The 111,866-nt window shown below is 60.1% G+C and carries 107 protein-coding genes, 1 tRNA gene and 1 riboswitch (2 of these 109 running past the window's edge); of the genes, 53 read left to right on the top strand and 55 right to left on the bottom strand.

Features of this window, described 5'->3' with window-relative positions; translation table 11 throughout:
• From ROI90_RS05590 to ROI90_RS05575, 4 genes are all read right to left on the bottom strand, one after another.
• Window positions 1–363 carry the 5' portion of a tetratricopeptide repeat protein gene (locus tag ROI90_RS05590; RefSeq protein ID WP_315997348.1) on the bottom strand. 108 nt of this gene lie to the left of the window's left edge, so only the first 363 of its 471 coding nucleotides appear in the window; the start codon lies at window positions 361–363; its stop codon lies off the left edge, out of view.
• A 111-nt stretch (window positions 364–474) separates the two neighbouring features.
• Window positions 475–1,431, bottom strand: a complete 957-nt coding sequence (metF, locus tag ROI90_RS05585; protein ID WP_315997347.1) for a methylenetetrahydrofolate reductase [NAD(P)H] — start codon at window positions 1,429–1,431, stop codon at window positions 475–477.
• Between the two features lie 134 nt (window positions 1,432–1,565).
• Complete coding sequence (gene metH / locus ROI90_RS05580; protein WP_315997346.1) at window positions 1,566–5,294, bottom strand: methionine synthase; 3,729 nt, start codon at window positions 5,292–5,294, stop codon at window positions 1,566–1,568.
• 73 nt (window positions 5,295–5,367) lie between these two features.
• Window positions 5,368–5,481: riboswitch (SAM riboswitch) on the bottom strand.
• An 87-nt stretch (window positions 5,482–5,568) separates the two neighbouring features.
• Window positions 5,569–5,700, bottom strand: a complete 132-nt coding sequence (locus ROI90_RS05575; RefSeq protein ID WP_262697259.1) for a hypothetical protein — start codon at window positions 5,698–5,700, stop codon at window positions 5,569–5,571.
• Between the two features lie 220 nt (window positions 5,701–5,920).
• On the opposite strand from ROI90_RS05575, the gene ROI90_RS05570 reads away from it, so the two are divergent.
• The 5 genes from ROI90_RS05570 (at window position 5,921) to ROI90_RS05550 (ending at window position 12,032) form a co-directional block, all read left to right on the top strand.
• Window positions 5,921–7,033 carry a PA14 domain-containing protein gene (locus tag ROI90_RS05570; protein WP_315997345.1) on the top strand — a complete coding sequence of 371 codons (1,113 nt, stop codon included), beginning with the start codon at window positions 5,921–5,923 and terminating at the stop codon, window positions 7,031–7,033.
• Window positions 7,034–7,136: 103 nt separating this feature from the next.
• Window positions 7,137–8,141: an SDR family oxidoreductase gene (locus tag ROI90_RS05565; RefSeq protein WP_315997344.1), complete on the top strand. Its 1,005-nt coding sequence runs from the start codon at window positions 7,137–7,139 to the stop codon at window positions 8,139–8,141.
• Window positions 8,142–8,226: 85 nt separating this feature from the next.
• Window positions 8,227–8,817, top strand: coding sequence for a gluconate 2-dehydrogenase subunit 3 family protein (locus ROI90_RS05560; RefSeq protein WP_315997343.1), 591 nt, complete (start codon window positions 8,227–8,229; stop codon window positions 8,815–8,817).
• A 107-nt stretch (window positions 8,818–8,924) separates the two neighbouring features.
• Window positions 8,925–10,616 carry a GMC family oxidoreductase gene (locus ROI90_RS05555; RefSeq protein ID WP_315997342.1) on the top strand — a complete coding sequence of 564 codons (1,692 nt, stop codon included), beginning with the start codon at window positions 8,925–8,927 and terminating at the stop codon, window positions 10,614–10,616.
• Window positions 10,617–10,694: 78 nt separating this feature from the next.
• On the top strand, window positions 10,695–12,032 hold the full coding sequence (locus ROI90_RS05550) for a family 1 glycosylhydrolase (protein ID WP_315997341.1): 1,338 nt from the start codon (window positions 10,695–10,697) through the stop codon (window positions 12,030–12,032).
• Between the two features lie 77 nt (window positions 12,033–12,109).
• Here the strand turns inward: ROI90_RS05550 and ROI90_RS05545 are convergent, their stop codons facing one another.
• Window positions 12,110–13,618 (bottom strand): catalase, encoded by a 1,509-nt coding sequence (locus tag ROI90_RS05545; protein ID WP_315997340.1) that lies wholly within the window; start codon window positions 13,616–13,618, stop codon window positions 12,110–12,112.
• Window positions 13,619–13,735: 117 nt separating this feature from the next.
• On the opposite strand from ROI90_RS05545, the gene ROI90_RS05540 reads away from it, so the two are divergent.
• From ROI90_RS05540 to pulA, 4 genes are all read left to right on the top strand, one after another.
• A complete protein-coding gene (locus ROI90_RS05540) occupies window positions 13,736–14,665 on the top strand; it encodes a hydrogen peroxide-inducible genes activator (RefSeq protein WP_315997339.1) in 930 nt (309 codons plus the stop codon).
• Between the two features lie 103 nt (window positions 14,666–14,768).
• A complete protein-coding gene (locus ROI90_RS05535; protein ID WP_315997338.1) occupies window positions 14,769–15,380 on the top strand; it encodes a TlpA family protein disulfide reductase in 612 nt (203 codons plus the stop codon).
• A 68-nt stretch (window positions 15,381–15,448) separates the two neighbouring features.
• The gene (locus ROI90_RS05530; RefSeq protein ID WP_315997337.1) at window positions 15,449–16,198 is read left to right on the top strand and encodes an alpha/beta fold hydrolase; all 750 of its coding nucleotides are present in this window, start codon (window positions 15,449–15,451) and stop codon (window positions 16,196–16,198) included.
• A 60-nt stretch (window positions 16,199–16,258) separates the two neighbouring features.
• Window positions 16,259–18,268: a type I pullulanase gene (gene pulA / locus ROI90_RS05525; RefSeq protein WP_315997336.1), complete on the top strand. Its 2,010-nt coding sequence runs from the start codon at window positions 16,259–16,261 to the stop codon at window positions 18,266–18,268.
• A 172-nt stretch (window positions 18,269–18,440) separates the two neighbouring features.
• Here the strand turns inward: pulA and ROI90_RS05520 are convergent, their stop codons facing one another.
• The 5 genes from ROI90_RS05520 to ROI90_RS05500 all read right to left on the bottom strand — a co-directional run bounded on the left by ROI90_RS05520 (window position 18,441) and on the right by ROI90_RS05500 (window position 25,182).
• Window positions 18,441–20,777 (bottom strand): patatin-like phospholipase family protein, encoded by a 2,337-nt coding sequence (locus ROI90_RS05520; protein WP_315997335.1) that lies wholly within the window; start codon window positions 20,775–20,777, stop codon window positions 18,441–18,443.
• 309 nt (window positions 20,778–21,086) lie between these two features.
• Entirely contained in the window at window positions 21,087–22,055 is a 969-nt protein-coding gene (locus ROI90_RS05515) for a zinc dependent phospholipase C family protein (RefSeq protein WP_315997334.1), read from the bottom strand.
• Between the two features lie 101 nt (window positions 22,056–22,156).
• Window positions 22,157–23,233, bottom strand: coding sequence for a Fic family protein (locus ROI90_RS05510; protein WP_315997333.1), 1,077 nt, complete (start codon window positions 23,231–23,233; stop codon window positions 22,157–22,159).
• A 91-nt stretch (window positions 23,234–23,324) separates the two neighbouring features.
• Window positions 23,325–24,071: a LytR/AlgR family response regulator transcription factor gene (locus ROI90_RS05505; RefSeq protein WP_315997332.1), complete on the bottom strand. Its 747-nt coding sequence runs from the start codon at window positions 24,069–24,071 to the stop codon at window positions 23,325–23,327.
• A 94-nt stretch (window positions 24,072–24,165) separates the two neighbouring features.
• Window positions 24,166–25,182, bottom strand: a complete 1,017-nt coding sequence (locus ROI90_RS05500) for a sensor histidine kinase (RefSeq protein ID WP_315997331.1) — start codon at window positions 25,180–25,182, stop codon at window positions 24,166–24,168.
• 209 nt (window positions 25,183–25,391) lie between these two features.
• On the opposite strand from ROI90_RS05500, the gene ROI90_RS05495 reads away from it, so the two are divergent.
• Window positions 25,392–26,480, top strand: coding sequence for a DUF5694 domain-containing protein (locus tag ROI90_RS05495; protein WP_315997330.1), 1,089 nt, complete (start codon window positions 25,392–25,394; stop codon window positions 26,478–26,480).
• Window positions 26,481–26,617: 137 nt separating this feature from the next.
• Here ROI90_RS05495 and def read toward each other — a convergent pair whose 3' ends face one another.
• Both def and ruvX read right to left on the bottom strand, forming a co-directional pair.
• Complete coding sequence (gene def / locus ROI90_RS05490; protein ID WP_315997329.1) at window positions 26,618–27,217, bottom strand: peptide deformylase; 600 nt, start codon at window positions 27,215–27,217, stop codon at window positions 26,618–26,620.
• Window positions 27,214–27,624 carry a Holliday junction resolvase RuvX gene (ruvX, locus tag ROI90_RS05485; protein ID WP_315997328.1) on the bottom strand — a complete coding sequence of 137 codons (411 nt, stop codon included), beginning with the start codon at window positions 27,622–27,624 and terminating at the stop codon, window positions 27,214–27,216. Before ruvX ends, def begins: the two co-directional genes overlap by 4 nt.
• 420 nt (window positions 27,625–28,044) lie before the next feature.
• Here ruvX and ROI90_RS05480 point away from each other — a divergent pair, with 420 nt between their 5' ends.
• Window positions 28,045–29,727 (top strand): S41 family peptidase, encoded by a 1,683-nt coding sequence (locus ROI90_RS05480; RefSeq protein ID WP_315997327.1) that lies wholly within the window; start codon window positions 28,045–28,047, stop codon window positions 29,725–29,727.
• A 182-nt stretch (window positions 29,728–29,909) separates the two neighbouring features.
• Here ROI90_RS05480 and ROI90_RS05475 read toward each other — a convergent pair whose 3' ends face one another.
• Window positions 29,910–30,893 (bottom strand): transglutaminase-like domain-containing protein, encoded by a 984-nt coding sequence (locus ROI90_RS05475; protein ID WP_315997326.1) that lies wholly within the window; start codon window positions 30,891–30,893, stop codon window positions 29,910–29,912.
• 220 nt (window positions 30,894–31,113) lie between these two features.
• Between ROI90_RS05475 and ROI90_RS05470 the strand changes: the two genes are divergently transcribed.
• Entirely contained in the window at window positions 31,114–32,322 is a 1,209-nt protein-coding gene (locus ROI90_RS05470; protein WP_315997325.1) for a homogentisate 1,2-dioxygenase, read from the top strand.
• Window positions 32,323–32,546: 224 nt separating this feature from the next.
• Window positions 32,547–33,077 (top strand): hypothetical protein, encoded by a 531-nt coding sequence (locus tag ROI90_RS05465; RefSeq protein WP_315997324.1) that lies wholly within the window; start codon window positions 32,547–32,549, stop codon window positions 33,075–33,077.
• A gap of 98 nt (window positions 33,078–33,175) precedes the next feature.
• Here ROI90_RS05465 and ROI90_RS05460 read toward each other — a convergent pair whose 3' ends face one another.
• From ROI90_RS05460 to ROI90_RS05445, 4 genes are all read right to left on the bottom strand, one after another.
• On the bottom strand, window positions 33,176–34,732 hold the full coding sequence (locus tag ROI90_RS05460; protein ID WP_315997323.1) for a hydroxymethylglutaryl-CoA reductase: 1,557 nt from the start codon (window positions 34,730–34,732) through the stop codon (window positions 33,176–33,178).
• A gap of 107 nt (window positions 34,733–34,839) precedes the next feature.
• Window positions 34,840–35,094, bottom strand: coding sequence for a TonB family protein (locus ROI90_RS05455; protein WP_315997322.1), 255 nt, complete (start codon window positions 35,092–35,094; stop codon window positions 34,840–34,842).
• A 175-nt stretch (window positions 35,095–35,269) separates the two neighbouring features.
• The gene (locus tag ROI90_RS05450; protein ID WP_315997321.1) at window positions 35,270–36,031 is read right to left on the bottom strand and encodes an energy transducer TonB; all 762 of its coding nucleotides are present in this window, start codon (window positions 36,029–36,031) and stop codon (window positions 35,270–35,272) included.
• Window positions 36,032–36,123: 92 nt separating this feature from the next.
• Window positions 36,124–36,906, bottom strand: a complete 783-nt coding sequence (locus ROI90_RS05445; protein ID WP_315997320.1) for a WG repeat-containing protein — start codon at window positions 36,904–36,906, stop codon at window positions 36,124–36,126.
• Window positions 36,907–37,129: 223 nt separating this feature from the next.
• Here ROI90_RS05445 and ROI90_RS05440 point away from each other — a divergent pair, with 223 nt between their 5' ends.
• Together ROI90_RS05440 and ROI90_RS05435 are read left to right on the top strand one after the other, a co-directional pair.
• Window positions 37,130–37,945, top strand: a complete 816-nt coding sequence (locus tag ROI90_RS05440; RefSeq protein ID WP_315997319.1) for a phytanoyl-CoA dioxygenase family protein — start codon at window positions 37,130–37,132, stop codon at window positions 37,943–37,945.
• A gap of 239 nt (window positions 37,946–38,184) precedes the next feature.
• Window positions 38,185–38,967, top strand: coding sequence for an SDR family NAD(P)-dependent oxidoreductase (locus ROI90_RS05435; protein ID WP_315997318.1), 783 nt, complete (start codon window positions 38,185–38,187; stop codon window positions 38,965–38,967).
• Between the two features lie 38 nt (window positions 38,968–39,005).
• Here ROI90_RS05435 and ROI90_RS05430 read toward each other — a convergent pair whose 3' ends face one another.
• Window positions 39,006–39,659, bottom strand: a complete 654-nt coding sequence (locus ROI90_RS05430) for a phosphatase PAP2-related protein (protein WP_315997317.1) — start codon at window positions 39,657–39,659, stop codon at window positions 39,006–39,008.
• Window positions 39,660–39,964: 305 nt separating this feature from the next.
• Between ROI90_RS05430 and ROI90_RS05425 the strand changes: the two genes are divergently transcribed.
• Together ROI90_RS05425 and ROI90_RS05420 are read left to right on the top strand one after the other, a co-directional pair.
• Complete coding sequence (locus tag ROI90_RS05425; protein WP_315997316.1) at window positions 39,965–41,275, top strand: amidohydrolase; 1,311 nt, start codon at window positions 39,965–39,967, stop codon at window positions 41,273–41,275.
• A gap of 129 nt (window positions 41,276–41,404) precedes the next feature.
• Complete coding sequence (locus ROI90_RS05420) at window positions 41,405–42,304, top strand: ATP-grasp domain-containing protein (RefSeq protein WP_315997315.1); 900 nt, start codon at window positions 41,405–41,407, stop codon at window positions 42,302–42,304.
• Between the two features lie 231 nt (window positions 42,305–42,535).
• Here ROI90_RS05420 and ROI90_RS05415 read toward each other — a convergent pair whose 3' ends face one another.
• A complete protein-coding gene (locus ROI90_RS05415; RefSeq protein WP_315997314.1) occupies window positions 42,536–43,327 on the bottom strand; it encodes an SDR family oxidoreductase in 792 nt (263 codons plus the stop codon).
• Between the two features lie 304 nt (window positions 43,328–43,631).
• Here ROI90_RS05415 and ROI90_RS05410 point away from each other — a divergent pair, with 304 nt between their 5' ends.
• Window positions 43,632–46,106 (top strand): M4 family metallopeptidase, encoded by a 2,475-nt coding sequence (locus tag ROI90_RS05410; protein ID WP_315997313.1) that lies wholly within the window; start codon window positions 43,632–43,634, stop codon window positions 46,104–46,106.
• A 103-nt stretch (window positions 46,107–46,209) separates the two neighbouring features.
• Here the strand turns inward: ROI90_RS05410 and ROI90_RS05405 are convergent, their stop codons facing one another.
• Window positions 46,210–47,019 carry an outer membrane protein gene (locus ROI90_RS05405; RefSeq protein WP_315997312.1) on the bottom strand — a complete coding sequence of 270 codons (810 nt, stop codon included), beginning with the start codon at window positions 47,017–47,019 and terminating at the stop codon, window positions 46,210–46,212.
• 80 nt (window positions 47,020–47,099) lie between these two features.
• A complete protein-coding gene (locus ROI90_RS05400; RefSeq protein ID WP_315997311.1) occupies window positions 47,100–47,807 on the bottom strand; it encodes a tetratricopeptide repeat protein in 708 nt (235 codons plus the stop codon).
• A 164-nt stretch (window positions 47,808–47,971) separates the two neighbouring features.
• Between ROI90_RS05400 and ROI90_RS05395 the strand changes: the two genes are divergently transcribed.
• Window positions 47,972–48,853, top strand: coding sequence for an alpha/beta hydrolase (locus ROI90_RS05395; protein ID WP_315997310.1), 882 nt, complete (start codon window positions 47,972–47,974; stop codon window positions 48,851–48,853).
• 50 nt (window positions 48,854–48,903) lie between these two features.
• On the opposite strand, the gene ROI90_RS05390 is transcribed toward ROI90_RS05395, so the two are convergent.
• Entirely contained in the window at window positions 48,904–49,410 is a 507-nt protein-coding gene (locus tag ROI90_RS05390; RefSeq protein WP_315997309.1) for a methylated-DNA--[protein]-cysteine S-methyltransferase, read from the bottom strand.
• Between the two features lie 324 nt (window positions 49,411–49,734).
• Between ROI90_RS05390 and ROI90_RS05385 the strand changes: the two genes are divergently transcribed.
• Window positions 49,735–51,276, top strand: coding sequence for an RICIN domain-containing protein (locus tag ROI90_RS05385; RefSeq protein ID WP_315997308.1), 1,542 nt, complete (start codon window positions 49,735–49,737; stop codon window positions 51,274–51,276).
• Window positions 51,277–51,341: 65 nt separating this feature from the next.
• Here the strand turns inward: ROI90_RS05385 and ROI90_RS05380 are convergent, their stop codons facing one another.
• The 3 genes from ROI90_RS05380 to ROI90_RS05370 form a co-directional block, all read right to left on the bottom strand.
• Window positions 51,342–52,058, bottom strand: coding sequence for a phospholipase D-like domain-containing protein (locus ROI90_RS05380; protein WP_315997307.1), 717 nt, complete (start codon window positions 52,056–52,058; stop codon window positions 51,342–51,344).
• Between the two features lie 10 nt (window positions 52,059–52,068).
• On the bottom strand, window positions 52,069–53,223 hold the full coding sequence (locus ROI90_RS05375) for an amine oxidase (protein WP_315997306.1): 1,155 nt from the start codon (window positions 53,221–53,223) through the stop codon (window positions 52,069–52,071).
• Window positions 53,224–53,313: 90 nt separating this feature from the next.
• Window positions 53,314–54,270 carry a cation diffusion facilitator family transporter gene (locus ROI90_RS05370; RefSeq protein WP_315997305.1) on the bottom strand — a complete coding sequence of 319 codons (957 nt, stop codon included), beginning with the start codon at window positions 54,268–54,270 and terminating at the stop codon, window positions 53,314–53,316.
• A gap of 130 nt (window positions 54,271–54,400) precedes the next feature.
• Between ROI90_RS05370 and ROI90_RS05365 the strand changes: the two genes are divergently transcribed.
• Window positions 54,401–55,813 (top strand): APC family permease, encoded by a 1,413-nt coding sequence (locus ROI90_RS05365; protein WP_315997304.1) that lies wholly within the window; start codon window positions 54,401–54,403, stop codon window positions 55,811–55,813.
• Window positions 55,814–55,849: 36 nt separating this feature from the next.
• Here the strand turns inward: ROI90_RS05365 and ROI90_RS05360 are convergent, their stop codons facing one another.
• From ROI90_RS05360 to hemB, 3 genes are all read right to left on the bottom strand, one after another.
• Window positions 55,850–56,371, bottom strand: coding sequence for a hypothetical protein (locus ROI90_RS05360; RefSeq protein ID WP_315997303.1), 522 nt, complete (start codon window positions 56,369–56,371; stop codon window positions 55,850–55,852).
• 89 nt (window positions 56,372–56,460) lie between these two features.
• Window positions 56,461–56,964, bottom strand: coding sequence for a GNAT family N-acetyltransferase (locus ROI90_RS05355; protein ID WP_315997302.1), 504 nt, complete (start codon window positions 56,962–56,964; stop codon window positions 56,461–56,463).
• Window positions 56,965–57,059: 95 nt separating this feature from the next.
• Window positions 57,060–58,052: a porphobilinogen synthase gene (hemB, locus tag ROI90_RS05350; RefSeq protein ID WP_315997301.1), complete on the bottom strand. Its 993-nt coding sequence runs from the start codon at window positions 58,050–58,052 to the stop codon at window positions 57,060–57,062.
• A gap of 362 nt (window positions 58,053–58,414) precedes the next feature.
• Here hemB and ROI90_RS05345 point away from each other — a divergent pair, with 362 nt between their 5' ends.
• The gene (locus ROI90_RS05345) at window positions 58,415–58,732 is read left to right on the top strand and encodes a hypothetical protein (RefSeq protein WP_315997300.1); all 318 of its coding nucleotides are present in this window, start codon (window positions 58,415–58,417) and stop codon (window positions 58,730–58,732) included.
• A 113-nt stretch (window positions 58,733–58,845) separates the two neighbouring features.
• Here ROI90_RS05345 and ROI90_RS05340 read toward each other — a convergent pair whose 3' ends face one another.
• The 5 genes from ROI90_RS05340 to ROI90_RS05320 all read right to left on the bottom strand — a co-directional run bounded on the left by ROI90_RS05340 (window position 58,846) and on the right by ROI90_RS05320 (window position 62,318).
• Window positions 58,846–59,118, bottom strand: coding sequence for a hypothetical protein (locus ROI90_RS05340; RefSeq protein ID WP_315997299.1), 273 nt, complete (start codon window positions 59,116–59,118; stop codon window positions 58,846–58,848).
• Window positions 59,119–59,540: 422 nt separating this feature from the next.
• Window positions 59,541–59,762, bottom strand: a complete 222-nt coding sequence (locus ROI90_RS05335) for a hypothetical protein (RefSeq protein WP_315997298.1) — start codon at window positions 59,760–59,762, stop codon at window positions 59,541–59,543.
• A 214-nt stretch (window positions 59,763–59,976) separates the two neighbouring features.
• Entirely contained in the window at window positions 59,977–61,242 is a 1,266-nt protein-coding gene (gene rocD, locus ROI90_RS05330) for an ornithine--oxo-acid transaminase (RefSeq protein WP_315997297.1), read from the bottom strand.
• Window positions 61,243–61,304: 62 nt separating this feature from the next.
• Entirely contained in the window at window positions 61,305–61,817 is a 513-nt protein-coding gene (locus ROI90_RS05325) for a DUF2314 domain-containing protein (RefSeq protein WP_315997296.1), read from the bottom strand.
• 42 nt (window positions 61,818–61,859) lie between these two features.
• A complete protein-coding gene (locus tag ROI90_RS05320; RefSeq protein ID WP_315997295.1) occupies window positions 61,860–62,318 on the bottom strand; it encodes a hypothetical protein in 459 nt (152 codons plus the stop codon).
• Between the two features lie 91 nt (window positions 62,319–62,409).
• On the opposite strand from ROI90_RS05320, the gene ROI90_RS05315 reads away from it, so the two are divergent.
• The 11 genes from ROI90_RS05315 (at window position 62,410) to ROI90_RS05265 (ending at window position 72,263) form a co-directional block, all read left to right on the top strand.
• Window positions 62,410–62,598, top strand: a complete 189-nt coding sequence (locus tag ROI90_RS05315; protein ID WP_315997294.1) for a DUF5522 domain-containing protein — start codon at window positions 62,410–62,412, stop codon at window positions 62,596–62,598.
• A 121-nt stretch (window positions 62,599–62,719) separates the two neighbouring features.
• Entirely contained in the window at window positions 62,720–62,959 is a 240-nt protein-coding gene (gene rpmB, locus ROI90_RS05310; RefSeq protein ID WP_044003635.1) for a 50S ribosomal protein L28, read from the top strand.
• 195 nt (window positions 62,960–63,154) lie between these two features.
• On the top strand, window positions 63,155–64,801 hold the full coding sequence (locus ROI90_RS05305) for an aminopeptidase P family protein (protein ID WP_315997293.1): 1,647 nt from the start codon (window positions 63,155–63,157) through the stop codon (window positions 64,799–64,801).
• 149 nt (window positions 64,802–64,950) lie between these two features.
• Window positions 64,951–65,133: a 50S ribosomal protein L33 gene (gene rpmG / locus ROI90_RS05300; protein WP_022825071.1), complete on the top strand. Its 183-nt coding sequence runs from the start codon at window positions 64,951–64,953 to the stop codon at window positions 65,131–65,133.
• 7 nt (window positions 65,134–65,140) lie between these two features.
• Window positions 65,141–65,302, top strand: a complete 162-nt coding sequence (locus ROI90_RS05295; protein WP_315997292.1) for a DUF4295 domain-containing protein — start codon at window positions 65,141–65,143, stop codon at window positions 65,300–65,302.
• Between the two features lie 192 nt (window positions 65,303–65,494).
• The gene (gene ftsY / locus ROI90_RS05290; RefSeq protein ID WP_315997291.1) at window positions 65,495–66,475 is read left to right on the top strand and encodes a signal recognition particle-docking protein FtsY; all 981 of its coding nucleotides are present in this window, start codon (window positions 65,495–65,497) and stop codon (window positions 66,473–66,475) included.
• A 131-nt stretch (window positions 66,476–66,606) separates the two neighbouring features.
• Window positions 66,607–67,272, top strand: coding sequence for a hypothetical protein (locus tag ROI90_RS05285; protein ID WP_315997290.1), 666 nt, complete (start codon window positions 66,607–66,609; stop codon window positions 67,270–67,272).
• 164 nt (window positions 67,273–67,436) lie between these two features.
• Window positions 67,437–68,750, top strand: coding sequence for a 30S ribosomal protein S12 methylthiotransferase RimO (rimO, locus tag ROI90_RS05280; RefSeq protein WP_315997289.1), 1,314 nt, complete (start codon window positions 67,437–67,439; stop codon window positions 68,748–68,750).
• 272 nt (window positions 68,751–69,022) lie between these two features.
• Complete coding sequence (gene bshC, locus ROI90_RS05275) at window positions 69,023–70,615, top strand: bacillithiol biosynthesis cysteine-adding enzyme BshC (protein ID WP_315997288.1); 1,593 nt, start codon at window positions 69,023–69,025, stop codon at window positions 70,613–70,615.
• Between the two features lie 81 nt (window positions 70,616–70,696).
• Complete coding sequence (locus tag ROI90_RS05270) at window positions 70,697–71,605, top strand: carboxypeptidase-like regulatory domain-containing protein (RefSeq protein ID WP_315997287.1); 909 nt, start codon at window positions 70,697–70,699, stop codon at window positions 71,603–71,605.
• An 88-nt stretch (window positions 71,606–71,693) separates the two neighbouring features.
• Window positions 71,694–72,263 (top strand): 5-formyltetrahydrofolate cyclo-ligase, encoded by a 570-nt coding sequence (locus ROI90_RS05265; protein ID WP_315997286.1) that lies wholly within the window; start codon window positions 71,694–71,696, stop codon window positions 72,261–72,263.
• A 14-nt stretch (window positions 72,264–72,277) separates the two neighbouring features.
• On the opposite strand, the gene ROI90_RS05260 is transcribed toward ROI90_RS05265, so the two are convergent.
• Window positions 72,278–72,727, bottom strand: a complete 450-nt coding sequence (locus ROI90_RS05260) for a hypothetical protein (RefSeq protein ID WP_315997285.1) — start codon at window positions 72,725–72,727, stop codon at window positions 72,278–72,280.
• Between the two features lie 150 nt (window positions 72,728–72,877).
• Here ROI90_RS05260 and ROI90_RS05255 point away from each other — a divergent pair, with 150 nt between their 5' ends.
• Entirely contained in the window at window positions 72,878–73,378 is a 501-nt protein-coding gene (locus tag ROI90_RS05255) for an ExbD/TolR family protein (protein WP_315997284.1), read from the top strand.
• Between the two features lie 66 nt (window positions 73,379–73,444).
• Here the strand turns inward: ROI90_RS05255 and ROI90_RS05250 are convergent, their stop codons facing one another.
• From ROI90_RS05250 to mnmD, 4 genes are all read right to left on the bottom strand, one after another.
• Complete coding sequence (locus ROI90_RS05250; RefSeq protein WP_315997283.1) at window positions 73,445–73,585, bottom strand: hypothetical protein; 141 nt, start codon at window positions 73,583–73,585, stop codon at window positions 73,445–73,447.
• A 116-nt stretch (window positions 73,586–73,701) separates the two neighbouring features.
• Window positions 73,702–74,262, bottom strand: coding sequence for a GDYXXLXY domain-containing protein (locus ROI90_RS05245; protein WP_315997282.1), 561 nt, complete (start codon window positions 74,260–74,262; stop codon window positions 73,702–73,704).
• Window positions 74,259–75,479 carry a DUF2157 domain-containing protein gene (locus ROI90_RS05240; RefSeq protein ID WP_315997281.1) on the bottom strand — a complete coding sequence of 407 codons (1,221 nt, stop codon included), beginning with the start codon at window positions 75,477–75,479 and terminating at the stop codon, window positions 74,259–74,261. Before ROI90_RS05240 ends, ROI90_RS05245 begins: the two co-directional genes overlap by 4 nt.
• 344 nt (window positions 75,480–75,823) lie before the next feature.
• Window positions 75,824–76,513, bottom strand: a complete 690-nt coding sequence (gene mnmD / locus ROI90_RS05235; RefSeq protein WP_315997280.1) for a tRNA (5-methylaminomethyl-2-thiouridine)(34)-methyltransferase MnmD — start codon at window positions 76,511–76,513, stop codon at window positions 75,824–75,826.
• A gap of 146 nt (window positions 76,514–76,659) precedes the next feature.
• Here mnmD and ROI90_RS05230 point away from each other — a divergent pair, with 146 nt between their 5' ends.
• Window positions 76,660–77,091, top strand: coding sequence for a thioesterase family protein (locus ROI90_RS05230; RefSeq protein WP_315997279.1), 432 nt, complete (start codon window positions 76,660–76,662; stop codon window positions 77,089–77,091).
• A gap of 196 nt (window positions 77,092–77,287) precedes the next feature.
• Window positions 77,288–78,355 (top strand): 23S rRNA (adenine(2503)-C(2))-methyltransferase RlmN, encoded by a 1,068-nt coding sequence (rlmN, locus tag ROI90_RS05225; RefSeq protein WP_380229386.1) that lies wholly within the window; start codon window positions 77,288–77,290, stop codon window positions 78,353–78,355.
• Window positions 78,356–78,425: 70 nt separating this feature from the next.
• On the opposite strand, the gene ROI90_RS05220 is transcribed toward rlmN, so the two are convergent.
• From ROI90_RS05220 to ROI90_RS05200, 5 genes are all read right to left on the bottom strand, one after another.
• Window positions 78,426–79,058 (bottom strand): hypothetical protein, encoded by a 633-nt coding sequence (locus tag ROI90_RS05220; protein ID WP_315997277.1) that lies wholly within the window; start codon window positions 79,056–79,058, stop codon window positions 78,426–78,428.
• Window positions 79,059–79,223: 165 nt separating this feature from the next.
• The gene (locus ROI90_RS05215; RefSeq protein ID WP_315997276.1) at window positions 79,224–80,192 is read right to left on the bottom strand and encodes a YihY/virulence factor BrkB family protein; all 969 of its coding nucleotides are present in this window, start codon (window positions 80,190–80,192) and stop codon (window positions 79,224–79,226) included.
• 113 nt (window positions 80,193–80,305) lie between these two features.
• Window positions 80,306–81,034, bottom strand: coding sequence for a DUF3891 family protein (locus ROI90_RS05210; RefSeq protein WP_315997275.1), 729 nt, complete (start codon window positions 81,032–81,034; stop codon window positions 80,306–80,308).
• 131 nt (window positions 81,035–81,165) lie between these two features.
• Window positions 81,166–81,576: a hypothetical protein gene (locus tag ROI90_RS05205; RefSeq protein WP_315997274.1), complete on the bottom strand. Its 411-nt coding sequence runs from the start codon at window positions 81,574–81,576 to the stop codon at window positions 81,166–81,168.
• A gap of 70 nt (window positions 81,577–81,646) precedes the next feature.
• The gene (locus ROI90_RS05200; RefSeq protein WP_315997273.1) at window positions 81,647–82,639 is read right to left on the bottom strand and encodes an NAD-dependent epimerase/dehydratase family protein; all 993 of its coding nucleotides are present in this window, start codon (window positions 82,637–82,639) and stop codon (window positions 81,647–81,649) included.
• A 145-nt stretch (window positions 82,640–82,784) separates the two neighbouring features.
• On the opposite strand from ROI90_RS05200, the gene ROI90_RS05195 reads away from it, so the two are divergent.
• A complete protein-coding gene (locus ROI90_RS05195) occupies window positions 82,785–83,861 on the top strand; it encodes a patatin-like phospholipase family protein (protein WP_315997272.1) in 1,077 nt (358 codons plus the stop codon).
• Between the two features lie 169 nt (window positions 83,862–84,030).
• The gene (gene kbl / locus ROI90_RS05190; RefSeq protein WP_315997271.1) at window positions 84,031–85,278 is read left to right on the top strand and encodes a glycine C-acetyltransferase; all 1,248 of its coding nucleotides are present in this window, start codon (window positions 84,031–84,033) and stop codon (window positions 85,276–85,278) included.
• Window positions 85,279–85,382: 104 nt separating this feature from the next.
• On the opposite strand, the gene ROI90_RS05185 is transcribed toward kbl, so the two are convergent.
• From ROI90_RS05185 to folP, 3 genes are all read right to left on the bottom strand, one after another.
• Entirely contained in the window at window positions 85,383–85,742 is a 360-nt protein-coding gene (locus tag ROI90_RS05185) for a hypothetical protein (protein ID WP_315997270.1), read from the bottom strand.
• A 105-nt stretch (window positions 85,743–85,847) separates the two neighbouring features.
• The gene (gene cdaA / locus ROI90_RS05180) at window positions 85,848–86,687 is read right to left on the bottom strand and encodes a diadenylate cyclase CdaA (RefSeq protein WP_315997269.1); all 840 of its coding nucleotides are present in this window, start codon (window positions 86,685–86,687) and stop codon (window positions 85,848–85,850) included.
• Window positions 86,684–87,565 carry a dihydropteroate synthase gene (folP, locus tag ROI90_RS05175; RefSeq protein ID WP_315997268.1) on the bottom strand — a complete coding sequence of 294 codons (882 nt, stop codon included), beginning with the start codon at window positions 87,563–87,565 and terminating at the stop codon, window positions 86,684–86,686. The genes cdaA and folP overlap by 4 nt, the downstream gene beginning before the upstream one ends.
• Before the next feature lie 166 nt (window positions 87,566–87,731).
• On the opposite strand from folP, the gene ROI90_RS05170 reads away from it, so the two are divergent.
• The 6 genes from ROI90_RS05170 (at window position 87,732) to ROI90_RS05145 (ending at window position 94,628) form a co-directional block, all read left to right on the top strand.
• Window positions 87,732–88,295, top strand: a complete 564-nt coding sequence (locus ROI90_RS05170) for a DUF1599 domain-containing protein (protein WP_315997267.1) — start codon at window positions 87,732–87,734, stop codon at window positions 88,293–88,295.
• Between the two features lie 136 nt (window positions 88,296–88,431).
• Window positions 88,432–89,538, top strand: coding sequence for a BT_3928 family protein (locus ROI90_RS05165; RefSeq protein ID WP_315997266.1), 1,107 nt, complete (start codon window positions 88,432–88,434; stop codon window positions 89,536–89,538).
• Between the two features lie 143 nt (window positions 89,539–89,681).
• Window positions 89,682–90,740: an ABC transporter permease gene (locus ROI90_RS05160; RefSeq protein WP_315997265.1), complete on the top strand. Its 1,059-nt coding sequence runs from the start codon at window positions 89,682–89,684 to the stop codon at window positions 90,738–90,740.
• A 176-nt stretch (window positions 90,741–90,916) separates the two neighbouring features.
• Window positions 90,917–91,438 (top strand): shikimate kinase, encoded by a 522-nt coding sequence (locus ROI90_RS05155; protein ID WP_315997264.1) that lies wholly within the window; start codon window positions 90,917–90,919, stop codon window positions 91,436–91,438.
• A 71-nt stretch (window positions 91,439–91,509) separates the two neighbouring features.
• Window positions 91,510–92,181 (top strand): sterol desaturase family protein, encoded by a 672-nt coding sequence (locus ROI90_RS05150; protein ID WP_315997263.1) that lies wholly within the window; start codon window positions 91,510–91,512, stop codon window positions 92,179–92,181.
• 182 nt (window positions 92,182–92,363) lie between these two features.
• Window positions 92,364–94,628 carry a T9SS type A sorting domain-containing protein gene (locus ROI90_RS05145; protein WP_315997262.1) on the top strand — a complete coding sequence of 755 codons (2,265 nt, stop codon included), beginning with the start codon at window positions 92,364–92,366 and terminating at the stop codon, window positions 94,626–94,628.
• Between the two features lie 72 nt (window positions 94,629–94,700).
• Here the strand turns inward: ROI90_RS05145 and ROI90_RS05140 are convergent, their stop codons facing one another.
• The 4 genes from ROI90_RS05140 to pheS all read right to left on the bottom strand — a co-directional run bounded on the left by ROI90_RS05140 (window position 94,701) and on the right by pheS (window position 96,952).
• Window positions 94,701–94,877 (bottom strand): hypothetical protein, encoded by a 177-nt coding sequence (locus ROI90_RS05140; protein ID WP_315997261.1) that lies wholly within the window; start codon window positions 94,875–94,877, stop codon window positions 94,701–94,703.
• A gap of 287 nt (window positions 94,878–95,164) precedes the next feature.
• A tRNA-Asn gene (locus tag ROI90_RS05135) sits at window positions 95,165–95,238 on the bottom strand.
• 95 nt (window positions 95,239–95,333) lie between these two features.
• Window positions 95,334–95,774 (bottom strand): Rieske (2Fe-2S) protein, encoded by a 441-nt coding sequence (locus tag ROI90_RS05130; protein ID WP_315997260.1) that lies wholly within the window; start codon window positions 95,772–95,774, stop codon window positions 95,334–95,336.
• 140 nt (window positions 95,775–95,914) lie between these two features.
• The gene (gene pheS / locus ROI90_RS05125; RefSeq protein ID WP_315997499.1) at window positions 95,915–96,952 is read right to left on the bottom strand and encodes a phenylalanine--tRNA ligase subunit alpha; all 1,038 of its coding nucleotides are present in this window, start codon (window positions 96,950–96,952) and stop codon (window positions 95,915–95,917) included.
• A gap of 291 nt (window positions 96,953–97,243) precedes the next feature.
• Between pheS and ROI90_RS05120 the strand changes: the two genes are divergently transcribed.
• Window positions 97,244–97,786: a hypothetical protein gene (locus ROI90_RS05120; RefSeq protein WP_315997259.1), complete on the top strand. Its 543-nt coding sequence runs from the start codon at window positions 97,244–97,246 to the stop codon at window positions 97,784–97,786.
• A 355-nt stretch (window positions 97,787–98,141) separates the two neighbouring features.
• Window positions 98,142–98,789: a hypothetical protein gene (locus ROI90_RS05115; RefSeq protein WP_315997258.1), complete on the top strand. Its 648-nt coding sequence runs from the start codon at window positions 98,142–98,144 to the stop codon at window positions 98,787–98,789.
• Between the two features lie 94 nt (window positions 98,790–98,883).
• Here the strand turns inward: ROI90_RS05115 and ROI90_RS05110 are convergent, their stop codons facing one another.
• The gene (locus ROI90_RS05110) at window positions 98,884–100,161 is read right to left on the bottom strand and encodes a M16 family metallopeptidase (RefSeq protein WP_315997257.1); all 1,278 of its coding nucleotides are present in this window, start codon (window positions 100,159–100,161) and stop codon (window positions 98,884–98,886) included.
• A 105-nt stretch (window positions 100,162–100,266) separates the two neighbouring features.
• The gene (locus ROI90_RS05105) at window positions 100,267–102,888 is read right to left on the bottom strand and encodes a SusC/RagA family TonB-linked outer membrane protein (protein ID WP_315997256.1); all 2,622 of its coding nucleotides are present in this window, start codon (window positions 102,886–102,888) and stop codon (window positions 100,267–100,269) included.
• 139 nt (window positions 102,889–103,027) lie between these two features.
• On the opposite strand from ROI90_RS05105, the gene ROI90_RS05100 reads away from it, so the two are divergent.
• The 4 genes from ROI90_RS05100 (at window position 103,028) to ytxJ (ending at window position 106,235) form a co-directional block, all read left to right on the top strand.
• Window positions 103,028–105,013, top strand: a complete 1,986-nt coding sequence (locus ROI90_RS05100; protein ID WP_315997255.1) for an alpha-ketoacid dehydrogenase subunit alpha/beta — start codon at window positions 103,028–103,030, stop codon at window positions 105,011–105,013.
• 150 nt (window positions 105,014–105,163) lie between these two features.
• On the top strand, window positions 105,164–105,478 hold the full coding sequence (locus ROI90_RS05095) for a hypothetical protein (protein ID WP_315997254.1): 315 nt from the start codon (window positions 105,164–105,166) through the stop codon (window positions 105,476–105,478).
• Between the two features lie 83 nt (window positions 105,479–105,561).
• Window positions 105,562–105,870 (top strand): hypothetical protein, encoded by a 309-nt coding sequence (locus tag ROI90_RS05090; protein ID WP_315997253.1) that lies wholly within the window; start codon window positions 105,562–105,564, stop codon window positions 105,868–105,870.
• 23 nt (window positions 105,871–105,893) lie between these two features.
• Window positions 105,894–106,235 carry a bacillithiol system redox-active protein YtxJ gene (gene ytxJ, locus ROI90_RS05085; RefSeq protein WP_315997252.1) on the top strand — a complete coding sequence of 114 codons (342 nt, stop codon included), beginning with the start codon at window positions 105,894–105,896 and terminating at the stop codon, window positions 106,233–106,235.
• A gap of 100 nt (window positions 106,236–106,335) precedes the next feature.
• Here the strand turns inward: ytxJ and ROI90_RS05080 are convergent, their stop codons facing one another.
• Window positions 106,336–106,740 carry an OsmC family protein gene (locus tag ROI90_RS05080; protein ID WP_315997251.1) on the bottom strand — a complete coding sequence of 135 codons (405 nt, stop codon included), beginning with the start codon at window positions 106,738–106,740 and terminating at the stop codon, window positions 106,336–106,338.
• A 119-nt stretch (window positions 106,741–106,859) separates the two neighbouring features.
• Here ROI90_RS05080 and ROI90_RS05075 point away from each other — a divergent pair, with 119 nt between their 5' ends.
• Both ROI90_RS05075 and lipA read left to right on the top strand, forming a co-directional pair.
• Window positions 106,860–107,648 carry a hypothetical protein gene (locus tag ROI90_RS05075; protein ID WP_315997250.1) on the top strand — a complete coding sequence of 263 codons (789 nt, stop codon included), beginning with the start codon at window positions 106,860–106,862 and terminating at the stop codon, window positions 107,646–107,648.
• A 166-nt stretch (window positions 107,649–107,814) separates the two neighbouring features.
• Window positions 107,815–108,717: a lipoyl synthase gene (lipA, locus tag ROI90_RS05070; RefSeq protein ID WP_380229384.1), complete on the top strand. Its 903-nt coding sequence runs from the start codon at window positions 107,815–107,817 to the stop codon at window positions 108,715–108,717.
• Between the two features lie 327 nt (window positions 108,718–109,044).
• Here lipA and ROI90_RS05065 read toward each other — a convergent pair whose 3' ends face one another.
• A complete protein-coding gene (locus ROI90_RS05065; protein ID WP_315997248.1) occupies window positions 109,045–109,650 on the bottom strand; it encodes a DUF4136 domain-containing protein in 606 nt (201 codons plus the stop codon).
• A gap of 210 nt (window positions 109,651–109,860) precedes the next feature.
• On the opposite strand from ROI90_RS05065, the gene ROI90_RS05060 reads away from it, so the two are divergent.
• On the top strand, window positions 109,861–110,154 hold the full coding sequence (locus ROI90_RS05060; RefSeq protein ID WP_315997247.1) for a hypothetical protein: 294 nt from the start codon (window positions 109,861–109,863) through the stop codon (window positions 110,152–110,154).
• Between the two features lie 185 nt (window positions 110,155–110,339).
• Here the strand turns inward: ROI90_RS05060 and gcvP are convergent, their stop codons facing one another.
• Window positions 110,340–111,866: the 3' portion of an aminomethyl-transferring glycine dehydrogenase gene (gene gcvP, locus ROI90_RS05055; protein ID WP_315997246.1), read on the bottom strand. The gene runs 1,398 nt beyond the window's last position; only the last 1,527 of its 2,925 coding nucleotides appear in the window; its start codon lies beyond the right edge, outside the window; it ends in the stop codon at window positions 110,340–110,342.

Genomic DNA, 111,866 nt, shown 5'->3' with positions numbered 1-111,866 from the left:
CCCAATAGTGCGCAAGATGGCCGCCCACCCCGACAAGGCCCCAAAGTGCCGGGGCTCCAGTCGCAGAGTTTCGCGCACGTCGCGCAGGGCCGCGTTGAACTCGCCGCGCAGGTAGTAGGCCGTGGCACGCTTGTTCCAGCCCTCAGCGTACTCCGGCGAGGCAGTAGTCAACTCCGTAAACTCCGCAATGGCCACCGTGTACTCCTCCGCCGACAGGGCCCGCATACCTGCTTCCAGGTGCTTATCGAGCAGCGGGTGGTTGGTAGTAAGCCACAACTGCCAGATTCCGTCCTGCAGGGCCTCAATTTCCGTGGGCGAGGTAGCAACCCGCAGGCGGCTGAACAGGTCGTCGAGAGAATCCAAAGTGGTGAAGTTGTGAAAGGTGAAGTTTTGAAGACCAAGCGTGTCTCTACGCGAAGTCAGAAAGCACAGTTAGTAGAACAGTTCACAATTTCACCCTTCACAACTTCACCCTTAAAAAAGGGCCGCCGCCACCCGGCGCACCGCCTCCGCCTTGCCCATGCTGTAGTAGTGCAGCACCGGCACGCCGTGGGCCATCAGCTCACGGCTCTGATTGATGCACCACTCAATCCCGATTTCGCGGGCGGCGGCGTTGTCGGGGGCCAGGTGCACGGCATCCACCAGCTCGTCGGGCAGGTTCAGGTAGAACGAGCGGGGCAGGGCCGTAAGCTGGGCCTTAGTAGTGAGCGGCTTGAGGCCGGGGATGATGGGCACCAGTATGCCCGCCGCCCGGCACTTTTTCTCGAAGTTGAAGAACTGCTCGTTGTCGAAGAACATCTGCGTCACGATGTACTCGGCGCCGCGGTCCACTTTGTGCTTGAGGTAGCGGATATCCGCCCCCGAGTTGGGCGACTCAAAGTGCTTTTCGGGGTAGCCAGCCGTACCGATGCAGAAGTTGGTGGCCCATACATCATCCTGTTCCTCATCCAGGTACGCCCCTTTGTTGAGGTCGGCTACCTGCCCAATTAAGTCGCAGGCGTAGCCGTGGCCGTCGGGGTGGGCCTTGAATACGCCCTCCGATTTGATGGGGTCGCCGCGCAGGGCCAGCACATTGTCGATGCCCAGAAAGTGCAGGTCGATGAGGGCATTTTCGGTTTCCTCCTTGGAGAAGCCGCCGCAAATCAGGTGGGGCACCGTGTCCACGTCGAAGCGGTTTTTGATGGCCGCGCAAATGCCGACCGTACCCGGCCGCTTGCGCACCGTTTTCTTTTCCAGCAGGCCATTGAGGTGCTGGCGGTACACGTACTCCTCGCGGTGGTAGGTGACATCAATAAACGGCGGTTTGAACTCCATTAGAGGCTCAATATTCGAAAACAGGTTCTGAATATTTTCGCCCTTTTTGGGCGGCAGCACCTCAAAGGAAAACAGCGTTTTGCCCTCAGCACGGGTCAGGTGTTCGGTTACTTTCATACACGTCGGCCCGGTGGTCAATGGGCCCAGGGCTAAAGCCCTAGGCTATGCAGCGAGCTGGTAAAGACTGAAAAGGATTGAGGTAGCACAGCGGGCCCTATATAGCCCAAAGCTTTGGCCCTGGCTTGTGAGGACTACAGCGCCGTTACGGGCACGCTGCTGGGCTCGTAGTTCAGGTTGGGCATCAGCCAGCGTTCCAGCTCCGGCAGGGGCATGTTCTTGCGCGCGGCTATGTCGGCTACCTGGTCCTGGCCGATGCGGCCGAGGCCGAAGTAGCGCGAGTCGGGGTGGGCGTAGTACAGGCCGCTCACCGAGGAGGCCGGGTACATGGCCAAATTTTCGGTGAGGCGGATGCCGGTTTGGGTTGAAGCGTCGAGCAGCTCAAACAGGGTGATTTTCTCGGTGTGGTCGGGGCAGCCGGGGTAGCCGGGCGCGGGCCGCACGCCTTTGTATTTCTCTTGAATGAGGTCTTCGTTAGACAGGTTTTCGGCCGGGTCGTAGCCCCAGAACTCCTCCCGTACCCGCTGGTGCAGGCGTTCAGCAAAGGCCTCCGCCAGGCGGTCGGCCAGGGCCTTCATCATGATGCTGGAGTAGTCATCGTGCTCGGCCTCGAACTTTTCTAGGTGCTTCTCGATGCCAATACCGGCCGTCACGGCAAAGCCGCCGATGTAGTCGGCGCGGCCGGTTTCCCGCGGCGCCACGAAGTCGGAGAAGGCGAGGTTAGGCACACCGGCGGCTTTTTCGCTCTGCTGACGCAGGGTGAAAAACTCGGTGGCTACTTCCTGGCGGGTATCATCCTTGAATACTTGCACCGTATCGTAGCCGACGGTATTGGCGGGCCAGAAACCGAGCACGGCGCGGGCCGTGAGCTGCTTCTCGTCGATGATTTGCTTGAGCATCTTTTGGGCGTCGTTGAAGAGCTGAGTGGCGGCTTCGCCCACGTTTTCATCGGTGAGGATGCGCGGGTAGCGGCCTTTCAATTCCCAGGTCTGGAAGAACGGCGTCCAGTCGATGTACTCGGCTAGCTCGGCCAAGTCGTAGTCTTCCAGGGCTTTGGTGCCCAAGAAGGTCGGCTTCACGATGGGCGTGGTTTCCCAATCAGCCTTGAAGCCATTCTCGCGGGCGGCCTCAATGGTGAGGTAGTTTTTGTCGCGCTGGCGGCCGGCGTAGTCTTCACGGAGCTGGCGGTACTCCTCACGCACGGTGCGGGCGTACTCGACATCAGCCGAACCCAACAGCGCCGCCGCCACACCCACCGAGCGGGAAGCGTCGTTGACGTGCACGATGGGGCCGCTGTAGTTGGGCGCAATCTTCACGGCGGCGTGCAGGCGCGAGGTGGTAGCCCCGCCAATGAGCAGCGGGGTTTTGAGGCCGCGCTTCTCCATTTCCTGCGCCACGTACACCATTTCATCCAGGCTCGGCGTAATCAGGCCGCTCAACCCGATGACATCTACTTGCTGCTTCTGCGCTTCGTCGAGGATGGTTTCCAGCGGCACCATCACGCCCAGGTCCACGATGTCGAAGTTGTTGCAGGCCAGCACCACGCCCACGATGTTCTTGCCGATGTCGTGCACGTCGCCTTTCACGGTGGCCAGCAGAATCTTGCCGGCGGTTTGCCGGTCCCCGCTCTGCTTGTCGGCCAGCAGGTAGGGCTCCAGGTACGCCACGGCTTTCTTCATCACCCGCGCCGATTTCACCACCTGGGGCAAGAACATCTTGCCGGCGCCAAACAGGTCACCTACCACGTTCATACCAGCCATCAACGGGCCTTCAATCACCTCCAATGGCCGGCCTACTTGCTGGCGCACTTCCTCGGTGTCCTGGTCGATAAATTCGGTAAGGCCTTTTATCAGAGCGTGTTGCAGGCGTTCCTTCACCGGCAAACTGCGCCAGGCGTCGGCCACCACTTCCACTTTGTCTTTCTGCTTCACCGTGTCGGCGAAGTCCACGAGGCGCTCGGTGGCATCGGGGCGGCGGTTGAGCAGCACGTCTTCCACCAGTTCCAGCAGGTCCTTGGGTACTTCGTCGTACACGGCCAGCTGGCTGGGGTTCACGATGCCCATATCCAGGCCGGCCCGGATGGCGTGGAACAGGAACGACGAGTGCATGGCTTCGCGCACTACATCGTTGCCGCGGTACGAGAAGCTGATGTTGCTGACGCCGCCGCTGGTGAGGGCGCCGGGCAGGTTTTGCTTGATCCAGCGGACGGCCTCAATGAAGTCCAGCGCGTAGTTGCGGTGTTCCTCCATGCCGGTGCCCACGGTCAGGATGTTGGGGTCGAAGATGATGTCCTCGGGCGGGAAACCGACGTCGTTCACCAGGATGTCGTAGCTGCGGTGGCAGATTTCGATGCGCTTCTCGTAGGAGTCAGCCTGACCGTTTTCGTCGAAGGCCATGACCACCATGGCCGCGCCGTATTGGCGCACGGTGCGGGCACGCTGCTTGAACACTTCCTCGCCTTCCTTCAGCGAAATCGAGTTGACGATGCTCTTGCCTTGCACGCACTTCAGGCCGGCTTCGAGCACGCTCCACTTCGAGGAGTCAATCATAATCGGCACCCGCGAAATGTCGGGCTCCGAGGCAATCAGGTTCAGGAAGGTGGTCATGGCCTGCTCCGAATCGAGCATACCTTCGTCCATGTTCACGTCGATAACTTGGGCGCCACCTTCCACCTGGTCGCGGGCCACTTGCAGGGCTTGCTCGTAAGCGCCGGTGCGGATGAGGCGGGCAAAGGCGCGGCTACCCGTCACGTTGCACCGCTCGCCTACGTTCACAAACAGGCTTTCCCCGGTGATGCCAAAGGGCTCCAAACCACTCAACCGAGTAGCCTGGGGCACTTCCGGCAAGGGGCGTGGCTCGTATTTCTCAGCTAGGCGGGCCAGTTCAGCAATGTGCTGGGGCGTGGTGCCACAACAGCCGCCCACCACCGTCACGAGCCGGTCAGACAGATAGCCTTCCACCACGCCCGCAAATTCCTGCGCCGACTCATCATACCCACCGAAGGCATTGGGCAAGCCGGCGTTGGGGTAAGCGGAAATGTGCACGTCGGCAATGCGGCTCAGTTCCTTGATGTACACCTTAAGCTGGTCGGCCCCAAGGGCGCAGTTCAACCCCACGCTCAGCAGCGGCAGGTGGCGGATGGAGTTCCAGAAGGCCTCCACCGTCTGCCCGGAAAGCGTGCGGCCCGAAGCATCGGTAATGGTACCGGAAATCATGACGGGCACCACCCGGCCGCCTTCGTCGAAGAACTTCTGCACCGCGTACAGGGCCGCCTTGGCGTTGAGCGTGTCGAAGATGGTTTCGATGAGCAGCGCGTCGGAGCCGCCGTCAATCAGGCCGCGCACCTGCTCGTGGTAGGCGGTAGCCAACTCATCGAAGGTTACGGCGCGAAAACCGGGGCGGTTTACGTCGGGCGAGAGAGAGGCGGTGCGGTTGGTAGGCCCAATGGCACCAGCCACAAAGCGCGGCTTGGCGGGGTTCTGAGCGGTAAACTCGTCGGCAGCTTCCTTGGCCAGGCGCGCCGACTCGTAGTTCAGTTCGTACACCACGTGCTCCAGGGAGTAGTCGGCCTGAGCAATGGTGGTGCCGCTGAAAGTGTTGGTTTCCACCATATCGGCCCCGGCGGCGAAGTACTCGGCGTGAATACCCTTGATGATGTCGGGGCGGGTGAGGCTGAGCAGGTCGTTGTTGCCGCGCAAGGGATGCGAGTGGTCGGCGAAACGGGTGCCCCGGAAGTCGGCCTCGGTCAGCGGGTGGCGCTGAATCATGGTGCCCATGGCGCCGTCCAGCACCAGCACGCGCTGGCGCAGGATGTCGTAGAGGGGGGAATCGGGGCGGGCAGGGGCGGGGAGAACGGTCGGCATATCGGCTCTTCTAAGGAAAATCAGCGGCGAAAAGTGCCTATCCAGAAAGAGCCGGGCGCGGAGGCCGGTTCCGTACTTATCTTCTTCCAAGACCCGCAAAGGCCTTGAAAAGGGAGTTAGCACCTTGTTTTATTTCAGGTTGCTAAGACGTCATCGGGCCCAATCCCTCGGTCTTTCTGGATAAGTAACACGACGAAGATACACCGCAAGCCGCTAAAAACAACAAGCCCGGCTGTTTGCACGGCCGGGCTCTAAGCAAGGACTAGCAGAGTAGCTAATCCTTTTTGATGCAGTTGGGTACGGTTTTGCCGTCCTTTTTCTTGGTGCCGGCTTGCTCGTAGCCTTTCCAGCAGGGGTCCTCTTTCTTGGCGGTAGTGTGGGCGGTGGTGGTTTTTTTGGTAGGCATAACTAGTACAGCGGCAGGGCTATATGGACTTCCGGCCGGTAACAGTGGTACGGCCGCGTTCAAGCGGAGGTTGCCGGGCAGGGTGCCGCATAAATTCCGTTGGGGCAGCGTTATGCTACGCCGGATATTGTGCAAGCCAGCTGCCGATAGGTTGAGGGCTTGCCCTGGTTGGTTGAATTTGTAAACGGACACTCCCTCAGGCTGCTACCTTTCAGAAGCTATGCACCACAAGCACCATCTACGAATTGGCAGCGCGCTGTTGCTGCTCCTGAGCTGCTCCGGTCTGGCTTATGCCCAGCAGCCGGATGGTACCGGCCTGCGCGGACAGTATTACGCGGGCCAAAACTTTGAGAAGCCGGTACTCCTACGCTCCGACCCGGGTATTGACTTCAACTGGACAATTGGCCCCACTGGTGACCATTTTGTGCCGCCGGGGCCGGGCGTACCGGGGGAGCACTTTTCGGTGCGCTGGACGGGCTACCTCTACGCGCCAACCACCGGCACATACACTTTTCAGGTGGCTACCGATGATGGGATGCGCGTGTGGGTGGGAGGTAAGCGGCTGGTGAGCTCCTGGCGCGGGCAGCCCGTGGCCATAGTCACTGCGCGGGTACACCTCATGGCCGGGCGCTATTACCCGGTGCGCGTCGACTACTTCCAGATTGACCGAGACTCCCGGGCCCGGCTGGCCTGGCAGCCGCCAAGGGCTACTGAGCCTCAAACCATTCCGGTGCGCTACCTCTACCAGCGCCTGCCAGCCACGGCCGTACCCGTGCCTGCTGCTCCGCCGGTTGTGGCTGCTCCAGTGGCCGTAGTGCGCCCTACACCAGCCCCGTTGGCATCCGTAGCGCCTCCTCGCAGAATGGCCCCCGCCCCACCTGTGCGAGCCGTGAAAACCCGCCCCCGGCAGCTGACCCTGCCTACCGCTCCAGCGCCGGTAGCAGCGCTTGATACGCAGGCGGCGGTGTTGGAAAACCTGGCTGCTCTGAGCAAAGGAGCAGCTGTTACACTGCCCAACCTCTACTTCACCCAGAGCACGGCCTCCCTGCTGCCCGCCTCCCGCCCTACACTCAACGCCCTGGCCCGTACCCTGCGGCAGCAGCCGGCGCTACAGCTGGAAATAGCCGGCCACACCGATAACGTGGGCGACGCTTACCTGAACCTGCGCCTCTCGGAGCAGCGCGCCCAGGTGGTCAGGCGCTATCTGCTGCAACAGGGCATTGACTCGGTGCGGCTGACGGCGCGTGGCTACGGTGGTACCCGGCCGGTAGCCAACAACCAGCATCCCGAGCAGCGGCCCCGCAACCGCCGGGTAGAAGTAGTGGTGCGGTAAGGCTGGCCGGCCCCCTGCGTGTACGTACATCAATTTGGCATAAGCTCAACAACCCAGTCGGTTTCGCGTAAGGCATAAGCTCCGCACTATTTCTTACTGATCTATGGCTGCTAAAAAAGCGGCGGCTCCTACAAAAGCTGCTACCACCGATTCTCCTGCTGCTGCCAATGTGGCAAAATCAGCGGCAACGCCCGCTGCCAAAAAGGCTTCCAAAGCGGCCGCCGAAGCGCCTGAGCCCGTAAAACGGCCCACGGCTAAGGATATGAAGCAGCATGCCCAAAAGCTGCCCTATCCCGCCAAGCAGGCCGACATGAAGCTGCAGCCCGGCATGAGCTTCAGTACCTACCGGGCGGCTGGCAAGCTGCAGGATAAAATTGCCCTTATAACCGGTGCCGACTCTGGGATTGGGCGGGCGGTAGCAGTGGCGTTTGCCATGGAAGGAGCCCACGTGGCTGTTCTCTTCAACGAAAACGTGGAAGATGCCGAGGAAACCAAACGGCTAATAGAAGCCCAGCAGCGCCGGTGCATTCTGCTGCAGCTGGATGTGCGTGACCCGGAACAGTGCAAGCAAGCCGTACGCCGCACCCGCGCCGAGTTAGGTGGCCTCAACATTCTGGTCAATAACGCGGCCTTCCAGATGGCCCAGGAGAAGTTCGAGGATATTTCGGAGGAGCAAATCCGCCGCACGTTCGATACCAATATTCTCGGCTACATCTGGATGGCGCAGGCCGCCATTCCTCACCTCAAGCAGGACGACTGCATCATCAACACCGGCAGCATTGTAGGGCTCACCGGCATTCCTATTCTGGTGGATTACGCCTGCACGAAGTCGGCCATTCATGCCCTTACCAAAAGCCTAGCTACTTACCTGGGAGAAAAGGGTATCCGGGTGAACTGCGTGGTGCCCGGCCCCGTCTGGACGCCCAATATACCCGGCACCATGCCCCGGGAGGAGGTAGAAAAATTTGGTTACGAGGTGGCCTTGGCCCGCCCTGGCCAGCCCGAGGAGTTAGCTCCCGCCTACGTGCTGCTGGCCTCCCAGGACGGCTCCTTTATGACTGGCTCCCTGGTACACGTTACCGGTGGCAAAATGAGCAGCGACCAATAAGTAGATGTGTGAAGCGGTGAAGTTGCGAAGTGCCGTTGGCCAGCAGCTGCCTTTCACAAGTTCGCAAACTCCCCACTTCACCCACATGAAATATCCCCAAGGCACCGTCCGGGCGCTGCTTAATTCCGAGCATGTGACGCCCGCTACCAAAGCGGCGTTGGAAGCCCGGCTCGCTATTTCGGCAGACTATGTGCCCCAGTTTTTCGACGCTGATACCTACCAGTTGCTACGAGCCGTGGCTGCCCGCCTTTTCCCCCAGCCCGAACGGGAAACGCCCATTGAGTTGGCCCCAAACGTGGATAAGCGGCTGGCGGAAGGCCGGGCCGATGGCTGGCGCTATGATGTAATGCCCCCCGACCGGGAAGCCTACCGGCTGGGCCTGGGTGGCATCAATCAGGCGGCCCAGGCGCAGTTTCAGCAGCCGTTTATGGCGCTGGATGAAACCTCCCAGGATGCCGTGCTGGGGCAGTTGGCGGCCGAAAAAGCGCCGGGAGAAAACTGGACCCAAGTGTCGCAGAAATACTTTTTTGAAGAAATGCTGGCCGAACTGACGGAAAGCTACTACGCCCACCCTCTAGCCCAGGAGGAAATTGGGTACGTGGGCATGGCCGACCAACCCGGTTGGACGCGTATCGGCCTCAACGAGCGGGAAGACCGGGAACCTGCTGTGAGTTAGTGAGTTAGCGAAGTGATGCAGTTTAATCGTCAAACTGCATCATTTACGCTGCTTATGCCGATGGAACGTCAAACTCACTATCTCACTACTTCACCATTTCACCGTACATGCCCGACGAAGAAGTACTCGAAGAAGGCGTGCTGAACCCGGTTCAGCCCGAAATACAAGACCCTCTGCTTAAAAGTATACTGGCCGAGAATGAGGCGGCCCCGGCGGCTACCCCTGTTGAGCAGGTGCAACCGGCTGACCTTCCTGATTTTGCCGAGGAAGTAGACTGCGTGGTAATTGGGACTGGTGCGGGCGGAGCGCCCCTGCTGGCTCGGCTGGCTATGGCCGGCCTGAAAGTGGTGGCCCTGGAGGCCGGCCCCCGCCGCGACCCAACCAGAGACTACGCCACCGACGAGAAAGCCCAGAACTTCCTTTTCTGGAATGATGAGCGCCTCTCCGCCGGCCAAAATCCGGTGGCCTTCGGTAAAAATAACTCTGGCACCGGTGTGGGCGGCTCCACCCTGCATTATACGGCCTACACGCCCCGCGCCCACCGGGGCGACCTGAAGCTGCATACTGACTTTGGGCAGGGTGTAGACTGGCCGTTTGGTATCGAGGAGCTGGAGCCGTACTACGAGGAGATAGAGCACTTTCTGGGTATATCCGGACCCACGCCTTACCCCTGGGATGCTGGCCGCCGCAAGGGCTACCCGCTGCCTCCGCTACCACTCAATGGAGCAGCCCAACTCATGGAGCGCGCCTGTGCCCAACTCGGTATTACAACCTCGCCGGCGGCCAACGCGGCGTTGTCGGCGCGCTATTACCAGGAGGGCATTGGCTGGCGTGAGGCCTGCACCAACCGGGGCTTTTGCCAGGCGGGCTGCAACCGGGGTGCCAAAGCCAGCATGGACGTAACCTTTCTGCCCTTGGCGGAAAGCTATGGGGCCGAAATCAGGGCTGATGCCTACGTGACGGAAATTGAGCGCGACGCCACCGACCGCGTAACGGGCGTGGTGTATGAGCAACACGGCCAAACGGTACGCCAGCGTTGCCGCCACCTGTTTTTGTGTGCCGGGGCCGTAGAAACGCCGCGCCTGCTTATGCTCAATGAGCTAGCATTAAGCAGCGGGCACGTTGGCAAAAACTTCATGGCCCACCCCGGCATGCAGGTCTGGGGTACTTTCCCTGAGGATATCCGGCCCTACAAGGGTATTCCGGGGGGCTTGATTTCTGAGGATACCCACCGCCCTAAAGATGCTGATTTTGCCGGGGGATATTTGCTGCAGAGTATAGGGGTAATGCCCGTTACGTTTGCCACCCAAATGGTGCGCCAACGCAAGCTGTGGGGGCAGCCCCTGCGCGACTATATGCGCAGCTACAATCATGTGGCCGGTATCAATATTCTGGGTGATTGTCTGCCGCACGCGGCTAATTTTATGGAGCTCAGTGAGGAGAAAGACGCGCGCGGCCTGCCCAAGCCCCGCCTGCACTTCACGGCCCAGGAAAACGAGCAGCGCATGAACCGCCACGCCGAAAAGCTGATGCGGCAGATCTGGGAAGCGGCCGGCGCCACGGATATCTGGGCGTTTGAGCGCTACGCCCACGTCATCGGGACGGCGCGCATGGGCCTGAGCGGCGACGATGCAGTGGTAAACCCGGATGGTAAAGCCTTCGATGTGCCCAACCTCTACATCTGCGACAACTCCGTGTTTCCCAGCGCCCTGAGCGTGAACCCGGCCCTCACTATTATGGCCCTGAGCCTGCGCACTGCCGATAAGTTTCTGGAAGCGCAAAACCGGCTAGATACCTGATTTGGGGTGTCAGTTACTGGTTGTCAGACTCTGATAGCAACCCGCCGCTGATACCCAGTACCTGACTTTTAACACGTCATGTCTAAGAATTTCCTCACGCACATTAAAGCCCGGTTCGGCGACGGCCATTACGAAGGCGACCAGTTTGGCGGGGCCGGCGGCCACGATGGTACTGGCCTGCCTACCGGCACACCGGGCAATTTTATGTTTGCCACCGGTGTCGAGTGCTCCTATCCCACTATTGCCAACGGCACCATCCGGCGCGATTTGCTGGCCGAAACCGACCACTACAACCGCTATAAGGAAGACCTGGGGCTGGTGAAGGAAATGGGCCTGAAGGTGCTGCGCTACAACCTGCCTTACTACCTTATTCACAAGGGGCCCGGCCAGTTTGACTGGGAGTTTGCCGATTTGGCCATGGCCGAAATCAAGCGCCTCGGCATTACGCCTATTCTGGACCTGATGCATTTTGGGGTGCCCGATTGGGTAGGAAACTTCCAGAACCCCGAGCTGCCCGTGCACTTTGCCGAGTACTGCGGGGCAGTGGCCCAGCGCTACCCCTGGGTGCGGTTTTATACCCCCGTCAACGAAATCTACGTGACGGCCCGCGCCTCTGCCAAAGATGGTATCTGGAATGAGCAGCTCAAGGATGATCGGGCTTTCATCACGGCTATGAAGCACATTACGGCGGCCAGCATCATGGGTAACCAGCAAATTGCCCGCTACCGCCCCGACTGCATCATCGTGCAAAGTGAATCGGCGGAGTACATCCATGAAATGCGGGCAGTGGAAAGCGCCGAAATCCGGCTGCAGAACAAGCTGCGCTTCCTGTCCCTGGATTTGCTATACGCCCACACCATTGACGCCGAGGTGCTACTCTACTGCCTTGATAACGGCATGACCCGGGAAGAAATGAAGTGGTTTATGGCTGGTGAGCCGCCCGGCTACCAGATCATGGGCAACGACTATTACGGCCGCAACGAGAAGATAATCAAGCCCAACGGCGACTGGTGCGAGGCCGAGGATGTGCTGGGCTGGTACACCATGACCAAGCAGTACTACGAGCGGTACCGCAAGCCCGTATTCCATACCGAAACCAACACGTTTAATGCCAAGGATGCTGAGTGCTGGCTCTGGAAGCAGTGGGTAAACGTGCAGCGTATTCGCCAGGATGGGGTGCCGGTGGTCGGCTTTACCTGGTATAGCCTCCTCGATCAGCTCGACTGGGATATAAGCCTGCGGGAAAAGCGCTTGAAGGTAAACGCCTGCGGCCTCTACGACCTGGACCGCAAGATCAGGCCGGTGGGGGAGAGCTATAAGATGATGATTGAGGAGTTCGGCCAGATTACCGTTGTGCCCCACGCCGAAATGTTCGAATTTACTAGCCGCCCCGCTACCCTCAAAGTGGAGAAATAGCAACTCCGTTTCAAAACGCAAAAGCGCCACCTCACACGTGTAAGGTGGCGCTTTTGCGTTTTGCCCTATACAGTTTCCTAGACGGCAGCAGCGGGAGCGTGTTCGGCGGGCATTTCGGCATCTACGCCCAAGCCTTTGGCAATGGCCATGCCCAAGCGTACATCGGCCCGGAACCAGTGGCACAACTGGCGCTGAGTGATGAGGTCCTTTTTGGGGCCTTCGATGCCGCTCATGGCACCTACTACGTTGGCAATCAGGTTCTGCTGGGCCTGCTTGTCGAGGAGGCGGAACAGGTTGCCGGCCTGGGTGTAATGGTCGTCGTTGCCGGGGCCTTCGTTCCGGTCGTAGCGGGCGGCAAAACCGTCGAGCTCCTGGGCGGGCTCACCCTGGGTTTTGTCTTCCTCTGGGCCATCAAACGAGTTGGGGAAGTAGTTTGGGCCGGGGCCGCCGTTAGCGCCCAGGGCCATCAGGCCGTCGCGCTGGTAGTTGCTGAAGCCGAAGGGACAGGCGTTTACGGGCAGGTGCTCGTAGTTCACGCCCAAGCGGTAGCGCTGCGCATCGGGGTAGCTCAGGATGCGGCCTTGCAGCATTTTGTCGGGCGAGTAGCCGATGCCATCCACTACGTGGGCCGGGGCAAAGGCGGCCTGCTCTACGTGGGCGTGGTAGTTCTCGGGCACGGCGTTCAGCTCCATCACACCTACTTCCTGCAGCGGAAACTCACCCTGAGGCCACACTTTGGTCAGGTCGAAGGGGTTCCAGCGGAAGTCGCGGGCCTGCTCCTCGGTCATGGTCTGGATGAACATGGTCCACTTCGGGAAGTTGCCGTTGTCGATGGCGTCTACCAGGTCGTGCTGCGCGAAGTCGGCGTCCTCGGCCTTCATCAGCTTGGCTTCCTCATCAGAGAAATTCTTCACGCCCTGTTGGGTACGGAAGTGAAACTTCACCCAGGTCCGCTCGTTGGCCGCGTTAATTAGCGAGAAAGTATGGGAGCCGTAGCCGTGCATGTGGCGGTAGCCGTAGGGCGTGCCGCGGTCCGACATCAGAATGGTTACTTGGTGCAGGCTCTCGGGGTTCAGGCTCCAGTAGTCCCACATCATCGTGGGGCTCTTGCGGTTGCTGCGCGCCTCACGCTTCTGGGTATGAATGAAGTCCATGAACTTGATGGGGTCCTTCACAAAGAACACCGGCGTGTTGTTACCTACCAGGTCCCAGTTGCCATCTTCGGTGTAGAACTTCAGGGCGAAGCCGCGGGGGTCCCGCTCGGTATCGGCCGAGCCTTTCTCGCCGCCTACGGTGCTGAAGCGGGCAAACAGTTTACACTCATTGCCAACCTTGCTGAACAGCTTGGCCCGGGTGAGGTGGGTGATGTCGTGGGTGACGGTAAACTTACCGTAGGCGCCGCTGCCTTTAGCGTGCACCACCCGCTCCGGAATCCGCTCCCGGTTGAAATGGGCCGACTTCTCGTGGAAGAAATAGTCTTGCAGCAACAACGGCCCACGGGCACCGGCCGACTGCGTGTTCTGGTTATCAAAAATCGGGCGACCCGAAGCGGTAGTTAGTTTCTTGGGCTGAGTTGATTCTTCCATGGAGTAGAACGGTTGAGCTCTTTAGTACGGTGGAGTTTGGCAAAGGTGCGGAAATACCGATTATAAGTAAAATTGATTGTTATTATAGGTTTATAGCCTGTATCTATATTTGTGCCCATGACCGTTCAGCAACTGGAGTATGTGGTGGCCCTGGATTCGTACCGGCAGTTTGTGCTGGCTGCCGAGAAGTGCCACGTTACGCAGCCTACACTCAGCATGCAGCTCCAGAAGCTGGAAGAGGAGCTGGGTGTGCTGCTGTTTGACCGTACCACGAAAGGCGTGCAGCCCACGGCCGTAGGCGTCAAAGTAGTGCAGCAGGCCCGGCAAGTGCTGCGGCAGGTGCAGCAGCTACACGAGGTAGTTCAGCTGGAAAAAGGCGAACTGGTGGGGGAGCTGCGCCTGGGCATCATTCCCACGCTGGCGCCCTACCTGGTACCCTTGTTTCTGGTGGCCCTGGTAGAGCATTACCCGCAGTTGCGCGTGCAAGTGGAGGAGTTACAGTCGGCCCAGATAATTCAGCGCCTTAAAGACAACCAGCTGGACATGGGCCTGCTGGTAACCCCCCTGGAAGACCGGCAGCTACGGGAAATTCCGGTGCTGGAAGAGCCTTTTCTGGGGTACATTTCCCCGGCTCACCCCCTGTATCCGCACGCCACCATTACCCCGGCCGATATGGGGGAGCCGGGCCTCTGGCTGTTGCAGCAGGGGCACTGCTTCCGGCACCAGGTACTCAACATATGCGCCCCGGCCCCGGCGGCTACCAACCGGCCCTTCACCTACGAAAGTGGCTCCATTGAAACGTTGAAGGAACTGGTGCGCCACAACCACGGCTACACGCTGGTACCGGAGCTGTCGGTGCTGCAGGAGCTGGATAACCCCATGGTGAAGCGGTTTGCTGCCCCCGAACCGGTGCGCGAAATCAGCCTGGTAGTACATCGGGGGTTTGTGCGCCTGCCGCTGCTGGAAACGCTCCGTGCTATCATTCTGCGGCAAGTACCGGAGCGCCTGCGGGCCGGCAGGGCCAAACAAAAGATTCGGTGGCGCTGAACGGCCCGCGGGGTTTGGGTGCTACCCTTACTGTGGGCGCAACTATTCATCGTACCGGCGGCCAAGTGGCGCGCCCTGAGCAACTTTTTCCGAGTAGAATATTATGCAACTTTCAAAGTCAACGTGGGGTACCGTTCTGCAATGGGGCGGAATAGCGGCGTTCCTGGTTATTCTGCTCACCGACCTGCGCACGCCCGTGCTGGGCGGCATGCAACGGGCTCTGCTGGCTACGGGCCTGTGGCGCCCGGACCTGCCCGCAGCTCCAGCGTCGGCGCCCGTGCAGCCCGTTGGCAGCTACCCCCACAATGTGCCCCTGCTTACCCTGGATGGGCAGCCCGTCAACCTGCGCGACCTGCAGGGTAAGGTGGTGCTGGTGAACCTGTGGGCCAGCTGGTGCCCGCCCTGCGTGGCCGAAATGCCCGGTTTGCAGAAACTCTACGCGCAGGTAGATAAACGTAAAGTGGCCTTCGTGATGATATCCCTGGATCAGAACCATGAGAAGGCCAGCCGCCTGATAGCACGCAAGGGCTACACGTTTCCGGTGTATTTCCCCGCGGCTCCGCTTCCCCCTGCCTTCGATTCTGAATCCATTCCGACGACTATCATTGTAGGGCCCGATGGGCGTGTTGCCGCCCGCCACGAGGGCATGGCCGATTACGATACCCCCGAGTTTAAAGCCGCCCTGGAGAAACTAGCCGGTTCGGGCCAGCTGTAAACTCCTCGGCTGCGTATCGTAGCTACCCGTTACCGGCCCTGAAATGGCCCTGCTTTATACCTGCTCCTATGCCCACATCCTCTTCCGTTACCTTCGTTGGCCTGCACTACTGGGCGGGCTCCGGCCGCGAGTTTCACGCCCTAGCCCACCTGCTGGCGCCCGCGTATTCTCTGCTGGCTCCCAACCTGGCCGGGTTCGGCGACGCGCCCCCGCCGGAAGTAATTAGCTACACCGTGGATGCCTATGCCAACCAGGTAGCCCAGTTCATTGAGGATAATCAACTAACGCAGTACGTGCTGGTGGGCCACAGCATGGGTGGTAAAATTGCGCTGGCCTTGGCCGCCCGGCAGCCGGCGGGTCTGCTGGGGGTGGCCCTGCTGAGCCCTTCGCCGCCCACCCCCGAGCCCATGACCGATGAGGACCGGATGAGCAGCCTTAAAGCCTACGGCAAGCCCACAGAAGCCGAAAAAACTCTGCGCACCATCACCGTTCGGCCCTTGTCAGCCGCTGACCAGCAGCAGATTGTGCAGGACAACTTGCAAAGCTCCCGCCTGGCCTACGACGCCTGGCTGCTGCACGGCAGCCGGGAGGATATCAGCGCCCGGATGTGTACCGTGGAGGTACCCTGCACCATTCTGGCCGGCGACCAGGACGCGGTAATGTCACCCTCGGTGCATGGGCTGGAAACGCTGCCGCTGCTGCCCGAAGGCACGCCCCTGGAAATCATCAGCGGCGCGGGCCACTTGCTGCCCTATGAAGCTCCGGAAGAAGTAGCCCATCTGCTGCGCGACTTTGCCCGAAAAATCCGGCCGGAGTAGCGGCCCGGTTTCCGGGCGCAGCTTAAACCCCCGAACTTGGGGGTTCAATTCTGTATCCCTATGCAACTCCGGATTCTGCTTGCCCCTGTACTGGTCCTAAGTACGCTCACTACCTGCCGTACCGCTCAGGTGGGAGAAGTATATGATACCTACCCAACCTACGACGGCCCCGACCTCGGCCTGACCTTTCATCAGGGCCAAGCTAAGCTGCGGGTGTGGGCTCCTACGGCCGAGAAGCTGCAACTAAAGCTGTACACCGCCGGAACGGGGGGCAGCCCCGCGGCGGAGTACTCCATGCAAAAATCGACCAGCGGAACCTGGGTATACACGCTGCCGGCCCAGCCGGCCGGTAAATTTTACGTGGTGCAGGCCACCATCAAAGGTCAGCAGATGGCCGAAGTGCCCGACCCCTACGTGCACGCCCTGGGCCTGAACGGACAGCGCGGCGCCCTGCTCGACCCCGCCACCGCAAGCCCGGCGCAGTGGGCCGACGATGAGCGGCCCCGCCTGAAGCAAGCCACCGACGTGGTGATTGGGGAGCTGCACGTCCGCGACCTGTCTATGCATCCGCAGTCGGGCGTGCAGCAGAAGGGCAAGTACCTGGGCGTAGCCGAAACCGGCACGCGCGGCCCGGGCGGCGTTACAACCGGCCTCGACCACCTTACCGAGCTGGGTATCACTCACCTGCATTTACTGCCCACCAATGATTTTTCCTCGGTGGATGAGAGCCGCCTGGCCGATAACCAGTATAACTGGGGCTACGACCCGCTGCACTACACCGCCCCCGAAGGCTCCTACGCCACCGACCCCGCCAACCCCGCCAGCCGCATTCGGGAGCTGAAACAGCTGGTGCAAACCCTGCACCGCCAGGGTCTGCGGCTGGTGCTGGATGTGGTGTACAACCATACCACGGCCGTTGCGCGCACTTCCTTCGAGCAGCTGGTGCCCGGCTACTACTACCGCCACCGCCCCGATGGCAGCCTCTCCGACGCGGCGGCCTGCGGCAACGAAGTAGCCTCTGAGCGGCCCATGGTGCGCAAGCTGATTGTGGAGTCGGTGGCGTACTGGGCCCGGGAGTACCACGTGGATGGATTCCGGTTTGATTTAATGGGCGTGCTGGATTTGCGCACCATGCGGGCCGTGCGCGTGGCCCTCGACCAGCAGGACCACAGCATTTTCGTGTACGGGGAAGGCTGGACGGCCGGTAGCTCGCCCCTGCCCGAAACCGAGCGGGCCCTGAAAGCTAATGTGCTCAAGCTGGACCGCGTAGCGGCCTTTTCGGACGAACTGCGCGATGGGGTGAAGGGCCACTTCGCCCGCCAGACGGAGCCGGGTTTTGCCAGCGGGCAGCCGGGGCTGGAGGAAAGCGTGAAGTTCGGAATAGTAGCGGCCACTCAGCACCCCCAGCTCGACTACGCCAAAGTAAACTACTCCAAAGCGCCCTGGGCTGCCTCCCCGGCCCAAACCATCAACTACGTGGCCTGCCACGACGATATGGTACTCTGGGATAAGCTGGCGGCCTCCAACCCCACCGCTTCCGAGGAAGAGCGCATCAAGATGGATCTGCTCAGCAATACCATCGTGTTTACCTCCCAGGGCGTACCGTTTCTGCCCATCGGCGACGAGTTTCTGCGCACCAAATTTGGCTCTCACAACTCCTACAACCAGCCCGACAGCATCAACCAGATTGACTGGGCCCGCAAGGGGCGTTACCGGCGCGTGTTCACGTTCTACAAGCAGCTGCTGGCACTGCGGCAGGCCCACCCGGCGTTCCGGTTGCCCACCCAGGCGCTGGTGCAGCAGCACCTGGAGTTCCTGCCCAATTTGCCGCCCACTACCATCGGCTACCGCCTCAAGGACCACGCCGGCGGCGACGAGTGGAACAACATTGTGGTACTTTTCAATGGCAACCGCCAACCCGCCCGTATGCCGGTACCCGGCGGCCGGTACTCGGTGGTACTAGCCGGCGACGAAATCAACCCCCAAGGCCTGCGCCAACTAAGCCTGGGAGGCGCAGCTGCTGAGGTAGAAATGCCCGCCTCGTCAGCTATGATACTGGTGCAGAAGTAGACAAGCAGCGCCAAGCTGCCCGTACTTTTCAGGATTGAAGCCCGGGAAGAAACACAAAGCCCATGATGACCGGGTTGGCATCATGGGCTTTTGTTATAAGCAGAAGCGAAGAAAAGCAGACCAGTTCGCTCCCAGAGCTGGTGGCTTGCTTCCTACAGCATCATTTCACTTCCTACTCCAACGACCGGTCCCGGAACAGGACGTAGCCAATGTGGGCGAATACCCCGAAGCGGTGGTTCCGGTCGTCGTAGTGGATGGCTTGCACCGACAGCGGGCCAACCGGTGTTTGATATACCAGCCCAGTCATAACAGTGAGGTAAGGACGGCTGATAGTTTTGGCCCGGCGCACCAGCACTGGATTTTCCGGAACCTGCTGCCAGGGGCGCACCAGTACGTGGGTGAAGGCCTCAGTGCGCCACTCCACACCCCTAAAAACGCCTTTTATGTACCGCAGGCCTATTCCGGCGTAAGCGGTGCCCCGGTAGTTGTCCAGGAACAAGGTACGCGAGTCGGGCAGGGGCAGGAAAGCCGCCGAAGTGGTCAGGGAAGAGCGGTAGGTGGCAAAGGGCCCCTGCGTACTGGCTACGGCATCCAGCAGAACGCCCCAGGCGTGGGCTTTAGCCCCCACCGAGTCAACCTTACCCAAAGAGAAATACTGCTCTGAAAACACCGACAGCCGCAGCCAGCGCTGGTTGTTAGTGCGGTCGGGCACGCCGTTGGATGTGGTGCCGGCCTCATACTTTTCCTGGCCCGTAACGCCGCGCAAAGCAAACTCCGCGCGCCGGCCTTTGGTAGCATATTGCCGGGAGTTCAGGGAATTACGCTCAAACCGGATGCCGGCCGTAACGCCCTGGAAGCGGTTGAGGTCCAGTTCGTCGGTGCTGCTTACCTCACGCGTGTTGGCAAACCGGTCACGATTGGTGAAGGCACCGATGTCCAGTATGTAGCGGCTGCGGTAGTTGGGGCTGATACCGATGTTGAGGGCCGTTTTCAGGTCGCGCTGCACCAGTTGGCTGGTTTCCGCGTTCTGGCCCAGCAAGCCACCCGTATCCTGATAGTTGAGGTTGTTAAAGGTGATGATGGGCTCAAAATACAAGGGAACCTGCCCCGGCACACTCACCCGGAATGAGCCCTGCACGGCATTGTAAAAGCGCCCAATGGTAGCATTGGCCCGCGCCGTGTACAGGTAACGGCTCAGGTAGCGGTAAGCGCCCCCGATGTACACGTTGCTCATGGAGCGCGACGACAGCAGCACGCCCAGGTCGGCGGTGAGGTTGTTGGCCTGGCGGGCATCAATGCTCAGGCCGTAGCCCTTGTCGGCCGCCGAGTAGCGCACCCGGGGGTACACGTTCGTGAAAAAGTCGTTGCTTACGAGGCGGAAATAGCCTTCCTCCACGTCGCTGGGCGTGTAGGTGGAGCCGCTGCGCTGGAAAAACCGGCGCACAAAATCCTGTTGCTGGCGCGGCAGGCCCTGCACCGAAATCCGGGTGAAATCGGGGCGGGGGGCGCGCTGCTGGAACGCCAGCCGCCGCTGCTGCAGGGCCAGGGTGTCCTCCCGGCGCTGAATCCGCTGCAGGGTAAGTTGCAGCTTTTCTTCGGCGGCTTTTTCGCCCAGGGCAACCAGGCGCTTCACCCGGCCAAAATCGGCGGCGGTGTAGTCGGTCAGGTCGGGCTGGATAAAAATGCCGTTGGGCCCCACCGACAGGGTATCGGCGGCGTTGGAGCCCAGGAAAACCAGCGTGCTGGTCAGGAGTTGGTCGTCCTTCTCCTTGGGATATTTGCGGTAGGCCACGTCGCCCACGTTTACCCCAATAATAATGTCGGGCTTGAACTCCTGCTTGATAACGCCGGTCGGGAAGTTGTCAACTACCGCTCCATCAAACAAGTAGCGCCCATCTTCCTGGCGAATGGGGCGAAAAGCCAGCGGGAAAGCCATGGAGTTGCGCACCGCGTCGGAGAGGGAGCCGCTACGCTGCACCACCCGCTGGCGCGTGAACACCTCCGAAGCTACTGCGCGGTAGGGCACAAACAGGTTATCGAAGTTGTAGTCGGCAATGGCTCCGGCCGGGGCCAGCATGGTGGCTAGCTTGTAGTTCAGGGTGGCGTCGTTGATGATGCGCGGCGTAACCCGGGTACGAAAGGCCGAGTCGATGGAAAGGCCCAGGTGCAAGGCAGCTGGGGAGGGGTCGGCATCGTAAAAATTGAACACCTTGCCCTCCAGCGGGCGGTTGGCCACCCAGTCCTGAAACTCGGGCCGCATCACAATTTCCTCAATTTCCCGGGGAGAATAGCCCGCCGCATACATGCCGCCCACAATGGCGCCCATGCTGGTACCCACAATGTAGTCGATGGGTATGCGGTTTTTCTCCAGCACTTTCAGCACGCCTACGTGGGCCAGGCCTTTCGCTCCGCCCCCGCTAAGCACCAAGCCTACTTTTTGGGCCTGAGCGGTAAAAGTGGCCAACAGCCACGCGCACAAAAAGACAACGGCGCAAGTACAGTTACGCATATAAGCAGAGGGGCTATAACGGGGAGAAACCCCGGGAGTGGGGCGCGTTTCCTACGCATACCATACGGGCAAGTTGCCTGACCACAGCTCGGCCATATGTAATGCTCGGCGTACGCCCGGTCCTGCTGGCCCAAAGTACCTGCATCCTCCGCCAAGGCAAGCCGGTTTTACAGCCCGCTACCGCAGATAATGGCCCGGCAGAAGTTGGCGCGGAAAGGAATAAAAAGCGCACCACAATGAGGTGGGCGCGTGCCGGCATTGTGCTGGCCCTGTTGTTACTAAGCTATTGGGGAGAGTTTGGCAGGCTACTTAGTCCTCGTGGCCCGCTACGGGTTTGGCGGGGGCTTGCTCAGTTTGCTTGGCTTCCAGCGCCAGCCGCTGCTTTTCTTTCTCGGAAGGGGAGCGGGGCAGGGCGCCCAGATCGGGCTGGCCGGCATCCACCCAGGCCGTGTACCAGAATGCGCCCACCAGCCGCAGGGCCGACCGCATCTGCCGCTCCACCTGCCCATTCAGGCGCTGGTGGTACTCGCGGGCGAAGTCGCGGGAGTAGGTGCGTACCGTCAGGTTGCCGCGCTGCTCGAAGCCGTACTTGCGGTCCTCGGGCGTTTTCAGGCTCAGCTCCCGCTCAAACCGCAGTACCGAATCGACGGCGGCGTTGGAGCGGGCCACAACGGCCCAAATGGCATCAGTGGGCTTATCCAGGTAGGGCGCGGGGCCGGTGAAGAAGTCGTAGCCGCTGCTGAGTAGCTCCGGCAGGCGGCTTTCCCAGAGGCCATGAATGCCCCGCTGCCCGGTCAGCTGCCCGTTGTAGTTGTGGGTGGTGTGCAGGGGCACGCAGGCATCGGCCACGTAATGGCCCATATCGGCCGAGAGGTGCAGAATCCGGTCGGCATCGTGGGCCTGGAAGGCGGCCGTGAGTTGGCCTTTCATGCGCGCCACCTGCCAGGGCACAATGCCGTGGCGCAGCAACGAATCCTCGCCCAGCAGGGCCACGGCGTCGGCGTAGGAGCGGGGCAATTTGAAGAGGGCCGAGTCGCCGTACACATCCACGTCCAGGAAGTGGCGCGGGGCTTCGCCGGGCACCACCGTGCGGCGGGAGTCGGGCCGGGTGGCGTTGTCGGTGAGGTAGTCGATGTTGGCCTTGTAGAAACCAATCATTTCGGGCGGCAGCGTGTACACTGCCAGCCGGTTAATCAGCCGGTGCCCGAAAAATCCCCAGGCCTGCGCCGAGGAGGTAAGTAGCAGCAGGAAACCAAGCAGCGGCAGAATACGAGGCATAGACATCGGGAACACAGCGGATAGGGAAAGGAAGATACACGGAGTTCCTGAGCCTGCCAACTGCCGGCGGTGGCGGCCGGCCTTACTCCCGCACCAGCCGGCTAGCCTTGGTTGAGTAGCTCCAGCAGGGGGCGGTTCAGGTAGAACTGATAACGCCCTACCGGCTTGTTTTCCAGCAACTGTGCTTCCGCCAGATAGCCCAGGTAGCGGGAAGTGGTTTTGTAATGCAGCCCGGTGGCTATACTAGCCTGTTGCGGAGTGGTGATAGGCCGCGCGAAAAGGTGTTCGGCCAACTCAAGGGGCACTCGCTTGGGTAGCTGCCGGACTTGTTGCTTGAAATGGTGCAGCTGATTCACAACGGCCAGCAGTGTGTCCTTGGTAGCCCGCGCCTGCTGCTGAAAACCGCGTAGCATAAACAGCAAAAAATCCATCCACTGCCCTTCTGCCGATACCGCCAGCAACAGCCGGTAATACTCCTGCCGATGCCGGTTGATGTAGCCGCTGATAAAAAGAGTAGGCTGCGCCAGCAGCTGCTCCTGCACTAGGTGCAGAACCATCAGAATCCGGCCGGTGCGCCCGTTGCCGTCGCCGAAGGGATGAATAGCTTCGAACTGATAATGGCCAATGGCGCACCGCAACAACGGGTCGGTAATGGTATCTTCGGTGTTAATGTAGTGCTCCCAGTTGCTTAGTAGCTCGGGAATACTGGCCGCGCGCGGCGGCGTAAAAACTGGTTCTCCGGTAACCGAGTTGATAATCTGGTTGGGTGTAGTGCGGTAGCCCGGACCATAATGCGGCAGCAACCGGTGCTGAATGCCCACAATCAGGCGCGATGAAAGTGGCAGCGTAACCAGCTGCCCGGCACCCCAGCGGACCGCGTCGCCGTAGCGCAACACCTCCTTGTCGGCGTCGCGGCGTTCCGCCTCCGGAAACAGCTCCTGTTGCAGCGCCGATTCTATTGTCGTATGAATATTCTCTATTTCCGAACTGGCCACAGACTCCCGGATAATGGCTGGTGACAACAGCAACATCGGGTTGGGCATAGCCGCTGAATAGCCCTTCAGTTCTGCCAGTTCTACCCGGGCGGCAGCTACGGCCCGGAGCAAAGCAGGAGCCTCCAGATCGGCTGACGGTGGCAGGTGCGGCAGGTCGAATGGGTGAGTGAGACGAAAGGGCATACGATAGGAAAGGTATGGGATAAAAATACGTTATTTATCCCATACCGCCCCGGGCATTGGACAAATTGTCCTATACCTCGCCCAGCCGGCCCTACTCCCGCTCCCGCACCAGCCGGTACAGCGCTTCGCGGTAGGTTTCGCCCACCGGAATGGCCTGCTCGCCAATGTACACCGTGTTGCCATCCACCATGCTGATCTTGTCCACGGCTACCAGAAACGACTTGTGCACCCGCAGAAACGGGGGCTGCGGCAGCTGGGCGGCCAGCTCCTTCAGCGTCTGGTAGGTAGTGAGGCGCTGGCCCGCCACGAACAGCGTTACGTAGTTGCCCAGGGCCTCGGCGTACAGAATATCGGCGTGGCTGACGCGCAGGAACTTGTTCTTGCTTTCGCCCTTCACGAACAGGTAGTCATTGGCCGGAACGGGAACGGGAACTGCTGGTGCCGGAGCCACGGGCAGCGGCGCGGCCGCTACTGCTGGGGCGGGCACCAGCAGGGCCTGGGCTTTCTGCACGGCCCGTAAAAAACGGTCGAAGGCAATGGGCTTGAGCAGGTAGTCCACCACGTCGTGTTCGTAGCCTTCCAGCGCGTATTCGGGGTAGGCGGTGGTGAGGATGACTTTGCATCGGTTGCCACACAGGCGCAGAAACTGCAGGCCCGTCAGCTCGGGCATCTGAATATCGAGGAACACGAGGTCGGCGCGGCCTTCCTGCACCCATTGCAGCGCCTCAATGGGGTTGGTGGTGGTGCCGGCCAGTTCCAGCCCCGGAATTTTCTGGATGTAGGCGGCCAGCAGCCGACTGGCGTAGGCTTCATCATCAACGGCAATACAGCGGAGCATAGCGGCGGGCACAGGTGGAGGCTGCAATATAGCCGCCAGAACCGCGCCCTCCGCGCTTTCCTCTGCGTCCTCTGCGGGAACCAACGTCAGGACCTCACGCCAATTCCAGTTCCAGCCGGGTGTGGTGCATGGTGCCGTCGTTGCGGATTTCCAGGTGGTGGCGGCCGGGGTAGAGCAGCTCCAGCCGCCGCCGGATATTGGCCAGCCCGATGCCGGTAGTATGGTCTTTCTGGTGCTGGCTGATGTGGTTGCGCACCTCAAACCGCAGCTGCCGGGGCGTGGGCAGGCGCAGGTTAATCTGCACCAGGCATTCGGGCCGGCTGGTGACGCCGTGCTTGAGGGCGTTTTCCACGAACGGAATTAGCAGCAAAGCTGCCACCCGCTGCCCCTCAATAGCCCCCTGCACGTCCATTTCCACAAAGAACTGGTCCTCGAACCGCAGCCGGTGCAGCGCCAGGTAGTTGCGCAGGTAGTCCACTTCGTGTTGCAGACTGGCCGTGCCGTCGGGGCTTTCGGTGAGCATGTAGCGCATCAGGTCGGAGAGGCGCAACACCGCGTCGGCCAGCGGCTCCGACACCAGGTAGGCTTCGGCGTAGAGGTAGTTGAGCGTGTTGTAGAGGAAGTGCGGGTTGATCTGGGTTTTGAGGAAGGCCAGCTCGGCCCGGGTTTTCTCCTGCTGCAGCTGCTGGTGCTCCCGCTCCCGCCGAAACGCGTTTTCCAGCCCCCACACCGCCGCACTCAGCACAATATACGACGTGCCCCAGTACAGATTTTCCAGCACGTACGCGCTGGTCGGCGTGTCGGCATCGTAGTTGCCGAAACCCAACGCGGCGGGCAGCAGCACCTGTTCCAGCAGATAGCGCAGCGCAATGAACGTGGCCATGATGCCGGCCACGCCCAGCAGCAGCTGCGGCAGCCGGCCGCGCCGCAGGTAGCGCGGAAACACCCACAGGTAGCCCAGGTAGAACTCCACGCACTCGGCCAGCAGGATGGTGCCCGTGAGGATGGCTCGCTCCGGCTTGGCCTTATCAAAGTAGAGGCCCAGGCCGATGTAGCCGGCCCACAGCGTCCAGCAGAGCAGGTGCAGCCCGATGGTTTGGCGTTTCGTCATGCCCTAAAAGTAGCAGGAGCCGCCCGGCAGACGCAGTTTATTATGTGAACCCGCCGGTTCAGCCTGTGAACCGGGCGGGCGGGCCTTCCGCGGGCTGGTTGGGGGTTGGCAGCTGGTTTTGGGTGGTTGACATAATAAAATTTCGGCCGGGCGTCCGGGCCTGCACCTTTGAATCAGTTCTACCGCCTCACCTCCCTTTCTCTTTTGTTATGCTGCTTTCCCCGCTCCACCACCTACTGTTCTGCCTGCTGCTGGTGCTTCCCCTGGCCGCCCGCTCCCAATCTGCCGCGCCGCTTGAGGTGGTGGTGGTGGCTTCCTCGCACGTCAACTCCGGCCCTGCCGCCAATTTCCGGCCCGTCATCGAGAAGCTGAAAGCCTACCAGCCCGACATGATTTTCGGCGAGTACACCTCGGCCACGGAGCTGAAGCAGCTGCCCGCCGACAACTATGCTTCCCGGATGTTTCTGCCCCGCCGCCAGTTCGTGCAGCAGCGCAACCCCAAGGCCCGGCCGTTGGCTCCGCACCAGATGGAAAAAGCCCGACAGGCACTGGCCGGCTTCCCCTACTACCACAAAACCCGCATGGACCTGGCCCGCAGCTACGTGCTCGGCTTCGACCGAGCCAATGCCGAGTACCAGCTCTACTTGCTTCACCAGGAGATGAAACCCCGCTTCGGCGCGCAAGAGTTGGCCTACTTCAATACCGTGTTCGGCGGCTCCGACTCGCTACGGCAGCGCCGGCTCGTGCGGCCCACCAGCGAGTACCACAAGATCTTTTTTCCACTGGCCTATGAGCTGAAGCACGCGCAGATATACCCCATGGACTGCCAGCTTTACGATATTGCCTGGAGCACTGCCTGGGGTCAGGCCGCTGAGCAGGTAGCGGCCCTTCAAGCCCGCGTCAAACTTGATTCCACGTCGGCGGAAGCCGCTACCTGGCGCCGCATGAAAGCCGCCAACGCCGCTTACGAAAACTACGGACCCGCCACTAACACCCCGTTGGCTGTCTACCAGGCCCTCAATGCGCCCGCCTATGCCCAAGTAGATGAGCCCATCAATTTCTATGGCGGCGTGGCCCTGTACGGCGCGCCCGGCTTCCCTACCGAAGAAGTGAAAGGCATGAAAGCCCAATGGCTGCTGCGCAACCAGGGCATGTGCGCCAACGTGGTGCGCCTGGCCCGCCAGCAGGGTGCCCGCCGGGTGGTAGTGGCCGTCGGGGCCTCGCACGGCCAGCTGCTAAGCCAGCTGCTCCGCGAAACTACCGGCGTGAAAGTGCTCAGCTTCAACGACCTGCCGTAGCGCAACCAAACTATCCAAGTGAATGATCTGGTGGGAGTAGGATACGTGAACTGTTGCGCGTGTATATAAAAAGGCCTGCCGCAGTGCATACTGCCGCAGGCCTTGGTCGTTGTTAGACCGGGGTACTGTCTGGCCGCTTACCGCCGGCCCTGGCCGACAAATTTCATGCGGTAATCGGCCGATACGTCGCCCTTGCTGATGCGGGCTAACTTTCCCTTCAGCAGCTGCTTTTTCAGGCCCGACACGTAGTCGGTGAACAGCACGCCCTCCAGGTGGTCGTACTCGTGCTGAATCACGCGGGCCGTCATGCCCGAGAAGGTTTCCTCGTGCTCCTGGCGGTTTTCGTCCTCGTAGCGCAGCACAATGGTGGCGTGGCGCACCACTTTCTCACGCACGCCGGGGATGCTCAGGCAGCCTTCCTCGAAGGCCCATTCCTCGCCGGTTTCGCTTACCATCTGGGGGTTGATGAAGGCGCGCTTCACCGGCCCGGCCGTAGGCTCCTCGATGATGGGGTTGCCGTCTTCGTCCTCGTCCATCATGGGCTCGGAGTCAATTACGAACAGGCGGATGCTTTTGCCAACCTGGGGTGCTGCCAGCCCCACGCCGTGGGCGTAGTACATGGTGTCGTACATGTCGGCAATAATCTGCTTGAGCTCAGCGGCCGGAAAATCGGCCGGAATGCGTTTGGCCTTGGTCTTGAGTACGGGGTCACCGAAGGCGACAATGGGGTAAATCATCGGGATTCGAGGTAGGATTGCAGAATGATGGTAGCGGCCACCTTATCTACGGTAGCCTTGTCGCGGCGGTCCTTTTTGCTCAGCCCGCCCGCCAGCATAGCCGCATGGGCCATGCGGGAGGTAAACCGCTCGTCTATCTCGTGCACGGGCACCGCCGGAAACTCCTTGCGCAGCTTCCGCACTACGCCTACTACGGCACTGGTAGTGTCGGTAGCCTCGTTCTGAAGATTCTTCGGCATTCCAATTACCAGGGCATCCAGCGGGTCGCGCTGATGGTAGGCTTTTAGGTAGGCCAGCAAGTCCTGGCTGTGAATCGTATCGAGCGGGGAGGCAATAAGCTGGAGCGGGTCCGTGACGGCCAGCCCTACGCGCTTGTGCCCGTAATCGATGGCAAGAATTCGGCCCATTGCAACAAGGTAAAAGGTGAAGCCGCTTGGCTGCGGCCTAGGAGTAGGCCGTAGCCGCCCACAAAGATACGAGGCCCTGCCGGAAAGGTACCGGATGCCCGGCCTGCGAGTAGTGGCCGGCACCGAGTAGTGGGGCCGATTCATCCGGTGAAGTCCGGTGTCAGGCGAATAAGTGGGGTCTTTCTAAAATCATAAATTAATCTTTGCACTAAGTTCATAATCAGGCAATTTACGGATGAACGGCAACAGGTTTGTTAATCTAATTATTGGGTTTGATTAAGGTAAAATTGCACTGTCATTTGAAAATGATTCTGCCCGTATAGGTGCCTTGGCATTCTTGGAAAGTTTCAATAGTTTTGAAGGCTTGCCCGTACCGTGTATTTCTGACTATCGATTGAACTGCTACTCTTTCAACGCGTTATGACCCCCGAGCCAATCGACTCGCCGCCATCCGCGTCGCAGCCAACTCCGCAAAATGCCCGGTGGCGTGTGCGCCAGCCGCTCCTGCTGGCGCTGGCCTTGCTAGCTGGGGTGCTGCTCGGGGCCAACCCGTTTCGCCCTTCCGACCAGAACCCCGACCTCACGGCCCGTGGCTACCTAAAGTTCAAGGAAATCCTCAGCTACGTGGATCGGGACTACGTGGACTCGGTAAATGCGGAGGAGCTGTCGGATTACGCTATCAGCCGCATGCTGGAGCGCCTGGACCCGCACTCGGTTTTTATTCCGGCCAAGCAGCAGCAGCAGGCATCGTCCTTCTTGCAGAGCGACTACGACGGCATTGGGGTTGAATTCAACCTGTTCCGGGACACCGTAACGGTAGTGGCCCCGTTAAGCGAAGGCCCCGCTGAGCAGGCCGGCCTGCAGCCCGGCGACCGTATTCTGACCGTGAACGGACAGCGGGTGTCGGGTACGCACCACACCACCGAGCAGGTATTTGGCAAGCTGCGCGGCCCCCGGGGCAGCAATGTGCAGCTGCTACTGCTGCGGCGCGGCCTGCCCAAGCCCATTACCGTGCAGGTAACCCGCAACCGTATCCCCAACGCCTCCGTGGATGTTGCCTATATGGTGGACAGCCAAACCGGCTACATTAAAGTGAGCCGGTTTGCCAGCGGCACTTACGATGAATTTAAGTCCGCCTTGGGTGATTTGCGCCGGCAAGGCCTTACCCGATTGGTGCTGGATTTGCGCGGCAACCCCGGCGGCTACCTCGACCGGGCCACCAAAATGGCGGATGAGTTTATCGGGGGCACCAAGAAGATTGTGTACACCGACGGCAAAGGCGACCAGTACGACACCCAGACGTTTTCCCGGGTAGTGGGCGAGTTTGAGGAAGGCTCCCTGGTAGTGCTGGTAGATGAGGGCAGCGCCTCGGCGGCCGAAGTGCTGGCCGGCGCCCTGCAAGACCACGACCGGGCCGTATTGGTAGGTCGCCGCACCTTCGGCAAGGGCCTGGTGCAGCAGCCCATTGCCCTCAACGACGGCTCGGAGCTGCGCCTGACCATTGCCCGCTACTACACGCCCTCGGGCCGTAGCATTCAGAAATCCTACCGGGGCGGGCTCACCGAGTACGAAAAAGACCTGCAGAACCGCCTGCGTCACGGGGAGCTTTTCCACGCCGACAGCATCCACTTCGCCGACTCGCTGAAGTTCCGCACGGCCCACGGCCGCACCGTGTACGGCGGCGGCGGCATCATGCCTGATTTGTTTGTACCCCGCGACACCTCGGCTACCTCGGCTTACTATACCCGTTTGCAGAGCAACAACCTCATTCGGGAGTACGCCGTGACTTATTACCAGGAGCACAAGGAGGAACTGGCAGCCCTGCGCTTTGAGCAGTTCAACCAAAGCTTCCGGGTTAGTGAAACTCAGCTGCAGCAACTGGTAGCCCGCGCCGCCCACAATGGGGTTGCGCAGGATGCCCCCGGCCTGCGCCGCAGCACGCCCCTGCTGCGCACCCAAATTAAAGCCCTTATTGCCCGCAGCGCCTACGGCAAGTCAGCTTACTTCCAGGTTATCAATCAAGACGATGTGGAAATGCAGCAAGCTCTGAAAGCCGTGCAGGAGCCGAACAACCCCGTGATGCTGGGGCTGCTGGAGAAGTAGTATTTATAGTATGCACCCTGAAGCCCTGCTACAGGGTACACAGCGGGAAGGATATTCTATATAAAAACTGTCCTCCTGAGCGTAGCGAAGGGCCTTATCACGTCGGAGCCAATAGGTTCGACGTGATAAGGCCCTTCGCTACGCTCAGGAGGACAGTCTTGTACTTGGCTATTTCAAAAAACCTACGGCTTCACATCCTGAAACCGGAAGGTTTGCTGCATACCTGTTAGCGGCTTGCCATCGGCTTCGGCGTAGGGGTAGATGAAGTAGTTAAGCGGGGCGCTGTCTTGGCGCGGGGTTAGCACCAGGTCCCGGCCCCGGGTGACTTCGATGCGATTCTCATCGTGGGCCCCAAAGAAGTAGTTGCGGCGGGCGGGGTTTTTGGCAGCTTCCGACGCATCCACGGGCACCCAACCGGTTTCGGGCGTGTAGAACTCGGCCCAGCAGTGGTAACCTTTGATTTCGCCCTGCCCCCGCTCGGGCGGCAGCGGAAACCCAATGCTGAACCGGGCCGGAATGCCCACCGCCCGGCAGTAGCCGATGAACACGGCGTGAAAATCGGTGCAGTTGCCGCGGCGGGCGTCGCAGGCGTAGTAGATGTCGCCCCGGCCCCAACCCTGACCAGTCTTGTCGTAGGTGACGGTGCTGACCACGTGCTCATAGATAGCCCGGGCTTTTTCGAGGTCGGTTTTGGCCTGGGCTTTCGTGACTACTTCCTGGGCCCACTGCTTGATTTTGCCATCCAGCGGTACCAGGCGGTCGGGTTGGAGCCAGCGGGCCATGTTGGGGTCGGCGGCGTCGGCCCGCCGGACTTTGCGCGGGGCGGGGCTGCTGAGGTAGGGGTTGAGGTGCTCCCGGCGCGTGGCCTCAAACTTCATAGCAACCTGCAAGTTGGCCGCCTGAGCCGCCGGTACTTTCAGATGCAGCAGCAAATTGCCGTATTGCGCCGCCTGCAGGGTGTAGGGCGCCGAAGTATGGATGCTCAGGTGGCTGGTCTGCTGGGAGGCATCGGGCTGGGGCACCGGTAGCCACAGCTCCACCGAGTCGGTACCCGCTGGCACGGGCGGTACCGTGGCCGTATACTCGAAAGTAAAGGTGCGGCTGCGCGGGGTGAGCGGCGCGTCAGCTGCGAAAATCGAGAGTAAAGGGAGCAGAAACGAGAGCATAGGGGAGGGCGGTAGCAGGCCAGGAAACGGATAAAGCCCGAATGGCACCTAAAAGTTACCAGCGCAGCCGTTCGGTAATGTTACGGCTAGCCGACGGCTCAGTTGGCCTGAGCAGGCCGAAGACCACGGGCTGGGTTTCCGGCTGGGCAACCTGCGTAAACTTTGTACCTTCACCACCCGGCATTCCCCGCTTGTTTCCCACCCGAAATTCTCCACCCGTATGCCCTTCTATCAACGCGTAGGCCAGATTCCGCGCAAGCGTCATACCCAGTTCCGCCAGCCCGACGGCTCCCTGTACCACGAGCAGCTGGTGGGCACGCTGGGCTTTCACGGCGTCTCGTCCCTGCTCTACCACCGGCACGCTCCCACCGAAATCAAGAAGGTAGGGGAGCCCCGGCCCTTCGCGCCCAAGCTGCTGAAAGACCGGCCCCTGGAGCCGGCCCACCTGCGCACCCTCGCCCAGACCAGCACCGGCGGCGACTACCTGCAGGCCCGCCAGACCCTGCTCGGCAATGCCGACGTGACCATGAGTATCTGCAACCCCACGGAGCAGCGCATGGACTACTACTACAAAAACGCGCTGGCCGACGAGGTGATTTTCGTGCACGAGGGCCGGGGCGAGCTGTGGAGTCAGCTGGGCAAGCTGGCCTTCGAGCCTGGCGACTACGTGGTGATTCCGCGCACTATCATTCACCAGTTACACTTCGAGGAAGGCCCCGTGCGTCTGCTCATCATCGAGTCGTTCAGCCCCGTGGAAACCTGCCGGCGCTACCGCAACCACTTTGGGCAACTGCTGGAACACGCGCCCTACTGTGAGCGGGACTTCCGGGGCCCCACGGAGCTGATTGAGGGCGACGTGCGCGAATCGGGCGAGTACGAGGTGCGGGTGAAGAAGGATGGGCTGCTGCACACGCTGGTGTACGGCCACTCGCCCTTTGATGTGGTGGGCTGGGACGGCTACTTCTACCCCTACGCCACCAGCATCCACGATTTCGAGCCCATAACCGGCCGCATCCACCAGCCGCCACCCGTGCACCAGCAGTTCGAGGGCAACAACTTTGTCATCTGCTCCTTCGTGCCGCGCCTGTTCGACTATCATCCGCTGGCTATTCCGGCGCCCTACAACCACTCCAACGTTGATTCGGACGAGGTGCTGTACTACGTGGCGGGCAACTTCATGTCGCGCAAGGGCGTGGATCTGGCCTCGTTCACCTGGCACCCCAGCGGCATCCCGCACGGCCCGCACCCCGGTACCGTAGAGGCCAGCATCGGCAAGAAGGAAACCCACGAGCTGGCCGTGATGGTAGATACCTTCCGCCCGCTCTACCTCACCGAAGCCGCTCTGCCCTACGTAGATCCGCGCTACCCCATGAGCTGGCAGCCCGGTTTCGTGCCCGACCCACCCCGCGCGGCGGACATGATGGATTAACCCGGTAGAGCTGTCATTCCGAGCGAAGCGAAGAATGACAGCTCGGCTGGCTTGCACACGAAAACAGGAACCGGGGCGTTAGACAACTAGCGCCCCGGTTCCTGTTTTCGTGTGCAAGCCAGCCGAGTAGTAGGCCGGATTTGTGAGGCGGAAACTCCCTTCCAGCGCCTGGCACAAACCGCCAATAACCGGGACATCGTATCTTCGGCCAAATTGCAAAACCCATGAAAAAAATCCTGTTTCTGGCTCCCGTATTCCTGGTGTTGGCCTTCCTGTCTGGCTGCGACAAAATTGCCGACCTGCTGACGTTCTATATTGAAGATTCGCAGTCGGTGAAGATTGCCAGCAACTTCCCTATTGGACAAGTACTTCCGCTCACGCCCATCACCGTGCCTACGCGCTCAGATGAGAAGTTCAAGAACGAAAACACCAGCGCCAATCTGGTGAAGGATGTGAAGCTGGACCGGCTCACGCTCACCATCACCGACCCCAACGCCGAAAACTTCGACTTCCTGCAAAGCATCAGCATTTACATCAGCACCGACAGCAACGACCGGATTCTGCTGGCTTCCCAGGATAACATCTCGACCGGCGTAAATACGCTCCAACTCACGCCTACCAAAGAGAAGCTGGACAAGTACGTGAAAGCCAGTAGCTACACCCTGTCCACGGAGGCTCGCATCCGCAAGCCCATCAGCCGCGACATTACCATTCGCACGGATTCCCGCTTCAAAGTAACCGCTGACCCGCTGTAAAGGTGAGTTGGTGAAGTTGCGAAACGGTGAGAGGCCGTTCTAGTAGCGCATGTAGCGCCGCTAGAACGGTCTCTCACCGTTTCAGTGACGCACTATTTCTACCGATTTCGGCCGTATTGCTCGTGGCTGCTTACCCAGTCCGAGCTGCTGATGGCGGCGCCCAGGCTGAGCTCCCCGGCCAGCACCACGCCGGCCACTATTTCAGCAAATTTGTTGACGGTACCGCGGCCCACGCAGCCCAGCATCCGCAGAAACTCGTTCTGGGTGGCCAGACCGGTGCCGCCGCCATGGGTGGCTACGATGAGGCTGGGAATGGTCATGCTGATGTATAAGTCGCCCTCGGGCGTAATTTCGGAGTAGAGCACGCCGGCTGAGGACTCCGAGACGTTGGCTACATCCTGGCCGGTGGCAATGAACATGGCCGTAATGCCGTTGGCCGAGTGCGCGCCGTTATTATTAGCCCCCGAGATGAACGCGCCCACGTTGCTCACCTGCCCGTGATAGGCCAGCTGCTCGGGCGTCACGCGCATCCGCTGCTGCAATATGTCGCGCTTGATGACGGCCTCGGCCACCACCCGCTTACCGCGGGTGCGCATCACGTTAATTTGGGAAGCCTTTTTATCGGTGGCGAAGTTGCTTTCCAGGTAGAAGTGGCGGATGGGCGCGCCTTTGTAGTTCTCCAGAATCCAGGAGCAGGCCGCAAACGTGGCCCGGCCCACCATGTTCTGCCCCGCCGCGTCGCCGGTTGAAAAGTTGAAGCGCAGGTAGGCGAATTTGCCCGCTAGGTAGGTGTCAATGTACTGCAGCTTGGCCACGCGGGAGGTGCTTTCCGCCTCGGGCCGAATCTTGTCGATTTCGTCTTCCACCCACTTGCCGAAATCCCGGGCCCCGCGGGCATCATCGAACACGAATACTGGGGCCCGTTGCATGGCATCCCCGATGACGGTGCACTTCACGCCGCCGCAGAGGTTGAGCAGCTGAATGCCGCGGTTGTAGCTGGCTACCAGCGTACCTTCGGTAGTGGCCAGCGGAATCAGGAAGTCGCCCTGGGCGTGCTCCCCGTTTACGTGCAGCGGGCCGGCTAGGCCCACCGGAATCTGGGCTACGCCGGTGAAATGTTCACAGTTGCCCTGCAACTCGTGGGCATCGAAGGAGTAGTGCTTGAGGTGCTGAAACTGCTGGCCCGAAAACTCCTCGGCAAACCGCTGCCGGGCCCGGATGGCGTCGTCGGCGTAATCATCCTGCTCGGAGCGCGGAATCTTATTGCCCTGGGCCGGCAGGTTGGTAATGGCATCCTCTACCTCTACCGTCAACTCCCCAAACGGGTCAGCCGAAAACTGCACCTGCACGGTATGCAGTCCTTCTTTGAGCGGCTCGGTATGCAGATGGAAGGTGGCCGACTGCCCTACCGGCAGCGTGAAACCGGCCGCATCGGCGTTGAAGGTGGTAGCCGGCCGCACGTCGCCGCCGCCCAGATCCAGGGCAATTTGCTCCACACCAATACGCTTGCCATCCAGCACTACGGCCTCTACGCGGGTGATGCGCACAGTATCGAGGCGGTTTTTGATGCTGAAAGCCACGCCCTCGGGCGTGTTGTGTAGGCTGCCGCGGGTATACAGCAGCTTGAGCAGCATGGGGCTGGGCGTAAAAAGCATAGGGCGGGGGAGGTTAGATTAGTATACTACGGGAGGGGAAAATAGAAAGGTTTTGGATAGCTCAACGGGTAGTGGCTGTAAAAGATGAGAAGCAGCGTTTCATACCGCTACTTGAGTTGAAACGTGAACGGCACCGTTTGCTTTACTGCAACAGGTCGGCCCTGTGCGTCCAGCGCCGCAGTAAACTCACCCAGAAGCCGCACGGCCCGCACAACGGCCGAATCGGCGTCGGGCTGAAGGCCCTGTTTTACCACGGGGTTGCGTACCCGCCCTTGCTCATCAATCGTGAACTGCACGAAGACTTTTCCGTCTCGTTGCAGGTGCTCAGGGAAGCGCACGTTTTTGCTAATAGCGCGAATCATACCTTCAACGCCTCCATCTTTATAGACTGGATATTTGCAGCCGGAGCAGTGAAACAGCACGTCACCGGGCACGAAGCCAAATGGTAAAGGCGGATTAGGCTTTGTTATAATAGCTTGGGCAGAAGCGTGGTGGCCGAGAAGCGAGAAGCCCGCAGTCAGCGGTAATAACAACAACCTACTCATCCTCCGCAAGGCTAAAGTTTACAGGTAAAGTGTAACGCACATCTACCGCTCGACCTTGTTGGTTTCCTGGATTCCAGGCCGGCATCTTTCCAATAACTCGCAGCACTTCTTGGTCCAGCAGTGGTTCCAGACCTTTCACAATGCTGGCGCCTTTTACCCGACCATTAGCTGCTACAGTGAAAGTGACCAAAATCCTCCCGGTAGAAGTCGCTCCGTCAGGATAGTGTAGGTTCTGCTGCAAAAAGGACCGTACGCCTTTCTGTCCGCCTTTAAACTCAGGCATTTGTTCCACTACCATTCCTACGAATGGCATTGGTGGAAGAGAAGGGAAGCTTGACGGACTTTCCAACCCTAGGGCCGCTGCCGTAACATCAGCAATAGGTTCAAATAGCTCAGTTTGCGCGGGCTTGGCACAGAAAATTAATTGTCCCACCGCCTCCCGCGCCGATAGTCCCAGCCCGCACACCAGCAGCAGCGCCACCAGAAATTTCCGCTGCCGGGGCCGCAACGCCACGCGGCGCGGCAAGGGTGCCGGCTGCTGCGGAGCCAGCTGCTCCGGCTGAAACCGGCCGCATACCCGGCCATCGGGCGAGGTGCGGAAAGCGGCTTCCAGCTCCGGTTGGGCGGCCTGGGTGAAGTCGAGGACGGTGCGGCGGCACTGGGCGCAGTGGCGGCCCCGGGCGGTGGGCGTCATTTGCTGCCAGTCTTCGTGGCAGGCTTGCAGGCGCACATTCAGGATGGGGAGCGGCAGCATAACGGACAGATATAGTAGCGGATACCTAGCCAAACGGCGCAGGAGCATGGATACATACCTGGGCCATCGGAATATACCGTTTTTACGCCTCGTTACTGTTCGTCGGTCCAGAACTCCTGGCCGGTGCTGTCGAGGTAACCGCTGCGGCCGTTGGGGGTTTGCACGCGGGCTACATCCTGCAGGAAGGGCTCAGCCTGGAGGTAGCGTATTTCAGTAAGACGGTTGCCCTCGGCATCCAGGTAGCCGAAACGGCCGGCCAGCTGCACTACCGGGAAGGTGAGGTTGCCGGTGAGCCGGATGGCGTCGTACTGCGGGGACTGCACCACCTTGCCCTTGCCATTGATGACGCCCCACTTGCCGGCCTGTCGCACAAACAGCAAGCCGTTGTAGTTGTCCCGAATTTCGTCGTAGATAGCCGGCACCGAGGCCGTGCCTACCGTGAAGCGGAAACCCACTTTGCCGTCTTTGCGCACCACGTCGCCCTGTTCCAGCGGCTCCTCTTCGGGCTCAGGCGGGGCCGGCTCAGTCAGGCGGCGGCCGCTGGGGCCGATGTCGAAGGTTTCGCCGCTGAGCTCTACGGTGGCCCGGCCCTGGCGGAAGTTGCCGGCGCGGGTGTACTGAATAGGGGTTACGGGGTTGCCGCCCCCATCAATGTAGCCATACAGCTGGCCCTGCCGCACCCAGGCCAACTCTTCCTGAAAGGGGCCCGCCTCATCGAAGCGGGCAGGCAGCACCAAGCGGCGGCTACGGTCGGCGTAGCCCCAGCGGGTGCCTTGCCGAAAGGGCACGAGGCGGGTCGGGACGGTTTGCGCGTGTGCCACGAAAGCCGCGCCTGCGCACAGCAGTAGCAGCCACGGCAGCAGCAGTCGTTTCATGCAGAACGGTGGTTGGTATGGCAGCGGCAATACAGGCCAAGATACGCATTACGGTGCAAACCAAATGCCGGCTGCCTGGTTGGTTCACTCGTTCTTCACCCGCCGGGGCGCACCTTTGGCGCCGCACCAAGGCAGATGAATTGCTACAAATACCGCTCTGCGGCATCTTAACCTGTTATCTTTGCCCCTGCCTGAACAGGCGTGTTCCTGGCCGCCTCTGCTTATGTCATCACAACCAACCTATCCACGCTTTACCCTGGGCGAGAGCCTGACGCCGGAACAGCTGGATTTTTTTCGCGAGTACGGGTTTCTGCATTTTCGCGCATTCATTGAGCCCACCACGGTGCAAAGTCTGCTGCGGGCTTCCCAAGACGTGCAGCAGCAATGGCTCACCAACGAGGTGAAAAAGGTCAACGGGGTGCCCATCAAATACGGCAAGGACGTGGACGGCACGCCCATCGTGCAGCGTTTCGCCTTTGCCTCCCACCACAGCCCGGTGCTGCACCAGTTTCTGCAGGACCCCCGTTTCCGGGCCCTATTTCCGCTGCTGGAAGCGCCCGGCGGCCGGGTGGGGGAGAATGAGAAGGATGGCCTCGTCATCAACCACTACGTGAACGTGCCCGGCTCGGAGTTTTCGCAAATGGGCTGGCACACCGATTCGCTACGGGACGTGTTCTACGGCAAGAAGATTGGCCCTATGCTGAACGTGGGCGTGCACCTGGATGGGACGCCCGCCACCAACGGCGGCCTGCGCCTGATACCCGGCACCCACCGCCAGGGCCTGCGCGACATCCTGTTCCGCAAGAAATACTATAAAGACGTAGGCCCCGACGAGCACGAAATAGCCGTGGAAACCGAGCCCGGCGACCTGACCGTGCACGACGGCCGCATGTGGCACCGCGTGGCCCAGTCGCCGCTGGTGGGGGAGGTGTCGCGCCGCCGCGTGATGTACGTGCCCATCATTGCCGGCAAATACGAGCCCAAGCACGACAACAGCCCCACCCCATTCTACTTGCGGTTTTTACATCTGGTTAAATAGTGAAATTGTGAAGGGTGAAATTGTGAAAATTCTGCCTTCGCAACACGAAGCTGTTTAGAAAGTCGTAAAAATCAACAGAACGTCATGCAGAGCGGAGCGAAGCATCTCGCGTGCTGGTTGAGTCACCATTACAACGTCAGCACGCGAGATGCTTCGCCTCCGGCTCTGCATGACGTTCCACCACTTTCTAAACAGCTTCAACTTCACCCTTCACAATTTCACCTTTCACAACTTGACCCTTGAAAACAGCACTGATTACGGGCGCGTCACGCGGCATTGGGCGGGCTATGGCCTTGGAGCTGGCGCAGCGCGGGTACGATGTGCTGCTCACGGCCCGCTCTGAGCCTCAGCTGAACGAGGTAGCGGCGGAGGCGCGCAAGCTAGGCCGCGCGGCGCAGGTGCTGCCGTTGGATTTGGCCTCACCCGGCGCGGCGGAGCAGCTGGCCGCCTGGGCCACCGCCCAGACTACGGAGCTGGCGGTGCTGGTGAATAACGCTGGCTACGGCCTCTGGGGGCGGTTTGAAGACTTGAGCCTGGCCGAGCAGCAGGATATGCTGCAGCTAAACATGCATTTGCCGGTGGCCCTTACGCACGCCCTGTTACCTACCTTACGCCGCCAGCTCAAAGCCTACATCCTGAACGTGGCCAGCACCGCCGCCTACCAGGCCGTGCCCACGCTCACGCTTTACGCGGCCAGCAAGGCCTTTCTGCTCAGCTTCAGCCGGGGCCTGCGCTACGAGCTGCGCGACACCTCCGTATCGGTAACCTGCCTGAGCCCCGGCGCCACCACCACCGATTTTGCGGGCCGGGCCGGTATGAACGCCGAGCTGCAGGCCACCGCCAACAAGGTATCCATGACGCCTGCCCAGGTGGCCCAGGCCGGCATTGGTGCCCTACTGGCCGGCGAAGCCGAACTCATTCCTGGAGCCCTTAATAAGGTTTCCGCCACGCTCACCAGCTTCGTGCCCAAAAGCCTGACGGAGCGCATTGCCGCCGGCATCTACGAGAAGCATTTAAAGTGAAATTGTGAAGGGTGAAGTTGTGAAATGTTCTGATGACACTAGCGGTCAGAACATTTCACAATTTCACCCTTCACAATTTCACCGCTCAGCCACCACGCTAGCCCCACGAACAGCGGCGCGGCCAGCACATCGTAGGTGTAGTGCGCGTGCTGCACGAGTACCAGCGTGCCAATAGCCACGGTGCCCGCCAGCAGTACCTGCCGCCGCCAGCCGGCCGGCACGGCCAACGCCAGCAGCAGCAGCGTGGCGGTATGGCCCGAGAAAAACAGGTCTTTGGTGATGGGGGCGGGGGCGGCGTAGATGAGCTGATCCACCAGCGGGTCGCGGAGCAGCACCAGGTCCGGTGGCGGCTCCAGCGGCAGCAGATACAGCGTGAGGCAGCGCAGCAGGTGCAGCCCCAGGTACGCCCACAGCGCCCGCAGCAGCCGCAGCGGCCGGGGCAGCAGCACGGCCACGCCCAGCCCGATACTCAGGTAAATCACCGCAAACGTCAGCCCCGAAACATCGTGGGTGGGCAGGGCGGCCAGTAGTGGATCGGGGAGGATGCGGCCGGGGCGGGCCTGCACCCAGGCAAAGTAGCGCGGCAGCTGACTGGCCAGCAGCAGCAGCAGGGCCACCACCGCGCCCAGCTGCCCCCGGAAAGCGGGGCGACGCCAAACGGCGGGCCAGGTAAGAGAATCAACGGATAACATCAGGAAAGAATCTTGCAAATGAGGTCGGCTCCGGTCCGGCGGCTGGAAGCCGTCGGGCCGGTCGTCGCGTGCTGACGCCAGAACGGAACTGCCTAACAGCCACAGCCGCCGCAACGTCAGCAGATGGTAACCGGTCCGACGGCTTGCAGCCGCCGGACCGGGACGGCCGCCGCAAAGAAGCACCGGAAAACGGCAGCAACTTTGCGGGGCCGCCGCTTTTGTTCCCGCCGGTTGGGGCTTACCTTGGGCACCGAGCCGCTTCGCCCCGTTAGGAGCCGGCCTTTTACCCGCGTTTTTCTGCTGATATGACCCTTCGCTACCTGACTGCACTGGCGGCCGCCGCCGTTACCGCTACCTCCGCCTTCGCCCAGAATACGGCCCTCACGGAGCGCATTGCCAAACTCTCGCAGCAGCAGGAAGCCAAAGTGGTAGCCTGGCGGCGCGATTTGCACGAGCATCCCGAGCTGGGCAACCAGGAAACCCGCACCGCCGCGCTGGTGGCCGAGCACCTGCGCAAGCTGGGCCTGGAAGTGCAAACCGGCGTGGCCCGCACCGGCGTGGTGGCGTTGCTGAAAGGCGGCAAGCCCGGCCCCGTGGTGGCCCTGCGCGCCGATATGGACGGCCTGCCCGTGACGGAAAGCAACAACCTGCCCTTCGCCTCCAAGGCCCGCACTCAGTACAACGGCCAGGAAGTGGGCGTGATGCACGCCTGCGGCCACGACACCCACGTGGCCATGCTGCTGGGTGCGGCCGAAGTGCTGGTGCAGATGCGCCAGGAATTGGCTGGTACCGTCAAGTTCATCTTCCAGCCCGCCGAGGAAGGCTCCCTGCCAGGGCAGGAGGGCGGGGCCCGGCTCATGGTGAAAGAAGGTGTGCTGCAGAACCCAAAGGTGGACGCCATCTTCGGGCTGCACATTCAGGCCCAAACGGAAGTAGGCAAGCTCAGCTACCGACCCGGGGGTGAAATGGCCTCCTCGGATGTGTTCAACATCAAGGTGAAAGGTAAATCGGCGCACGGAGCCTATCCTTGGCTGGCCGTGGACCCCGTAGTAACCGCCGCTCAAATCATTCTGGGGCTGCAAACCATTGTTAGCCGGCAGGCTGAGCTGACGGAGGACGCGGTGGTGCTGACGGTGGGCATGGTGCACGGCGGAGTGCGCAACAACATCATTCCGGAGCAAGTGGAGCTGACGGGTACCATCCGCTGCCTCAACAAGGAAATGCAGCAGAACGTGTGGGCCGCCGTGCGCCGCACCGCCACCAACATTGCCGAAAGCGCCGGCGCCACCGCCGAGGTAGACATCGTGAACTACGCCCCCATTACCTACAACGACCCGCGCCTGACCGCCCAGATGGTGCCCAGCCTCAACCGGGCCGCCGGAGCCGCCAACGTAAGCGTGCAAAAAGCTGTGACCGGGGCCGAGGACTTTGCCTTCTACCAGGAAAAAGTGCCCGGCGTGTTCGTATTCGTGGGGGGCATGCCCAAGGGCAAAAACCCTGCTGATACGGCCCCGCACCACACCGCCGGCTTCTTTGTGGATGAAAGTGGGCTGACTTTGGGCGTGCGGACCCTGGTTACATTGGCTACCGATTACCTGGCGGCTGGTAAGAAGTAAACTTGTCCAGCAGTAGTCGGTTGACCGCCAATCTGCCGGCAAACGCAACCTGCCGCCAGCTTTATCGTCTGCTAGCCTGTTCACTTTCCGAATTAGGCGTGCTGTACCGGCGCGCCTCCCGTACCGCGTATGGCTTCTTCTAGTTCTGCCCTCAACATTGCCCTCGTCACCTGCGAAAGCCTGGCCCAGTACGCCGCTCCCAACGTGGATGATGAGGATAGCCTGCTTACCCGTTACCTGCGCCAACAGGGCCACACCGTGGAGCCCCGCGTCTGGAGCAATCCGGCCGTCGACTGGCTGCGCTACGATGCAGTAGTGGTAAAGTCGCCCTGGGATTATTTTGACCGGGTAGCGGAGTTTTACGAGTGGCTGGACCGCATGCAGCAGCTGGGCGTGCGCATGTTCAACCCCGCCGCTACCATCCGCTGGAACGCCGACAAAAAGTACTTGCTGGAAATGGAGCAAGCCGGCGTGCGCATTGTGCCCACCCGCCTGCTACCCCGGGGCCGGGCCGTTGATGCGGCGGCTTTGCTCGCGGAAATGGGCCAGGAGCAGCTGGTAATCAAGCCTGCCGTGAGTGGGGGCGCCAAAAACACCTTCATTCTCACGCAGCAGGAAACGGCCGTACGCCAGCCCCAACTCGCAGAGCTGCTCCAGCACGAGGATTTTCTGGCCCAACCTTTCCTATCCCGCATTCAGGAGGAAGGCGAGTGGTCGTTGCTGTACTACGGCGGCCAGTATAGCCATTGCGTGTTGAAAACGCCCAAGGCCGGCGACTTTCGGGTGCAGCACTACCTAGGCGGCGGCATCGAGCCCCGGCAGGCCCCCGCCCACCTGCGCCGCGCCGCCGACGACATCGTGCAGCGCTTCGCCCAGGGCTGCCTCTACGCCCGCGTGGATGGCGTGGACCAGAACGGCGAGCCGTTGCTTATGGAGCTGGAACTCATCGAGCCCTTCCTCTACCTCGCCTCCGACCCGCAGGCCCTGCCCCGCTACGAAGCCGCCCTGCGGGAGATGGTGAAGTTGTGAAATGGTGAAGTTGTGAAATAGAAGCTGTCCAGAAAGTCGTAAAAAATCAACAGAACGTCATGCAGAGCGGAGCGAAGCATCTCGCGTGCTGACGTTGGGATGGTAATCTGACGTCAGCACGCGAGATGCTTCGCTCCGCTCTGCATGACGTTTCACTACTTTCTAAACAGCTTCATGGTGAAGTTGTGCTGTTCAGGCTACCAGAACGACACAACTTCACTATCTCGCCACCTAGAACCCATTCACCGTGAAGCCGCCGTCTACGGCCAGGGTTTGGCCGGTGATGTAGGCTGCGGCGGGCAGACACAGAAACGCCACGGCGGCGGCCACTTCCTCCGGCTCCCCAATGCGGCCGGCCGGGGTGCGACTCAGCACGTCCCTCAGATAGGCCTCGTTCTGGAGGACGCTGGCGGCCAGCGGCGTGCGGATGTACCAAGGAGCCACGCAGTTTACCCGGATGCCCTGCCCGGCCCATTCCACGGCCAGGTTGCGCGTGAGCTGCACCAGGGCCGCCTTCGTCATGCCGTAAATGGCTCCGGTGCGCACGTGCGTGAGGCCCGCCACCGAGGAGATATTCACGATGCTGCCCGCGCCCGTAGCCGCCAACAGCGGCTGCACGTCCCGGCTCAGCTCCCAGGCCGATTCCAGGTTGGTGGCCAGCAGGCGGCGGTATTCGTCCTCGGAGTAGTCCACGGTGGGCTTGCGGATGTTGGTACCCACGTTGTTGACCAGCATGTGCAGCCCGTTTCCCAGCTGCTGCACCGCCGCCAGCACCTGCGCCCGCCCGGCCGCTGTGCTTACGTCGGCGGCTACGGCGTGGGCGGCCAGGCCCTGTTGCTGCCACTGCGCCACCTGCTCCTCCAGGTCGGGCGCGGTGCGGGCCACGGCCAACACGGTAGCGCCAAAGCGCAGTAATTCAGCGGCTACGGCGGCCCCTATGCCCTTGGAAGCCCCCGTTATGACGGCCGTGCGCCCCCGTAAGCTCCAGCGCGGATCAGTGAGGATAGAAGATGAAGAGTTCATGAAGAGAATCTTGGAATGTTTAAAATTTTGTGCTGCGAAAGCCAGGCAACAAAGCCGGACTTATACGGTCTGAGACGAAGTTTCTGCTAAACGACTGAACAATAAGCGTTTCAATATTTATGAATTAAAGCGGTTATTTTTGATTAAAAATACCGTGAAATGAGGCATTGATAATAATTTTTTTAATGAATGATACAGTAGATTAAAAATCTATTAATTTGTGGACTGCTTCTGCTTCATGGTCGGGCGTAAGGCGCTATCCATGAGCAGTTCAATTTCACTCCCCCACAACCAACCACACAGTATGATCAACAAATACTCTGCGGCAACCCTGTTGCTGCTTGGTGGCCTCACCTCATCTGCCCTAGCCCAGGACTACTCCCGCGTGCAGGTGCAGGACCAGAACGACAACGGGACGCCCTACCTGGTCCGGTTCCGGGCCGGCAAGGAAGCCCCGCTCAGCACCGCGCCGGCCGTGTTGCGGGAGCAGCTCCAGCTCGCGCAGGAAGACCAGTTGGTGCAGGCCAAAACCGACATCGACCAGCTCGGCTACGTGCACGAGAAATACCAGCAGTACTACAAAGGCATTAAGGTAGAGCACGCCACCTACTCCGTACACGCCCGCAAAGGGCAGGTGGAGAGCATCAGTGGGCAGTTTGAGAAGGTGCGTGGCATCAACACTACGCCTTCCCTGGATGCCAAAGCGGCCCTGGAGCGGGCTATGGCCTTTGTGGGTGCCCGCACCTACATGTGGCAGGATGCGCGGGAAGAAGCCAGCCTGAAGCAGCAGGAAAACAACCCCGCCGCCACCTACAAGCCCCAAGGCGAGCTGGTGATTGTGCGCAACCAGCGCAGCACTAACGCCCTGAAAGCCAACAAGCCCACCCTGGCCTGGAAGTTCAATGTATACGCCAAGGCCCCGCTGAGCCGCGCCTACATCTACGTAGATGCCAACTCGGGTGAGGTAGTGTTGCAGGATAACATCATCAAGCACGCCGGCGCTACGGCTTCCTTCGCCACGGCCTACAACGGCACCCGCTCTTTGGCCACCGAAACCACCACCGGCGGCTACCGCTTGCGCGAGTACACCCGGGGCCTGGGCATTGAAACCTACAACGCCAAAAAGGGCAACAGCTACACCGCCGCCGTCGATTTCATTGACGCCGACAACAACTGGACCGCCGCCGAATACAACAACGCCAACTACGACAATGTGGCCGGCGACGCCCATTTCGGGGCCCAGGCTACCTACGACTACTGGAGCGCCGTGCACGGCCGCAACTCCTACGACAACGCCGGGGCCAAAATTAAGAGCTACGTGCACTTTGATGACGTGCCCGGCGGGGCCGGCTACGAAAACGCCTTCTGGAACGGCTCGGTGATGACCTACGGCGACGGGGCCAGCACCTTCAAGCCCCTCACGGCCATGGACGTGTGCGGCCACGAAATCGGCCACGCCGTGTGCGAGAAAACGGCTAACCTGACCTATCAGAACGAATCGGGCGCGATGAACGAAGGCTTCTCCGACATCTGGGGTGCCTGCGTGGAAGCCCGCGCCGTGAGCCAGTACGGCCTCACGGGCAAAAGCACCTGGCTGATTGGCGAGGAAATCATGAAGGCCGGCGGGGCACTGCGCTCCATGAGCAACCCCAATGCCTACGGCCAGCCCGATACCTACAAAGGCACCAACTGGCGCGCCACCACCACCTCGCCCACCTCCAGCAACGACTACGGCGGAGTACACACCAACTCGGGCGTGCTCAACTTCTGGTTCTACCTGCTGGCCCAGGGCGGTTCGGGCACTAATGATATCAGCAGCGCCTACTCGGTAACCGGCGTTGGTATTGATGCCGCCGCCAAAATTGCCTACCGCACCGAAAGCGTGTACCTCACGGCTTCCTCCACCTACGCCAACGCCCGTACGGCCTCCATTTCGGCGGCTACCGATTTGTACGGTGCCGGCTCGGCCCAGGTAACGGCCGTTACCAACGCCTGGTACGCCGTGGGTGTAGGCGCTGCCGCCGGTGGCGGCACCACGCCTCCGCCCACCACGGTTACCTACTGCACCAGCAAAGGCGGCAACGTGGCCTACGAGTGGATTGACTACGTGAAGCTGGGCACCATTGCCCGCACCTCGGCTGCTGACGCTGGCTACTACAACGGCACGGCTTCCTCGACCTCCATTGCCGCCGGCTCTTCGCAAACCATCAGCTTCTCGGCCGGCTTCGCCTCCACGGCCTACACCGAGTACTGGAAAATCTTCATCGACTACAACCAGGATGGCGACTTTGCTGACGCCGGCGAAACGGTGGTATCCGGCTCCTCGGCCAGCACCGGCACGCTCACGGGCACCTTCACGGTACCCAGCACGGCCAAATCGGGGGCTACCCGCCTGCGGGTGGTGATGAGCGACGCCTCGGCCACGACCAGCTGCAACAGCTACAGCTACGGCGAAACCGAAGATTACACCGTGAACATCACGGGTGGTACCCTGGCTTTTGATGGCGTAGCCGGCATCACCGGCGGCACTGCCCTGGGCAACTCGGTTGAAAAAGCCATTTCGGTATTCCCTAACCCCGCTTCCGAGGTGCTGAACATTGCCCTGGCCAGCAAGGCCCCGGTAGTATCGGCCACGGTAACCGACCTGCGCGGAGCCCGCGTGGTGGGTGCCCGCTTCGAGAATGGCCAACTGAACGTGGCCGGCCTCGCCAAAGGCATCTACCTGCTGACGGTGAGCGACGGGCAGAAATCCTTCCACGAGCGTTTCGTGAAAGAGTAGTGCGCCGCACGGCCGCAGAAACAGAAAAGGGTTGCCAATCGGCAGCCCTTTTCTGTTTCTGTCTGAATTACTGGTGCTTACCAGTAGCATTTGCAGGCAGGTGTTAGCGGCTCCAGGGCGAGTACTCCAGCTTCAGCTCCAACTGGCCATAGTTATCATTGAGGGCGGATGAGGAGAGGCCCGATACGGGGCTGATGTCGTCGAGCTGGTCGGTGGAGGTGAGGGAGTAGGAGCCCTCCAGGGTAGCGCCCAGCTTGGGGGTCAGGCGCACGGTAACGCCCACGCCCACGGGCAGTACCACCGCCAGGGCCGAGTAGTCGTTGCGCTCCGTGGGCAGATACTCCGGCGTGTTGTTGCCACTGGGGCGCTCCGTGCCCCGAAAGGCTTTGGGGTTATAAAGCAGCCAGCCCCCGCCCACCTTCAGGTAGGGCTTGATGATGGACGCTGGTTTGCGCTGGGAAGCATAAGCGCCTCCATCGTGCAAAGGCTCCCAGCGCACAAAGGCAATACCGGCCAGGTTGCTGCCCTGAAAAGCCAAGTTACGCACGGTGCTACCTGGTAAAATCGGGCCACGTGGATTATTTCCCTGAAAATCTCGTTCCGGCAGGTAGTCCTTCGCCCCCAGCCGGATATACGAAGCCTCGCCGCCCAGCTGCCAGTGCGGGTGCAGCTGATATTGCACGCCGCCGGTGATGCTGGGCCCCAGAAACTGGTCGCCGAGGCGGCTGGTCAGGTCGCCGTTGTAGTACCCGATGCCGCCCCCCAGCGTGAAGCGCACAGGGCCCCGGTAATACGCCCGCGCCTGTGCATCATAGTGACGGCGACGACGCTCGGGGCCAGTGCCCTGGGCGCTGACGTGGTGGGCGGCAACGGAGATAAGCAGGGCGGTGGGCAGGAGAGAACGGAAAATCACGCGGTAGGAAGCAATAGGTGAGGAAGCCTCGGCTTACGCGCACTGGCAGCCGGGGTTGCCACGGCCGAGGGGCAAGGCGCTTACTTGATGGTGCCCTGAGGATCGGGAAGTTTGGCTTTCAACTCAGTTATCAAATCGAAATCCATGGAAGCCAGGCTGATATTCTGGCCCTTGTGAATGGCCTCCCAGGCCTGGGGGTATTTCTCCTGGAGGTAGTAGGCACGGGCTAGCTGCTGCCAGGCAGCGGCGTTGGGCGTTGCCTGAGTGGTGGCCTTTTCCAGCAGCTCCGTGGCCGTGGTCAGGTCTTTTTTCTTGTTGGTTTGCTGGTAGCGAATCAAGTAGCTGGCTCCCAGGTCGCTGAGCAAGAAGGCGTTGGTAGGGGCCAGGGTCAGGCCCTTGTGAAGCAGACTGATGGACTGCTCGGGGGCCGAAGTGCTAGTGACGATGCCGAGGCCATGGTAGGCATCCGCATTGTTGGGGTCGAGTACCCAGGCTAGGTTGAAGCGGTACGCAGCTGTATCGGTTTTGCTTTCGGCCAGGTATTCGTAGCCTTTGGTGCTGAAAAACTGGCTGGCCTCGGCCCGCGAGGGGAAACTGCTGGCTAGCTTCGTTAGGAAAGCCGGGCCCAGCACCTGCTCGGCCTGGGTGGGGGTGAGGCCCCCAAACTGAGGCTGGAGCCGCTGGAAAGAGGCAGCTGTGGTAGTAGCTGTTTTGGCTTTGCGCTGTGCCTGCGCTGGTGTAGCAGCCCAGAGCAGGCCGGCCGCTGCCAGCAAAACAAGTGGTTTCATGAAAGGAGAACGAACAAACGAAGTAAAAATTGGCGGGAGGCCCACAACCAAAGATAGAAAGACTCTACAACCCGGCGCCCCAGGGGCCGTTGCAGGCACGGGGCCGTCAATCCGGGCCCTGGAGCAGGTGCGTACGTCCGGCTTCCTGATTCACTAAAGGTAATATGATGCGGTTTTGGCTGTGGCGGGTGTTACCTGCGCTGATAGGTATGATGGGCGCGCTGGTAGCCGGAACCGAATATGCCGTGGCCCGGCCCAGCCGCCGCACCGCCGACGTGGTCTACGTGCCAGTCACCGACACGGCCTACAATGCCACTCGCCACCGCCTGGATGTGTATGCGCCCAAAGAAAAATCGGCCACCCCGCGCCCGGTGGTTGTGTTTATACACGGGGGCAGCTGGAACAGCGGAAGCAAGAACTTCTACTCCTTCATCGGGCGGCGGCTGGCCAAACAGGGCGTAGTGGTCGTTATCATCAACTACCGGCTGGCCCCGCAGGTGCGCGTGCCCCAGATGACCGACGACTGCGCCCGGGCCGTGGCCTGGACGGCCGCCCACATTCAGGACTACGGTGGCGACCCGCAGCGGCTGTTTGTGATGGGCCACTCGGCCGGCGGCGGACTAGCGGCCCTGCTTACGGCTGATGACGCCCTGTTCCGGCGCTGGGGCCTGCCGCGCAACCCCATCAAAGGGGCCATTCTGGATGACCCCGCCGGCCTGGATATGTACGACTACCTCCAGAAGATGCAGTACCCCAACGACGAGCAGTACCTGGTGCCGTTCAGCAAGAACCCGGCTGTATGGAAGCAAACCTCGGCGCTGTATCATGTTACTACGCACACGCCGCCTTTCATCCTCTTCATCGGTGGCGAAACCTACCCCTCCATTAGCAGCAGCAGTGCCCGGTTTCGGGAGCGGCTGCTGGCCCTGGGCCACGCACCCCAGTACACCGTGCTACCGGGCAAAAAACACATTCCCATGGTGTTGCAGCTATACTGGCAGCACAATATTATCTACCGGCAGCTGCTGGACTTCGTGGGCAGCTGAGGGTGCAGGGGACTTGACACGGGTAACAGCTTAGGGCATATGCAAGAGCCTCAGAAGAGGCTGGTTTGCAGGCTAGGCCGCTCGAATTCGAGTAGCCAACGCTTTCGGGCCAAACCGCCGGCATACCCCGTCAGCTGCCCAGCCGCCCCAATGATGCGGTGGCAGGGCCAGATGATGGTCAGCGGGTTTTGTCCGTTGGCCGCGCCCACGGCCCGTACCGCACCCGGGTTGCCCAACTGCCGCGCTACCTCCAGGTAGGAGGCAGTACGGCCATAGCCAACGGCCGGCAGCGTGGCCCACACCAACTGCTGAAACTCGGTGCCGGCGGCTACATCTGTTGCCACGGTAAAGTGCTGCAGCTCGCGGCCAAAGTAAGCGCGCAACTGGGCCCGGGTTTCCCGCAAGCACTCGGGTACTTGCTGGGTCGGTGTTTCGGCCAGGGTAGAGGGCGTGCCCACTAGCGGATGCAGGAACCGGGCCGCCCGCAAGCCAGCTTCTGTACCCTGCAATTCCAGGGGGCCAAGGGGAGTAGCCAGAATGGCGCGGGCATCGGTCATGAAAACGGCAGTACGTGGAGAAATCCAAAAATACCGAATTCACTTAAAAAGACTGTTTGTAAGTCTGAAATGCTGGTTTTGTACCAGATGCATAAAGCTGATAAGGCTCAACTTATGCATTGGGGGCTGAAAAAAGGCGTATATTAGTGAGGGCAGAACAGGAAAAATATAAATCTGTTTCTACTTTTTTGGGTGGTTCCCAGATGCCCGAATCTGCCTTCTACCTTCAACGCTTTTCAGCCTGTGCGGTATTTACTTCTTTGCTCTGCGTTAGGGCTAAGCCTGACCGGTCAACTGCAGCCTGTTTCTGCCCGCGCATTTCCCTTGTTGCTCCCCGCAACGGCCGCCCGCCCGTTGCCCGTGCAAGGCTGGGGAACAGGCCTCACGGCTTTCTATTTCAATAATGGCTCCCTGGCCGGTGCCCCCGTGCTGAAGCGGCAGGATGCCAGCATCGATTTTAAGTGGGGTGCCGCCGCCCCGGCTCCGGAGCTGCCCACCGATAACTTTTCGGTGCGCTGGGAGGGCCTGCTGGCCGCGCCCTCTACGGGCCGCTACCGGTTTGTAGCCGTTACCACCGATGAGGTGCGCCTGTGGGTGAACGGAAAAAAAGTGCTGGATACCTGGAACGGCCGCAAAGCCAGCAGCACCGATGATGCCACCGTAACGCTGGCCGCCGGCGAGAAGACCACCATCAAGCTGGAGTACAACGATAGTGAAGGCACCGCCGGTATTCAACTGCAGTGGGTAGCCCCTGGCCAGTCGGCGCAGGTGATTCCCTCAGGTAACCTATACCCGCTGGGCTCCCCCCTCACCCGCGACCCGGCCGGTCCGCCGCCAGTAGCCAAGGCCAAAGCCGTCCCGACCCCCAACCCCAACGCGGCTCCCAAGCCAGCGCCTGCCAAACCGGCCCCAGCCAAGCCCGCCGCCACGGCTGCCAAAACTGTCCCCGCCGACAAAGCGCCCAAACCAGCCGCTAAAGCCGTAGCCCAGGCCCCAGCTAAACCAGCCAAACCTGCTCCGGCTGAAAAGGCTCCCAAGCCAGTGAAGCCGCCCAAGCCAGTAAAGGAAGTTGTGGAGGCCGCGCCCCCAGCTGATCTTTCGGGACTGTATATGCTCACGGTGCGCTCTACGGGGCGTCCGCTGAAAATAGACCAGGGCCGACCAGCCACCCGCGCCGAGCAGCTGGCTGCCCAGGCCGCTGGGGTAAAAGAGGAGGCTCAGTGGCGCATAGAGCCCGCCGGGGAAGGCCTGTACCGCCTGGTGTCGCCGGGCAGCAACAAAGTGCTGGAGGTGCTGGGCAGCTCCACCTCCAACGGAGCTCCGCTTAGCGTCTGGACCTATTACAGTGGCTACAACCAGCGCTGGAAAATTGAGGATGCGGGTGAGGGGTACTACAAGTTCACCCCCCACCACGTTCGGAAGAAGGTGCTGACTTACGGCGACACGTTGCAGGGTGGTTTGCAGCAGCTCAAATACAGCGGTGCACCTAATCAGCAGTGGAAACTGGTGGCCGTGAAACCGGCCGAAGAACCCCTGTTGGCTGGAGCTCCGGCCACGCCAGGTGTGGGCGCCAACAACATGAGCGTTTACCCCAACCCTTCCAATGGCGTGATGCAGATGTCGTACTCCCTGGCGGAAGCCCGCCCCCTGGGCTGGGTACTGTACAACCAGAACGGCACGGCCGTGCGCGTATCCGACTACCGGAAGCAAACGGCCGGAGCGCACCACCAAACGCTGGACTTCACTGGCCTGCCCGCCGGCGACTATTACCTCAGCCTGACGGTAGGCGTCACGAATACGCGGCAGCTAATTTCTATTCGTCGGCCGGCTGCCGATGTGCCGGAGGTAGGAGCCACCGGTAAGTAATAGCTGGGCTTTATATGAATAATAAGGCCGGGCGTACGCAGCAGCTGTGTACGTCCGGCCCTTTTTTATCCGGTAAACTCCGGCAACTGTTCCCACAGCCGGGAAAACTCCGCGGCGTATTGCTCCACAATGAAGGAGTCGGCGGATATCAGGAAGTTTTCGAGGTTGAACTCGGCGGCTGAGCGGGTCCAGTTATAGCTGCCGGTCAGCACGGCTCGGTTGTCGACTAGGGCAAACTTGTGGTGCATGTGGTTCGTGGAACGGTCGGTGCGCACCGAAACTCCGGCGTCCCGCAGCTGGCGCACATCGGAGCCCCGGTCGTGCAGCTTCTCATCGTCGGTGAGCAGCCGCACCCGCACGCCCCGCTGGTAAGCTATCAGAATGGCATCGGTCAGGCGATTGTCAGCTACAGTAAAAACGCATAAATCCAGCGTGTGCTGGGCCCCAATAATAAACTGGCGGATAGCGGCCACGCACTCATCGTTGGGGCTGAAATACACCTGAGCGCTGCCAGCCCGGGGAGTGGTTGTGGGGGCAGCCGAAGCTGGCAGCAAGGCGCTGGCCGCTTCCAGCCACTCTATCACGGCTTTATCTTTGAAGGTATTGAACCGCTCTTTCGCCAGCTCAAACAGCTGGTGGCGCAGGTGCTCCACATTGCCGTGCTGCTGCTGAAACGACGTGAGTTGGTCGCGTAACTGCCGGGCTTCCACGGGTGAAAGGTTGACATCAGCAAATGCCTGGCGAAAGAGTTGGAGCAGCTCGGTCTCAGGGGAGAAGGACATACGCGCAAAATTAAAACGTGAGCTGCTGCGCCTTAGCGGGTTGCAGCGCCTTGGCTACCACCCGTTGGGCCTGCTGCAAAGCGTGGGCTGAGGAAGAGTGCAGCACGCGGGTAAGGCCCGGAATAGGTTGTGTGGTATCGGCATCCCAGAGGCCGGCGCGGTGCCAGGGCGTGAGGTGGTCCCAGTCGGGCCGGTCGATGATGGGGTAGAGGCAGACGCCCAGCAGCGGCACGCCCTGCCGGATGGCCAGCGCGGCTTCGTGGGCAATCATGCGCAGCCAGGGTGCCCGGTCTTCGCCGGGGTGGCTGGTTTCGGTGAGCACCACCGGGCGGTTGTAGCGGCGGTAGGCCTTTTCCAGCAGCGCGCTCAGGGGCCGGAACCGGGAGTCGTGGTACTCATTGGCCCAGCCCAACGTCATGCGCGGCTCCAGCTGCCACTGGTTGTCGTAGTAGTAATTAAAGCCCAGCATATCCAGGTATTCGGGACGCCCGCCCAGCTCGGGACACAAGCGGCCGGCCAACATGTCCACACTCTGAAACTGGTTGAGGTCGAACTCCCGGGCGCGGCGTGTTTCGGCGGGCCCGGCTCCCAGGCGCGGCACAATGCTGATAAGCGGTTCGGTAGTCAGAATGCGGATGCTGGGGTCGGCCTCGCGCAGGGCTGCCACGCCCTCAATGTAGGCACGCATCAGGCCCCGCTTCACCTCCCAGCCCTGGCCCACGCAATAGGGCGAAGTACCGCGCACATCACCGCCTAGCCAGCTCATGAAACTGACCTCGTTAATGGGCGTCACAATCAGAGTTTCCTCGGGGTAATGCTCCCGATAGAAGGCCACAAAAGCCCGGCATAAATGCGCGAAACGGCGCGCAAACATTGGGTGCAGGGGCGTTAGGTCATCGGGGTAGCCGAAGTGGCACAAGTCCCACACCTGCTGAATGCCGTGGCGGCGGCCCGCCTGCAACAGCACCAGCACCGTGCTCCAATCGTATTGATAAGGCGTTTTTTCCACCTGGCTCCACCGGATGCCCTCCCGCACGGTGGTCAACCCAATTGACTGGATATTCTGGTAATCCGTGTCCAGCAGTTGCAGGTGGCCGGTCAAGGTCAGGAAATCAACCCGGTGACCAAAGGCATTCTGTTGGTCGGTACACTCAAAGCCAGCCATCCAAAAAGAACGGAACGGAGAATCAGCGAAGAAGTCATGTTGCATAGCACAGAGCAGAAGTGAACAGGAACCCCCCGGCGCCAATAAAGGCTAAATCTGGGGGGAGGGAGAATCGGTGACGGAGGGGTGACGGTTTTTGCCCGTCAGGCCCTTGGCCTCCACAAAAATGCGTTTGAACTCGGGGTGCTTGGCCCGGATAGCGTCCTGCAGACGGTCCACGGCTTGCTCCACCTCATGGGCCGAAAGGTGGTCATGAAATTCCACATCCAAGGCCAATACCACGTCGTGGGGACCCATATACATGGTAAGGGGGCGGCGCACCTGCTCCACGCCGGTCTGGGCACGGGCCAAAGTTTCCAGGCTGTCGAGGGTTTCACCATCTACCCCTTCACCCACCAGCAGGCCCTTGGTTTTGTAAATCAGGAAGATAGCCACCGATACCAGCAGGATGCCTATGCAAATGGAAGCTCCCCCGTCGAAGAGCGGGTTGTTGAGCAGGTGCCCGAAATAGACGCCCGCCAGGGCAATTACCAACCCCACCAGCGCCGCCATATCCTCCATCAGAATGGCGAAAATGGAGGGGTCCTTGCTGCGGCTCAGGGTGGCCCAAAAGCTCAGGTCGCCCCGGTTTTTATTGAACTCCCGCAGCGCTAGGAAACAGGAAATGCCTTCAAATACCAAGGAAAGACCCAGCACCCAGTAGTTCCAGGTTGGGTCGGTGATGGGAGCGGGGTGCTTAAGATGTTCCACGCCCTCGTAAAACGACATGCCCCCGCCCACCGAAAACACCAGAATAGCCACAATCAGGGACCAGAAATACAGCTCCTTGCTGCGCCCGAAGGGGTGGCGCGCATCGGCCGGCTTCTCCGATTGTTTTACCCCGTACAGCAGTAGCAGCCCGTTGCCGCTATCCACCAGGGAATGAATTCCCTCCGACAGCATGGCGGAACTACCCGTGAAGAAGGCGGCTACAAATTTGCTGATGGCAATGGCGACGTTGGCCCCAATGGCCCCGTAAATGGCAATTTTTGATGAACCAGCCGACATGTTGGGCGTAGTGAGATGCGAGGGTGGTACGGGGGGCGGCCCATTGGGGTTAGAATAGGAAGTATAAGAGTGGCCGGGCGCTGAACAAACGGGGCGGCTGCCGCTTTAGCAACTCCAAGCCTTTCTCAGCATGCCCAACCTCTCCTCGCCGCCCCCGCCTTCGCCCACCACTGCGCCCCTGCGCCGCCGCCTGGGCCTGGTGCAGGCCACGGCCCTGAACATGATTGACATGGTGGGCATCGGACCCTTCGTGACCCTGCCCTTGGTGATGGGGTTTATGGGGCCAAACTTTCTGCTGGCCTGGGTGGTAGGGGCAGCCCTGAGTCTGGTAGATGGCCTGATCTGGAGCGAGCTGGGCGCGGCCTACCCTGAGGCGGGCGGCTCCTACCGCTTTCTGAAGCTGGCCTACGGAGAGCATAGCTGGGGCCGCCTGCTGTCTTTCCTGTACGTGTGGCAGACGCTGGTGCAGGCTCCGCTGGTAGTAGCTTCCGGGGCCATTGGCTTCGCGCAGTATTTCGAGTACTTGGTGCCCCTAACGGAATGGTGGCAGCCGAAGCTGGTAGCCAGTACGGTAGTGCTGCTACTCATTGCGTTGCTCTACCGCCGCATTGAGGACGTGGGGCGGCTGGGCGTGCTGCTGTGTGTGGGGGTGCTAGCTCTAATGGGCTGGCTGATTTTCGGCGGGCTCACGCACGGTACTCAACCGGTGGCCTGGCTGCCGGCCGGCGGGGTAGGGGAGCTGCCGGGCGTGCTGCTGTCGGTGGCTATGGGGCAGGCCACCGTCAAAACTATTTACAGCTACCTGGGCTACTACAACGTCTGCCACTTGGGCGGGGAGGTGCAGGAGCCGCACAAGCTGATTCCGCGCAGCATTTTCCTGAGCATAGTGGGTATTATGGCCCTGTACCTGCTGCTGAACTGGAGCGTGGGAGCCGTAATTCCCTGGCAGGAAGCCGCCCAGTCCAAGTTCATTGTGAGCACCTTCGTGGAGCGCCTCTACGGGCCGGTAGCGGCCAAAGCGGCTACGGGCCTGGTGCTGTGGGTGGCTTTTGCCTCCCTGTTTGCAGTGCTGCTGGGCTACTCGCGCATTCCCTACGCCGCCGCCGCCGACGGGGAGTTTCTACCGGTATTCGCCCGCACTCACCCTACCAAGCAGTTTCCGCACGTGTCGTTGCTGCTGCTGGGGGGCGTGGGATTTGTGTTCAGCCTGTTGTTTAAGCTGGGTGAGGTTATCAGCGCCATTCTGGCCATGCGCATACTGGTGCAGTTTGTGGGGCAGGCCGTGGGTGTAGTGCTGCTGCGCCGCCGGCGCGGGGCGGTAGGGTTGCCCTTCCGCATGCCCCTGTACCCGCTGCCGGTGGTGGTGGCCGTGGCCGTGTGGCTGTGGGTGTTTGCCAGCATTCAGGAAGGCATTGAAGTGTCGGTGCTCAACACAACGGTGTTTCTGCCTTTCCAGGTAGGAGCCTTGCTGATGATGGCGCTGGGTACAGTAGTGTTTCTGCTCTGGAGCAGCCGCCTGGGCCGTTGGCCGTTTGACAAGTAGTGCTACCTGTCATGCTCGTGCTGATTAGGCCTGCGCCTATCGGATGAATATTGAGCCAGGTGGGTGCTTCACAGATTTGGCCTTGGCCAGCTCAAGGGCAATTACGGCTTCCGGTGCCTCGAGCGTGGCCGGCGTGACGCACACTTGCCCGATAGCACCGAGGGCAATCCGCAGGTCCGACACTTGTTCGGCGCTGAGTGGCCGGCCGTTTATCACTACCCGAAAAGGCCGCTGCACACTTTGTTGGCGGGCTATCTGCGCAAACGACTGACTGGGAACACGTTTTTTGTAGTCGGTGGAAACAATATGTCCCGAAGTCAGACCGATTAGTGCACGGGGTATACCTTCTCCCTTATAAATTACAATTCGTAGAATTTCGTGGGAATTCATCCGGGCAAAAAACCCGCTGCCCATGATGACGGTAGAGTTTAGCACATACAACGGCTCTATTATCTGATGCCTTGAATGCTGCACAGAAGTAGAGTCCTGCCCGTAGCCAAGGCCAGCGCAGGCTGTTAGGCCCACAAAGAGCAGGAAGCCGAATAAGCGCTTCGCCATAGTAAATGATAGATTAATACGAGTTAGGAATGCGGGTAAGGTAAGCCCACCGCTCACCCAATGGGCTTCCATGATTTATGTCGCCAGTGCTACGCCAGCCGCTTCTCGTAGCAGAAAAACCGCAGGCCGGGCCGGAAGGCCAGCGTGATTTCGCCCGCAAACCGGTAGCCCAGCTTCGGAAATAGCCGTTGCGTGGCCTGGTTTTCCGAGTTGGTATCTACGCGCAGCACCCGCAGGCCCTGCTCCCGGGCCAGCTGTTCCGCCTGCGCCAGCAGAGCCGCTGCCAGCCCGTGGCCCTGGGCAGCGGGCGACACCGCCAAGCGGTGCGTAACCAGGGCCGGCTCGGCCACGTCCCAGTCGGCCTGGGCATATTCCTGGTCTTGATGGTTATGGGTAAGGGCCGCCAGGGCGGCTACTTGGCCCTCGTGTTCCGCTACCCACAAATGGCCCTGCTCAATGTCCCGTTGGAATACCTCCGCATTCGGGTAGTCCGCTGTCCACTGAAAATTGCCGCTGGCTTGCATCAGAGGTACCACTTGCTCAATCAGGTGCAGAATAGCCGGAATATCGGCCAGGGTTGCCAAACGAATCATACAAATAGAGAAGGTAAATGAATAGCCGAAAGTAAAAGCTCCCGGCGAAGCCCTGGTCAGGGCCACACCGGGAGCTTGCAACGCAACGTGAAAACTTAGCCGCGGCGCAGTACCTCGGCCGCTTCTTTGGCGAAGTAGGTAAGAATGGCGTCGGCCCCGGCCCGCTTAATGCTGGTGAGTACCTCCATCATAGTCTTTTCGCCGTCGAGCCAGCCTTGCTGGGCGGCGGCTTTCACCATGGCATACTCCCCCGATACATTGTAGGCCGTTACGGGCAGCTGGGTGTTGTCGCGCACTTCCCGAATCACGTCGAGGTAGCTCAAAGCGGGTTTAATCATCACCATATCAGCGCCTTCCTGTTCATCCAGGGCTAACTCGCGCAGGGCTTCGCGGCGGTTGGCCGGGTTCATCTGGTAGCTTTTCTTGTCGCCTTTTTTGGGGGCCGAGTCCAGCGCGTCGCGGAAGGGACCGTAGAAGGCGGAAGCGTACTTGGCCGTGTAGCTCATGATGCTCACACCCGAAAAGCCGTTGCTATCCAACACCTCCCGAATCCAGGCCACGCGCCCATCCATCATGTCGGAAGGCCCGATAATATCGGCGCCGGCGCGGGCCTGAGCCAGGGCCATTTGGCCCAGCACTTCCAGGGAAGCATCGTTCAGGATTTCGCCCGATTCCGCGTCCACAATGCCATCGTGCCCGTCGGAGGAGTATGGGTCCATGGCTACATCAGTCATCAACACCACTTCCGGAAACTGCCGCTTGATGTCGGCCACGGTTTTCAGGTACAGGCCTTCCATATTGGCCGATTCGCGTGCCAGCCGGTCTTTCAAGCCCTCATTCACCTGCGGAAACGGCGCGAAGCTTTTAATACCCAGCTCTACGCACCGGCCAATTTCGTCGATAACCCGGTCGGCGGAAAACCGGTGAATTCCAGGCATCGACTTAATTTCAATCTGCTGATTCTGACCCTCCGTGATAAAAATCGGGTAGATAAAGTCGTGGGTGGCGAGGTGAGTTTCCTGCACCATGTCGCGGATAACCTGAGATTTGCGGTTGCGGCGCGGGCGGTGCGTGGGTACAATAGGCATAAGCTGCTTTCAGTTGAGTAGACGGGGTAGAACAACTGGGGCAAAGGTAAGGTTGCGGCCGGCAATGGGTTTGTGCCTGCCTAGCGCTCCACCACTACTTGGTGAGCGTGGTACTCATGGCTCTTCGTCGAGCACTCCTCATATCCGGCACGGCCTCCGCAGCTAGCGGCCGAGGTGCCGCTCTAATTTCGTATGAATGCGAAGCCGGTGCTCGAAACCGAGAAGCTGCTCCGGGCCTGGGCAAGCGTAGATACCTTAGCCGGCCACAGCCCGAAATTTTGTGCCGGCTGCCCCTTCTTTCAAACCGTATGTAAGTGGGCAGGTAACCAGCCTGATGCACCTCACCCTTTGTTTCCATAGCCATGAACGACCCCAAGCAAACCCCGAATCATCCGAATAGCGGCGAAACCGGCAAACAGGCTCCCGGCGTGAGCGGGCAACCCTCCGGTCCGCACGAAGGCCCGGTAGCCGGTGGTGCCGATAACACCCGCGGCGAGAATGTACCCAGCTCCGAAGGGCACAGTGGCGGCGCCAAGAAAGCCAAAGCCGACAACAACCCCAATAGCCCCCAGGGCTCCCACACCAACCCCTCCGATGAGCGGGGCGCCGACAGCTCTGACAAGGAGTTCCGGAACAACCAGCCCAACGACAGCACTTCCCAAACCGGCCAGCACAACTAGCCCGGCCCACGTAGTCGGCCCTCAGTAAAAGCATCCGCGCCCCATACCCAACGTAAGTGGGTGCAGGGCGCGGAGGCTTTTAGTAGGTAAAGGCTTGTTCGTAAAGGAAGTGCTTACATGTTGAAGAACTCCTGAAATATTTCCAGCCAGGCGTGCTTGCCACCAATGCCCAGCACCACAAAATAGTAGCCCAGCAGCACCACCAGCGCCCCCAGGCCCAGGCCCAGCCAGCCCCCCAGCGCTATACCACCTACTACCCCACCTACCACCAGTAGCGCCCCCAGTACAATATGCAGGGTATCGTGGCGGGCGGGCTGATCGGGTTGAACTGCTACTGCCGTTTCCGGCTGCTTACGCGGCACAACTGAGTGCGCTAGGTGCCGCATGGCGCTTGGCCGTTGTAGTGCTGCTGCCTTTGCCGGAGTGGCGGCTGCGTGGCTTCGAGGCGTTTGCAGCCGCGGCGGTTTTCCTCTCTGGGCATGGGCAGGCGCAACGGGAGCAACAGGTGCAACAGGTTCGGCGGCAGAAGGCAGAGGCACCTCAGCCTGCACAATAACTGATGGCGCGGGGTGAAACCGGAATACGGCCTGCTGACTCTGGCAGCCGCTGAGCAGCCCCAGCAACAGCCCCCAGCCAAGTCGGGTAGATGATTGCATGCCCCAAAGTACCCACAAACCGCCCGAGGTTTCACCTGGCAGCGGGCTGGCAGGCAAAATTACTGCGCAAAAAAAGCCGCGCCCACCCCAAGCAGGTGAAAGCGCGGCCCTATACGCTGAGGGGAGCGGATGATGTACTATGTACCGATGACTTATTGCTGGCGGAAGGCGGCGGCTTCGGCGGTAGTCATGATGGCGCGGGTAGCCTGGGGACCCTGCGAGTCGTGCAGAAGCAGCACCGTACTGGCCGAATCAGTGGGGAAAGAGGTTACGGTGCCCGATGTGCGGGTAACAAATGTGGGCCGGCTTACCTGGCAGCTTGCCAGTGATGCAACCATATATCCACCAAGTACTACCAGTTGAAGAGCACGCATAACGACTAGGTTTAGAAGAAGTAACGGCTCAAAGGTACCGCCTCGGCCAGGCGCCGCGCCAGGTTCTTCGGTCAGCAGCCTGGCCACCACTATCAGCATCCCCGATTTGTCGGTAAAGGAAATGACCGCCCGGTGAATGCTCCGACTCACACGACAAACGGCCCACCAGTCTGGTGAGCCGTTCGGTATAGTAGCGCCTCGGGCAGTTGGCTGCTTAAAACTCCTGAATTACCCGCTCAATAATGTCGCAGGCTTCGTGCAGCTGCTCTTCCGTGATAACCAGGGGCGGGGCAAACCGGATAATGTCGCCGTGGGTGGGTTTGGCCAGTACGCCACGCTCCATCAGCGTCACGCACACGTCCCAGGCGGTGCGGCCATCGGGGTGGGGCTTAATGATGACAGCGTTGAGTAGTCCTTTACCGCGCACTAATTCTACCACCTCGGGGCGCCGCTGCTGTACGCGGCGCATCCGCTCCCGAAACACTTCCCCCAACGCTTTGGCGTTGCTGGTCAGGTGCTCCTCTACCAATACATCCAGAGCCGCCCGCATCACTACGCACGCCAGCGGGTTGCCCCCAAACGTGGAGCCGTGCTGCCCGGGCTGAATAGTAAGCATGATTTCGTTGCGGGCCAGCACCGCCGACACCGGCAGTACGCCCCCACTCAGGGCCTTGCCCAGAATCAGAATATCGGCATGCACGCCCTCGTAGCAAACGGCCAGCAGCTCACCGGTGCGGCCCAGCCCAGTCTGGATTTCATCGGCAATAAACAGCACGTTGTGCGCCTTGCACAGTGCGGCTGCCTTGGCTAGGTACCCATCCGAAGGCACCATCACGCCGGCCTCGCCCTGAATGGGTTCTACCAAAAAGCCGCATATGTGCGGGTCCTGCAACGCCTCCTCCAGCGCCGCCACATCATCGTAGGGCACCACCTGGTAGCCGGGCATGTAGGGCCCGAAGCCGCCCGTGGAGTCGCCGTCGGTGCTGAAGGAGATAATACCAGTAGTGCGGCCGTGGAAGTTGTGCTCGGCCACGATGATGCGGGCTTGGTTTGGGGCAATACCTTTCTCTTGGTAGCCCCACTTGCGAGCCAGCTTCAGCGCCGTTTCCACGGCCTCCGCCCCGGAGTTCATCAGCAGGGCCTTATCGTAGTTGAATAACTCGCACAACTGCTTTTCAGCGGGCCCCAATTGGTCATTGAAGAACGCGCGGGACGTAAGCGTGAGCCTCTGGGCCTGCTCGGTAAGGGCCCCAATAATGCGGGGGTGGCAGTGGCCTTGGTTTACGGCCGAGTAGGCCGAGAGAAAATCATAGTACCGCTTGCCGTCTACGTCCCAGAGGTGTACGCCCTCACCCCGGCTCAGCACCACGGGCAGGGGGTGGTAATTATGGGCACCGTAGTGGTCTTCCAGGGCCATCAGCTCCTGGCTGCGGCTGCGAGTAGCGGGGGCGGAATCAGGGAAGTGGGTGGGCATTGCCATAAGCGGGATGGTAGTAGGTGGGTATTCCCAAAACTACGCAAAACCGGGCGGGCCGGTCAAGGCTAGCGTTGCTGGGCATCAAGCAGCTTACCCACAAAGTTGCCTTCTTCCCTGCCATCGGGCGTGGCTACCGTCCAGTCCAGCACCGCCGATTCCGGGAAGGTAATCAGCTGCCCGGGCTGGTAGGAGCGGACCACGTTCAAATCGTTGCTGATGACGCCTTTCACTGTAACTCCGTTCCACTCGCGCACCCGCACAAATACCTGCTCATACGCGCCGCTGGGGTCGAAAATACGGGTAGTCAGAAAAAAGGCATGGCCCGCAGGCAAGCCCTTCAGGAAGCGTTGCTTGGCTTGGGGCAGCGTCCGGCGCGCCTGCTTAATGGCGGGGGCTAACAGCTTGTCAAACGCCCGCAGTTCTGCCTCAGCCGAAGTGCCTGCTATGGCTACGGGCCGGTCAGTGGGGGCCGTGGAGGCCAACGGGGCCTCATTGCGAGGCTGTTGAGCCACCACCTCCTGCGTGCTCAGTAGAAGTGCCACCAGTCCCAGGAATCGGCAAACAGGAATACGAATCATGCCAAGTAGAATAAAATGGAGGTGAATGAATTGCTGGTAAAACTAGTCTTCCTCCTCGGTCAGGCGTTCTTCTAGGTCCCAGTATTTACCCAAATAATTGCCCTCCTCCCGGCCGTCGGGGTGCAGAACCAGCCAATCCAGCACCTGGCCCTCCGGCAACTCAATGGGGGCCGGCGTGCCGGGCGTGGTGCTAATAATGTGCCCGCTCAGCTGCGGGCTTCGCCAGCTGAGTACCCGCACTACCAGCAGTTCCGGGGTGGCGGCTTCGTTGAGGCCGCGGGCCACCACGTACAGTTGAGCGCCCGTTGGCAAGCCCCGCTGAAATTGGCGGCGGGCGGTATCCAGGGTGCGGCGGGCCTCTTTTAGCGGCAATGCCGGAAGTAGGGCCGGGGCCCGCGCCACCTGGCGCACCAACTGCTCTGGTCCAACCAGCCCCAGCTGCGCCGCCGCCCACACCGGGTACAAGCAAATAACCAGCATAAGAAACCGTAGAACACGCATACCGAGGGGCTTTAAAGGATAAGCAAGATAGGGCCTGGGCACTCACCTTGGCTGGGCTGCGTAACTTGCCGCCTCACTCAGCCCGCCCACCGTGCCGCGCCCCACTCCCCAGCCCCTGCAACCCGGCGACTTTTACTACACCCCCGAAGGCTATATGGTTTTCACGGAGCAGTACCACCGGCGGCGGGGCTCCTGCTGCGGCAGCGGCTGTCGGCACTGTCCCTGGAAAAAGAAACCCGGCGCAGCTGAAAGTACCGGCTCAACTCCCGTGAAAGGGTGAAAATTCGGTGGAGTTTTTAGATAACCCGCTATTTTCCAGTACAACGGTTTGATTTCGAAATATTAATTACGATATTTGCGGCCCCGTTTTTCTGCTTTGTAACACTCAACTTTCTGATATCATGGCCCGTGTTTGTGACCTTACTGGCAAGCGTACCCGCGTAGGCAACAACGTTTCGCACGCCAACAACAAAACCAAGCGCAAGTTCTACCCGAACCTGCAGAAGAAGCGTTTCTACATCCCCGAACAGGATGCTTGGGTTACGTTGAAAGTGGCGACCAGCACCATCCGCACCATCAACAAGAACGGCATCATGTCGGTCCTGAAGAAGGCGAAGGAGCAGGGCTTCATCGTGTACTAGTTTCTCTTTCCGAGAAATCAGTCGTTTTTTCGCGAAGCTTCCGCGGCCTATGCTTCTTTGTGAGGAGCATATAGCCGCGGAAGCTTCGCGTTTTTCAGTTCCTGGGCAGGCAGGAGCTAGGCCTGAGCTATTATCTTCGCCTGGCGGTCTACCCGCGCGCAACGAGTGCCGCGCGGGGTGGTCTTTGTCCCTGCTATGTCTACTCCCTCTCTTTCGCGCGCTTTCCGGCCAGTGCTGCTGGCGGCAGCCCTCCTCACGTTGGCCCCGGCTGCCCAGGCCCAGCATACCATCGGCCCCAACCATCCGGCCGATCAACTGGCCCCGTCCTTTCACAAGCAGCGCCGTGAGCTAGTGCGGCAGGCACTGCCGGCCGGCTCAGCGGCCGTGGTGTTTGCCGCCCCCGTGCGCAACCGCGCCAACGACGTGGACTTTGTCTACCACCAGAATCCCGACTTATATTACCTGACGGGCTACCAGGAGCCAAACAGCTTGCTGGTTTTGTTTAAAGAGCCCCAAACGGTGAACGGGCAGACCGGCGTTACGGAAATGCTGTTTGTGGACCCCCGCAACCCCCAACGGGAGCAGTGGACGGGCCACCGCCTGGGCGCTGAGGGTGCCAGGCAGCAGTTGGGCCTACAGTTCGCCGCCGATAACAACGCGTTTGCAACCTCCGGCATCAAGTGGTCCGATTTCAAGACGGTACTGTTTGCGGAATTGCCTGCCGATGTGCGCGACGATGACCGGGACCCATCCGACTTGTTCAACTTGGTGGCCTCGTTTCGGCAGCAGGCCGCCGTGCCCACCGATTTCAACCCCCAACAGGCCGAGCTGTACACAACCATCCAGCGCTACGGAGTAGCCAACGCCGCTAACCTGCGGCCCTACCTCGAAAACCTGATCAAGCAAAACCCCGGGGTGGCCCAGGATGCCTATGTGCAAGCCTACCTGAAAGCCACCACCGACGCTGACCGCCAGAAAGCCATAGCCAACCGCCCCGTGGCCCGCTTCGATGCCAGTACCCTCAATGATGTATTGGGCGACCTGCGGGCCGTAAAAACACCGGAAGAAATAGCCCTGCTGCGCCGGGCCGTCCGCATCAGCGCCGTGGGTCAGCAGGAGGTCATGAAAGCTACCCGTCCCGACATGGGCGAAATGGAGGTGCAGGGCCTGCACGAGTACGTGTACAAAAAGTACGGGGCCGAGTTTGAGGGCTACCCTAGCATTGTGGGCGCTGGCAACAACGCCTGCGTGCTCCACTACATCACCAACGACAAGCCTCAGGTAAAAAACGACCTGCTGCTGATGGACTGCGGCGCCGAATACCACGGCTACACCGCCGACGTAACGCGCACCATTCCGCCCAGCGGCAAGTTTAGCCCGGCCCAGCGCCAGATCTATGACATTGTGCTGGCCGCCCAAGAAGCCGGCTTCGCCGCCTGCAGGCCAGGAGCTGAATTTCAGGCCCCCCACAAAGCCGCCCAAAAAGTTATTGCCGACGGCTTGCTTAAGCTCGGTATCATTCAGAAGCCGGAAGACGTGCGCACCTACTTCCCCCACGGTACCAGCCACTACTTGGGCCTGGATGTGCACGACCGGGGCAACTACGGCCCCCTGCAGGCCGGCAACGTAATTACCGTGGAGCCTGGTATCTACATTCCCGAAGGCAGCCCCTGCGACAAGAAATGGTGGAACATTGGCGTGCGGATTGAAGATGATGTGCTGATAACCAGCGCGGGCTCCGAAAACCTCTCCCGGGAAGCTCCCCGCACCGTGGCCGAAATTGAGGCGCTGATGGCCAAGCCCAGTGCTTTGGATGACTTTAAACTGCCCGCATTGCGGTAAACAGCGCGCAGGCAGTGTAGAGGATATGCGCTTATCCAGGACCTTGAGAGCATCCTTCTCACATTCCATCAACTATTTAGCTGTGCTATATTTGACTTTTCAGAAAAGCCTTGTACCTTTGCAGTCCTTAATCCCAAAACCCCGTCGAGATGGCTAAGAAAGGCAACCGGGTGCAGGTAATCCTTGAATGCACTGAGCATAAGAACTCGGGGCAGCCGGGCACCTCGCGCTACATCACCACCAAGAACCGTAAAAACACTCCTGAGCGCATCGAGCTGAAGAAGTTCAACAACGTGCTCAAGAAGATGACCGTTCACAAGGAAATCAAGTAATTGAGCAATGGCTAAGAAAGTAGTAGCAACCCTGAAGACCCCCGGTGGTAAGGATTGGGCAAAGGTGATTCGTGCCGTTAAATCGGAGAAAACCGGTGCCTATACTTTCCGCGAGGAAATGGTGCCCGTTGACAAAGTGCAGGAGTACATCAGCACTGGCGTTAAGTAATCCGGCGCCACCCGTGGCAACCTGATATAGTGTGAAGAAGTCCCGCCAACGTGGGACTTTTTTGCGTTGTCAGGGGGTGGCCCTTGGTGCTTAGTTGTTAGTGCTTAGCGCCACAGTACCTATACCTACGGCTGTACAGCAGTTTTACCAACTGGCTTCCACGCACTAACCCTAAGCACTAGGCACCAACCAATGGGACTTTTCGATTTTTTCAAGAAGGATAAGGAAAGCAAGGAACAGCAGCAGGCTCTTGATGAGGGCCTGCAGAAAACCAAAACCAGCTTCTTCGATCAACTGAGCAAAGCCGTGGTGGGCAAAGCCACCGTGGATGAGGCCGTACTCGATGATCTGGAAACCATGCTGGTGCACGCCGACGTGGGCATCGACACGACGGTGAAGGTGATTGACCGCATCGAGAAGCGAGTAGCCCGCGACAAGTACGTAAGTACCTCGGAGCTGGACCGCATCCTGCGCGAGGAAATTGTGGAGCTGCTGGACCGCAACAGCGGCGCCACTGGCTCCCGCGCCATCCTCGACCGGGCCGACAATACCGGCTCCCCCTTCGTGATTATGGTAGTGGGCGTAAACGGGGTGGGCAAAACCACTACCATTGGTAAGCTGGCCCACCGCTTCCATGCGGCTGGCAAGAAGGTGGTGCTGGGCGCCGCCGATACCTTCCGGGCCGCCGCCGTGGATCAACTCATTATTTGGGGCCAGCGGGTGGGCGTGCCGGTTATTTCCCACGGCATGAACACCGACCCAGCCGCCGTTGCCTTCGACGCGGTGCAGAAAGCCGTAGATATGCAGGCCGACGTGGTGATTATCGACACGGCCGGCCGCCTGCACAACAAGGTGAACCTGATGAACGAGCTCAGCAAAATCAAGCGGGTGATGCAGAAGGTAATTCCCGATGCGCCCCATGAAGTGCTGCTGGTGCTCGACGGTAGCACGGGCCAGAATGCCTTCCTGCAAGCCAAAGAGTTCACCAAAGCCACCGAAGTATCGGCCCTGGCCATCACCAAGCTCGACGGCACGGCCAAAGGCGGCGTGGTAATCGGTATTTCCGACCAGCTCCAGGTGCCAGTGCGCTACATCGGCGTGGGCGAAAAGATGACTGATTTGCAGCTGTTCGACCGGACAACGTTTGTGAATTCGCTGTTTTCGAAGAAATAGACCCGTCAGATTCTCTTATAAGAAGCGCCATTGCCATAGCAGTGGCGCTTTTGCGTTATTTAGACCCAGTTAATCAGCTCTGCACAATGGGTCTTCGGGATATATTCAGCAAACTGCGCCGTGCCGCGCCAATGCCTCCACCCACCGGTATGCGGGAGCTACTGTTCGGCGACTTGCCCCTGGCGCAGTGGGCCGCGCCCGAGTCGGCGGTGCGTGAGCTGGAGCCCTGGACGTGGTTTGCGGCGGCCCAGCAAGCACAACATCAAGATGACGTTGTGGCGGCGGAGCAGGCATTGCGGCGGGTTTTGGCCGCAGCGGGGTTGGAGTCGCGGCAGTATTTGCAGGCTTGGCACGCGTTGCGCACGTTGGGCGTGCAGCCAACGGCTACTGAAGCCAAGCAGGTGCTGGGAGTGATAGTGGAAGTGGCTTTGCCGGGTGGGCTGGATGTGCTGGCCGCTTACGCCGACGGCTCGGCCCGTTACCTGAATCAAAGCGGAAAGGTTATCGTGTGGGATGCAGAAAGCGAGCAGGTAGATGGTCTGCTGCGGCAACTGCTGGCGGCCGGGCAGCACGTAACCAACCAGATTGGTCCTTGGGAAGGGGCCCGGCCCCCGCAGCCGACCGGCGACGCGGTCCGGCTCAACTTTCTGACACCCTCGGGCCTGCATTTTGGCGAAGCTCCATTCGGGGTATTCTGGAATGACACTATGGCGCATCCGGTGCTGGCCGCGGCCCAGGCGCTGATGGTAGCCCTGATGGAGCAGGCCGAGCCGGGAAGCAGCGGGGTGGCGCAGTAGGAATATGGGCGGACTGAAAGTAGTGAGCTGGGAAAAGGAACAATCCGAGTAGGAAAAGGCGTTGCCGAGTTCGTACCTTTGCGGTCCGATTTTCGCCGCGGGCCGTAGTGGGCAACTTTCTCACGCAGAAAGCCTTGCCCAGCCGCCCGCCTACTCAATCCAGCATGAAAGTAAGAAGCCAACAGGCGAATAAAGTCAACGTCATTACCCTTGGCTGCTCCAAAAACCTCGTCGATTCGGAGGTGATGATGGGCCAGCTCCGCGCCAACCAGTTCGACGTAACCCACGAGGCCGACACGAGTGACGCCAACATCGTCATTATCAACACCTGCGGCTTTATTGACAACGCCAAGCAGGAAAGCATTGACACCATTCTGCGCTACGCCGATGAGAAGCAGGCCGGCCGCCTGGAGAAGCTCTACGTAACGGGCTGCCTCTCTCAGCGCTACAAGGACGACCTGGAGGTAGAAATTCCGCAGGTTGACGCCTTTTTCGGTACCCTGGAGCTGCCCCAGTTGATGAAAACGCTGGAGGCCGACTATATGCACGAGTTGGTGGGCGAGCGGCTGCTGACCACACCCAAGCACTACGCCTACTTCAAAATTGCGGAAGGCTGCAACCGGCCCTGCTCGTTCTGCGCCATTCCGCTGATGCGCGGCAAGCACCAGGACCGCCCCATTGAGGACCTGGTAAAAGAAGCTAAGCGCCTGGCCAGCATGGGTACCAAAGAGCTGATTCTCATTGCCCAGGACCTGACTTACTACGGTCTGCAGCACTACGGGGAGCGGAAACTGGCCGACCTGATGCGTCACCTCTCCGACGTGAACGGCATCGACTGGATTCGGCTACAGTACGCCTACCCCTCGCAGTTCCCAATGGATGCCCTGGACGTGATGAACGAGCGGGACAACATCTGCAAGTACCTGGATATGCCCTTGCAGCACGTGTCGGATAATATGCTCAAAACAATGCGCCGCGGCATTAGCCGGCGGCGTACGGTGGAGCTGGTGGATACTATCCGGCAGCGGGTGCCGGGCATTGCCCTGCGCACCACCCTCATTGCCGGCCACCCCGGCGAAACCCAGCAGGACTTTGAGGACCTCTACAACTTCGTGGAGGAAACCCGCTTCGACCGTTTAGGCATCTTCACCTACTCCCACGAGGATAATACCCACTCCTACACCCTGGAAGACAACGTGCCTGATGAAGTGAAGCAGGACCGCGCCGACCAGATTATGGAGTTGCAGCAGGGCATTTCGATGGAGCTGAATGAGGAGCGCGTGGGCCAGACTTACAAGGTGCTTTTCGACCGGAAGGAAAGCGGCTACTTTGTGGGCCGCACCCAGTACGACTCGCCCGAAGTGGACAACGAAGTGCTGGTGCCTGCCACCAAAGACACCTACGTGCGCCTCGGCGACTTCGCCCAGGTGCAGATTACGGAAGCTTCCGACTTCGACCTGTACGGCAAGCTGGTGTAAGCTTTTAGTTGTCGGTTGCTCGTTATTAGCTGTCAGGTAGAAGAACCGGATGGCTGACCGGCAATGAACTTTCGTAGTAGCTCCCGGTGCGCTCAGTGCATCGGGAGCTACTGCTTTTTATATCCTGGCTCCCAGCAGCCAACCGCCAACGAGCAACAAACAACTAAAGTCCTGATTAGCAACAGACAACTGGCAACAAGCAACTGACAACTAAAAAAGCTCAGTTACTTTGTGGCCGCTGGCTGGTTATAGCCCGATACCTCTCCTCTCGTATGTCCGTCACGACTCTCTCATACGCCGCAACCGGCGCGTTTTCCTCTTTGCTTACCGATTATCTGGGCCAGGCGGAGGCGCTGCAGCCTTTTTATCACCGCTTCCCTACGCTGGCTGCCTTTGAGGAACAAATCCGGGAAAAACAGGCCCAGTACACGCCTGCGGCCCGGCAGCGGCTCACGGCCGAGTTGCGTCGGCAGTACGCCGCGCTACCCGCAGTGCACCCGGCCGTGCAGGCCAATTTGGAGCTGCTGGATAAGGACACGACGTTTACCATCACCACCGGCCATCAGCTCAACCTACTCACCGGGCCGCTGTACTTCATCTATAAGATTGTAACGGCCGTGAAACTGGCCCGCCAGCTGAAGGAGCAGTACCCGCAGTACGATTTCGTGCCGGTGTACTGGATGGCTACTGAGGACCACGACTTTGCCGAAATCAACCACCTGAACCTGTTCGGCAAGAAATACGAGTGGAACGCCGCTGAAACCGGCGGCCCCGTGGGCCGGCTGCCGCTGGCCGGGCTGAAAGATGAGTTGCTTGACCACTTACCCGCCGATGTACCCGCCCTGTTCCGGGAAGCCTACGAGCAGTCGTATACTTTGGCCGAAGCCACCCGCCGCCTCACGCACGCGCTGTTCGGCGGGTATGGGTTGGTGAGCCTGGATGCCGATGCGCCGGCCTTAAAGCAGGCATTGGTACCGGTGCTGGAGCAGGAAATCCAGGCGCAGGCTTCCAACCGGGCTGTGCAGGCGGCCAATACCGAGCTGGAAGCGGCTGGCTACAAGCCCCAGGTATACTCGCGCCCCCTTAACCTGTTTTTCCTGACCGATGCAGGCAAGCGGGAGCGGCTGGAGTACGACGCCGCCCAGGATTGCGTGCAGATTACGGTGCGCAACACCGGCCACTGCCATACCCAAGCCGAGCTACTGGAACTGGCCCGCCAGCACCCTGAGCAGTTCAGTCCCAATGTGGTGTTGCGGCCCTTGTACCAGGAGCTGCTGCTGCCTAACCTGTGTTACATTGGCGGCGGGGCCGAAGTGGCCTACTGGTTTCAGCTAAAGGGCGTGTTTGCGCAGAACAACGTACCATTCCCCATTCTGCTGCCCCGCAACTCGGCCCAGTACGTGGGCAAGGCCAATGTGGGCAAGCTGCGCAAGCTGGGCCTTACCTCCGTGGATGTTTTCCGGCCGCTGGCGGAGTTGAAAAAGCAGGTAGGCGCATCGTTAGGGCAGGAAGAAGTGAGTTTACAGGCTCAGCAGCAGCAAATGGCCGCCGCGTTTCAGCAACTGTCGGAGTTGGCCCAGCGCCTCGACCCAACGCTGGTAAAAACGGTGGCTGCCGAGCAACAGAAAGTGGCCGGTATTGTGCAGGGCCTGGAAAAGCGCCTGAGCAAAGCCGCCGAAGCCAAGCACGAAACCGCCTACACCCAACTCACCGCCCTTAAAGACAAGCTCATGCCCAACGGCCACCTGCAGGAGCGGGAAGACAACGTGCTCAGCATCCTCATCAACAACCCCGGCTTTATCAACCAGCTGCTGGATGCCTTTGACCCGCTGGCCCTGGAGTTTACGGTGCTGGAAGAGGAGTAACCGACGCGGATACGCAACCATCGGCCGCCGGCCGGACTCCGGGAGAGAGTTGTTTCACTTTCTCTTGGTTACTTATTGCCGATGGTGTTCATCCGATTTTCCTGCCTTTCTGTTTCTTGCCTCCGCAAGGTAGCCGGTGCTCTGCTGGCGGGGCTGCTGCCTCTGGCGGCCATTGGTCAGATACTGACCGGCACCATTACCGCCGGCTCCGCGTCCGGGCCGGTGCCCTACGCCAACCTGGGTATTCCGGGCAAAACAGTGGGCACCGTAACGGATGAGCACGGGCGCTATCAGTTAGCCTACATGCCAGCCAACCTCACCGATACGGTGTACGTGTCCAGCTTGGGCTACCGGCCGCAGCGGGTGCTGCTGCGTGAGTTGGTGGCCCAGCCCAACCGCGCGCTGACGGCTGTGGCCGTGCCACTGGCCGATGTGCGGGTGCAGGGCGCGGGATTTTACAAGCGCCGCCGTACGTTGGGCTGCACCAGCACTTCCCATTCCATTATATCCAGGCTCAAGGCCGAGCACCTGGGGGCCGAGGTAGGCATGGTGGTTTCTCTTAAACACAAACCCACAAAGCTGCTGACGGCCAACTTCAACGTGCTGTATTATCAGCCCGATACGCTCCGGTTCCGGGTGAACCTGTACCGTCTGCTGCCCGACGGCAGTCCGTCGGGGGAGAAGCTGCTTACGCGCAACCTGCTGGTCAGTACGGCGGATAGGGCCACCCCCAAAGGCCCTCTCACCGTTGACCTGACAACGGACCAGCTAGTAATAGAGGAGGATTTTCTGCTGACGCTGGAATGGATTAGCGGTGGTGATGTGCAGCAGGTAAGCAAAAACCTGGGCTTTTCCAGCGCCCTAGGCTATGGTAAGGGCGACCTGTACTTCCGCAAAACCAGCCAAGATACCTGGGAAAAGCCCTCCTTAGGGGCCAGGCTGGCTGGTATGCAGCCGAAAGTGGGCTTTTACGTGACGGCATTGGATTGATTCAGGCCCAAAGACCCAGCCGCCTACTAAGCGCCCTGTTGTTCGCATCCGATGACGAAAGAAACAGCGTAATCAGCGAAAATCTGTGATGAAAGCCGACCTCCGCCGCGCCGCCTTGGCCCGCCGCCGGGCCCTGCCCGAAGCCGAAGTAACCCAACGCAGCACCGCGCTGTGGCAGCAGCTGTGGGCCGAATTTCCGGTAGCGCAGTGGCAATGGCTGCACCTGTTTCTGCCCATTCCACGGCAACACGAGCCCGATACCTGGCCGCTGATCCGGCAGTTGTGGGCGCAGCAGCCGCACTTGCAGCTGGCCGTACCGGTGGTGCAGCCCGATGGCCGCACGCTCCGCCACTACCATCTTACGCCCGAAACGCAGCTGGTGAAAAACCGCTGGGAAATTGATGAGCCGGTGGGCGCCACCGAAGTAGCGCCGCCGCAGTTGGATGCCGTGCTGATTCCGCTGCTGGCCTTCGATGAAACCGGCCACCGCGTGGGCTACGGCAAAGGCTTCTACGACCTGTTTCTGGCCCAGTGCCGCCCCAGCGCCCGGCGGATTGGCGTGAGCCTGGAGCCGCCGGTGCCCCGCATAACCGATGCCTGGGAAGGGGACGTGCGCCTGCATGCTTGCCTCACGCCGGAGCGGGTGTGGTGGTTTTAGCGGGTGTGGTGGTTTTAAGCGGTTCGGGGTCTGACCACTAGCTCTATCAGACGAATACTTGCCCACGAAGCAGTTAGCAGTAAAACGCCATGTAGCCCCCAGAGTATACCTGATAACGGGGCAACAGCCATAATCGGGCTAGGGGAAAGGGGGGGATAGATGGTAAAGCGGGTATTAATGGCTGCAATGCACAGCAACAGTTCCAGCACTACACTGCTCCCGGCCAGTACTACGAGCAGCGGCTTGCTGGCTTTGGCCTGCCGCTTCAGGCTGCTGGCCGCTAGCATCAGCAGAAACGTGAGGGTCAGCAGTAAGATTTGGCCGGCATAACTCCCCACTACAAAATACGTGTTGTGCAGCTGAATGTCGAGGGTGGCTTGCAGAGCCATCTGGCCAAGCAATAGCCACAGCAACAGCACCCATACAATCAGACTGAAACAAAACAGGCGGAGAAGTTTACGCATGCACGCAAAGGATATGCCGGCGTGGTGTGCCGGTGGAGAATAGGAGAGAAAACGAGTGCAAGTATAGCTGCCCGCCCGGCAGGTACAATACCCGGCCAGTGTATAGCGTTGCCTGCATACAACCGTATTCACCTAACCCCCAGCACCGTTATGGCCAACCTCCAAACCGCCGCCCCCGCCGCCCGTGGTACCAAGCCCCGCGTCAAGAAACATGCTTTCCACCTCGATATGACTCCGATGGTAGACCTGGCGTTTCTGCTGCTCACTTTCTTCATGCTAACTACCACCTTCAGCAAGCCTACCATCATGGAAGTAGCCATGCCTGACCCGAAAGGGAAAACGGATGTGCCGGCTTCCGGAGCCATGACGGTGCTGCTGGACAAAAACCACACGGTGCACTACTTCTACGGTCTGAACTCTGAAGCCGAGCCCGCCCAGTTGCACACCACGTCTTTCGGGGCTGGGGGGCTACGGCAGGCGCTGCTGTCCTTCCGGCCAAAGAACGGTATGGTGCTCATCAAAGCCTCCGATAAAGCCGCTTACCAGAGCATGGTGGATGCCTTGGATGAGATGAACATCACGAATACCAAAAAGTATGCGTTAGTAGATATTAATCCTGCCGACGAGCACCTGCTGGCTCAGGTGCGCTAGGCACTGCCAAGATTAAGGCACAAGACAAAAGCCACCGGCTTTCTACAAGAGAAGCCGGTGGCTTTATTACTTTCCGTGGGGAGTACTTTCGGGGGTGGCTGCGGCTACGGGCAACTTAGCGGCAGGTTTTTTTCGGGAGGTGGCCGCTTGACCGGCGCGGCGCTGAGCCGCCAGCACCTCGCTGAGGGAGGACAACGTGACTTTCATATAAAAGCAGTGTAAGTGGATAATGCAACATGCAATAGGTAGTGTAGGAGTAGCGTAGTACCGGCAAGATACATAAACAGAGCAGAAAATCAGCAGCTTGCCCGCGAATCTGCTTGTTACTGCCGGGCAGTGGTGTCCAGTTTGATAATGCGGGCCTGCCCCCAGGGCGCCACGCTGATTTGCACGCGCATAGCCCGGCGCTGGCGTAGCTGCCGGCTCATTGTTTCGGGCACGTAGTACCGCTCCAGGCCGTAGCGCAGGCGCACGCCGCGCCGCCACACGGCCTGCACCGACCCGCGCAACACTACCTGTGACCCTTGAGTAGCCGGGCGCTCCGGGTAAATGGCCGTAGCCGCGTGCGTGCCATCAGCGGCCGGGGCCAGTAGCACGTAGGCGGCCTGCTGGCGGCGCGGTGGGCTGCTGCCCCGCCACAGCTGCCCAGGCAGCTCATTGATTTGGTAGCGCAGGTTCAGGTAGTCGCCGTACAGCAGGTCGCGGGGGTCAACGGGCTGGGTGCTGAGCCAGAGGGTGCGGCCCAGGGCGGCGGTAGCGTAGCCCGCTGCGGCCACGCCCAGCACAAACAGCACCTGGGCCGCCACCAGCCACTGCAACCAGCGGCGGCGCTTGGGCTCGGGTAGCTCAGGTAAGGGGCTAGAGAAAGGAGGTTCCGGCATCATGGCTGAGGAGGAGTGGAGCCGGCAAAAGTGCGGGCCGCCCGGCGGCGCAGTCCCCACCAGATACCCAGCAGTAGCAAGCCGCCCAGCAGGAAGAACAACGACTTATCCATGAAGCCCCAAGTGAGCTTGAAGTAGGCCACGGCCGTGGTAAGAATGAACAGCACGGTACCCAGCGTTACCCGGTCGGGGTTCTGCTCCTGATGGGCCCGTACCAGTACCGAGCCGGAATAGGCGTACAGCACCACCAGCGTAGCCACGGCCAGGGGCAGGCCGCCCGTAAAGTAAAAGCCCGGCAGCAGCAGCAGCCAATCGGTGAGGCTGCCCAACCGCCCCCGCTGCCGCTTGCCCACCGCCGACAGCAGGGCCACTGCGGCCAACGCCGCTACGTAGGGCACCATGGGGGCCCGCAGCTGCCCGGCATAGATATCTGATTCCCCGAACAAGGCCAGCCCCAGTGTAAACAGAAAGGCCGTTACCAATGGTGGGCCCTGCAAGGCGCGGCCGGCCGGCCGGTCGGGCTGCCAGTCACCAAGAGTATACACCAGCATGGCCGGAATAAAAAACCAGGTGATTTTGACGTGCAGGTGGTTGATGAGCAGCGCCGCCTGCCACAGCAGGCCCGTGGCCAGTACCCCACCCAGCAGGGCATCGGGGCGGCGCCACCAGTAGTAGCCCAAGCCCAGCGCCGTGCCCACGGCCGTGAGGTAGCTGAACGCGCCCAGCTGCCCGGTGTTGTAGCCCTGCACAATGCCGCTGATTACAGCCGTCATCAGAAACAGTAGGCGGCTACGATACAGCCACGTCAGGCCCATGCCCGCCACGGCCCAGGCCAGCAGCCCCGTCAAGTCGTAGCCAATAAGCTGGTACAACTGGCTGGTAAGCACGATGCTGGCCCCGAACAGTACGAGCCCCAGCGCCACCAGCCCCATGCCCAAACTTAGGTTGCCGCGCCGCCGAAAATACTCGCCCCCGGCGTACGCAGCGCACAAGGCCCCAAGTAGTAGGGCCAGGCGCAGCAGCTCGGGTAGGCCCTGCCAGTTGGCCGCCACAATGCTCAGGGCGCTCAGGCCTACCAGTAGGCTGCCCAGTAGCGGCAGTAGCCCCACGGCGGTAGCATCGGTGGGATAAAGCGCCAGCAGCTGCTCCCATTGCGCTTCCGAAATGAGGCCCTTCTGCACCCACTCGCGCCCGTCGGTTTCCAGTAGTTTTCGGCTCATAGCGCTGGCAACTTACGCAGGATGCCCGAAAGTAGGCCAGCCCCAGGTTAGTTAGGACTGATAATGTACCAGCTACCGGCCGGGTTAGGCTGGCGGTACCACGCCGCGTGCCCGGAGGTGCAAAAACAGCCCAGACACTGCGTGTCCTGCCATTGGTGCCGGCAGTTTGGGCATTGGCCAGCCGTAGAAAACGTGTCCCAGGTATGGCCGCAGCTGCACTGCCACTCCTCGCCCCCGGCGGGCTGCCAGTTACACTTGGGACAGGCAATAAAAGGACGGAATTTTCGGCGGGGCATAAAAAGTAGGCTCTATAAAAAGCGGAAGACCAAGGTAGCCTGACTCCTCTAGCTCCGTTTCCAGGCCCGGGTCATTTCGCGCTTGCCGGGCGGGCCGGGTATTTTCTCCACCAGCCAACCGGCCGCCAGTAGGCTGCGCTTGAAAGAGCCTTTGGCGCAGTAGCTGACCAGGCAGCCCCCCGGCGCGGCTGCCGCGTACAGCTGCTGAAATACCTCATCCGTCCACATATCGGGCTGCTTCTCGGGGGCGAAGGCATCGAAGTAGATAACGTGGTAGGTGTCGTTGGGCAGGGGGGTAGCCTGGAGTTCCCCGGCCATTTTCATCAGCACAAAGTGCGGGGTAAGCGCCACCGGCCGGCCCCAGGCGGCGGCGTGTAGCTGCTGCTGATAGTCCAGTAGCTCCGGGTCGTGGAGGTAGTTCTCTGTGCCCAGCTGGCCCACTATTTCCCAGGGTAGCGGGTACTTTTCAATGGTGTCGTAGAATACCGGCTGGGGAGCTGAGTGGCTGCGCTCCAGGGTCAGCAAGGCGTTCAGGCCAGTGCCAAAGCCAATTTCCAGCACCCATACCGGCTCCGTGGCCGCTTCCAAGGCCGACTCCAGCCCGGCGGCCAGGTACACGTGCCGGGCCTCCTGCACGGCGCCGTGGGTACTGTGGTAATGCTCATTCAGGGCAGGAACAAAAAGGGTGCTGGAGCCATCGGCCGTAGCACGCACTTCGACGTGGGGCGTCGTCGTCATAAAAGCAGAAGTAATACAGACCGGAATCTACGGCATCGGTGCCCGCATACTGGCCGGGCACTGTAGCCCAATATACGCCGGATTTGGTGTAAACCTGCTGCCGCCGTTGGGTGTACCTTGCCGGGCATTTCACCCAACTGCTGCTCATGGCCCGAATTAAAGTTGCCCTGCCCGAATCCTTTCCCGTGACGGTGGAGTTGCCCCTGCGCATCACCGACCTGAACTACGGAGCCCACCTCGGCAACGACGCCCTGGTTAGTCTGCTGCACGAGGCCCGGGTGCAGTTCCTGCAGCAGATGGAGCTTACCGAATTCGACCCTGCTACTAAACAAGGTCTCATCATGGCCGATTTGGCAGTGGAGTACAAGGGCGAGGGGTTTTACGGCGACGTGCTGCGGGTGCAAATGGCTGCCACCGACCTGCATAAGTACGGCTTCGACGTGGTATACCAGGTGCAAACCACCACCGGCCGCGCCATTGCCCGCGCCAAAACCGGCATGCTCTGCTTCAACTACACCGCCCGCAAGCTTACCGAATTACCAGCCGCCGCCGCCGCCCGCCTGCGGGGTGGTGAGTGAGTGAGTGAGTGAGTGAGTGAGTGAGTGAGTGAGTGAGTGAGTTGTGTGGAGCTGCCGGGGGCAGATGCCGCCGAACGGTAAACTCACCATTTCACAACTTCACCACCCGGCACTTTTTTCATTCTCAGCGGGTTGAGGCACGTTCCCGGCTTGAGGCGTAGGGCTTCGGCGGCCGGTGTTGTATCTTTGCAGTATGATGATTGATTTGCCCGTAGTTTCCAAGCGCGACATCCGCAAACTCACCCCCGACGAGCTCAAGGCCTTTATGGTGGAGCACGGCGAGAAGCCCTTCCGTGCCAAGCAGGTGAGTGAGTGGCTGTGGAAGAACACGGCCGGCACCTTCGAGGAGATGAACAACATCAGCCTGGCTACCCGGGAGCTGCTGGCCCGCCACTTCGTCATTAACGGGGTGCAGGTGCAAAACCACCAGCTCAGCAACGACGGTACCATCAAATCGGCCTTCCGCCTGTATGATGGCAATATTGTGGAGGGCGTGCTTATTCCGCACGATACCCGCATGACGGCCTGCATCAGCTCCCAGGTGGGCTGCTCGCTCACCTGCAAGTTTTGCGCTACCGGTTACATGGAGCGCAAGCGCAACCTCGATGCGGCTGAAATCTACGACCAGGTGGTGCGCATCCGGGAGCAGTGCGAAGCCCAGTACGGCACGCCGCTTACCAACATTGTGTACATGGGCATGGGTGAGCCCCTGCTCAACTACGCCAACGTGGTAAAAAGTATTGAGCGCATCACGGCCCCCGATGGCCTGAACATGGCCCCACGCCGCATTACGGTGAGTACCGCCGGCATTGCCAAGATGATCAAAAAGCTGGCCGACGACGGCGTGAAGGCTAACCTGGCCCTGAGCCTGCACGCGCCCAACGATGCCAAGCGCAACGAAATCATGCCCATCAACGAGGCCAACTCTCTGGCTTCGCTCAAGGATGCGCTCCAGCACTACCACCAGGTAACGGGCCGCAAGGTGACCTACGAGTACATCGTGTTTGAGAGCTTCAACGATACCTTGCAGGATGCCGAGGAGCTGTTTCAGATTTCGAAGTGGATACCGTGCAAGGTGAACCTCATCGAGTACAACCCCATCGAAAACGCCGACTACATCAACACCGCCGACGACAAGCTCACGGCCTTCCACAAGTACCTAGCCGACCGGGGCGTGCAAACCAACATCCGCCGCTCCCGGGGCAAGGACATTGACGCCGCCTGCGGGCAGTTGGCCGTAAAGCAGAAACCCGAAGAAGTATAGCGCCTGCTGAGCGCACAAAAAAAGCCCGCTGTATTCGTACAGCGGGCTTTTTTTGTGCGCTCAGCAGGCGCTATTTCTTTGGTGCAAACTCAGCAAACAACAACAATACATCCGGGCATTCGGTAGCCATTTGAAGGGATATTTTCGTGCCCAGCTCCTTCATTCGCTCCCCGTCCAGAAATATTTCGGCGCCGTATTGCTGAGAAATTTCCTTGGCTGAGGTTTTAAGATTTTTCTCAAAGGCCTGCGTCAGGGCCTTCATGCGCTCCTCGGGGGAGAGTTTCTGCAGGGCTGCAATTCGAGGCTGCAAGTCGCGGCACATTGCACTGGCAATGGGCTTGAGTACCTTGATTTCTGCTGCTGCCAGGGGTTGCCGCTCACTAAGTTCGGCCCCGCCCAAACGCATGAACATAGGACGGCTAGCGGGGCAATCCTTCAGCATAACTACTCCTACTTGCCGCCCCAGTTGCTCCCCATACGTGGATGCCGCGGGGCCCATTTCGGTAATTTTGGCAATCAACTCGTCATCGGTGGAAGCCACCCGAGTGAACAAGCGCACAAACAGTTGTTTTGTCTCGGCTTGCGAGAGAGTAGCAACCGACTTCTTTTTGTCTTCCTTGATAAGTTCGGCGCACACCTGGTTGGCAACCCGTTGCACCAATTGTTTCTCGGCTACGCTATCAGCCGATGAAGTTTGTGCCAAGCCTCGAAAGGCAGTGCTGCACAACGCCAGGAGCAATACAACACGAAGTATAGAGAGTTTCATTGCCTAAAGGTAAATGGCTCGCCTCAGGCAACCTAACTCCTGCCCTGTCCTTGAGCTTACTCAGTAGTCATGGAGCCAACTACAGGACCAGGTAGGGCCTGGCTAGGCACGCCAGCGGCCTTCGGCGCGGGGGCGGCCGGTGGCAATTTCCTCGTGGCTTTCACCCTCGGGCACCTCCCGGGTTTCAATGCGCACGGCGTGAGCTTTGGGCTGCACCCGCTGCCCAAAGGCATCAGCAAACTCCTGGGTAAACTCGGCCCCGAAGAAGATGATGAGAGCCGAGTAGTTTACCCACACCAGCAGAATGATGGCCGAGCCCGCCGCCCCAAATGTGGAGCCGGGGTTGGCCTGAGCAATGTAAAACGCAATAAGGTACTTACCCAGCATAAACAGCAGCGCCGTGATGAACGCGCCCACCCCCACGTCGCGCCAGCGGATAATGGCATCGGGCAGAAAGCGGTAGATAAGGGCAAACAGCAGGGAAGTAATGAACAGAGAAAGGCTGAAATCAATGAGCTTGAGCAGGAAAACCGTTATTTCCGGCATCAGCCGCTGCAGGTAATCGGTAAAGAAGGAGAGGGTGGCGCTGATTACAAACGAAATGAGCAGGAGCAGGGCCACGCTCAAAATCAGGCCAAACGACAGCAACCGGTCACGCACAAACTGCCAGATGCCGTTGCGCGGCTTCACCTTCAAGTTCCAGATGTCGTTGATGCTTTCCTGGAGCGTGACAAAGAAGGTGGTGGCCGCGAAAATGAGGGTGCCGATGCCAATGACGGCGGCAAAGCCGCTCCGTTCCTGCTTGTTGAACTCGTTGATGCTGTCCTGCATGAACTTGGCCGCGTCGGGTCCCACCAAGCCCTTCATCTGGGCGTACACCTGGCCGGTAATAGCCTCGGTGCCGAATACCGTGCTGGCCGTGGTAATGACGATGATGAGCAGCGGGGGCAGCGAAAAAATAGTGTAGTACGACAACGCCGCCGCGTGCCGCAGGGAGTTGTTGGTCATAAATTCGCTGGCCGTCATCTTGAGAATGTTCAGGACGTCGGAAAGCTTGTAATGCGTAGCCATGGGCGCGGGGTTCGGGGGCGAAAGGTTGCTGCTAGTACGGGCTGGGTAGGCGTGGCGTTTGGTTGAGCTCGACTGAACTTCCGCGCGTTTGGGTTGGCCAGTGGCGGCGGCACCTACTTTTGTAGGTCCCAGCGCAGGGTTTCGATGGGGGCTTCGCGCAGGGCCTGGGCCAGTTCCTCATCATCCCGAAACTGCAGCTGACTCAGCACCGTAGCCTCCACGCTTACCGAAAAATGCGTTTCGCGGAAGGGCCAGGGCTGTACCTGCACGGGGCCCTCCTCTGCCGGGCGCAGTACCTCGTAGCGGCGGCCATCGGGGCCGTGATGAATTTCCAGGGCCCGGCCCATTTCCGGTAATTCCTGGCGGCAGAGAATCAGGCTGAGTCGGTCGCACCAGTGCAGGAGGGTATAGGCTTGGTCGGCCTCGGTCTTCTTGAGCTTCAGCTCGCGCCGCCAGGTTTTCTGGCAGGCCAGCTGCTCATCCAGGAAGCTGTCAATTTCTGCCTTCTGTCCCCGCAGGCTCTCATACAGGGTGCTCAGATGCAGGCTGGTAAGTAAGCTCCGCCAGCGCCCTTGAAACCGCGCCGCGTGCATCAGGCGCGTGGCCTGTTCCAAGGAAAATTCCTTCATGGTAAAGTTAGCCGGGGCCCCGGCGGGCGTGAGGCCGTAATGGCCGGTCCAGTCGGCCTGCTCATCGTCGTGCTGAGCGGCGGCGGCCAGCAGGCCCACCCATTGGTCGGTGGGCAGAAACGCGGGCCACTGGTGCAGCAGCTGGGCCGCCAGCAGCGCGTGGGCCTGCTGGTAAATAATCTGCCAGCCGGCGGGCGTGTGGTTGACAATCATGTGGGGGCGGATAGTCCAGTATTTGCTGCTGAGAAACGCAAGCGGCGGGCACAGGTTTGCCAAGACCACAGAAAACAGAAACGCCCCACCGGGCGGGGTGGGGCGTTTCTGTTTTCCGTCAAGACCAGGAATCAGAAATTGGCGGTAGTATCGGCTGCGGCCATACGTTGCAGGAACTGCTCGGTCCAATATGCGTCCAGACCAACTTCAACCATACCGACCTGAAATAAGCCGGGTGTGTATTCGGTTTCACTCAAACGGGTTGCCTGAAATGCCTCCGGTGGTTGAAGTAGCTCAATATGGCTGTACGGAGTTCTGACCAGGGAAGAAAGGCCCATGTTGTTGCGGATAACGACGTCCTGTGCATCAAAACCAATCTGCAGAACCTCGTTGTGCCATATCTCCCCGATGTGGGCAGAAAACGGGACCATTCGCAGCATCCCATGCGAGCTTTCATACTGGTCACGTAACTGCGACCAGCCGGCTTGGAAAGGATTGGCAGAACGCACGTTGCCGTAATAGCGCCGGATGACGGTACGCACAAGCCAATACACCAAGTAAATGGCCCCGACATTCAGAGCTAGTCCAACCAACAAGCCAATAGCGCCCATATTACTTCAGCACCACCATTTCCTTCAAGTGCAGCAGCATGTCGTCGGTCATTTTATCCAGGGTGAACTCAGGTTGCCAGTTCCAGTCCTGGCGGGCTTTGCTGTCGTCGATGCTGGCGGGCCAGGAATCGGCAATCTGCTGGCGCTGGTCGGGCTGGTAGGTTACCCGGAAATCGGGGTAGTGGCGTTGGATGCTGGCCGTAATTTCCGCAGGGCTGAAGCTCATGGCGCCCAGGTTGTAGCTGCTGCGCACCTTGATGTTGTCGGCCGGGGCGTGCATCAGGTCCAGGGTGGCTTTTAGCGCGTCGGGCATGTACATCATGGGCAGGTAAGTGTCTTCTTTGAGGAAGCACTCGAAGTTCTCGCCGGCCACGGCTTTGTGGTAGATATCCACGGCGTAGTCGGTGGTGCCGCCGCCGGGCAGGCTCTTGTAGCCGATGAGGCCGGGGTAGCGCAGGCTGCGCACATCCAAGCCGTGCTTGCGGAAGTACCACTCGCACCACTGCTCCCCGGCCAGCTTGCTGATGCCGTACACCGTGTTGGGGTTCATGATGGTGAGCTGGGGCGTATTGTGGCGGGGGGTATCGGGCCCGAATACGGCAATGCTGCTGGGCCAGTACACCCGCTGTACGCCCAGATCCACGGAGGCATCCAGCACGTGAAACAGGCCGTCCATGTTCAGCTGCCACCCGAATTTGGGGTTCTTCTCGGCCGTGGCCGAAAGCAGGGCCGCCAAGTGGTACACCTGCTTAGGCTTGTACTGGCGCATCACTTCTTCCAGGCGGTTTTTATCCAGCACATCCAGCAGCTCGAAGGGGCCAGCTTGAGCAGTTTCGGCATCCTGGGGGGCGCGCACGTCGGCGGCTACCACGTTGGAAGCCCCGTATAGCTGGCGCAGCTCGTGGGTCAGTTCCAGGCCCAGCTGTCCGCCGGCGCCAATAACGAGGATGGTGTCGCCGGGAGTGGTAGCGGCGGAAGTGCTGGGTGTAGCCATTCGGGAGGGTGGTGAAGAAAAAGGGTGGTAGAGGAATGCAAAGATACGGGGCCAAAGGGCTTTCGGTAGTACTCCAGGATGCAGGGCAAACGCAACGCACCTGGTATCTTTGGGCTCCACGGGTTACTTTTCTTTTTTGCAAGCTATGCGCTATTGGTTTCTGCTGATATTGATTGGGTTACTGCTGCAAACTGGGCTGGCGGCGGCCCAGCCGATGGCGCGGCCGGTGTACCGCAACCTAGTGATGGAGGGCGGCGGCATCCGGGGCGTGGCCTACGGCGGGGCCCTGGAGGAGCTGGAAAAACAGGGCGTGCTGGCAGGTTTGCAGCGGGTGGGCGGCACCTCGGCCGGGGCCATTCAGGCGGCGCTGCTGGCCGTGGGCTACTCGGCGCAGGAAATTATCGACGTCGTGAACAACACGCCCATTCAGCGCTTTAACGACGGACAATTTATGTTCATTGGGGGCAGCCACCGTCTCACCAAGCAGTTTGGCTGGTACCGCGGCGACGCCCTCACCCAGCATATGATGCAGCTGGTGGCCCGCAAAACCAACCGCCCCAACCTCACGCTGCTGGAGCTGCACCAGCTGGCCCAGCAGCAACCCGGCCGCTTCCTGGATTTGTACACCACCGGCACCAACCTCACCCAGCAGCGCATCCAGGTGTTCAGCTACGAAACCAACCCCACCATGCGCGTGGCCGATGCCGTGCGCATCAGCATGAGCATTCCGCTCTACTTCCGGGCCGTGTTGCTCGATGCCCGCGGCAACGTCATTCAGGGCAAACCGCAAAAGGGCCAGCCCGTGCAGGTGCTGGTAGATGGGGGCTTGCTGGCCAATTACCCAGTGGAGCTGTTCGACCACCCGCGCTACCTACCGGCCCAACTTTCCGCCTCTACCACCCCCGATGCTGGCGGCCACGTCTACAACCCCGAAACCCTGGGCCTGCGCCTCGACCGGGCCGAGCAGATTGCCTGCGACACGCTGCCCACCGGCCGCCAGGAGCTGGCTCCCTATGACATCAATGGCTTTTCCAGCTACATAGCCGCCCTGTACAACCTCACCGAGGAAACCCTCAACCCCACCCGCGCCCAGGACTGGCCCCGCACCATCAGCATCAACACCGAAGGCTTTGCCCCCAAAATCAAGCGCATGCCCGACGCCGACAAGCAGCGGCTAATGGCCAGCGGCCGCAAAGGTGTGCAGGGTTTCTTTGCGCGGTGATTTATAGCTGTCATCCTGAGCGGAGCGAAGGACCTTATTGTGGCTGAATAAGTCGGACAGCCAACTGTCGTTCAATCCTGATAAGGTCCTTCGCTCCGCTCAGGATGAGAGGTGGTATCTTTGCCATGTAACCTCCCACTCACGTAGTCATTAACTCACAACCTCACCGATGTACACCACCCTTCAGCCCGACCTGCAGCAGCAGCTCCAGGAAATCAAAGATGCCGGCCTCTACAAGAAGGAGCGGGTGATTACCTCGCCCCAGGGTGCCGAAATTGAAACTCAGGAAGCGGGGGAGGTGCTGAACTTCTGCGCCAACAATTACCTGGGCCTGTCCTCGCACCCCGAGGTGGTGAAGGCCGCCAAGGAGGCCATTGACACCCACGGCTACGGCATGTCGTCGGTGCGCTTCATTTGTGGTACCCAGGATATTCATAAGCAGCTGGAAGCCAAACTGGCCGAGTTTCTGGGCACCGAGGATACCATTCTGTACGCCGCCGCTTTTGATGCCAACGGCGGGGTGTTTGAGCCCTTGTTCAACGAGCAGGATGCCATTATTTCGGATGCGCTGAACCACGCCAGCATCATTGACGGGGTGCGCCTGTGCAAGGCCCAGCGCTACCGCTACGCCCACAACGACATGGCGGACCTGGAAAAGCAACTCCAGGATGCTCAGGAGAAAGGCACCCGCCACCGCATCATCGTCACGGACGGCTCGTTCTCCATGGACGGCACCATTGCCCAACTCGACAAAATCTGCGACTTGGCCGACAAGTACGAGGCCCTGGTGATGATTGACGAGTGCCACAGCATGGGCTTCCTGGGCAAAACCGGCCGGGGTACCCACGAGTACCGCAACGTGCTGGGCCGCGTGGATATCATCACCGGCACGCTGGGCAAGGCACTGGGCGGGGCCATGGGCGGCTTTACCTCGGGCCGCAAGGAAATCATTGATATGCTGCGTCAGCGCAGCCGGCCCTACCTGTTCAGCAACACCCTCGCGCCCGCTATTGTGGGGGCCAGCCTGCGGGTGCTGGAGCTACTCACGGAAAGCACCCAGCTCCGCGACCAGCTCGAAGAAAACACCAAATACTTCCGCGAGAAAATGACGGCCGCCGGCTTCGATATCAAGCCCGGGGAGCACCCCATCGTGCCCGTCATGCTGTATGATGCCAAGCTGGCCCAGGAATTCGCCGCCAAGATGCTTGATAAGGGTATCTACGTGGTGGGCTTCTACTTCCCCGTAGTACCCAAGGGCCAGGCCCGCATCCGGGTGCAGCTCTCCGCCGCCCACACCCGCGCCCACATCGACAAGGCTATTCAGGCGTTTATCGAAGTAGGTCAGGAGCTTGGCACCATCAAGGACCGCAGCGCGGCTCAGCCGGAAGGCGGCCAAGTAGTGACAAACACGCCGTAAGGAATTTAAACGAATGGTATCCCTACGTTTCCGCAGGGACACTACGCAAAAAAAAGGCCTCCGCTGCGTAGCGGAGGCCTTTTTTTATTCACTCTGTTGCTGATTTAGCTGGCCCGAAAACCGGTAGCCTGCCGAATGGTGCGCTCCTGGCCCGTGGCGGGGTCGGGGTAGGTATGGTCACTGACTTCAACCGACAGCGTTTTACCAATGAGTTGTTTGGTATCCAGGTCTTTGTCGCCCTCTGGTTTGATGCCCACGGCGGAGTACAGCCCCAGAATGATGGGTTTACCGGCGGCCGAGTTGTAGAAACGCTGCGTTACAAACCCATCTTCACTCTCCATGCGGGCTGCGAAAAAGGGTACGTTCTGGTGCTCACTCGTTCCCTCTTCGATATCGGTGATTTTTACCGTGTGGCGGCCATCGGGCAAAAAGCCTTTCTCCTCTTTATCAACTTGAATTTTCATGATACGCTCGTATTATTAGCAAGATTTGCTAATAATAACGGCAAAGTGAGACGCGGGGTTATGCCTGATAAAGTACATCATGCTGAACGGCAATACAGCAGACGTTTACGCCGCTACCTCTGCTGCTGTGGCGCCAGTGGCCGCCGGTTTGGGGGCCACATCGAATAGGAATTCGTTGAGGCGGGCGCGCAGGTCGGCGGGAGCTAGGTTGCGGAATACTTCCCCGCCCCGCACCAATGAAATCTGGCTGGTTTCCTCGCTTACTACCAGCACAATGGCATCCGTTACCTCGGTGAGGCCAATGGCGGCGCGGTGGCGCAGGCCCAGGGCCGCCGGCACATCGGGGTTTTCGCTCACGGGCAGAATGCAGCGCGCCGCTTTGATGCGGCCGTTGCTGATAATCACGGCTCCGTCGTGCAAGGGGCTGGTTTTGTTGAAGATACTCAGGAGCAGGCGCTTGCTCACGGCGGCATCGAGCAGGTCGCCGGAGTCGGCGAAGAATTTGAGGTCGGAGGCCATGCTGAAGGCAATGAGGGCCCCGGTTTGCTTGCTGGCCAGGCTTTTGGCGGCCTCAATGAACGGGGTGATGTTCATGCGCTCCTGCTGGGGCTCCCGCCGCCAGGAAAACATGCGCAGGCGGTTGCCGAAGCTGGTGGCCTTGCCCACGTTCAGCAAAAACCGCCGAATTTCCTGCTGAAACAGAATGATGCCGGCCAGCACGCCCACGCTCATAAACTGCCCCAGAATGCTGGTAAGCAGCTCCATGCCGGCCGCCTTCACCACCAGGTAAAACAGGTACAGGGACATGAAGCCCAGGAAGACCTTCAGGGCCACGCTGCCGGTCAGCAGCTTGTACAGCTGATAAAACAATACCGTGACCAATAGCACGTCCACGACGTCTATCCAGCCGATGCGCAGGAAGCCGATGCCGAAGGAGCCTATCACGGGAAGAGGTCAGGAAAAGTATTGAGTACCAATTGAATAGTTTGCGCCGCTTCCGCCACATCGTGCACGCGCAGTAGCTTGGCCCCGTTGAGCACGGCCATAGTGTTGACGCTCACGGTGCCGGCCAGGGCGGCATCAGGCGTGAGCCCCAGGGGCTTGTATACCATGCTTTTGCGCGAGAGGCCGGCCAGTATCGGGAGCCCCAGAATATGCAGCTCCCGCAGCCGCCGCAGCAGCTCGTGGCCCTGGGCCGGCGTTTTGGCAAACCCGAAGCCGGGGTCCAGCACCACGTCGGTTACGCCGTGCTGGCGCAGCTCCGTGAGCTTATCACGGAAGTAGCGCACCAGCTCCAGCACCAGGTCGCCCTCGTAGTGGGTGAGCTGGGTCATGGTGGCGGGCGTGCCGCGCATGTGCATCAGGATGTAGGGTACGCCCAGGCGGCCGGCGGTGGGCAGCATCTCGGGGTCCAGCTGGCCCCCACTTACATCGTTGAGGATGTCGGCCCCGGCGGCTACGGCTTCGGCGGCCACCTCGGCCCGAAAGGTATCCACGGAAATGAAGGCTTCCGGAAAGGCTTGGCGCAGGGCGGCCACGGCGGGTAGCAGGCGGCGTTTTTCCTCTTCCACCAAAATATCTTCGGCGCCCGGGCGGGTGGAGTAAGCCCCCAGATCCAGGATGGCGGCCCCGGCTTCCAGCATGCGGCCGGCCCGCTGCACCAACTCCTCCTCGGAGGCCACGCGGCTGCCTTGGTAAAATGAATCGGGGGTCAGGTTCAGGATGCCCATCACCCGGGGGCGGCGCAAATCCAGCACCCGCCCACCGGGGCAGCGCAGCGTCAGCCTCGGGGAAAAGCACGTATCTTGCGGGGCCTGAGACATGGATTTTTGGGCGGTTTATAGGCTGTCATCCTGAGCGGCGCGAAGGACCTTACTACGTTGGAACAACCACTCGCGTGATTTCCTTCTACGCGTTAAAGTTCTCCGCGCTGCTCAGGATGAAGAGCACTAAGGAAAAGGCGAAGAACAACAAAATAGCCGCAAAAACTTGGAGAATCAAACCCAGCTTGAGTATAACCGGGTAATTGCCCAGTGCCGGACGCTGTTTCTGGCCAAAACCCACGACTACGGCACGGCCTGGCGCATCCTGCGGCTGCCCTCCGTTACCGACCAGATTTACATCAAGGCCCAGCGTATCCGCAGCATCCAGGAAAAAGGTACCCAACTGGTGGCCGACGGGGTGGAGGAGGAGTTTGTGGCCATCATCAACTACTGTGTTATTGCCCTGATGCAGCTGCGCCTGCCCGCCGATGCTCCGCTGGAGCTGGAGCCCGCCGCCGTGGCCGAGGCCTATGATGCGCAGGTAGAGGAGAACCGCCAGCTGCTCTTCGCCAAAAACCACGACTACGGCGAGGCCTGGCGGCAGATGCGCATTGAAAGCATCACCGATATTATCCTGATGAAGCTGCACCGCACCAAGCAGATTGAGGATTTGGGCGGCCTTACTCAGGTTTCGGAAGGCGTGGAGGCCAACTACCGCGACATGCTGAACTACGCCGTGTTCGTGCTGATAAAAATGGGGTTCGGCATGAGCAAGGTAGCCGCCGAATAGTGGAGTAAGTAGCTTCCGACCATACATTTGCGTAGTAGCTTCAGCGCATCCATTTCAACCTGTACTCCCCATGTAGACCGGGCGTAACCGCGCAACTTCTCCGCTACGCCGCTACGCTCGTTACTCACCGTCGTTCATGAAACAACTCACCCGCATCTGCTGGCTGCTGCTGGGCATCGTGTTTATCTTCTCGGGCCTCGTGAAGCTCAACGACCCCATCGGCACGGCCCTGAAGCTGGAAGAATACTTTGAGGTATTTGCCAAGGACTTCGGCTCTTTCTTCAGCGTGTTTGTGCCGCATTCCCGCACGCTCAGCCTGGTGCTTAGCTCCCTGGAAGTAGTGCTGGGTGTGGCCTTGCTGCTGCGCTGGATGCTGCGCAAAACCCTGTGGGTGCTGCTGGCCCTGCTGGTGTTCTTCGGGTTTCTCACCTTCTACTCGGCCGCTTTTAACAAGGTAACCGACTGCGGCTGTTTCGGCGACTTTATCAAGCTCACGCCCTGGGCTTCGTTTACCAAGGACATGGTGCTGCTGGCCCTGTGGACGGTGGTATTCCTGAATCAGCGCTACCTGCGCCGGGTGTTTGCCAAGGGCACTACCGGCGTCATGTACATCACCATTGCCTCGGCCGTGGCGGTGGGTATTGGGGTGCGGGCACTGGGCCATTTGCCTTACTTCGATTTCCTGCCCTACAAGGTGGGCAACAACATCCCCAAGCTGATGAAGCCCCAGGAGCAGGCCAAGTATCAGTACGTGATGGAGCGCAACGGCGAATCCAAAACCTTTGCCGAGTACCCCACCGACTCGACCTGGAAGTACAAGAGCATGGAGGTGCTGAACCCCGACGTGAGCAAGCCCGTCATTACCGACTTCTCCATCTTCGACGCCGACGGTACCGACCACACCCAGGACGTGTTGAAAGGCAACAAGCTGCTGCTCATCGTGCAGAGCACCCAGACGGCCGACCGGGACCGGTTCAAGGATATCAACAAGCTGATGACGGAGGCCGCCAAGTCGCGCAAGCAGATTCAGCCGCTCATCGTCACCAGCAGCAGCCCCCAGGAGTTTGATGCCTTCCGCCACGATGTGAACCTGCCCGGCACCTTTTACTTCGCCGATGCCACGGTGCTCAAATCCATGATTCGCTCCAACCCCGGCTTTATCCTGCTCCAGGATGGCACCGTGAAAGGCAAGTATCACTACCACGACATCCCGGAAACCAGCAAGCTGGAAGAGCTGCTGTAATTTAGTTTTTAGTTGCTGGTTGTCAGCTGTTCGTGCAGTTCTGGCAACCAGCACCACCCGACTGGAACTGTAGTCGAAAAGCGTAACCGTAGTTTGCTGGGACAGTTCTGACAACTGACAACCAGCAACTAAAAACTAAAAAAATGCTCGGATTTATCCTCAGCCGGCTGTGGCAGGGCGTACTGGTGCTGCTGGGCGTGGCTCTTACAGTGTTTTTCCTGTTTCAGGTGCTGCCCGGCGACCCGGTGGCCCTGCTGGCCGGCCAACGCAGTGACGCCGCCACCCGCGCCGCCATTGCCCAGGACCTGGGCCTCGACCAGCCGTTGCCGGTGCAGCTGCTGGGCTACCTCAATGATGTGTCGCCGGTGGGCGTGCACCCGCGCGACTCGGCGGGCGTGGCCAAGTACGGCGGTTTGCAAGTGCTGCCGCTAAGCGCGGAGAGGGCCTTGGTGCTGAAAACGCCCTACCTGCGCCGCTCTTTCCAGAGCAACAAGGAGGTGCTGGATATCCTGCTCGACCACTTTACCGGCACGCTCTGGCTGGCGTTGGCGGCTATGCTGCTGGCGGCCGTGGTGGGCATTGGGCTGGGGATGCTGGCGGCGCTGCGGCCTCACTCCTGGCTGGATCGGGTGCTGGTGTCCACCTCGGTGCTGGGTATTTCGGTTCCCTCGTTTGTGGCCGCTATTCTCATTGCCATGACGTTCGGCTTTTACTGGAGCCGCTGGACGGGCCTCAACCTCACCGGCCAGCTCTTCGAAACCGACCCGTTCACCGGGCGCCACCTGGTACTGAAAAACCTGCTGCTGCCGGCGTTTGCCCTGGGCGTGCGGCCCTTGGCGGTTATCGTGCAGCTCACCCGCTCCTCCATGCTCGATGTGATGAGCCAGGACTATATCCGTACCGCCCGGGCCAAGGGGTTGTCGAGCTACCGCACGGTGCTGGGGCACGCCCTCAAAAATGCCCTGAACCCGGTTATCACGGCCGTGTCGGGTTGGCTGGCTTCTTTAATGGCGGGGGCTTTCTTCATTGAGTACATCTTCAACTGGAAAGGTCTGGGCACCGTCACCCTGCGCGCCGTCGAAAACCTGGATTTTCCGGTAGTAATGGGTGCCACTATCTTTATTGCGGCCCTGTTTGTGGTGGTGAACATCGTGGTCGACGTGCTCTACGCCGTACTCGACCCCCGCGTGAAGCTGGGGTGATTCTGTTTGAATGTGAGCAGTGGGGAGAATGTGAGAAGTGTGGAAAATGCACGTATCCTGTTTTTCCCATCTCCTGTTTGTGAGCAATACAACTGCTCAATCCTTACGTTTTCTCCATTTTTTGCCATTTCTCACATTCCGCACATTTCTCACGTTTCCTCCCACATTCCAAAACCATGCGCCTTTACTTGATTGGCATGCCCGGTGCGGGCAAAACCACCCTGGGCCGGGCGCTAGCGGTGGCCAACGAGCTGCCCTTCTTGGACCTGGATGAGGAAATTGTGCGCCGGGAGCAGCGGAGCGTATCGGAAATATTTGCCCAGGAGGGGGAGGAGTATTTCCGGCAGCGGGAGGCCGATGTACTGCGAGACGTGGTAGTGGAGTACCCGCGCGTGGTGCTGGCTACCGGGGGCGGCACCCCTTGCTACCACTACAACCTGGACGTACTGCTGGCTACCGGCCTCACGCTCTACCTCGCCGTGCCGGTGCCCGAACTCACGCGGCGGCTACTGGCCGCTGCCGCCACCCGCCCCCTACTGGCCACCTTGCCCAACGCCGAGGCCCTGCAAAACCGCCTCTACGAAACCTTGGCCGCTCGTCAGCGGTTCTACGACCGTGCGCCGCTACGCTGCACGGCTCCTACCTGTTCAGTGGAAGCTGTGCAGCAGATGCTGGCCCGGTACCAGGCTTCCGCGTAATAGAGGAGCTATGGGGCCGGGTATTTGCGTGAGCGTGTGTATTTTTGCGTCTTCATCATTCCTGTACTGGTATGAATTCAACTTCCGAAATTCCGGAAACCCGTTCTGTCGTAACGCCGGCCAAGCCTGCTGAAGCCATCCGGCCCAAGCACAAAGGCTCGGCCCGACTGTTTGAAAACCCTGTGCTGGAGCGTCTCACGCATACGCACATTGCGGGGCCACTGAGTATTTTCTTCGCCGTGGCGGCCGTGAGCCTGTACTATAGCCTGAGCCGAGGGCTGCTGACGGGACTGTCGGCGTTTGGCCTGTTTCTGGGTGGCTGGTTTCTGTTCACGCTCGTGGAATACCTGATGCACCGGTTCCTCTACCACATGAATACGGATACGCCCGGCAAGGCTAAGTTTCAGTACACCATGCACGGCGTACACCACGAGTTTCCGAAGGATAAAACCCGCTTGGCCATGCCCCCCATTCTGACGGTGTTCGTGGCCTCTTTGCTGTTCTTTATCTTCCGCTTTACTCTGGGCAACGCAGGCTTTGGAGTGCTGGCGGGTTTTGTGTTTGGGTACGCACTGTATTTATTCGTGCATTACGCCATTCACGTGTATGCCCCTCCCAAAAACTTCCTGAAATTCTGGTGGCACCACCACGCCATGCACCACTACCGCCAAGATGAGGTAGCATTTGGCGTGAGTACCACTATCTGGGACCATATTGTAGGTACAATGCCAAGTAAAAAATAGAATATTTCAGTGTTTTGCTGAGTGTAAAAAGGGCTTCGAAAGAAGCCCTTTTTTATTGCGTGGCTTACATGTAATTGCTGTTGAGCTTGCTGATAGCACGTTAGGAAGGAATAGAGTAGATTTGCGGTGCTGTTCTTGAATAGGACTTCAGCGGTACACCATTTCTGTTCCTTTTTCTAGCTATGAAACAACTCTACACTTTTCTGCTGGCACTGGGCACGCTAGGCTTCGTGCAGCCAGCTGCGGCGCAAATCAATCTGGCCTCTGTGGCCCCGTACACCGAAAATTTCAACTCCCTGGCTGGTAAAACTGAGTTTGTCAGCAACACAACCATCAGTGGAGTGTACGTCCAGTACGGCACGTACCAGAGTGTGCCCTGCGCCGCCAACGACGGCTCTACTACCACTGCCAGTTTCTATCATTTCGGAGCCTCCGGCGACGCTGACCGGGCTCTGGGTGGCGTGGCTTCTTTTGCTACTACCGGCACCGGCTACGTAGCCATGCGCTTCAAAAACACTACGGGCGTAACCATCAAAAACCTGGGCGTATCCTTTGCTATGGAGCAGTGGTACAACTCCGGCCGGCAGGATAATGCTCAGGTTTCCTTTGATTACCGCACCAGCGCTACGCCCATTACCTCAGCTACCAATGGCACCTGGACGAATGTGTCCGCCCTGAACGTGGACGCCCCCTCCACTGCCACCGTAATTGACAACAAGAACGGAAACTCCTCGGCTAACCGCCGTACCCGCACCTACACCATTCAGGATGTGAACTTAGCCGCCAACAGCGAAATCATGCTGCGGTGGCGCTATGAGTTAAACAACGCCACCAACGGCAACGGCCTCTCGGTGGATGATGTGACGGTGACGCCCGAAACCAATGTATTCTACTACAAAGGCAGCGGTGACCTGAATGTTCTGGCCAGCTGGGCACCCAATAAGGATGGAAAGGGCACTGCCCCTGACAACTTCACCACGGCCGGGCGCACCTATTACATTCTCTCCGAGGTAAAAAACGACCGGATTGCCGCTAACTGGACGGTAAGCGGCGCTAACTCCAAAATTGTGGTGGGTGATGGTACTACGGCAGCCTACCTGCTGATTCTGAACGGCGGCGGTAATGGCATTTCCGGCACCATAGATGTGCTGGATAATGCCACCCTGGACATCCAGCGCGGCGGCGGGCAGGTGCCCGCCCTGGGCCGCATAGCCAACAAGAGCACGGTAAAATATGTGCGCGACGGCGGCAAGACTGAGCTGAGCAGCCTGAACTACGGGAACCTGGTGGTGGATGGTACCAGCGAGAAGATGCTCACCGGCAGCACCATCGTCAACGGTGACCTCACGCTGAGCGGCGCCTCCTACCTCATACTGGGCGGTTACGACCTAACAATTATCCGGGGTGGTAAAATACTGGGTGGCGACAACAACACCTTTATCCGTACCGACGGCCAGGGTACCCTTAAGCAAACCGTGTTGGCCGATGGCGTTGCGGTGAAGTACCCGGTAGGCACCGGTACCACGTACACCCCCGCCTTCCTAACCCAAACAGCGGATCGGTCGGAAGACGTATTCAGTGTACAGGTGAAGAACGAAATGTTTCCAAGCTACACGGGCCGTAATGGCAATGGAACGGCTACTCGCAACCGCAACGTAACCCGGACGTGGTTTGTGGAAGAAGAAGTTACCGGCAACTCCGATGTGACCTTGCAGCTGCAGTGGCCCGTTGCTGCACAAATGGCCGATTTTACGCCCGCCCAAGCCCGGCTGGAGCACTACAGCACTACTAATAACCAGTGGGACCCAGGTATAGCCACCACGGGTGCGGTTACCAACGATAGGGGAACTACGTATTCCATTAGTCGCGGCGGTATCAAAAGCTTCTCGCCCTTCGCCGTATCCTCGCGGGTTGGTGGGCCTTTGCCCGTACAGTTGGTAGGCTTCTCGGCCCAGCGCACCGGCTCAGCGGTAGTATGCAACTGGCAGACTGCCCAGGAACTCGCCAACGACCATTTCGTGGTGGAGCGTAGCGCAGATGGTGAGAAGTTTGAATCCGTTGGCACCGTGGCCGGCCGGGGCACCACCGCCACCAGCCAGCACTACCGGTTCACCGATACCCAGCCCCTGGCTACAGTGGCCTACTACCGGTTGCGGCAGGTAGATGCTGATGGTACGCAAACCCTGTCGCAGGTCGTGGCTGTATCGGCAGCGGCCGGCTCAGTCCAGGCTTGGATAACGCCCAACCCTGGCACCGGCCACTTTCAACTACAAGTGCCCGTGACTGGCAGTGTTACAAAGGCGGAAGTGCTGAACGTGGTTGGGAAAACCGTGCAAATTGTAGGAGCGGACGGTCAGATTCACTTAGAGAACCAGCCCGCAGGTATATACCTGGTGCGCCTGCACACTGCAGCCGGAACCAGTGTACTACGCTTGCTGAAGCAGTAACCCACCACTTTTAAAACAGCAAAGGCCGCTCCCCTGAGGGGAGCGGCCTTTGCTGTTTATGTGGGCTGAGAACTAGGAGCGGCGGAAACGGTTGATGACAAACCATACCAGCAAAACCACCAGAAATACGCCAATGATGCCCGTCCAGGCACCGGCTTTGAAAACAGTGGCAATGGCGTCGCAGCTGCTAAGCGAGAAGGTGAGTAGCACCAGCAAAGCGCCAGTAACGGGGAAACGGAAGGTATTCATGGCAAGGAAGGAGAGAGGAACACGCAGCACCGGACAGCCCGGTACCACTGGTACGTACTGTATTGGCCGGAAAAAAGTTAAAAGTTGGCTCTACCAGTCCGTCGTCACGAAATCGTTTGCCTGTTGCCTCGCCAATTCAACGGAATAGGCCCATCACTTCCAGTTTACTGCAAGTGTGAGCTCATTGGTTCACTGGAAGCATTGCCCACCACAGGACTGCGCGCTACAGAGACAAACGCAAAAAAGCCCGGTAATAGACTAGTGTAAAGTCTACTACCGGGCTTGTGCGCTCCCTCCTGGGCTCGAACCAGGGACCCTCTGATTAACAGTCAGATGCTCTAACCGGCTGAGCTAAGGAAGCGGTTATGGCGGCGTTTTCTGCCGTTGCTGGTGCAATATTAGACCAAAGTTTTGGAAGGTCCAAACATGTGTTTTGAAATTTTTACGACAATTTTACTAATTGGTGATTGTCAAAGTGTTGCCGGAAAGTGCAGTGGAATATTGTCGTAAGGCCCGGGAGGCAGGGCCTCCTTGAGGCTGGCCCTGTAGGCTAAACTGAGAGTTGCAACATGGGTCGTAGAGGCGTAGGAAGGGCTCCACTTTCACCCGGGCGCAGGTATCCTGCGGCTGGTAAGGACAATTCCGCTCGAAGGCCAGGTAGGTATTAGCATTCTGTCGCACCACAATAATGCCCCGTACGCCACCTTTCACATACACCGCCCCATTATCAAAGCGCAAGTTGCTGTTCTGTTGATCCGTCAGGAAAAGGACTTCATTCACGGCAGCCAGCGGAATCTGAGGCTGTACATCGCCCGAGGATGAGCAGGCGGTGAACATGCCAGCAGTAACAACCAAAGCTGCCAAGGCCGGGCCGATGCGGGAGAATGATGCTACCATACTGAACAGGAAACGGGTACGGGCAAGTAAACGAGCAGGCAACGGAAATAGTGCGGTGCCCAGGATTCCAGAAAAACGCAAGCCGGTTGCAGAAGTTGACCTTCTGCAACCGGCTTGCGTGTCTTAGCTAGGCGGGGTGCTTATTGCGCGCTGTCAAACTGGCGCAGAAAGCGGGTATCATTTTCCGTGAATAGGCGCAGGTCTTTGATCTGGTATTTGAGCATGGTGATACGCTCAATGCCCATACCCCAGGCATAACCTGAGTACCGTTCCGGGTCGATGCCGGACTGTTCAAGCACAGCGGGGTCTACCATACCGCAGCCGCCAATTTCAACCCAGCCGCTGCCTTTGCAGATGTTGCAGCCCTTGCCTTTGCAAATCAGGCAGGTAATATCAATTTCTGCGGACGGTTCGGTGAAGGGAAAGAACGAGGGCCGGAACCGCACCTGCATATCACTGCCGAACAACTCCTGCACGAAGTAGTACACTGTTTGCTTCAGGTCGGCGAAGCTCACGTTTTCATCCACGAACAAGGCCTCCACTTGATGGAACATCATGTGGGCCCGGGCCGAAATAGCTTCGTTGCGGTACACCCGGCCCGGCATGATACTCCGGATAGGCGGCTTTTGCGACTTCATCACGCGTACCTGCACGGGGCTGGTGTGGGTGCGCAGCACCCACTCGGCTTCGCCCGGCTCCCGGCGCACGAAAAAGGTATCCTGCATGTCGCGGGCAGGATGGTTTTCGGGGAAGTTGAGGGCCGTGAAGTTGTGCCAGTCGTCCTCAATTTCGGGTCCTTCGGCCACATTAAAGCCGATACGAGCCAGAATTCGCACAATTTCTTCCCGCACCAAGCTCAAAGGGTGACGGGTGCCCAGGGCCTGGGGTACCGTAGGCAGGGTGTAATCAAAGGTTGGGTCGGCGGGGGCGTTGGAGCTGGCCGCTTCCAGCTCCTGCTGGCGCTGCTCAAATCGGGCCTGCGCCAGCTGCTTCAGCTGGTTAAGCTCCTGGCCCACGGCCCGTCGGTCTTCCTGGGGTACGGTTTTAAGCTGATCAAACAGGTCGGCTAACTGGCCTTTGCGGCCGGTGTAGGCAATGCGAAACTGGTCGAGCTGCTCGGCAGTAGCGAGGTCGAAGGCATCAATTTCCGCCCGTACGCGGGCAATGGTATCCTGCATCATAGCACAAAGGTAAGTTGATTACGGGTTGTTGCTAAAAGCCCCACTGGTAGACTCGTGTTTTAGGCGTATCGTCTGGACCTAAACGTTATTTCAGAACCAAAACAGCCCAGGCAATCATGAATTTTCCGTTCCAGGCCGGTAGCTGCAAAAGTTGGTACGGTTGCTGCAAAGTATCCAAACACAACTGGCACACAGTACTGGACGTGGGGCGCCACCCGTCAGTCGGCCGTTGGCAGTAGCCCGCGGCCAAGTGGGCACAAGTATCCACCTTTCCTGCTTTGTACTCCGATGAAACGGTTTCTCTTCGCTGCCGCCGTTGCGGCTGCCTTCCTCAGCGCGCCCCAGGCTCAGGCTCAAACAGTAAACAAAGTGCCGGCTTCCAAAGCGGCCAACAGCAGCGCGGCGCCAGCTGCCGATGACGATTGGGGGTGGACGACGGGTGCGCCTGCTCAGCAGGAGGTATCGGGGTGGGAAGTGCGGGGTGCTGAAACGCCCACCGTAGTAGCCTCCGACAGCGACCCAATGATGCAGTCATCGGGAGTGCTGGTAGCACCGGGCATGAGCTCTTCCCCCTACCGGGGTACCAGCACCGACTACCACGGCCGCCCCGTGGTGAAGGCCAAATCCAAGCGTCCCCGCTCAGTAGAGGTAGCCCAGGAGGACCCCATGATGCGCTCCTCCGGGGTGATGTTGGCTCCCGGTATGAACACAGCTCCGTACCGGGGCGTGAGCACCGACTACAATGGCCGACCCCTGCGCAAAACCACCGCTAACACCACCGTCACGTCCCAGCGGCCCTCCGACAACTCAACAGTGGCGGCTGGCTGGTAAATCGTCTCCTGCCAGACAATCTGATCTGAGGTGAACCAACTGCCTGTTCCGCTTGGCTGCGGGCGGGCAGTTGGTGTAAGTAGCAGGGTACTAGTGTCAGGGGCAACTGCTATGCTTCTACAATGACCACGGCCTGCTTTTTCTCGGTGGTTGTAAGTATACTGAAAGCGAATGGCCGAGCGTTTCCTCTGAAAATGTGCGTAAGCACCGGAGAGTCTGCTGGTTGCTTTTTTGTGGCGGCTACCGGGAACTTACTACCGACGCTTACGTTTGGGCAAAATATGAAGCGGGGGTTTTGGGCCCGCGCAGGGTGCCGTACCTTTGCGGTAAGAAGCTGCTAAATATTCCGTTTACCATGACTCGACAATTCCTCCCGCTCCTTCTGCTAGGTGGCGTACTGATAGCAGCCCCAGCGGCTGCACAGAAAAAAAAGGCCGATGATGGCTGGGGTTCTTCCGATGGTTGGGGCGCTCCGGCGGCCAAACCCGCTGCCAAAAAAACCACTACCACGGCTACCAAAACGGTTACTAAGTCAGCTGTAGCGCCAGTCGCTGAGCCGGTTGTGGCTCCGGCTCCGGCCGCTGCCCCAGCAGGTGGCGAGTGGGGTGCCAGTGGCTCGGCCGCTGGCGGCGGAGCCGCTGCCGCTGCCCCCGAGCAGCCAATTGGCGCTAGCTTGGCTCCAGGTTTCTCGGCTGCTCCTTCGCGCCGCGTAACCACCGACTATCGGGGCCGCCCGTTGGCTCCCTACATTCGTCGCTCGGTACGCGCCTCCGACCCGGTTCCGCCTACGCCTGCTCCCGCCCCCATTGTGGCTCCCGAGCCTGAGCCCGCTCCAGTAGCAGCTACCCCTGCCCCGGCTTCTAAAGCAGCCAGTGCTAGCGCTGCCACCAAAGCAGGCGGTGCTGGCACCACGGCTACCAAAAAAACCACTGCTCCGGTGAAGAAAGCCGCCCCCAAGAAAAAGGCCGATGACGGCTGGGGTAGCGGCGGCAGTGGCTGGTAAGCCACACGCCTCGGCTTACTAGCTTCAGCACCTAAACACAAAACCCCCGACCGGCAATGCCGGTCGGGGGTTTTGTGTTTAGGTAGACTAGGTATTAAGCTTCTGCCTCTTCCTCCGTTAAAACGGTTTCGGCTACGGGCTGAGCACGGTAGTAGAGGGTGCTGCAGTTGGTGGGGCGCAATACCTCCCGAGCGGCCGCTTGCACCTGGGCAGGCGTTACGGCCTGTACCTTGGCACTTTCTTCATTCACCAAGTTGGCGTCGCCGAGCAACTTACTGAAGGCTAGGTTCATGGCCCGGTTCAGCAGCTCTATCTCACTGAACACGATACTAACCTCCGCTTGATTCTTTACTTTCTCCAACTCCTCGGCCGGAACCTCAAGGGTACTTAATTCAGCCAGTACGGCTTCTACGGCGGCGTCAGCTTCCTCCAGCGTAACGCCGGCGTTCAGCTTGCCACTTACTACCAGTAAACCTGGTTCCAGGGAACCCATTACTGAGGCCGACAAAGAGTTGAACAACGGCCGCTCTTTCACCAGCTGCTGGTACAAGCGGCTTGATTTACCCCGACCCAGCACGTCCGACAGTAAATCGGCGGCGTGATAGGCGGCCTCACTTCGGCCAGGCATGTGGTACACCTTGTACAGGGCCGACAGCGGAACCTCAGCGGTTATTTCCAGAAAACGGGCTTCTTCCTGGCGGGGCTCCGGGGTAAGGTTCCGGTCGTAGCGGGTGCCGCCCGGAATGGGGCCGAACCACTTTTCGGCTAGGCGCTGGGCCTCGGCTACCGTCACGTCGCCGGCTACTACCAGAATGGCGTTGGCGGGCGAATAGTGCTTGGCGAAAAAGTCGCGCACCTGCTGCATGGTGGCGTCTTCGATGTGCGCTACTTCCTTGCCAATGGTGGCCCACTGATAAGGGTGGTGCTGGTAGGCCAGGGGGCGCAGCTTCAGCCAGACGTCGCCGTAGGGCTGGTTAAGGTAGTTCTGCTTGAACTCCTCTACTACCACCTTGCGCTGTACCTCCAGGCCATTCTCGGAGAAAGCCAGATTCAGCATCCTATCCGATTCCAGCCAGAAACCGGTTTCCAGGTTGGCAGCGGGTAGGGTGAGGTAGTAGTTGGTAATGTCGGGGGAGGTGAAGGCGTTGTTCTCGCCGCCCACCAGCTGCAACGGCTCGTCGTAGCTCGGGATGTTCACGGAGCCCGAGAACATCAGGTGTTCAAATAGGTGGGCAAAGCCAGTGTGCTCGGGGTTCTCGTCGCGGGAACCTACGTTGTAGAGCACGTTGAGCACGGCCATGGGGGTGCTGTGGTCTTCGTGCACAATGCAGCGCAGGCCGTTGGCAAGGGTGAATTCTTCGAAATGAATCATGCAGGGGAAGTCGGGAAGGAAACGGCCGAATGGGCCGGCAAGGTATACAACCGGGAGCCCAAAACAGAAGTTTCCGGCTCCCGGCAGCCGCTCTACGCTTTCGGCCTACAGCGTGGCCCGCACGCCCACCAGAAACGTGCGGGCCACCGGGTACGCGCCGGCATCAAGCCCAGCCTGCTGGTTGTCGGAGCCAGCGGAGCTGACGTTGGGGTCGTAGCCCCGGTATTTCGACAGCACCAGCAGGTTCTGGCCACCCAGCCACACCCGCGCGCTGCGGGCCTCCTTCTCCCATACCTTATAGCTGAGCGTAAGGGCCGACAACCGCGCGTGGTTGCCCGATTGCAGCGTGTAGGAACTGAAGACTGGCAGGTTGGTACCCGCCACCGGCACCTCGGTACTAGTATTAGTAGGCGTCCACCGGTTCAGTACCCGACTGGAAGCGTTGGTGAAGCCGCTAGTCGCGTCCAGAAATTGCAGGGTAGAGTTGTACATCTGGTAGCCAAACATACCATCGGCCTGCAGCTGCGCCTCAAACCGGCCCACCGTGAGTTGCTGACTGAAGCTGAGCAGCTGCCGGGGCAAGCCACTGCCCAGCGGTTGCCGGTCCAGCGGGTCGATTTGCCCATTGCCGTTCACATTCTCGTAGCGCGGATTGCCGGTAGCATCCAGGCCCTGGGCGCGGTAGCCGTGAAACGTACTGATAGGTTGCCCATCGAGGGTGCGCTGGTAGGGAAAGAAGTACGAGGTGGTACTAGTGGGTGCAAACCGGTTGCGGTTAACGGCGGCGGCCAGCCGGCTAGTACCCTGCAGCTTGCCAGCCTGCCAGTTGCCCTGTAGCGTCAGCTCCAGCCCAGTATTATGTAGGTAGTCGTCCTGAGTAGTTCCCGACGAAGTCAGCAGGCCCGGCGCGCGCACTGTGCTGGTAGTGCGGCGGGCGTAAGCCTGGGCCGTTGCGGTGAGGTGACCATTGAACAGGCCGGCTTCGATGCCCGCATCCAGCTGCCGGGTCTGCTCGGGCAGGAATACCGGTACCGTCTGCCCCAGGCCGCCCTGGCCCGGCACCAGAATCTGGAAGTAGTTGCGCCCGTTGTTGCCCGCTCCCGAGGTCCGGCCCCAGCCCACCCACACGTCCAGCGTGCCGGGGGCTGAGGTCCAGAAGTTCTCTTTGGCCGCGTGCCAGCGCACCTGTGCCCCCGGCAGCCAGTCCCACCGCTCCGTGGGAGCAAAGGTGCTGTTGGTGTCGCGGCGCAGCGTCCCCTGCACCTGGTACCGCTCGGCATAAGTGTAGCCGGCCGTGAGCTGGTAAAAATTCTGGGTGGCCTGGGTGCTGCTGCCATTGCTGCCCAGGCTGCCGGGCATACCGGGCACGTAGCGGAACTGCTCGGCAGCGCTTTCCCGATCCTGCCGCTGGGCTTCCAGACTGGCCACTACCGCGTGCCGCTCCCCGCCAAAGCTGCGGGCGAAGCGCAAAGCCGGGTGTAGCACCCACTGCCGGTAGGTGGAGGTGAGCTTTCCACTCTCCCCGGCCGGGAAGGTGGAAAAAGCCGACTGATAAGAGCGGCTGCGCAGCGTAGCTCGTTCCAGATTGGCCCGCAGATCCAACGTCAGCCAAGTCGTCAAATCGTAGCGGACCCCCAGCTGGACTAGTAGCCGCTGCTGTTCTGGAGTCTGGTAGTTCTGCCGGGCCTGGTTGAGGGGGCTCACGTAGTAGCCGGGGTTGGGGTTATCCGTCGGCGACTGGGTGGGCGGGGTGAGCAGGGCCTCCGATAGGGCATAGTAGGCGGGTACGCGCTGCTCGGTCTGGCTGAAGCTGCCGGTGGCATCCAGGTGTAGGTGCTGGCCGATGCGCTGGTTGAGGGTGGCGTGGGCAGCGTAGCGGCGCAGGCGCGAGTTCAGTACCACGCCCTGCTGGTTTAGGTAGTCGGCGGCGGCGTAGTAGCGGGTGGTAGCCGTGCCGCCCGACAGGCCCAGGTGGTGCTCCTGCACGGCGGCTGTGCGCAATAGCTCGTCCTGCCAGTCGGTGCCCCGGCCCAGAGCCGCCAGCTGGGGGGCTGAAAACGGGGCCGCCTGCCCGGCCCGCTGGGCTACCTCGTTGCGCAGGTCGGCGTACTGGCGGGCGTCCAACAGTTCGTAGCGGCTGCGGGCCTGCTGCACCCCGCCGTAGCTGGCGTAGCGCAGGCGCGGCTTGCCGCTGGTACCCCGCTTGGTGGTGATTTTGATAACGCCGTTAATGCCCTGGGAGCCGTACAGCGCGGTTTCGTAGGCCCCTTTCAGCACTTCCACCTGCTCGATATCCTCATTCGGAATACTTAGCAGCGGGTTTACGTCCAGCTCCTGTACCTCGGCCGGCACCACGCCCCCGAGCGAGTTGCTCATATTGGGCCGGAACGTGTGCTGAAACACCGGCACCCCATCCACTACGTACAGCGGCTGCGCGTTGCCCGACAGGCTGGCCGCCCCCCGAATCCGCACCGCCACCTGCGCCCCCGGTGCCCCCGAGTACGGCGTGGCCTGCACCCCGGCTACCTGGCGCAGCTGCTCCTGGAGCGGAAGAAAGGGAAGAATCTGGTAGTAGCTCGATATATACTGGACAGTTGGACAATGGGAAGTAACACGCATTACAGAATCCGCTACAATCACTTCATACAGCCGGACGGTATCGGTCTGCTGGGCCAGGGCGTGGGTGGATAGCGGTAGCAACAGGCCGAGGGCGTATAGTTGATTCATGCAGATAGGATAGGAGGAGGAATGCGGCCCCGAAGATAGATGCCGACAACGGCCTGATTCCATAAACCGTCGGCTATAATTCCGCATCCCGCCCAAACCCGTACTTTTGGCCCCACCCACCACACTCAGCCGATTCCCGATGCACTTCGACCGGAAAGACTACTCGAACGACACTCTGCTCCACCTCTACCAGCACCTGCTCAAGCCGCGCATGATTGAGGAGAAAATGCTCATTCTGCTCCGCCAGGGCAAGGTTAGCAAGTGGTTTTCGGGCATCGGACAGGAGGCCATTTCGGTGGGTAGTACCCTGGCCCTGGATTCGGACGAGTACATTCTACCTCTGCACCGCAACCTGGGCGTGTTCACGGGGCGCGATATTCCACTGCACCAGCTGTTTGCGCAATGGCAGGGCAAAACCAGCGGCTTCACCAAGGGCCGGGATAGGAGCTTCCACTTCGGCACCAATGAGCACCACATTGTGGGTATGATCTCGCACCTGGGGCCCCAGCTGGCCGTGGCCGGCGGCATTGCCCTGGCTGATAAGCTCGACGATAAACCCAGAGTAACCATCACCTACAGCGGCGACGGCGGGGCCTCGGAGGGCGACTTCCACGAGGCCCTGAACGTGGCGGCGGTGTGGGAGCTGCCGGTTATCTTCATCATCGAAAACAATGGCTACGGCCTCAGCACCCCCAGCAACGAGCAGTTCCGCTTCCGCTACTTCGTGGATAAAGGCCCCGCCTACGGCATGGAGGCCGTGCAGGTAGACGGCAACAACGTGCTGGAAGTGTACGACACGGTGCGCCGCCTGGCCGAGGATTTGCGTCAGAACCCCCGCCCGGTGCTGCTGGAGGCCCTCACCTTCCGCATGCGCGGGCACGAGGAGGCCAGCGGCACCAAGTACGTACCCCAGGAGCTGTTTGAGCAGTGGGCCCAGAAAGACCCGGTGGAGAACTACGAAAAATGGCTGCTCCAGGAAGGTATCCTTGACGAAGAAGCCCGCATGCGCTTCCGCGAAACCATCAAGCGCGAAATTGAGGAAGGCCTACGCCTGGCCGATGCCGAACCCATGCCCACGGCCTCCGAGCAGGAGGTAACGGATATGTACCGCTCCTTCGAGCCCGATGCCAGCCTGAACCTATCAACTGACAACGAGCAACCGACAACTGATAAGCGCTACGTGGATGCCATTTCCGACGGGCTGCGCCAGAGCATGGAGCGCTACCCCGAGCTGGTACTCATGGGCCAGGATATTGCCGAGTACGGCGGCGTGTTCAAGATTACCGACGGTTTCGTGGCCCAGTTCGGCAAGGGCCGGGTACGCAATACCCCCCTCTGCGAGTCGGCCATTGTGGGCGCGGGGCTGGGCCTGAGCATCAAGGGCAAAAAGGCCATGGTGGAAATGCAGTTTGCCGATTTCGTGACCTGCGGCTTCAACCAGATTGTGAACAATCTGGCCAAAAGCCACTACCGCTGGGGCCAGAACGCCGACGTGGTGGTGCGCATGCCCACCGGGGCCGGCACCGCCGCCGGGCCCTTCCACAGCCAAAGCAACGAGGCCTGGTTTACGCATACGCCCGGTCTGAAAGTGGTGTACCCCAGCAACCCCGTGGATGCCAAGGGCCTGCTCTGCGCCGCCTTCGAAGACCCCAACCCGGTAATGTTCTTCGAGCACAAGCTCCTCTACCGCAGCCTCTCGGCGCCCGTGCCCGATGCATACTACACCACGCCCATCGGGAAAGCCGCGCTGGTGCGGGAAGGACAGGAAATGAGCATCATCACCTACGGGGCGGGCGTGCACTGGGCCCTGGCGGCCGTGGAAGAGCTAGGCGTGGGTGCCGATATCTTGGACCTGCGTACCCTGCTACCCTGGGACGAGGAAGCAGTGCGCAAGACGGTAGAGAAAAACGGCCGCGTCATCCTGCTGCACGAAGACACCCTAACCGGCGGCCTGGCCGGCGAAATCGGGGCCTGGATTGCCGAGCATTGCTTCCGCAGCCTTGATGCCCCCATTCTGCGCGTAGCCTCCCTGGATACGGCCGTACCCTTCGCGCCCCCGCTGGAAAAGCAGTTCCTGCCCCAGCAGCGCCTCCGCCAAGCCATTGAGAAGCTGCGCAACTATTAACAACCGGCACTCTGCGTGAAGCAAATAAGCTGCGCCAGCATTCAATAACACTAAGCCAGCTTCCTCGCCTCGCTCGGAATGACGAGTAGACCCTCGGCTTCAATTACGTACTTTGGCAGCCCCTTCCTGCTGCACAGAACCTGAAAATTCATGAAAGTATCCGGTGCTTTTCGCCGCTTTTGTTTGCTGCTGCTGGCCGCTGGCTGGTTACTGGCGGGCCCGGCCTGCCACAGCTACCGGATTCCGAACCCCCAGGGGCCACCGCAGCCGAAGGTGAAAAAGGCCAAAACTCCGGGCAATGAATCGGCCGATGGGCGGGCCCTGGACGTAGAGAAGGAAGCGGTAAAAACCCAGAAAAACAGCTATGACAAGAACGGCTTGCTGAAGAAGCCCAAAATGGAGCGCCGCCGCCTCAAGCATAAAGTGGGGCAGCGGAAGTTCCTTGGTTTCACGCTTCCCTTCTAACTTAGTGCTGCTCAGGGAAGTTGTTACTGCTTAGCTAATTCTCCACCGTTTCACCCAGTGTTATGCGTTACCTCTTATTCTGTATGGCTGTAGGGCTGAGCCTGGCCAGTACCCCGGCCCTGGCCCAGCTGGAGTCTACCAGCCCTGCTCAGCAGCGCGTAGCCAACCGCAAGGCGCTCCGGGATGCTGAAAAATTCAATGCCCGCTACAAAGACTCCCACCTGACCGTAACCAAGCCTGAGCTAAAGCACCAGGGTGGGGGCAAGCAGGAGGTAGTAGCACCGCCACCCGGCCAGGACAGCTACCGTTTCGACCGGGCCGGCGCGCCCCGCGTAAGCGAACCATCCCGCGTCAATTTGCGTCTGCGGAAGAAGCGCGCCGCCGCGCAGTAATATTCACCGAACCACTTCTGCCCATGGCACCCTGGCAACCCCTCACCGAATCTGAGCAACTCACCGACATCGTTCGGGAGTCCTTTGAGCAACCTGTCCTGATTTTTAAGCACAGCACCACCTGTTCCATCAGCGCCATGGCCAAGGGCAAGGTGGAGCGTCAGTGGGACGATGCTGGCCTTGATAACGCCAAGATATACTACCTGGACTTGCTGCGCTTTCGGCCCATTTCGCAGGAAATAGCCCAGAAATTCAGTATTCACCACGAGTCGCCGCAACTCCTGCTCATCCAAAACGGCGAATGTACCCTCGACTCCTCTCACATGGGCATCAAGCTCAGCGAGGTGAAGGAACTAGTGAAATAGTGAGATAGTGAACTGGTGAGTTTGACGCTCTGTTGGCCCTCACTGCGCAAGTAGCACCGTCAAAACGTCGAACTCACCAGTTCATTATTTCACCATCTCGCTACTCGTACAGGAAGCGAACTTCCTGGCGTATTTCCGGGTTCAGGCTAAGTGCAACCGGGCAGGTACGGGCAGCATTTTCAAGGCTGGCACGCTCTTTTTCGGAGAGGGTAGCCGGCAACCGAAACGTAAGGTCAATCTGCCCGATGCGGCGCGGCTCGGCCACCATGTGCTTGGTTACCTCCCAGGTTACACCTGTTAGGTCTACGTCTTGGCGGGCGGCTACAATGCCCATTATCGTCATCATGCAGGAGCCCAGCGCCGAGCATACCAAGTCAGTGGGGGAGAAGGCCTCTCCCCGGCCGTGGTTGTCCACTGGGGCGTCGGTGAGGATGGTATTGCCCGAGGCCAGGTGAGTGGCTTCGGTGCGTAGGTTTCCGGCGTAACGGGCAGTGGCTGTGCTCATGTCAGGTTGAATTAGGTAAGCAGGGTATGCATGTAAATTTACGTACTTTCGGCAGGGTTGGCGGCTTGTTGCTGCTGAGCCGCTATTTTATTTCCCGTCCTTCTATTCCGACTCAACCTGTGCGTACTCTGCTTGTTTTCGGTGGTGGCCTGCTGGCGGCCGTATTGGGCCTCGCGCCCCAAGGCCAAGCCCAGCAACTCAAGCAAACCCTGGCTTCCAACAACGATGAGCCCTCCTACCGGAAGGAGCTGATTTATGGAGTAAACTTCAACACGCGGGGTGGCCTGATTGGCGGGGCCACGGTGCGCTCCACCAAGCTGCTTAACCAGGATTGGGCCCGTTTCTGGAGCATTGATCTGGTGGAAGTAAAGCACCCCAAGGAGCAAAAATCCGGTACTTTCTACGGGGGCGTTATCGTGCCTGGCAAAAGCAACTACTTCTTCGTGGCCCGGCCCTCCGTGGGCGTGCAGCGGGTCATTTTTCGTAAAGCTCCCGATTCGGGCGTGCAAGTCAACGGGCTGCTGAGTGCCGGGCCATCCATTGGCCTGCTGCTGCCCTACTACATCACCTACAATTACACTTCCGATCCGCAGGTGAACCCCACCGATTATCGGAATGAGCAGTTCGACCCGCAGATTCACGAGGAGAGGCGGATTATAGATCGGGCACCGCTGTTTTCGGGCGTCAGCAATACCGATGTGCAGGTAGGAGCCCACATTCGGGGGGCGCTAAGCTTTGAGTATGGCCGCTACCGCGACGCCGTAGCAGGGGTGGAGGTAGGAGCACTGGTAGAAGCCTACACCAAAGCCCCACCTATTATTCGAGCCCGAACTCTCTCGGATGAAGCTCTCAATGACCGTTTCTTGCCTTCCGTGTACCTCACAGTGTACCTCGGAAGCCGCAACTAAAGCAAGCGCCCAGCATCAAAAGCCTTGGCCAACGTTCCTATCCGGAACCTGAGCCGGGGCTTTTGGCTGAACGAAGCATCGGGGAAACCTCTTGCCGGCTGGAATTGTCTTAGCAGTGGACTATTCCGCCACGCATTCCCCTTACCTTTGCAGCATGGATGAACTGTTGCTGACTCTGCCCATCATTCAGCCCGAAGCGGTGGCCCCTGCGGCTCCTGCCAAAGCGCGCAAGCCTGACTGGCTACGCGTAAAGCTGCCCGTGGGCCCGGCCTACGCCAACGTCCGCCGCTTGGTGGACGAACACAAACTGCACACTATCTGCGAATCCGGCAACTGCCCCAACATGGGTGAGTGCTGGGGCGCGGGTACGGCCACCTTTATGATTCTGGGCAACGTGTGCACGCGCTCCTGCTCATTCTGCGCCGTGGCCACCGGCCGCCCCAACGAGTATGACCTCGATGAGCCCCGCCGCGTAGCCGAAGCCATTCAGCTCATGGGCGTGAAGCACGCGGTACTCACCAGCGTAAACCGCGACGAGTTGAAAGACCGGGGTGCCAGCGTGTGGTACGAAACCGTGGTGCAAACCAAGCAGCTCAGCCCCACCACCACCATCGAAACACTGATTCCGGATGTGAAAGCCAACTGGGCGGCGCTGGAAACCATGATTGCCGGCGGCCAGGAAGTAGTGTCGCACAACATGGAAACGGTGGGCAGCCTGTACCGCCTCGTGCGCCCCCAGGCCAAGTACGACCGGAGCCTGGAGCAAATCCGGCGCACGAAGGAGGCCGGCAAGCGCACCAAATCGGGCATTATGCTAGGATTGGGCGAGAAGCAGGACGAAATGTACAAGGCCATGGATGACTTGGTGGCTAACGGCCTCGATATTCTGACCCTGGGACAGTATCTGCAGCCAACCAAGCGTCACATTGAGGTATCCGAGTTCATTCACCCCGACCTGTTCGCCCACTACAAGGAAGAGGGCCTGCGCCGGGGCCTGAAGTACGTGGAAAGCGGCCCGCTGGTGCGCTCCAGCTACCACGCCGAGCGTCACGTGAACGTACCCATCTAGCAGCATACTGGTAGTTATACGGCTTTACTACATCAATTAAGCCCCACTTCTTTCTTAGAGGTGGGGCTTTTGTATGCCGTCATGCTTGCCCAGAGTGTAGGCGAGCAGGTAGCTTCGCATGCAAAGCTCGCGGCTAGCCATGTGTAAGGCGGGCCAGGCACCAGACGCACCTGCATGCCCCTCGCAAATCACCGTGAAAGATCTTTCTGTTCTGAGGCAGGCTGCGCTGCCCTGCTTTCTGCGCCACTAAGCGGGCCGCCCGTGCGCGAGACATAAAAAAAGGACGTTGCGATAAGCAACGTCCTTTTAAGAAACGGCGAACCGCTACTACCGGCTAGCCTGTTCGGCACCGGGCGGGTAGTTACCCAAAATGCTGGTAACGATGCGCTGTACCTCAGTTTCAGAAATGGTTTGCTGGTCAACCTGGGCCTGGCCCTGGCCACGCCACGCCAACTCCTTGCGCTTTACGTCCACAAAATCGAGGATAACAGTACCGGCTTTGTAGTCGGTTACGTAGCCACCCCGGTTGTAGAAGCCACCGTAGCCGTAGTATCCATAGGGGTAACCAAAGGGCCCGTACGGCGAGTTAGTGGCACGCTGCTTATCCTCCACGCGGGCACTGTAGGCCACATACACATCAGGGTTTTTCTCCGAGTACGTCAGACCCTTCTGGGCCAGTTGCTGCTCTACAGCCGAGCGGATACGCTTATCCAGAAACGACTCGTAGCCCTTGGCTGGGCCGCCTTCGGTGTCAATAGGCTGCGTTGGGTACCACGACCAAGTTTTGTAGGCCCGGAAGTTTACAGAATGATCAAAATCGGAGGTAACGCCCACGCGTGCCGTGGATGCGCAGCCGCTGACGCCCAGCAGCAAGCCCAGGCCAAGCACCGATAGGGCCAGCGGACGGGCTAAAAAACGGGAAATGCGGTTCATATAGAAAGGAATCAGAAGTGAAAAACAAGCCTTTGGCAAGTCGGCAGACCAGCGGAGCGCCTGTGGTAGTTTAACGTACCCGCCTGCCTGCTCGTTCCCCTGATAAACGCTGCAAGCGTAATATTTATTGAGAATAACTAGCCAGGGGAAGTCCATAGCATCTTAAAATCTCCCTATCTTTTGCAAAGCAAAAAACCTGCACCTGCATTCATGAAAAAAACTTTACTCTTCCTATCTGCTCTGGGTATGCTGGCTGCCTGCAGCGCTTCTAAGGATGAAGCCCGCTCCAACCGTACCTCCACCACACCTGTAGCTCACAATGCCGTGGTCGAATGCATCCTCTACGATGGCATGACCAAAACCTCCCAGCAACTCGCCACCATCAACTCGGGTACAGAAGTGCAGGTGATGGATACAGTGGATGCCCACTTCCTGAAAGTGCGCGTAACCGCCGCTGGCAAAACCCAGAACGGCTACATGTACCGCACCTGCTTCGGCAAGTAGTGTGTAGTTGTTGGTGCTTGGTGCTTAGGATCCGGTAGCTGGTATCGAGGGAATACGTTAGAAAATAAGAAGCCCCGCCGTAACCACGGCGGGGCTTCTTCATACCTACTAAGCACTAAGCACTAAGCACTAAGCACTAAGCACTAAGCACTAAGCACTAAGCACTAAGCACTAAGCACTAAGCACTAATACGACGGGCCTTTGTCAGTCGGTACTAGTTGCTCCTCGGCATCCACGTACTGCTCAATGGGCGTACAGGCGCAGATGAGGTTCCGGTCACCATAGGCCGAGTCGATGCGGGATACGGCAGGCCAGAACTTGTAGGCGCGGGCGTACTCGGTGGGGTACACGGCCTGCTCGCGGGTGTAGGGGCGGGTCCAGTCGTGTACCAGCACGGTGGCGGCGGTGTGGGGCGCGTGCTTGAGCACGTTTTCCTTAGCATCGGCGCGGCCGGCTTCTACCTCAGCAATTTCCTTGCGGATGCTCACCATGGCCTCAATGAAGCGGTCCAGCTCCTCCTTGCTCTCCGATTCGGTGGGCTCAATCATGAGCGTGCCGGCTACCGGGAACGAGACGGTGGGGGCGTGGAAGCCGTAGTCCATCAGGCGCTTGGCAATGTCTTCTACCTCAATGCCGGCCTTTTTGAAGTGGCGGCATTCCAGAATCATCTCGTGGGCGCAGCGGCCGTTGGCGCCGGTGTACAGCACGGGGTAGTGCTCCTCCAGCTTAGCCTTGAGGTAGTTGGCATTGAGGATGGCAATGCGCGTAGCCTGCGTCAGACCCTCGCCGCCCATCATGCTGATGTAGGCGTAGCTGATGGGCAGAATGCTGGCCGAGCCCCAGGGAGCCGCAGAAACGGCGCCGCTGGTGCGGCCGTCGGCATCTACTACCACGTGGCCGGGCAGGTAGGGTGCCAGGTCTTTCACCACACCGATGGGGCCTACGCCGGGTCCGCCGCCACCGTGGGGGATGCAGAAGGTTTTGTGCAGGTTCAGGTGACACACGTCGGCTCCGATGGTGGCGGGGGAGGTGAGGCCTACCTGGGCATTCATGTTGGCGCCGTCCATGTACACGCGGCCGCCGTGCTGGTGAATCGTGTTGCAGATGTCGATGATTGTTTCCTCGTACACACCGTGGGTGCTGGGGTAGGTTACCATCAGGCAACTCAGCTTGTCGGCGTACTGGGCCGCTTTGGCCTTCAGGTCCTCCACGTCGATGTTGCCTTCCTCGGTGCTTTTCACTACCACCACCGTCATGCCGGCCATTACGGCCGAGGCGGGGTTGGTGCCGTGGGCGGAGGCCGGAATCAGGGCCACGTTGCGGTGCTGGTCGCCACGGGCATCGTGGTAGCCTTTGATGGCCAGCAGACCGGCGTACTCGCCCTGCGCGCCCGAGTTGGGCTGCAACGACACGGCATCGAAGCCGGTCACCTCGCACAGCCAGGCTTCCAGGTTCCGGAAGATTTCGGCGTAGCCCTGGGCCTGCTCGCGCGGGGCGAAGGGGTGCAGACCGCCAATTTCCGGCCAGGTCACCGGAATCATCTCGGCGGTAGCGTTGAGCTTCATGGTGCACGAACCCAAGGAAATCATGGAGTGCGCCAGGCTCAGGTCCTTGTTTTCGAGCTGCTTCATGTAGCGCAGCATCTCGTGCTCCCCGTGGTGGGAGTTGAAGATGGGGTGCGTCAGGTACTCGCTCTTGCGAATAAGGGCGTC

Origin of the sequence: Hymenobacter endophyticus, assembly GCF_032464715.1 — a bacterium.
Taxonomy (GTDB): domain Bacteria; phylum Bacteroidota; class Bacteroidia; order Cytophagales; family Hymenobacteraceae; genus Hymenobacter; species Hymenobacter endophyticus.
The sequence above is the reverse complement of the archived record's forward strand: the minus strand, read 5'-3'. Positions and strand labels throughout refer to the sequence as shown.

What these genes read in the sequence shown, in the direction of transcription:
- metF (WP_315997347.1), bottom strand. Translation starts at nt 1,431, where the DNA reads ATGAAAGTAACCGAACACCTGACCCGTGCTGAGGGCAAAACGCTGTTT.
- metH (WP_315997346.1), bottom strand. Translation starts at nt 5,294, where the DNA reads ATGCCGACCGTTCTCCCCGCCCCTGCCCGCCCCGATTCCCCCCTCTAC.
- ROI90_RS05575 (WP_262697259.1), bottom strand. Translation starts at nt 5,700, where the DNA reads ATGCCTACCAAAAAAACCACCACCGCCCACACTACCGCCAAGAAAGAG.
- ROI90_RS05570 (WP_315997345.1), top strand. Translation starts at nt 5,921, where the DNA reads ATGCACCACAAGCACCATCTACGAATTGGCAGCGCGCTGTTGCTGCTC.
- ROI90_RS05565 (WP_315997344.1), top strand. Translation starts at nt 7,137, where the DNA reads ATGGCTGCTAAAAAAGCGGCGGCTCCTACAAAAGCTGCTACCACCGAT.
- ROI90_RS05560 (WP_315997343.1), top strand. Translation starts at nt 8,227, where the DNA reads ATGAAATATCCCCAAGGCACCGTCCGGGCGCTGCTTAATTCCGAGCAT.
- ROI90_RS05555 (WP_315997342.1), top strand. Translation starts at nt 8,925, where the DNA reads ATGCCCGACGAAGAAGTACTCGAAGAAGGCGTGCTGAACCCGGTTCAG.
- ROI90_RS05550 (WP_315997341.1), top strand. Translation starts at nt 10,695, where the DNA reads ATGTCTAAGAATTTCCTCACGCACATTAAAGCCCGGTTCGGCGACGGC.
- ROI90_RS05545 (WP_315997340.1), bottom strand. Translation starts at nt 13,618, where the DNA reads ATGGAAGAATCAACTCAGCCCAAGAAACTAACTACCGCTTCGGGTCGC.
- ROI90_RS05540 (WP_315997339.1), top strand. Translation starts at nt 13,736, where the DNA reads ATGACCGTTCAGCAACTGGAGTATGTGGTGGCCCTGGATTCGTACCGG.
- ROI90_RS05535 (WP_315997338.1), top strand. Translation starts at nt 14,769, where the DNA reads ATGCAACTTTCAAAGTCAACGTGGGGTACCGTTCTGCAATGGGGCGGA.
- ROI90_RS05530 (WP_315997337.1), top strand. Translation starts at nt 15,449, where the DNA reads ATGCCCACATCCTCTTCCGTTACCTTCGTTGGCCTGCACTACTGGGCG.
- pulA (WP_315997336.1), top strand. Translation starts at nt 16,259, where the DNA reads ATGCAACTCCGGATTCTGCTTGCCCCTGTACTGGTCCTAAGTACGCTC.
- ROI90_RS05520 (WP_315997335.1), bottom strand. Translation starts at nt 20,777, where the DNA reads ATGCGTAACTGTACTTGCGCCGTTGTCTTTTTGTGCGCGTGGCTGTTG.
- ROI90_RS05515 (WP_315997334.1), bottom strand. Translation starts at nt 22,055, where the DNA reads ATGCCTCGTATTCTGCCGCTGCTTGGTTTCCTGCTGCTACTTACCTCC.
- ROI90_RS05510 (WP_315997333.1), bottom strand. Translation starts at nt 23,233, where the DNA reads ATGCCCTTTCGTCTCACTCACCCATTCGACCTGCCGCACCTGCCACCG.
- ROI90_RS05505 (WP_315997332.1), bottom strand. Translation starts at nt 24,071, where the DNA reads ATGCTCCGCTGTATTGCCGTTGATGATGAAGCCTACGCCAGTCGGCTG.
- ROI90_RS05500 (WP_315997331.1), bottom strand. Translation starts at nt 25,182, where the DNA reads ATGACGAAACGCCAAACCATCGGGCTGCACCTGCTCTGCTGGACGCTG.
- ROI90_RS05495 (WP_315997330.1), top strand. Translation starts at nt 25,392, where the DNA reads ATGCTGCTTTCCCCGCTCCACCACCTACTGTTCTGCCTGCTGCTGGTG.
- def (WP_315997329.1), bottom strand. Translation starts at nt 27,217, where the DNA reads ATGATTTACCCCATTGTCGCCTTCGGTGACCCCGTACTCAAGACCAAG.
- ruvX (WP_315997328.1), bottom strand. Translation starts at nt 27,624, where the DNA reads ATGGGCCGAATTCTTGCCATCGATTACGGGCACAAGCGCGTAGGGCTG.
- ROI90_RS05480 (WP_315997327.1), top strand. Translation starts at nt 28,045, where the DNA reads ATGACCCCCGAGCCAATCGACTCGCCGCCATCCGCGTCGCAGCCAACT.
- ROI90_RS05475 (WP_315997326.1), bottom strand. Translation starts at nt 30,893, where the DNA reads ATGCTCTCGTTTCTGCTCCCTTTACTCTCGATTTTCGCAGCTGACGCG.
- ROI90_RS05470 (WP_315997325.1), top strand. Translation starts at nt 31,114, where the DNA reads ATGCCCTTCTATCAACGCGTAGGCCAGATTCCGCGCAAGCGTCATACC.
- ROI90_RS05465 (WP_315997324.1), top strand. Translation starts at nt 32,547, where the DNA reads ATGAAAAAAATCCTGTTTCTGGCTCCCGTATTCCTGGTGTTGGCCTTC.
- ROI90_RS05460 (WP_315997323.1), bottom strand. Translation starts at nt 34,732, where the DNA reads ATGCTTTTTACGCCCAGCCCCATGCTGCTCAAGCTGCTGTATACCCGC.
- ROI90_RS05455 (WP_315997322.1), bottom strand. Translation starts at nt 35,094, where the DNA reads ATGATTCGCGCTATTAGCAAAAACGTGCGCTTCCCTGAGCACCTGCAA.
- ROI90_RS05450 (WP_315997321.1), bottom strand. Translation starts at nt 36,031, where the DNA reads ATGCTGCCGCTCCCCATCCTGAATGTGCGCCTGCAAGCCTGCCACGAA.
- ROI90_RS05445 (WP_315997320.1), bottom strand. Translation starts at nt 36,906, where the DNA reads ATGAAACGACTGCTGCTGCCGTGGCTGCTACTGCTGTGCGCAGGCGCG.
- ROI90_RS05440 (WP_315997319.1), top strand. Translation starts at nt 37,130, where the DNA reads ATGTCATCACAACCAACCTATCCACGCTTTACCCTGGGCGAGAGCCTG.
- ROI90_RS05430 (WP_315997317.1), bottom strand. Translation starts at nt 39,659, where the DNA reads ATGTTATCCGTTGATTCTCTTACCTGGCCCGCCGTTTGGCGTCGCCCC.
- ROI90_RS05425 (WP_315997316.1), top strand. Translation starts at nt 39,965, where the DNA reads ATGACCCTTCGCTACCTGACTGCACTGGCGGCCGCCGCCGTTACCGCT.
- ROI90_RS05420 (WP_315997315.1), top strand. Translation starts at nt 41,405, where the DNA reads ATGGCTTCTTCTAGTTCTGCCCTCAACATTGCCCTCGTCACCTGCGAA.
- ROI90_RS05415 (WP_315997314.1), bottom strand. Translation starts at nt 43,327, where the DNA reads ATGAACTCTTCATCTTCTATCCTCACTGATCCGCGCTGGAGCTTACGG.
- ROI90_RS05410 (WP_315997313.1), top strand. Translation starts at nt 43,632, where the DNA reads ATGATCAACAAATACTCTGCGGCAACCCTGTTGCTGCTTGGTGGCCTC.
- ROI90_RS05400 (WP_315997311.1), bottom strand. Translation starts at nt 47,807, where the DNA reads ATGAAACCACTTGTTTTGCTGGCAGCGGCCGGCCTGCTCTGGGCTGCT.
- ROI90_RS05395 (WP_315997310.1), top strand. Translation starts at nt 47,972, where the DNA reads ATGATGCGGTTTTGGCTGTGGCGGGTGTTACCTGCGCTGATAGGTATG.
- ROI90_RS05390 (WP_315997309.1), bottom strand. Translation starts at nt 49,410, where the DNA reads ATGACCGATGCCCGCGCCATTCTGGCTACTCCCCTTGGCCCCCTGGAA.
- ROI90_RS05380 (WP_315997307.1), bottom strand. Translation starts at nt 52,058, where the DNA reads ATGTCCTTCTCCCCTGAGACCGAGCTGCTCCAACTCTTTCGCCAGGCA.
- ROI90_RS05375 (WP_315997306.1), bottom strand. Translation starts at nt 53,223, where the DNA reads ATGGCTGGCTTTGAGTGTACCGACCAACAGAATGCCTTTGGTCACCGG.
- ROI90_RS05370 (WP_315997305.1), bottom strand. Translation starts at nt 54,270, where the DNA reads ATGTCGGCTGGTTCATCAAAAATTGCCATTTACGGGGCCATTGGGGCC.
- ROI90_RS05365 (WP_315997304.1), top strand. Translation starts at nt 54,401, where the DNA reads ATGCCCAACCTCTCCTCGCCGCCCCCGCCTTCGCCCACCACTGCGCCC.
- ROI90_RS05360 (WP_315997303.1), bottom strand. Translation starts at nt 56,371, where the DNA reads ATGGCGAAGCGCTTATTCGGCTTCCTGCTCTTTGTGGGCCTAACAGCC.
- ROI90_RS05355 (WP_315997302.1), bottom strand. Translation starts at nt 56,964, where the DNA reads ATGATTCGTTTGGCAACCCTGGCCGATATTCCGGCTATTCTGCACCTG.
- hemB (WP_315997301.1), bottom strand. Translation starts at nt 58,052, where the DNA reads ATGCCTATTGTACCCACGCACCGCCCGCGCCGCAACCGCAAATCTCAG.
- ROI90_RS05345 (WP_315997300.1), top strand. Translation starts at nt 58,415, where the DNA reads ATGAACGACCCCAAGCAAACCCCGAATCATCCGAATAGCGGCGAAACC.
- ROI90_RS05340 (WP_315997299.1), bottom strand. Translation starts at nt 59,118, where the DNA reads ATGCGGCACCTAGCGCACTCAGTTGTGCCGCGTAAGCAGCCGGAAACG.
- ROI90_RS05335 (WP_315997298.1), bottom strand. Translation starts at nt 59,762, where the DNA reads ATGCGTGCTCTTCAACTGGTAGTACTTGGTGGATATATGGTTGCATCA.
- rocD (WP_315997297.1), bottom strand. Translation starts at nt 61,242, where the DNA reads ATGGCAATGCCCACCCACTTCCCTGATTCCGCCCCCGCTACTCGCAGC.
- ROI90_RS05325 (WP_315997296.1), bottom strand. Translation starts at nt 61,817, where the DNA reads ATGATTCGTATTCCTGTTTGCCGATTCCTGGGACTGGTGGCACTTCTA.
- ROI90_RS05320 (WP_315997295.1), bottom strand. Translation starts at nt 62,318, where the DNA reads ATGCGTGTTCTACGGTTTCTTATGCTGGTTATTTGCTTGTACCCGGTG.
- rpmB (WP_044003635.1), top strand. Translation starts at nt 62,720, where the DNA reads ATGGCCCGTGTTTGTGACCTTACTGGCAAGCGTACCCGCGTAGGCAAC.
- ROI90_RS05305 (WP_315997293.1), top strand. Translation starts at nt 63,155, where the DNA reads ATGTCTACTCCCTCTCTTTCGCGCGCTTTCCGGCCAGTGCTGCTGGCG.
- rpmG (WP_022825071.1), top strand. Translation starts at nt 64,951, where the DNA reads ATGGCTAAGAAAGGCAACCGGGTGCAGGTAATCCTTGAATGCACTGAG.
- ROI90_RS05295 (WP_315997292.1), top strand. Translation starts at nt 65,141, where the DNA reads ATGGCTAAGAAAGTAGTAGCAACCCTGAAGACCCCCGGTGGTAAGGAT.
- ftsY (WP_315997291.1), top strand. Translation starts at nt 65,495, where the DNA reads ATGGGACTTTTCGATTTTTTCAAGAAGGATAAGGAAAGCAAGGAACAG.
- ROI90_RS05285 (WP_315997290.1), top strand. Translation starts at nt 66,607, where the DNA reads ATGCCTCCACCCACCGGTATGCGGGAGCTACTGTTCGGCGACTTGCCC.
- rimO (WP_315997289.1), top strand. Translation starts at nt 67,437, where the DNA reads ATGAAAGTAAGAAGCCAACAGGCGAATAAAGTCAACGTCATTACCCTT.
- bshC (WP_315997288.1), top strand. Translation starts at nt 69,023, where the DNA reads ATGTCCGTCACGACTCTCTCATACGCCGCAACCGGCGCGTTTTCCTCT.
- ROI90_RS05270 (WP_315997287.1), top strand. Translation starts at nt 70,697, where the DNA reads ATGGTGTTCATCCGATTTTCCTGCCTTTCTGTTTCTTGCCTCCGCAAG.
- ROI90_RS05265 (WP_315997286.1), top strand. Translation starts at nt 71,694, where the DNA reads ATGAAAGCCGACCTCCGCCGCGCCGCCTTGGCCCGCCGCCGGGCCCTG.
- ROI90_RS05260 (WP_315997285.1), bottom strand. Translation starts at nt 72,727, where the DNA reads ATGCGTAAACTTCTCCGCCTGTTTTGTTTCAGTCTGATTGTATGGGTG.
- ROI90_RS05255 (WP_315997284.1), top strand. Translation starts at nt 72,878, where the DNA reads ATGGCCAACCTCCAAACCGCCGCCCCCGCCGCCCGTGGTACCAAGCCC.
- ROI90_RS05250 (WP_315997283.1), bottom strand. Translation starts at nt 73,585, where the DNA reads ATGAAAGTCACGTTGTCCTCCCTCAGCGAGGTGCTGGCGGCTCAGCGC.
- ROI90_RS05245 (WP_315997282.1), bottom strand. Translation starts at nt 74,262, where the DNA reads ATGATGCCGGAACCTCCTTTCTCTAGCCCCTTACCTGAGCTACCCGAG.
- ROI90_RS05240 (WP_315997281.1), bottom strand. Translation starts at nt 75,479, where the DNA reads ATGAGCCGAAAACTACTGGAAACCGACGGGCGCGAGTGGGTGCAGAAG.
- mnmD (WP_315997280.1), bottom strand. Translation starts at nt 76,513, where the DNA reads ATGACGACGACGCCCCACGTCGAAGTGCGTGCTACGGCCGATGGCTCC.
- ROI90_RS05230 (WP_315997279.1), top strand. Translation starts at nt 76,660, where the DNA reads ATGGCCCGAATTAAAGTTGCCCTGCCCGAATCCTTTCCCGTGACGGTG.
- rlmN (WP_380229386.1), top strand. Translation starts at nt 77,288, where the DNA reads ATGATTGATTTGCCCGTAGTTTCCAAGCGCGACATCCGCAAACTCACC.
- ROI90_RS05215 (WP_315997276.1), bottom strand. Translation starts at nt 80,192, where the DNA reads ATGGCTACGCATTACAAGCTTTCCGACGTCCTGAACATTCTCAAGATG.
- ROI90_RS05210 (WP_315997275.1), bottom strand. Translation starts at nt 81,034, where the DNA reads ATGATTGTCAACCACACGCCCGCCGGCTGGCAGATTATTTACCAGCAG.
- ROI90_RS05200 (WP_315997273.1), bottom strand. Translation starts at nt 82,639, where the DNA reads ATGGCTACACCCAGCACTTCCGCCGCTACCACTCCCGGCGACACCATC.
- ROI90_RS05195 (WP_315997272.1), top strand. Translation starts at nt 82,785, where the DNA reads ATGCGCTATTGGTTTCTGCTGATATTGATTGGGTTACTGCTGCAAACT.
- kbl (WP_315997271.1), top strand. Translation starts at nt 84,031, where the DNA reads ATGTACACCACCCTTCAGCCCGACCTGCAGCAGCAGCTCCAGGAAATC.
- ROI90_RS05185 (WP_315997270.1), bottom strand. Translation starts at nt 85,742, where the DNA reads ATGAAAATTCAAGTTGATAAAGAGGAGAAAGGCTTTTTGCCCGATGGC.
- folP (WP_315997268.1), bottom strand. Translation starts at nt 87,565, where the DNA reads ATGTCTCAGGCCCCGCAAGATACGTGCTTTTCCCCGAGGCTGACGCTG.
- ROI90_RS05165 (WP_315997266.1), top strand. Translation starts at nt 88,432, where the DNA reads ATGAAACAACTCACCCGCATCTGCTGGCTGCTGCTGGGCATCGTGTTT.
- ROI90_RS05160 (WP_315997265.1), top strand. Translation starts at nt 89,682, where the DNA reads ATGCTCGGATTTATCCTCAGCCGGCTGTGGCAGGGCGTACTGGTGCTG.
- ROI90_RS05155 (WP_315997264.1), top strand. Translation starts at nt 90,917, where the DNA reads ATGCGCCTTTACTTGATTGGCATGCCCGGTGCGGGCAAAACCACCCTG.
- ROI90_RS05150 (WP_315997263.1), top strand. Translation starts at nt 91,510, where the DNA reads ATGAATTCAACTTCCGAAATTCCGGAAACCCGTTCTGTCGTAACGCCG.
- ROI90_RS05145 (WP_315997262.1), top strand. Translation starts at nt 92,364, where the DNA reads ATGAAACAACTCTACACTTTTCTGCTGGCACTGGGCACGCTAGGCTTC.
- ROI90_RS05140 (WP_315997261.1), bottom strand. Translation starts at nt 94,877, where the DNA reads ATGAATACCTTCCGTTTCCCCGTTACTGGCGCTTTGCTGGTGCTACTC.
- ROI90_RS05130 (WP_315997260.1), bottom strand. Translation starts at nt 95,774, where the DNA reads ATGGTAGCATCATTCTCCCGCATCGGCCCGGCCTTGGCAGCTTTGGTT.
- pheS (WP_315997499.1), bottom strand. Translation starts at nt 96,952, where the DNA reads ATGCAGGATACCATTGCCCGCGTACGGGCGGAAATTGATGCCTTCGAC.
- ROI90_RS05120 (WP_315997259.1), top strand. Translation starts at nt 97,244, where the DNA reads ATGAAACGGTTTCTCTTCGCTGCCGCCGTTGCGGCTGCCTTCCTCAGC.
- ROI90_RS05115 (WP_315997258.1), top strand. Translation starts at nt 98,142, where the DNA reads ATGACTCGACAATTCCTCCCGCTCCTTCTGCTAGGTGGCGTACTGATA.
- ROI90_RS05110 (WP_315997257.1), bottom strand. Translation starts at nt 100,161, where the DNA reads ATGATTCATTTCGAAGAATTCACCCTTGCCAACGGCCTGCGCTGCATT.
- ROI90_RS05105 (WP_315997256.1), bottom strand. Translation starts at nt 102,888, where the DNA reads ATGAATCAACTATACGCCCTCGGCCTGTTGCTACCGCTATCCACCCAC.
- ROI90_RS05100 (WP_315997255.1), top strand. Translation starts at nt 103,028, where the DNA reads ATGCACTTCGACCGGAAAGACTACTCGAACGACACTCTGCTCCACCTC.
- ROI90_RS05095 (WP_315997254.1), top strand. Translation starts at nt 105,164, where the DNA reads ATGAAAGTATCCGGTGCTTTTCGCCGCTTTTGTTTGCTGCTGCTGGCC.
- ROI90_RS05090 (WP_315997253.1), top strand. Translation starts at nt 105,562, where the DNA reads ATGGCTGTAGGGCTGAGCCTGGCCAGTACCCCGGCCCTGGCCCAGCTG.
- ytxJ (WP_315997252.1), top strand. Translation starts at nt 105,894, where the DNA reads ATGGCACCCTGGCAACCCCTCACCGAATCTGAGCAACTCACCGACATC.
- ROI90_RS05080 (WP_315997251.1), bottom strand. Translation starts at nt 106,740, where the DNA reads ATGAGCACAGCCACTGCCCGTTACGCCGGAAACCTACGCACCGAAGCC.
- ROI90_RS05065 (WP_315997248.1), bottom strand. Translation starts at nt 109,650, where the DNA reads ATGAACCGCATTTCCCGTTTTTTAGCCCGTCCGCTGGCCCTATCGGTG.
- ROI90_RS05060 (WP_315997247.1), top strand. Translation starts at nt 109,861, where the DNA reads ATGAAAAAAACTTTACTCTTCCTATCTGCTCTGGGTATGCTGGCTGCC.